Origin of the sequence: Blautia obeum ATCC 29174 (assembly GCF_025147765.1) — a bacterium.
Lineage (GTDB): Bacteria > Bacillota > Clostridia > Lachnospirales > Lachnospiraceae > Blautia_A > Blautia_A obeum.
The window spans coordinates 1,221,029-1,336,371 of the sequence record NZ_CP102265.1 but is presented as its reverse complement, the minus strand read 5'-3'; the positions used below and the strand labels follow the sequence as shown (position 1 = coordinate 1,336,371).

Genomic DNA, 115,343 nt, shown 5'->3' with positions numbered 1-115,343 from the left:
GACTTCCGGTATAACCATTTTCTTCTTTGCCGGTGACCGTCAGGACAATTTTGGAACCAATATCATCCTGTGTTACTGTATAAGTCTTGTCTTTTCCGAGTTCTTTCAGTTCAGGCTTCTCCCCTGCTTTCTCTGTTTCCTCATCCTCAACTGTTTTTCTCTCCCAGAGATAGGCAACATCATCCTCCGTCACTCCCTCTGGCTTTACTTCTTTAAATTCTGCACTCAATGTTCTGCCTTCTGCTGCAGTTCCCTGAATCTTCAATTTACCATCCAGTGCTGGAATTTCTGCTGCAAACACTGTTGCAGAAATCATCGACAATGCCAGAAGCACCGACATAATGACTGCAAGAATTCTCTCTTTCCGCATGATTCATCCTCCTTTTAGATTTGTTCTGTCCTGATTTATTTCTTATAGAATTCGACTTTAACTTTTCTTTAATTCTTTGTCGGTATCTATACCCCGTCTCCTGTAAAAAATTATAACACAGGTTTTTTATCGAATGTAATTTGTATTTTACAGAACTGTTACATTACCACATTGTTCCTCTACACAAAAATATCCCCGGTCATATTACTTATCGACCAGGGATATACGTCTTTTTTATGAATTTTCTTATCCTTCCACGATCAGATAACCACCGGATGGAAGTGTAAAAACTTCACATGCCTCTTCCAGTTCCTCATCAGACATTCCACTGACATCTGCTCCTGCTTCATCCAGATACTTTCTGACTTCTTTGATATTTTTTACTTCAACAGCCATGCAGTCTTCCAGAAATTCCTCCGCTTCTTCCACAGTCTCAGCTACCGGTTCATCATAAAGTCTGCCTTGTTCTTTCAAAAAAACCTCAATACTCTCTTCTGTATACATTATTTCAATACCTCCTCAATGTTTCCTTTCGCCGTAATCAGCTTTTTTAGTATTGTCTCAACTCTCTCCGTTTCATATGCCGCTGCCTGTTTTACTCCATCTTTGGCATGTGCCATTGCGAAACTGTACGGAACAGATTTCAGCATGGCAATATCATTGTATTCATCACCAAACACGATACATTCTTCCGGTCTGATTCCCAGAATCTCCTGATATTTTTCAACGCCTTTTGCCTTATTGGTATCAAAAGGAATAAAATCCACCCATGCTGTTCCGGAAGTCACAACTGTACATTTGTCCCCAAAGCGTTCATTCCAGTAATGAATCGTATCGTCCTGCAGTCCGCCTCTTTCATATACTGCCAGTTTCATACACGGTTCCGTGATTTCTTCAAAGCTATTGATTTCTTTGCAGACATTTCCAACGACATTGATCATCAGATCTCTGAAATGTTCTGTTTTCGGTCTGATATAGTAAAAATCTTTCGTGGAACAGGTAAATTCTGATCCTTCTTTGTCATAAATATTTTCTGCGATTTCACGGACCAGCTCCTGTTCAAAACTGTCCTGATAAAGAACTTTTTCATTATACACAGCAAGACCGCCATTTTCGCTGATAAACGCCATATCATCCACTACTGGCCGGAACATTTTTTTCATATTTGCATACTGACGTCCACTTGCAGCCACAAACAGTATTCCCATTTTTTTTAACTGTCTGATCAGTGGGAAAATTTCTTCCGGAAGGCTCTGCGCCCCCTTAAAAAGTAAAGTTCCGTCCAGATCACTTGCAACAAGTTTAATCATTTTTCCATTCCTCGCATATATATAATAAATCCTGTGGTTTCTCAGCCACTTTTTCCGCACCATTACTCTCCAGTTCCTCACGGTCACGAAATCCCCAGAGTACTCCTACCGTATGCATTTTTGCAGCAGTTCCTGTTTCCATATCTGTTTTGGTGTCACCTACATACATACACTCTGATGGAGATACGCCAAATTCTGACGCCGCTTTCAAAGGACCATCCGGAGCTGGTTTTCTTCGTATTGAATCACTCTGTCCGATCACAAAGTCAAAATACCCATCAAACATCTTCTCTATTACTTTCACAGCTGCCACATGTGGTTTGTTCGAGCAGACTGCCAGCTTCATTCCACGTTTTTTCAGCTCCTTCAGCATTTCTTTAATGCCTTCATATGGTACAACTTTGTATAATGGATCTTCATCAAATTTTTTTCTGTAAATCCTGCGAACTTCTTCATAATGTGTCAGTTCCGGATCACCGGCATCTTTCAGACAGCGGCGAATGAGCATATCCGCCCCTTCCCCACTGTAATATTTAAAGTTTTCCACCGGCTGTGGTTTGAGATTCATACTCTTTAAAATCTCATTTGCCACATAAGCCATTGACTCCAGTGTATTTGCCAAAGTACCATCCAGATCAAAAATACAAGCCTTTATCATTTGTTTATCCCCTTAATTCAATCCCATGTTTCTTCATTTCATAAAAAAGTCTGCCAACCGGCAATCCCACTACGTTCGTATACTCTCCCCGGATTTCTTTCACATAAATGCCAAATCCGCCCTGAATACCATAGCTTCCGGCTTTGTCCATTGGTTCACCACTCGCAATATAAGTTCTGATTTCCTCATCGGAGACCGGGTAGAAAGAAACATCTGTACTCTCAGAAAATGAGATATTCTCCCATTTTCCATTTTTCTTTATCAAAACTGTTACCCCTGTATATACCTGATGTATATTTCCCTGAAGCATTTTAAGTGTCTTAAATGCATCGGACTCATCGACCGGTTTTCCGAGGATTTCATTATTATAAGAAACAATTGTGTCTGCTCCGATCACAACCGTCCCCTCTTCCATATCAAAATTCAGTGCAACTGCAGTTGCTTTCTGTTCCGACAACTCTCGAACGATTTCTTCTGGTTTATCCGAAGTAATCTTTTCCTCTCCGTCAGCTGCGCATACCTGAAAAATAACACCGGCTGCCGCCAGAAGCTCTCTGCGTCTTGGTGAAGCAGAAGCAAGTATGATTTTTCTCATATAATATCCCTTTTCTACTGTTTTCTGTTTGTGTAAATCAAAGCATTTACTTCTGTAACAGTATACCCTGTCACCTAACATCGTGCAACCGTGAAAATGTAAAAAAAGTCGGCACCAATTCCCATATCTGCAAGGAATATATGCCAACTTTCATTTTTGCAAAAAAATAAAGCTGCTGACGGGAATCGAACCCGTGACCTCCGCCTTACCAAGGCGACGCTCTACCGACTGAGCCACAGCAGCATTTCCATAAGCGGACATTTCTGTCGCTCACAGTTGATAATATTAACAGAAAAAGCATACCCTGTCAACAGGCAATTTGTTTTTTTTGCCTTTGTGTTTTTTTACATTTATTTCTCGATATTTTTCTCTTGAAATCTTTTAAATCCGGCGTTTTTATGATATGATTAACCTTTAAAGAAACATTCAGGAGGGAAAGAGATGGAAAACGAAACCGTTTCTAAAAATTTTATTGAAAACATCATTGATAAAGACCTTGCAGAGGGTGTTTATGATACCGTACACACCCGCTTCCCACCGGAGCCTAATGGATACCTCCATATCGGACATGCCAAATCCATTCTTTTGAATTACGGACTTGCCCAGGAATACAACGGCAAGTTTAATATGCGTTTTGATGATACAAACCCTACAAAAGAAAAAAGTGAATTTGTAGAATCTATTAAAGCTGATATCAAATGGCTTGGTGCTGACTGGGAGGACAGACTTTTCTTTGCTTCTGATTACTTTGGACAGATGTATGAAGCAGCCATCAAACTGATCAAAAAAGGAAAAGCTTATGTCTGTGACCTGACTGCCGATGAGATCCGCCAGTACCGTGGAACTTTGACAGAGCCTGGAAAAGAGAGCCCGTACCGTAACCGTTCTGTTGAAGAAAATCTCCAGCTTTTTGAAGAAATGAAAGAAGGCAAATATGCCGATGGAGAAAAAGTTCTTCGTGCCAAGATCGATATGGCATCTCCTAACATGAACATGCGTGATCCGGTCATCTACCGTGTTGCTCATATGACCCACCACAGAACCGGCGACACCTGGTGCATTTATCCAATGTATGACTTTGCTCATCCGATCGAGGATGCTATCGAGGGAATCACACACTCCATCTGTACACTGGAATTCGAAGACCATCGTCCGCTTTATGACTGGGTCGTTCGTGAGCTGGAATACCCACATCCGCCGAAACAGATTGAATTTGCGAAACTGTATCTGACCAACGTCGTAACAGGTAAACGTTATATTAAGAAACTGGTTGAAGACGGAATCGTAGACGGATGGGATGATCCACGTCTTGTTTCCATCGCAGCTCTTCGCAGAAGAGGCTTTACACCGGAATCCATCAAAATGTTCGTAGATCTCTGCGGTGTCTCCAAAGCAAACAGCTCCGTAGACTATGCAATGCTTGAGTACTGTATCCGTGAAGACCTGAAATTAAAACGCCCTCGTATGATGGCAGTTATGGATCCAATCAAGCTCGTGATCGACAACTATCCGGAAGGACAGGTTGAATATCTCGATGCTCCGAATAACATGGAAAACGAAGCACTTGGAACCCGTAAGATTCCATTCAGCGGTGAATTATATATTGAACGCGATGACTTCATGATCGATCCACCACGTAAATATAAGAGACTTTTCGTTGGTACAGAAGTACGTCTGATGAATGCTTATTTTGTAACCTGTACAGGATATGAAGCAGATGATGACGGTACAGTACGAGTTGTACATTGTACTTATGATCCGGCAACAAAAGGCGGAAACGCTCCGGACGGACGTAAAGTAAAAGGAACGATTCACTGGGTAGAAGCTACAAATGCCAAAGAAGCAACTGTACGTCTTTACGAAAACATTGTAGACGAAGAAAAAGGTGTATACAACAAAGAAGATGGTTCTCTGAACGTAAATCCAAACTCTCTTACAACTGTCACTGCTTATGTTGAGCCGGCTCTTATGGAAGCAAAAGGCTATGACAGTTTCCAGTTTGTAAGAAACGGATTCTACTGTGCAGATATTCATGATTCTAAAGAAGGTGCTCCGGTATTTAACCGTATCGTATCTCTGAAGAGTTCTTTCAGACTTCCTAAATAAACACAACTATTTCAAGAGAGGCAGACCATAAAGGTCTGTCTCTCTTTTTAACATAAAAAACTGCCGTCCTACAAATGCAGTGCATTCATAAAACAGCAGTTCTACTTATCCATGAAGGATTATTTATTCCTCTTCTGTATCTTCGTCTTCTTTTTCTTCTTTGATCACTTCTTCAACAGCCTCTTCTGCATCTGCTGTATCAGCAGTTTCTTCTACTGCTTTCTCTACAGCTTCTTCTGCTTCATCCCAGGATGCAAAATCTTCGCTTGTTTCTTTCTTTTCTTCTTTCTCAGCAGTTTCTTCTTCGCCTGTCTCATCTTCGAAATCATCATCGAAGTCATCAAAATCATCTAACGGATCTTTCTTCAGTACAAGTGCTGCGATAACTCCTGCCGCAGCGGCAGCTACCGCTCCAACTGCTACATATCCCCAATATTTATTGATCTTTGCCATATTATGCTTCTCCTTTCATACTTTCATATCCAAGAGAACTCTCTTTGATATTCCAATGTGATATTGTTATAATATTACTACTTTTATCCAAAAAAGGAAAGGGAAAAGTGTTTCTGTGCATAACAGAACATCACTTTTGTACAGGTGCAGAAAAATTGCGTATTTTTCCACGGATACGCTGCAGCGCATTATCAATTGATTTCGGTGTTTTTCCCATAATCTCTGCAATCTTCACATACCCGTATCCCCGGAGATAATAATCCAGGACTTTATTCTCCATCGGACTTAAAACTTTCGTGATCTCGCGTTCCAGAGTTCTTGTACTTTCCTGATCAATAATAAGTGCTTCCGGATCTTCTGACCAGGACCCCTCGAGATGATCAGACTCATTCTCATCACTCAATGAAACATACGAATTCAGCGGCTGATGCTTTTGTCTGTTGGAATTTTGAACTGCACTGTAAAGCTGCCGGTCAATACACAGACTCGCAAACGTACGAAAAGAAGTTTCTTTATCTGCCTGATAATTCTGAATTGCCTTAAAAAGACCGATCATGCCCTCCTGAATCAGGTCATCTGTCTCTCCCCCGATCAGGAACATGGCTCTTGCCTTTTTGCGGACAAATTCTTTATATTTTTCCATCAGGTAATCCGAGATTTCCGTCTCTCCTTCTCGCAGCCTGACAATCAGTTCCTCATCACTGTACTGGTCATAACGGCCCATATAAGTTTCCCCTTTATTTACCTGCTTTTGCCAGTCGCTGTCTTACAATCTCATATGCAAGGACCCCTGCTGCCACAGAAGCATTCAGAGAATCTATATCACCTTTCATTGGTATGGATGCAGTAAAATCACATGCTTCTCTTACCAGACGGCTGACACCTTCTCCTTCATTTCCGATCACAAGTCCCATTGGTCCTGTCAGATCAAGGTCATACATAGTCTCACCACCCATATCCGCACAAACAAACCAGATGCCTTTTTCTTTAAGTTCTTCAATTGTTCTTACAATATTTGTCACCTTGGCAACTGGTGTATAATTGATCGCACCGGCGGAAGTCTTTGCTACTGTAGAAGTCAGTCCCACTGCACGTCTTTTTGGAATGATCACTCCATGCGCTCCTGCAAGATTTGCGGTACGGATAATTGCTCCAAGATTATGCGGATCTTCCACATTATCCAGAATAATAAGGAACGGTGCCTCACCTTTTTCCTCTGCTCTTGCAAGAATTTCATCCACGGTACTATAATCATAAGCAGCAACCTGCGCAATCACGCCCTGATGTGCATGCGTCTCACTGAGCTGATCAAGTCTCTCTTTGCTTACATAGTTAATAATGGTGTCTGTCTTTCGTGCCTCTCTCGCGATCGTTCTTACCGGACCATCCTGACAGCCATCCAGAATAAAAAGCTTGTCTACGCATTTGCCAGAACGGAAAGCTTCCAGCACCGCATTACGTCCTTCTATCTGTTCACTCATAATATGTCCTCTCCGATTCCCATACGGACCAAAGTGAGCATCCGTGTGTAATCCTCTTTCAAATATAAATATCCCATCAGAGCCTCAAATCCTGTTGCTCTGCGATAATCTGCCATCGTCGCATGTTTCGCCATTGTCGGAGAATGTGCATTACGCCCTCTCCGATAAACACTCAGTTCTTCCGGTGTCAGTTCCTCTTCAATGACTTCCATGATCGCAGACTGTGCTCCAGCCTTTACGAGACTGCTCGCTTTTTTGTGAAGACGGTTTACCGGACAATTTCCCTTCTTAACAAGTATTGTCCGAATAATAAGTTCATAAACTCCATCTCCGATATATGCCAGTGTCAGCGGAGAATAACTCCGCAGATCCTGGTCTTCCAAATGAAACAGTTCCTTCAGCTGTATCAGATTCGTTTCCATTTTACGCCCTCGCGAGTGTCTTTCAGCTCAATCCCCTTATCCAGGAGCAGACCTCTGATCTCGTCAGCTCTTGCAAAATCTTTAGCCTTTCTGGCAGCCTGACGCTCTGCGATCAGGTTTTCGATCTCTTCATCAAGGATTTCTTCTTTCTTCTCAAGAGTCAGTCCGAGAACATCACAGAGTTTTGTCATAACTTCAAGTGTATGTCCTGCAAATTCTTTTGAGCTGCCTTCCTGTACATTGGTATTTGCAAATTTAACAAGCTCAAATACTGCTGCAAGTGCATCTGCTGTATTGAAATCATCATCCATGGATTCTTCAAATTTTGTTACAAATGCAGCTTCTTCCTGCATCAGTTTCTTCTCGTCCTCTGTTGCTTCCTGTACGGTTGCTGCTGCCTGACGGTCACGAAGTCTTGCTGCTGCTTCTGTAATTCTCTCAAGCGCATTTTTTGATGATTCCATCAGATCTGCACTGAAATTCAGCGGACTTCTGTAATGTGCATTCAGCATGAAGAAACGAAGCACCTGCAGATCATACTGCTCTCCGATCTCGCGAACTGTACGGAAGTTTCCGAGAGATTTTGACATCTTACGGTTATCGATATTCAGGAATGCATTGTGCATCCAGTATTTTGCAAATGGAACTCCATTGCAGCATTCACTCTGTGCAATCTCATTCTCATGATGAGGGAATACAAGGTCCTCACCACCGGCATGAATATCGATCTCCTCGCCCAGGTATTTCTTGGACATAACGGAGCATTCAATATGCCATCCCGGTCTTCCGTCGCACCATGGAGATTTCCAGAACGGTTCCCCTTCTTTCTTTGGTTTCCAGAGTACGAAGTCAAGCGGATCTTCTTTCTGATCTTCACCGGATACCTGCAGGGAACGGAATCCTGACTGCAGATCATCCAGATTTTTATGTGAAAGTTTACCGTATTCTTTAAATTTCTTTACACGGAAGTATACAGTACCATCGGCTACCGGATATGCATATTCTTTGTCGATCAGTGTCTGGATCATATCGATCATTCCGTCAATCTCCTGTGTTGCAAGCGGATGTGTCGTTGCCGGTTTTACATTCATTCCAGCCATATCCTTCTTGCATTCGGCAATATAACGCTGTGAGATTTCCTCTGCACTCACACCTTCTTCAATTGCTTTTTTGATGATTTTGTCATCTACATCTGTAAAGTTGGATACATAATTCACATCATATCCTTTATATTCCAGATAACGGCGTACCGTATCAAAAATAATCATCGGTCTTGCATTTCCGATATGGATCAGATTATACACTGTCGGTCCGCACACATACATACGTACCTTTCCCTCTTCCAGAGGTACAAATTCTTCTTTTCTTCGTGACATTGTATTAAAAAGTTTCATGTCTCTTTCCTCCGATATATTACTTCTTAACAGAATCCCAGAAAACTGTTCCCTGCAGCTCAGTCCTGTTTCTCGATAAGAAGGCAGATTGCCTGAGAAGCAATCCCTTCTCCTCTTCCGGTAAATCCGAGTCCTTCTTCTGTCGTTGCCTTTATATTGATCTTTGATTCCGGAATTCCAAGTGCATCTGCCATATTTTTGCGCATCTGCGGAATATGTGGTGCCATTTTCGGCTTCTGTGCAATCACTGTTGCATCAATGTTTCCTACTGCATATCCCTGTTTTCTAAGCAGTTCCGCCACATGAACCAGCAGTTTAATACTGGAAATTCCCTTATAAGCCGGATCTGTATCCGGAAAATGTTTGCCGATGTCTCCAAGTGCAGCGGCTCCAAGCAATGCATCCATAACTGCATGAATCAATACATCTGCATCAGAATGTCCAAGGAGTCCCTTTTCCCACGGAATATCTACTCCACCCAGGATCAGTTTCCGTCCTTCCGTCAGTTTATGAACGTCATAACCCATTCCAACTCTCATAATCATTCTCCTTCTGCCTGACCGGCAACACCAGACCGTAGCAATGCATACATCAGTTTCTCACAGGTATCCGGATCTCCTTCTTTGATCTGTGTCTCTGATATCTTTCTTTCGGTCAGATATGTATCACTGCTGTTCACTCTTATCGCTCCGGAAAGGTTCAGTTCTGTCGGCGCGTTTGCAAAAATATCCGTATCTGCATATACGGCAATTGGTGCTTCCGCGGCTATCAATTTTTTCTGACCATTCCAGACCATCTCTGCTTCTGTAGATACAAAACCTTCAGCACTTGCTGCTGTGGGGACGGAAATAAAAGGAATTTTATATTGAAAAGCCACATACCTGCTGATATCGTGCACAGTACCCGAACCAACAGCCAGAATCAGATCAATATCCTCATCCATATAGTTCTCAACAATTTCGATTGCATGCTGATCTGCCTGAAGATCATCCGCATCCAGAACCAGAACCTGACATCGGTCAAAAATATCTTCCATAAGTTTCTCCGTTGCCTTACACGTATTTGTGTCACAGATCAGAAGCGGAGATATATATTCTTTAAGAAATCCCTCTGACATAGCTTCTTCAAGCGCATTTACAGCTCCTGGTTCAATCAGTATTTCCTTTATTTCATGGTGCATTTTCCCGTCCCCGCAAGGTCGGGCAAAGTCATCTGCATCGACTCGCATTTATTTCTCTCCTCCTGTATTTACTGTCATCTGCCATCATTCAGCACTGTCATGTCAGCAGACAAAAAACCTATTTTATTACAATCTATTATTATACATGATTTTCCGGAAAAAATCAACGAAAGCCATCGTACACAGCAACTACAGATTCAGATAATTATAGACAACTCTGGATATGTTTCGAATGTTGGCGATTGCATTGGACGCATTCTCCGACATCACACACAGAATATATGTTGTTTTTGTTCCATATACAATTGCGATATCATGCTGGTCTTCATCCGTCTCACCGGTCTTATTAGCAGTTGGAACGTCTACACCAAGTCCTTCCGGAATCTTAGATGTATTCTGCTGATTTTTCAGGAGATCCAACATCTCTTCTGATGCCTCTTTGCTCACACATTCTCCTCTGTAGATCCGTTCAAGAAGTTTTCCACAGTCTGTAACTGTTGTCTGATTATGCCCACCAAGTGTAATGAGTTTCGATGCTGACGGATGCAGTGTGCTCTGATAACTGGTCTTCGTATATCCCTCTTTTTTCAGATATTTATTTACCTGTTTTGCCCCATCTATAAAATCATATGTATCTGACTGCAATCTTCCCAGTTCATTGCAGGATTCATTATCGCTGACCGTGATCATGTTCCACAGAAGTGTATTCACTTTGTCCTGTACTTTTGTATTATCCACTGTTGTTTTCATCTGTGCAGCTTCATTTTTCAGAACATCATCCATATCCTGATATGTTTTTGCCATAACAAATGCTTTGATCAGACTTGCCGAGTATAATGGTTTATCATTCAGTGCAAAATCTTCATTACTCTCAAGATCTTTTACATAAACACTCCATTTCCCGTCATATCCGGAAATCATGGCTTCCAGCTGTGGTTTCAATGTATCGATACCAAGATTTTCCAGACCGGTCACCTTGCCAGTCTCATCTACCGGAAATCCATCTTCTGTCATGCCGGCTTCCTGCACCAGCACTCCATTTGTTCCTCCAAAATAATAAAGCCCGGAAAACTTCTGTCCGTTCGAAGTCATTTCCAATTCATGTGTTCCCGGTTCCGTGACCATTTTGCCATTTTCGTCAAAATAATAATAACCGTCATAGGTTGTTTTATCGACCGTATAATTACTGATATAGCGCACCTGCGGTGCTGCCGTCAGTTTACCCAGATTATTGACCATATAATAGCCGTCAAATTCCACTGGCTCTTCTGCATTATCTGGATTTTCTGAGCAGCTGAGTTTTGTGAGCTTCACCATATGTGAACTGCCAGCCTGAAAGCAGCCACTTTCATCATGATAATAAAAGCCATCCAAAACGGTTCCATCTATTTTGACATGATCAAAATAATGAACTGCTGCTGTATCATCCTTACTTCCATCATCTTTCAGACAGTAAAATCCATCACTTTTCATCAGATACTTTTCCGAACCATCATTGATCGGACGAATCTGTGCTTCATCCGTTACTGAAAGCATGCTGCTTGCCGATACTGGCAGTATCCCGGACATTCCCAATGTCATTACAGTCAGTCCAGCTGTCAAAAATTTCCATCTTCTCAAACTGTTTCCAGTTTTCATGTATTTCTCCTTTTTTGTATATTCTTTCTGATGCTTTGTTCACAGTATTTTCAATCTCTTCTGCATCTTCTTTTCAATAGTAATTGAACATAGTATACCTGATATTTTCTTTCTGTCAAGCAGACATATTTTGTCAGATTCCCGGCATCTTCTTTCTACCAGTTTATTTCTTTTCTTCCCTTTTCCAGAAAGCTCCAAGCTGCTGTTCTACATTTTCCAGAATACAGACAGCCGCATCATTCCATTCTCGGGGAAACAGCATCCTGTAGTCCCGACCTGTAAATCTTTCATCCATCAGAAGAATCGTCCCCCTGTCTTTTCTGGTCCGTATGACTCTGCCTGCTGCCTGTAATACTTTGTTCATTCCGGGATAACGATACGCATAATCAAACCCCTGCTCTCCTTTTGCATCATAATATTCTTTCAGGATTTCGCGCTCACAACTCACCTGTGGCAGACCAGTTCCAATGACAGCCGCTCCGATCAGACGATTTCCGATCAGGTCGATTCCTTCTGAAAAAATTCCTCCCATCACACAGAAACCGACAAGCGTATCTGCACTTTCTTCTGTAAATTCTTCAAGAAATTCCTCTCTTTCTCTTTCCGTCATTGAAGCATGCTGACAGATACATCTCACCCATCCCGAGGAAAATTCCTCCTGATAAACCTGCCATACATCATCCATCAGCTTATAAGATGGAAAAAACACCATATAATTTCCTTTTTTCTGCCAGCTCATTTTTGCAATATATTCCGCGATCTTTCGGTATTCCTCATATCCTCTTCTGGTATACCGACTGCTCACATCCCTGCAGATCAAAAGGCATCTGTTTTTCTGTTCAAACGGAGATTCCACATACATCCCAAAATTTTCTTTCCTTGTGCTCAACATCCTGCTGTAATATTTGAGCGGCAGCAAAGTTGCGGAAAAAAATACCGTGCTGATTCCTTTATCCAGGAATTTCTGCAGATTTCCCGCAGGATTGACGCAAAACAGCTTCATATAAAATCTGCCATCTTCTCCGAATGCCGTATAGACTACATAATTTTCATCCACCAGTTCTGATATATTCAAAAAATCCCGCACTGTGAAATAGAAATCAAGAATTCCATCCGCCACTTCCTGTGTCGGCGGTTCTTCCAAAAGCTGATCCATCTCTCCCTGTACAGACAGAAGACTGATCGGAAGTACCCCCGCATTTTCCTGTACCTTCCAGGAATCACATCCATTCCGCAATTCTTTAAGCTGACTGACCACTTTTCCAAGCTTCTTCCACAGTTTCTGACTGTAGGGTTTTATAAATTTTCGTATTTGTATGGTATCTTCAAGGCAGATTGATGCACTGTACATCTCCCGTCCTCTTTCTACAAGATTATGAGCCTCGTCTATCAGAAACAGGTATTTACCAGATATATTTTCTCCGAAAAATCTTTTCAGATATACATTCGGATCAAATACATAATTATAATCACAGATAACTGCATCCATCCAGACAGACAGCTCCAGACTCATTTCAAACGGACATACCTGCCATTTTTCTGCCTGTCGAAGAATCGTTTCCCTGTCAAACGACTGCTCGTTTGTCCACAATTCATATACTGCATCGTTGATTCTGTCATAATGCCCCTTCGCATAGGGACATGTCTCTGGATTGCATTCTGGTTTTTCGCAGAAGCAAAGCTTCTCTTTCGCTGTGATCGTAACTGTCTTAAAAAGTAACCCGTTCTTTCTCAGAATTTCAAATGCATCCTGTGCAACAGTCCTTGTAATCGTCCTGGCCGTCAAATAAAAAAGTGTTTCCGCTTTTCCCTCTCCAATTGAACGGACCGCCGGAAAAACAGCTGACATCGTTTTACCAACACCAGTCGGCGCCTGAATAAAAATCTGTTCTTTTCTGGAAATTGCATGGTAAATCCCCGCAACCATCTCTTTCTGTCCTTTTCGATAAATAAATGGAAATTCCAGTTTTTCCATCGACCGATTTCGTTTTTCTCGCCATTTCATCTGATAAGAAAGCCATTTGTGATAAGAATCCAACAGTCTCTGGTACCAACTCTCCAGTTCTTCCCTTGTCATCGTTTCCCTGAAACGCTTGATCATCTCCGTATCCAAATGTGCATACGTCATCTGAACATCAATCTCTTCCAATCCATGATCATCCAGATAGATCCAGGCATAGCAGAGCGCCTGTGCACGATGTACCAGAACCGGTTCCGCAAGCAGTTCCAGATTCTTATACACGCCTTTGATCTCATCAATGCAGATTTTCTCATTCTGCGTAAAAATTCCGTCTGCACGTCCTTCCACCCGCAGGATCAAATCCTCATATTCTGTATCTTTTTTCAGTGAAACTTCGGCCTGATAGTGGCTTCCCATCTGCTTCTGGATTTTTCGGTGCAGGCGGCTTCCTTTCAGCATTGCTTCTTTATCGCCTGCTGTGCCGCCACTTTCCAAATCACCATTTCGTAATATAAACTCTACCAGGTTACGAACCGAAATACGGATTACCGGTTTTTCCATCATTCTCCTGCCTTCTATAAAAATACTGCCATTCCTAAAGCCATCTCAGTATCTTATTACACAAAAAGGCGCATACCCGTTCCCGGAATACGCGCCTCTGTTTACTGTACACCTATTATGCTACAGCAAATTTTGCCATTACTTCATTAAATCTCTGACTCTCACCATAACATCTTACTGTAAGTTCTCTGGTAAGATCCATACTCAGAATACCTAAAAGAGATTTTGCATCAATAATAATTCTGTTATAGGAAATGTCAATATCAAAATCGCATTTGGTGGCTTCATTTACGAATTCCTTTACATCTTCCGTCGCATTTAATCTAATATGTCTTTCAACCATATGCTTATCCTCCTGTATCAGACTTTAGGCGTATTTTGTCACTACAAGGAGAATTTGTCAACAGACTTAAAATTTTATTCATATTTTTCTATAAATTTCATAATTTTGAATTTCTATAGCACAAATTTTTGTGATTTTTTCTAGTGGAATTCTATCATATTTGAACAAAATTTGAAAGAGAAAAAGATCCGGTTCGGCGCCGGATCTTTCTTATTATTCCAATTTTTCTTATTTACATCTGTGTCAGAACAAAAATATCATAAATTGCTTTTACAGCTGTTTCGAAATCTCTGTTTTCCACACCAATAATAATATTCAGCTCACTGGATCCCTGATCGATCATCTTAACATTAACATGTGCATGTGCCAGCGCAGAAAATACACGTCCTGCAGTACCTCTCTGAGATTTCATTCCACGTCCTACCACCGCGATCAGCGCAAGATCGGACTCCATTTCCACAAAATCCGGCTGTACTGCACGATGAATACCTGCGATTACCTGCTGTTCTTTTTCTTCAAACTCATCCTGATGAACATATATCGTCATCGTATCGATTCCGGATGGAACATGTTCAAAGCTGATTCCCTGATCTTCAAATACCTGAAGAACTTTTCTTCCAAAACCAACTTCACTGTTCATCATAGACTTTTCAATATTAATCGAACAGAAACCTTTTTTGCCTGCAATACCTGTAATCACATATTTCGGCTTGCGGCAGGTACTCTCTACAATAAACGTTCCCTTGTCTTCCGGACGGTTTGTGTTACGGATATTGATCGGAATACCTTCTTTACGAACTGGGAAGATTGCATCTTCATGAAGAACAGTTGCTCCCATATAAGAAAGCTCTCGAAGCTCCCGATATGTGATAGTCTCGATCACTGCCGGATTCTCAACGATTCTCGGATCTGTTACCAGGAATCCGGAAACATCTGTCCAGTTTTCATAAATATCTGCATGAATTGCTTTTGCCACCAGAGAACCTGTAACATCAGAACCGCCTCTTGAAAACGTCTTAACAGTTCCATCTTCCATTCCACCATAAAATCCTGGAATAACAGCTCTTTCGCATTTCTGAAGTCGTTTGGCAAGAAGTTTGTCAGTCTTATCGGCATCGAAATTTCCGTTTTTGTCAAATCGAATAACTGTCGCAGAATCAATAAACTCATATCCAAGATATGCAGCCATTACTTTACCATTGAGAAATTCTCCACGGGATGCAGCATACTCATTTCCTGCATGTGCCTTAAAATCTGCTTCAATCTGCCTGAATTCCTCTTCAAGAGAAAGATCCAGATTCAGTCCTTTAATGATTTCATAAAAGCGGCTTTTGATTTCTGTAAGAATATCGCTGAAATCTTCACCTGCTTCTGCTTTATCATAACATGCATATAAAAGATCTGTTACCTTTGTATCTGCGGAAAATCTTTTACCCGGTGCGGACGGTACCACATAACGTCTGCTCTCCTCGCTTCTGATAATGTCTCCAACCTTCTGAAACTGTTCCGCATTGGCCAGAGAGCTTCCTCCAAATTTTACAACCTTTTTCATAATAATACTTCTCACCCTTCTGTTTTCCTGCCGCTGTCACATTCCCTCACAGCAGTTTTTTCTTTTCAGTCAGAAAATCTGTCTTTTATTGTATTGAAAAACACAGGGATTTGCAAGTATTTCTTTATAAAAAACTAATTTTTATGCACAATATTCACGGAGAATGCTTTCAAGAGCAGACGCACTGCTTGTATGACATCTGCAGACTGGGATAGACTTTTTCTTTGCTTCTTCTACCGCACAGTTCACCATCTTATGAGAAACAGTGCCTGTAAACAGAATCATAAGATCCGGTGCCCCGATTTTTTTCTTCATAGCGCCTTTTTCTTTCGCAAATACCTTTGCTTTACACCCATATCCTTTACAGATATCCTCATACTGACATACCATACGTTCATTACCACCTACGATCACGATGCTCATATCATCACCTCTCCTTTTGTTATTCTAAACTAACTCGCATTTTAAAAGTAAAGCGGACCATAGATCCGCTTAATAAGCTTTGTGTTAGTATATGCTAACTGTATATAAAAATATTATCATACATTGTTTTGTTTGTCAAAGGATTTTTGCGATGAAAATTCTGTCACATCACAAACCGTCAGTATATCATCTCTCACCTGAAAATGAATATCCTTATGTCCATATGCCAGTCCATACACTTTATCCGGTCTGTTCTGATAACGTGGACGTGGATCATTCGCCAGTACCTCAAGAAGTGCCTCTCTCTGTCCCGTTGGAATTTCTTTTATCAGTTCTTCCGGAAATTCCACCTGCAGCCGATAATCTCTGATATGATCCGTAAATCCTCCCTTTGCATCCGGATGACTGTCTGCATAAGGAAGATATGGTTTGATATCATAAATCGGTGTTCCATTCATCAGATCCGCACCTGATATATGCAGAATTGGTCCAAGTTCCTGATCAAATTCTATCTTTTCCAGTTTCACAGAAGAAAGCCCCAGATTATTCGGACGAAACGGAGATCGTGTTGCAAATACTCCCATCCTGGTATTTCCGCCAAGTCGCGGCGGTCTTACCGTCGGCGACCAGGTATCTCTTACCGCTTCCGAAAACTGCCAGATCAGCCAGATATAACTGTATTCTTCCAATCCGCGAAAAGCTTCTGTTACTCGATATTCCGGTTCAAAAACAATCGTTGCCTTCAGTGTTTCCAAACGGTTACTCTGATGTGGTATTCCAAATTTAGTCGGAAAATCATTATGAATCCTTGCAACAACCTTCATTTCGTATACTTCTGACATGAGTATCTCCTGCTTTTCTGCTTCTATTTATACTTCCGGCAAGTTCATCCAGTCTTTCAGTGCTTTCATACGGATGTGGGCATCTTTTTCTCCTATATCATATACCTGCTGAATGACCTCCAGATTATTTTCCATTCGACTGATATCCAGTTTCTTATCCGGCTGGATTACGAATACCTCACCCTTCCGTTCAAGTTCCTTAATAACATCCAGACTGTGATTATAAACGTTATGTCTGTTCTGCAGTGTATGCACAAATTCTGGATATTTGTGATAGCGTATTTCTGCCATTTTTGTATTTTCCGGTTTTTTAACAAAACTGGCTTCTCTGGTAAGTACAACTACGATCCGGTCATAGCCCATCCTTTTAAACGCCTCCACGGGAATGCTGTCCGCACATCCTCCGTCAAGAAGCTTCATTCCTTTATAATTTACAATTTTAGATACATACGGCATCGATGCAGATGCACGCATCGCATCGATCTGTGTCATCATATCTGTGATCTTGATATATTCTGCCTTTCCTGTTTCTACATTTGTACAGGTCGCATAAAACTCTGTATCTGATTTGATAAATGCTTCATAGTCAAACGGATCCAGGCGTTCCGGAATATCATGATAACAAAATTGTCTTCCTACTACTTCTCCTGTATGCAGAAAACTCCACCAGCTCATAAAATGTTTATCGTTACGATATTTTTTGAAATAACGAAGGCTTCTTCCTTTCTGACCGGATACAAAAGAGCATCCATGCAGTGCTCCGGCAGAAACACCGTTCACTCCGTCAAAATGTATCCCCTGTTCCAAAAAAACATCCAGTACTCCGGCTGTATAGATTCCACGCATTGCGCCGCCTTCCAAAACAAGTCCTGTTTTCATCTTCTGTCTCACCTCTCTGTTGTCCAATAACTCCTGATTCTGTCATATGTTTCACGGAAACTAAGCTGATTTCTTTCCGCCAGTTCTGCCACATTCTCATATTCCGGATAATATCTTATATTTCCATCCGGTAATGTGCACGCTTTTACAATTGCTGTTCCGACCGGTGTATCCTTCTTTTGAATTTCTCTTTGCAGAATCGTACGTTCCATTTCCACTCTTCGAATACCGATCGTTGTTGTCTCTGAAAAAATCAGATTTTCCAACTTTTCTCTTTCACTCTCTTTACAGATTACCGTCAGCGTATAGGCCGGTCTGTTCTTCTTCGTATAAATCGGTGTATAATGCACCTCTCTTGCCCCATTTGCCATAAGAAGATTCATAACATGCCCCATCATTTCTCCACCACAGTCATCCATATCTGTCTCCAGTTTCCAGATTATATCTTTTATCTGTAGATCCGTTGTCTCCCGGATCAACATGGCTCGCAGGATCCCCGGACAACGATACTGGCGTTTACCGGCTCCAATGCCGGTTTTCAACATAGTAAAATCTTCCGGTAATCTGTCTGATGTACGAAATGCAGCCACCACCGCTGCCCCTGTCGGCGTCACCAGTTCTCCCTGTATGTCTGTGATTTTTAATTTTAATTTATGTGTTTCTGCAATATGTGTTACGGCTGGTACCGGTACCGGAATCTGCCCGTGCTGACAACGAATAAAACCGGTTCCTTCATACAGCACCGGTACGATCACATTCGAAATATCCAGATTATCCATACATATCGCTATTGCAGCAATATCTACAATGGAATCTACAGCACCAACTTCATGAAAATGAACTTCTTCGACCGGAACTCCATGCGCTTTGGATTCTGCCTGTGCCAATATATCAAATACACGCATTGCCATTTTCTTTGCTCTTACAGTCATTTCCGACTTCTGAATGATCTCTGTGATTTCTTTCATTCCACGATGTTCATAAGGATGCTCATGACTATGCGTATGTCCATGATGATGTTCATGATTCACCTCATGACTGTGTTCATAATGCCCTGTATATGATTTCTCACTTCCATGCAGATATTCCATATCATGATCGTGATTATCCTGTTCCAGAATAACTGAGAAATCACATGCATCTAATCCGGATTTTTTTACCCTGGTGATTTCTGTCCGAAATCCACCTACCGGAAGACTCTTCAGCGATTCCTTTAATACCTCCCTGTCAGCTCCCAGATCCAGAAGTGCTGCAACTGTCATATCTCCACTGATTCCCGAATAGCATTCCAAATATAATGTTTTACTCATAGTAGTCCCTCTCTGCCAGCCGGTTGATCTGCGTTGCAATGTATCCTGCCCCATATCCATTATCAATATTTACCACTGCAATTCCATTTGCACAGGAATTGATCATAGTAAGAAGTGCAGACAGTCCATTCATGCTCGCTCCATACCCAACCGATGTCGGCACTGCAATAACCGGTTTATCCACAAGACCGCCAAGTACACTCGCAAGCGCCCCCTCCATTCCGGCAACTGCAATCACACAATTCGCATCCTGGATCACATCCAGTCTGGAAAACAATCTGTGAATACCACTCACACCTACATCAAAAATACGTTCCACATGAGAGCCAAAATACTCTGCTGTCTGTGCCGCTTCTTCAGCAACTGCAATATCTGCAGTTCCTGCTGTACATATCGCGATCTTACCGATGTGCTCTTTTTCTTTCTTTTCAATTTTAATAATGTGAGATAATTCGTCGTATTCCACCCCTGGAAGAAGATCTTTCACAAGTTCATACTGATGTCTGGATGCCCTTGTACCAAATACTTCTCCGTTATCCTCATAAAGTTTCTTGAAAATATGAACAAAATGCTGATCCGCCTTACCGCTGCAGAAGATCACTTCCGGAAATCCGGATCGTATTTCTCTGTGGGAATCCAGTTTTGCATAATCATCCATTTCTTCAAACGGTTCTTTGCGAAAATAATGCTCCGCCTCTTCCATAGACAGTTCACCATTTTTAAATCTGGTTAGTATCTCTCTGGTTTCCAAAACAGCACCTCCTAAAAGCAAGGGAGCATGCTCATCACATCCTCCCGTTCCTTACTATATATGATACAAAATCATTCCACCTTTTTTATCATATCCGGTATCCCACATTTCTTTCAGGGAAAACCATTTATGTTCCCCATACGAAATAGCTTTGACCAGAAGATCATCCTCTTTTTTTTCATATCCGGCAAGGATAAACCAGTGCCAGATATAGTCCTCCAGTGGGCCCTTCTCATTTTTATGTTTCAACATCAGATACGGGATCAGACAGGCATTGTCAATCTGTCTGCATACAGCTTCAACAGCTTCCTCATATGTATGTGTTCCATGAAAAGCTTCCATCTGCAATCTGTCATCATGCGCATCTGCAAGATATTCACCAAACCCTTCCATAAAAAGTTCCAGCGTATCGATTCCATTCGGTCTCGGACAAAGATAATGTTTCATTACATATGCAAAATCATGATATTCTTTCCAACTGATTTCCTGCGACTGATGTGGATAAAGATTCTTTATTCCATTCGTTCTGGCAAAATAAATACAGCTTTCACAAGCTGCTATTGCACCGCATCCTCCATCACGCATCGTTACATCTGGAAACAGATCCTGATTGCCTCCATAGGATTCTTCTACAAAAAAGTATTCCAGTTCATTTTTATCTAATATGGTCTGCTTCACCGTGAATTCCCCCAGTCAGGTTTCTCTAATGTAAAACCATATTTGTAACTATATCATATTTTTTTATGAAATAAAATAAATTTTTCCAAAGAAATTCCTTCTATATTATAAGATTGTAGGATTTCTTGACACCAAATGCGCGTGCATGCTATAATTTTCGTTATATTTTGTATGTTTAAGAGGATTTCTGCCAAACATACCACTTTTTTGAGGAGGAGAAAAATGAAAAAATTTTATACCTGGTATCAGAAGCATATTACCGGTGCGATCTTTATCGGCCTGCTTCTCGGTATCCTGACCGGACTGTTTCTTGCGGACTGTTTTGCACCGGTTCTGACAGTTACCAGTCTTCTCGGCGGCATCTACATGAATGCCCTGAATATGATGATCTTTCCACTTGTATTCTGTTCCGTTGTCATGGGGATCTGCAGCATCGGAAGTATTAAAACCACCGGTAAGATTACCGGTGCTTCCATGGTATTTTTCCTTTGCACAACTGCACTCGCCAGTCTTGCCGGTCTGATCATCCCGCGTCTGATCCATCTTGGACGAGGTGTTTCTTTTGAAATGGCAACATCTGATATTGCAGCTACAGATATGAGCAATATTCTGGATACCATCAAAAACCTGATTCCGTCCAACCCTGTATCTGCTTTCGCACAGGGAAACATGCTTCAGGTTCTTGTATTTGCCGTCATCATCGGTTTTACCCTGATTGCAGTAGGTGAGAAAGGTCAGCCGCTTCTGAATGTGATCGACTCACTGAATGAAGTGTGCCTGAAGATTATCAGCACGATCATGTACTTCACCCCAATCGGTGTCTTCTGTACTATCGTACCGGTTGTAGAAGCAAATGGTACCGAAACAATCATTTCACTGGCTACACAGCTGATCATCCTGTACCTGGCATTCTTTATCTTTGCATTTGTCGTATATGGACTTGCCGTTAAAGTAATCGGTAAAGAAAGTCCGATTAAATTTTTCAAGGCGATCATGCCGGCTGCACTGAATGCATTCGGAACATGCTCCAGCTCCGCTACGATTCCGATCAGTAAACAGTGCATGGAAGATGGAATGGGTGTTTCCAATAAGATCACAAGTATTGCGATTCCTCTCGGAGCAACCGTAAATATGGATGCTGTATCCATTCTGATGTCCTTCATGATCATGTTCTTTGCCAACGCATGTGGAATCAATGTCAGCATTTCCATGATGGTTATTGTACTCCTGGCAAACGTACTTCTTTCAGTCGGAACACCGGGTGTTCCAGGTGGTGCAATTGCATCTTTTGCAGCGCTCGCTACCATGGCAGGACTTCCAGCCGGGGTTATGGGCGTATATATCAGCATCAATACTCTGTGCGATATGGGTGCTACCTGTGTCAATGTTATTGGAGACCTTGCCTGCTGTGTAGCACTGAAGGGCCGCCTCAAAATCGACGAACATAAATAAACTTACATAAGAAGAAAAGTGAGCAGTCACGCGGGCTGTTCACTTTTCTTTTTTATTTTAATTAAATTTTCACTTATAATTTATAAGCTTTAAATCCAAGATCTTTTAACGACATATTCAGCTTTGATCTCAGCAGATATTCTGTACCTGCCATTGCCGCCTGAAGAGTTGCATTTGCAGCTTCCTGAATTTCCGACTGTGCTCTGCTTCCATTTGTATTATAAAATACAAGATTCTGCTTTCCATTGTATATGGAAGCTTTCATAGTCGCTGTTGTATAGACTGCGTTTCCACTTGCATATATTCCGGAAATGACTCTTGCAGAATCTGATTTTGCACAGTTCACAAGGATATCCATTGCACTTATAATACCCTCTTTTTTAATCTGCAAAGACAGTCCCATATCAAGCTTATCGGATTTTGTATCATAAGACAGAATAGCTGTTGTCTCTGCATCTATAGAAGCCTCAATATATTTGCTTCCATCCTCACTGTATCTGCCATTCTTATTAATATAGTTTCTGACTTTTGCATAATTCTTTGCCAGCTTGTTTGCCGCGGCTGATGCTTTTTTTACGGTAACTGTACATACAAATTTCTTTCCACCAAGTGTTGCGGTAATTTTGGCTGTTCCTGCTTTCTTGGCTGTGATCCGACCTTTTTTATTTACAGTTACAATCTTTGAATTACTTGATCTCCAGACCGGTGTAAGCTTTGTGCCATTGACTTTTAATGTATATGACTTGCCCGGGTTCAAAGTAATTCTGGAACTGTTCAGTTTCAATGTATACAGTCCTGCGATCGCGGTAACTCCTTTTTTGTTATAACTGCTGAATGTCTTCTTACCTTTTGTGTTTTTAAATGCTTTCACACTGTAGGTATACTGTGTTCCCGTTATTACTTTTGTGTCAGAAAATGCTGTTTTCTTTGCACCTTTTACTTCTGCCACATTCTTCCATTTGCCACCTTTTTCCTTACGAAAAACAGTATAACCACTGGCACCTTTTACCGCTTTCCATTTAAAAACGATTTTGGATTTTCCTGAAGCTTTGGCGGATACCAGCTTTGGCGTTGCTACTCTGGCTGCAGCCTGCACTTCCGCCACATACACAGCCTCCGGTAGTGCTGCCGGAACTGTTACAGCGACCATCAGACCTGCCATCAGCCCACATAATGCCTTCTTTAATGATTTTTTCATACCCCTGTCTCCTTTCTCTTTATACACCTAATGTACTATATTCTTCAGAACTTTTCAACCATCGAAAGACTGACAAGGGATAATATAGCAAAGAAAAGTCAGGGAAAAATAAGTTTCCTGGATTTATCTGACAGATATCACGTATGATTTATCAAAAACGTCTTCTGGCTCAAGCATATTGATATTCGCTTTCTGAGACAATTCTTTGTCATAACCGGTATTATCACAACGTCCCATCCATGGTTCCAGACACACAAATGGTGCATCTCCGGCTGACCAGATGCCAAAATTCGGAAATCCCTCACAGGAAATTTCTACATACGGGGTTCCATCCGGCAATGCAATCCCTGCCTTCGAAATCTGCCCATCATCAAAAATCAGCGCATCTTTATCAAACATTCCTTCCGTAATCTGGCAGCTTCCATTTTCGAGAACAAGTGTATACACCTTATCCGGGATAGCTGTACCATAACGTGTATCCAGCAGATGATACGTCAGCTCTTTCTGTCCACTGAAAGTCAGATGATAATCCTCTCGTTTCGTACCCGGAAGTATCGGAACATTAAATGCCGGATGTGCGCCGACCGTAAAATACATGATCTCCTGATCTTTGTTCACAACTTTCCAGGCTACTGTCAGATCACGACCTTCCAGCGTATGTGTAATATACAGCTGAAACTCATATGGCCATGCTTTCTTTGTCTCATCCGTGGATTCCAGTAAATGTGTAACCGAATTCTCCGTTTCCTCCACGCAGATGAATTCCATATCCCGGGCAAATCCATGCTGTCCGGAAGTGTAAGTTTTTCCATTAATCAGACAATGATCTTCATAGTATCTTCCTACATTCGGAAAAAGAACCGGAGCATGGCGTTTCCAGTGTGACGGATCTGCATTCCACAGAATCTCTCTGTCATTCTTTTTATCAAAAATTCCGGATAATTCTGCACCGTGATCACTGATTGTAACACAAAGCTGGTCATTCTCAAGTGTATGCATAAAATCTATACCTCCATACGTAATTTTATGCCTACAGTATATCAGAAAATTGTAAAGAAAAACAGACTCCGAAGAGCCTGCCTTTCATATACCACTTATTTATTTCTGTCCTGCGATATGTCTTGCTACATAAATACCACTTGCAGATGCATGTGACAGAGAATGTGTCACACCACTTCCGTCGCCGATCACATACAGACCTTTATGACAGCTTTCAAGATTGTCATCAATTTCAACTTCCATGTTATAGAATTTGACTTCAACGCCATACAGAAGAGTATCATCATTTGCAGTTCCCGGTGCAACTTTGTCCAGTGCATAGATCATCTCGATAATGCCATCCAGAATACGCTTCGGAAGTACCAGACTCAAATCTCCAGGTGTCGCGGTAAGAGTTGGTCTTACGAGTCCCTCTTCCACACGTTTCACTGTACTTCTTCGTCCACGTACAAGATCTCCAAAACGCTGTACGATAACACCGCCGCCAAGCATATTAGAAAGTCTTGCAATACTTTCACCATATCCGTTACTGTCCTTAAATGGCTCGGAGAAATGTTTGGAAACAAGAAGTGCAAAGTTGGTATTGTCTGTTTTCTTCTCATCTCCCTCATAGCTGTGTCCGTTTACGGTGATGATTCCGTTGGTATTTTCGTTTACTACGATTCCGTTCGGGTTCATGCAGAATGTACGAACGTTATCTTCAAATTTCTCTGTACGGTAGACGATCTTGCTCTCGTACAGTTCATCTGTCAGATGTGAGAAAATGACTGCCGGAAGTTCCACGCGGACACCAAGATCTACACGATTGGATTTTGTCGGAATCCTCAGGTCTTTACAGACAGTTTCCATCCATTTACTTCCGCTTCTTCCTACTGAAACGATGCATTTCTTACACTCATAAGAACCCTTTTCACAGATTATACGATATCCGTCTTCTAATATTTCCACCTTCTGTACCGGTGTATCAAAATAGAGGTCCACATGATCTTTCATTGCATTATAAAGATTCTCAAGAACTACATAATTGATATCTGTTCCCAGATGACGCACGGAAGCATCCAGAAGATTCAGTTTATTCTGCAGACAGAGCTTCTTAAACTTGGTTCCGGCTGTAGAATAAAGTTTAGTTCCCTCACCGCCATATTCCATATTAATATCATCTACATATTTCATCAGTTCAATTGCCTGGCTCTTGCCAATATGCTCGTACAGCGTTCCGCCAAAATCATTGGTAATATTATATTTCCCATCAGAAAATGCGCCTGCCCCGCCAAATCCGCACATAATCGAGCATCTCTTACAATTGATACAGTTTTTTATCTTTTTGCCGTCAATCGGACATTTTCTTTTCTCAAGAGAATATCCCTCTTCAAAAACTCCAACCTTACAGTCCGGCATTTCTTTCATTAATTCATATGCTGCAAAAATCCCTCCAGGACCGGCACCAATAATGATCACATCATAGTTCATGCTTTTTCCTCCTTATAAGTATAGCATAATTTCCCTCTTTGTATCCCTCATCCATCTGCACCGGAATCATCTCCTGTGCATAAAAAAAGCTGTCGCAGAATTTCTCATGACAATCCATGTCATTTCCATTCATTACGGCAGTTGGAAAAATGTTCAACCTATTTAGCGTTAAGCATATTCCTTACCTATATTACGTGATTTTCGTAGCATTGTCAAGCACCAGTTTCAAGTAAGTCACACAGGGCACCGCCCCACCAGACAATGCCCCGCTCAACAATATCAGTTCAACAAAAAAATAAAGAAATTCAGATATCCTGCAAAAGTCAGCCAGACAAGATATGGAATCATCAGATAACCAGCTGTTCTCGAAATTTCAGAAAATGTTTTTGTACATAAATATACCAGATACCACAAAAACAACAGCCAGGCAAACGCAAACAGATACCATCCTGCGTTAAAGAAAAATACCGGCCACAGAAAATTTACAGCGAGCTGAATCCCGTATAAAGTCAGTGCCTTCTTTCTCTCTTCAGTTTTTGGTGTGATTGCAACCAGATAAGAAGCCGTTCCCATCATGGCAAACAGTCCGGTCCATACAACTGGAAACACCCATCCGGGAGGTGTAAGGGGCGGCTGTTTCAGTTTTTCAAATGTATTCATACTTCCCTGTGTAAGAAAACCTGAAACCGCTCCGACTCCCAGAGGTACAGCCAGGCAGGTAAGCAATGTCTTTGTTTTTTTCTTCAAAAAAATTCCTCCTGTTCTCATATTCACAGTCTAGTGTATGAAAAACAGGAGGATTTATTCATTTTTTAAAATCTACGTTTATCAGAGCTTATGTTTTTCTGCTTTAAAGAAATCTTTTGCTTCTTTTGCAACAACTCCGCTCAGAGCAAACAGCGCAATCATATTCGGAATTGCCATCAGACCATTAAAGATATCTGCGATAGTCCATACTGCACTTACTGTCATGTATGGTCCAATAAATACTGCAATGATGTATAACCAGCGGTATACGATGATTTTTTTCTTATGTCCGTTTGTCAGGTATTCGAGACAACGTTCACTGTAGTAATCCCATCCAAGAATCGTTGTGAATGCAAAGAATACAAGACAGAGCATCAATACAAATGCTGTAAACTTAGCCGGGAACGGAAGTCCATGCTGAAACGCATAAGTAGTAACCTGTACACCTTCAATTCCCTCTACCTGCCATGCACCTGTCAGGACAATGGAAAGACCTGTCATTGTACAGATAATGATCGTATCAATAAAAGTACCTGTCATGCTGACCAGACCCTGACGTACCGGCTCTTTTGTCTGAGCTGCTGCTGCTGCGATCGGTGCACTACCAAGACCAGCTTCGTTGGAGAAGATTCCTCGTGCAACACCTTTCTGCATTGCAACGATCATAGAACCAACCACACCACCGGTTACCGCACTCGGATTAAATGCTGCTTTGACAACTGTTACGATTGCTGCCGGAATTTCTGTAATATTACAGATGATTAATGTAATACTGAAGATAATATAGATCACTGCCATAAAAGGAACGATGATCTGACTTACAGTTGCGATTCGTTTCAGTCCTCCGATCAGGATCGCAGCCACGCAGAATGCAAGGATCAGAGAAGAAACAACAACTGCTACAGAATACTGTCCCAGAAACGGGATATTGATACAATTTGTCTTATCCGGGTCAAAGAAGTTCTGTACGGCACTGGAAATACCATTTACCTGGCTGAATGTACCAATACCGAAAAGTCCTACACAAACACCGAAGAATGCAAAGATCTTGCCAAGCCATTTCCATTTTGGTCCCATACCTTTTTCGATATAATAGAATGGTCCGCCAAGGCTGTGTCCGTCTTCTGCAACCACACGGTATTTAACTGCCAGAAGACCTTCAGAAAATTTTGTTGCCATTCCAAAGAATGCTGCCACGATCATCCAGAAAAGTGCTCCCGGACCACCGGCACAGACTGCTGTTGCTACACCTACGATATTACCGGTACCGATCGTAGCACTCAATGCTGTACACAGTGCCGCAAAACTGGAGATCTCACCATCTCCCTCTTCTTCATTCTTGAACATCCATTTCAGCGCCAATGGAAGACGACGTACCTGAAGGAACCCAAGTCTGCTGGTAAGAAGAACGCCACCGGCTATGATCAATACCATAAGCGGTACGCCCCAGACCTTGTCATCCACTGCAACTAAAAAATTATTGATTGCTTCCCACATCTCAAAAAGTTCTCCTTACATATGTATTTTTCAGCATCATAAAAAGGGGAATAAAAAAATAAGAACCGTTCTCCGTTGAACTGCTAAGAATCAAGATAAATCAGACAATTAAAAAAGAATAAAAATAAAGAATAAACTTCAGGATGTAATTATCAAAAGCATCCTCTGTCCTTTTGCCTGAGAGATTCAAGACGCTTACGCGTCGCTTGCACCTTCGGCCCCTGTACTGAAACAGGCGTCTCCAGAGATACGATCCATTTACAGTTTCTGTCCGACAATACGGATACCTGAGAGTTTTACTCCTTCGGTGGGCTTATACCTCTTTCCTGCAAACTTCACCTCGTTATTGCTGTTACTGCGTTATACTATAGTGCTAAATCAGAAAAAAGTCAAGATAGAAAAAAATATTCTTCCTTCTTGACTTTTTTTGGTGTTTTTTAAGTTTTTATTTCGGGCTGACAATCTTTCCAGCCACTGCACATGCTGCTGCAGTCTTTGGAGATGCCAGATAGATTTCTACTTTGGAAGTTCCCATACGTCCAAGGAAATTACGGTTATTTGTTGCTACAACACGCTCTCCATCTGTCAGAATACCACCTGCACGTCCACAGCACAGTCCACATCCCGGATGTGTGATCATTGCACCTGCTTCTGCCAGCGTATCAAGAATACCAAGTTCAATTGCCTGTCTGTAGATCTTGCGGCTTGCCGGCGTCACGATCAGTTTTACATAATCAGCAACTTTCTTACCTTTCAGGACTTCAGCCGCTGCTGCCAGATCTTCCAGACGTCCATTTGTACAGGAGCCGATAAATACCTGGTCGATCTCCGTTCCTTCCAGTGTGCTGACATCACGGATCTTATCCACCTGTGACGGGCATGCCATGACCGGAACAAAATTCTCCCCACGGTAAGTCATCGTCTTGAGATATGCAGCATCCCCATCCCCGACAAGACTCTTCTGAAAATCGTTCAGTTCAATCTCACAGTACTCTGCTGTCTTTTCATCTGGTGTGAAAAGTGCACATTTTGCTCCTGCCTCGATTGCCATGTTTGCGATGGTCATGCGGCTTGCAACGGACATATTTTTTACTGCACTGCCTGTAAATTCCAGTGCACGGTAAGTTGCACCGTCTGCGCCCAGATCACCGATCAGACGAAGAATTACATCTTTGGACATAACGTTCGCCGGAAGTTCTCCATCGATCACAACCTTGATCGTCTCCGGAACTTTGATCCACATGGTTCCAGTTCCAAGAATACTGGCCATCTCTGTATATCCGATACCGGAAGAAAATGCTCCAACACATCCGTAAGTGGTTGTATGGCTGTCTGTACCAAATACAATATTACCAGGTTTGACATAACCAGCCTCTGTCATTAACTGATGACAGATTCCATCACTTCTGTGCACATTTTTCATACCATATTTTTCTGCAAAAGCATCTCCCTCATGGAAATGTCTTGTATCATCAAGCTGGCTTGCCGGAACAAGATGATCATAAATCAGAACAACTTTATCCGGATCCCATAATTTCTTGAATCCCATCTCTTCAAATTTCTCTGCAACAAATGGAATAAAAATATCATGGATCATGACTCTGTCTACGTTAACGGTCACAATGTCGCCAGGTTTTACTGTATGACCCACATTGTTTCTGATAATTTTTTCGATAACTGTTTCGCCCATCTGCTCTTCCTCCTTAGTCCAGTCCATTCAGTTTGCGCATGGCTTTTACAAGTCCGCCGGCCTGAATGATACTCATCAGGTTCTCCGGCAGGGAAGCGATCGGGTACTGTTTTCCATTATAGTCTACATGTTCGTTCATCACAACAGTTACGGTATCCCCCTCTTTGATATCATCGTGAAGATCCGGCTGCTCGATCAGCAGAAGTCCGTTGTTGATGGAGTTTCTGAAGAAAATTCTTGCAAATGATTTTGCAATGACACACTGAATTCCCAGTGCTTTGATAATCTCCGGTGCCTGCTCTCTGGAAGAACCGCAGCCAAAATTTTTGCCGGCAACAATGATGTCGCCTTTCTGGATCTGTCCAGCCAGTTCCGGACGGAGCGGGCTGAATCCATACTGTTTCATATCATCGATTGTCTTGAGTGCCAGATACTCGGTTGGGATGATGATATCGGTATCGATGTCATCACCAAGTACCCACACTTTGCCTGTAAACTTTTCCATATTGTATGTTCCCTCACTGAATATAGTTACTGCTCACGTTCTCATATACCACGTAAACAGTCCTTAATTATATAATCTGTCAATCAGATTTCAGACGGCAGTGCGATCTTGCCTGCAATTGCAGATGCGGTAACAGTTGCTGCAGATCCAAGATATACTTTGGAGCTCGGATGACCTGCACGACCCTTAAAGTTACGTGTTCCTGTACTGATCAGGACTTCATTTTCGCCGATAACGCCCTGGCAGCTTCCCCAGCATACACTGCAGTTCGGGTTCATAACGATCGCGCCAGCTTCCATGAAGATGTCGATCAGACCTTCTTTTAATGCCTGACGATAGATGGTCTGGCTTGCCGGAACAACAAGAAAACGTACTTTATCAGATACTTTCTTTCCTTTGATGATCTCGGCACCTACGCGCAGATCTTCAATACGTCCGTTGTTACAGGAACCAAGGAATGCTTCATTGATCTCAATTCCACATGCTTCTTCTGCAGGAACAACATTATCTACAAAATCTGGTTTAGCCACTACCGGACGTACTTTACTCAGATCAAAGGTATATTCTCTTACATATTTTGCATCCGGATCACTGTGGAATACAGCCTTTGGTTCACGTCCGTGCTCTTTGAGGTATTCCATTGCTTTTTCGTCAGCTTCAAAGATACCTGTCTTTGCACCAGCCTCTACTGCCATGTTGCAGAGAGTCATACGATCACTGATGCTTAATGTTTTTGCGCCTTCTCCGGTGAATTCCATTACCTGATAGTTGCATCCGTTTGCACCAACTTCTCCAATGATGGTAAGGATCAGGTCTCGGGCGGTAACACCTTCCGGAAGTTTACCGGTCAGATTGAATTTTACAGATTCCGGAACCAGTACCCAGGAAGTTCCTGTTACCATTCCATAAAGAAAGTCTGTACATCCGACACCAGTACCAAATGCACCAAGTGCACCATAAGAACATGTATGGCTGTCAGCACCAAAGATCAGTTCTCCCGGGCGGACGTAATTCTCGATCATAACCTGATGGCAGACACCTTTACCTTCCCAGAAATCAATATTATTTTCCTTTGCAAAATCTCTCATCTTTTTCTGAGAAGCTGCTGTTTTCGGACAGTCAGAAGGAACATTATGATCCACGATAAAGACAAGCTTCTTTGTATCTGCAATATGTGGATGGTTCAGTTTATTTTTATACATATCTACAGTCAGATGTGTGGTTCCGTCATTACTCATCAGACGGTCAAGCTGAACCGTATGGATATCACCAGGTTTAACACTATCCACACCGGCTGCTGCTGCGATGATTTTTTCTGCGATTGTCATTCCCATGGTTATTTCTCCTCCTTGTTCAGTGAAGCGATCAGGCCGCCCTGATTCAGAATCCCCTGCATATATTCCGGAAGTTTGGTACAGGTATAAGTCTTTCCGTTTGCAACTGCTGTACCATCAGACATATGAAGTTCCATGGTATCTCCGGTCTGTACATCATCCGGAAGATCTTTACAGACAATTGCCGGAAGCCCGATGTTGATCGCATTTCTGAAGAAAATTCTTGCAAAGGATTTGGCGATAACGGCCTGTACCCCAAGTGCTTTGAGTACGCCCGGTGCCTGTTCTCTGGAAGAACCACAACCAAAGTTCTCACCGCCAACTACGAAATCTCCCGGTTTTACTTTCTTTGCAAAATCAGGATCCAATGATTCAAATGTATGACCCTTCATTTCATCCAGATTTGGCAGAAGCAGATACTGGGATGCAATGATCTGGTCTGTATCAAGGTCATTATGAAATTTAAAAATTGTACCTTTTTCCATAATAATAGTTCCTTTCTATGTATAACTATTCATTTTCTCTCTATTCTACCACAAATTTACGTAATAGCAAAATGTATATTTATAAGAATTTTGCATTAAAAACTCATTCAGATTTTTCCAGTAACTCATATGCAATACGCGGGCTTCCATCCGGCACATACACGATTCCACACCGTACAAAGCCATATTTTTCAAGTACATGCTGCATTACTTTATTATCCTCATGTGTATCTATTCGTAAATGCGGTATCTGTGCCTTACAGTAGTCCATGATCTTTTCCAGCACATTACGGACCGTTCCATCACTCGCAACACGGTGTACTGCAGCATACTCTGTATCCACCATCCAGCTGCCCTGTTCAATTTTCAGATAAACAGGATCCTCTCCTTCTATAAAAGCAAATACTGCATGGATTATTGCTTCATCTGCGACCGCATCTTCCAGTACATACAGATTTCCCTGAGAAATATCATCTTCCAGCAGTTCTTCCGGTCTGTCCCCTGCTCCCCACTGTGCATGATTTCCGTTCTCCCGCATAAATTGTCTCGCTGTTTCATAAATCTCATAAATTCGCGGCAGGTCCTCCTTTTCCGCTTTTCTGATCATATATGACATGTAGTTCCTCCTGAATCTTCCTTTTTACATTTTTATTATAATTAGCCGATGTTTTTCTGTAAAGTCAGCATTCAAATAGAAAAATGCTGCCGGATCTGCTCCTCTCCAGAGAAATCCAGCAACATTTTCAACTATATTTCAGGGATGATCATGATTTATTTTTCGCCTCTGCGATGTTTCAGTCGAAGTGCCCAGAAAGCAAGCACAACATCAACAAACGCAAACAGGAACATCATTGCAGAGCCTGCGACTTTTAATTCCCTCTTTTTGAAGATGTTCTACTTTTTTCCTGTATTCCTCTTCAAAGAATCCAACCAGATCAAGCACAAACTCGCAGCCATCTTTTCGTAGCCTTTCTATTGCTCCGAACAACTCATCCATTCCTTTTTCTTTCATGATCCTTCCCAGATACAGAAAATGAATTTTTTCATTATTCGGGTAAAAACGATATCTGTATTCTTTCAGATTGATTCCGGCACCATGAAGGACGACTTCTTTTTCCTCAGACAAAATTCGACGTTTTTTGAACTCCTGTGCATTTGCCTGATTCTCAAAAATTACTTTTTCTACTTTTCGTAAAGCAGTCCGATACATCACCGTAACCATATCCGAAAGCACCGGTTTCTGGAAAGCAGTTCCAAGTCCCTGTACATTTGCCAAAAAAGGAATCTTCATCTTTCCGCACAAATACCCTGCATAAATATTGGGTTTGATTGAATAGGTAATTACCAGATCCGGATTTTCTCTTTTCAATATTTTTTTATATGTACGAAGCAGTTTCAAATCCGTAACTGGATTTACACTTCTTCGATCAACTTCTGTTTCGATACAGTGTGCTCCCAACTCTTGCAGATCCTCTTCATGTCCGACAAATGGTGTACTGATCACAACTTCATAGTCTTCCATCAGTCTCTGAATCAGTTCTTTTCGGAAACGATACAACATGTATGAATGATTCGTCACAATCAACAGTTTCTTTTTATTACAGTTCTGCATGTGCCTTGCTCCGGTGCCGCCTTCTACGACGCCTTCACTTTTCAACACAGATCTGATTGTTCCGAGAATGCATCGCATATCCATAAACATATTCAGATGTCTCACATAATAGCCATCGAGTCTTGCTTTTTCACTTATTTCCAACTCATCTCTTCCATGAATCTGAGCCCATCCTGTCAATCCCGGACATACATCATTTGCTCCATATTTATCGCGTTCTTCCAGAAGATCATATTGATTCCAGAGTGCAGGTCTTGGTCCAACTAATGCCATATCTCCCTGAAAAATATTCAGTAGCTGTGGTAATTCATCCAGACTGGTTTTTCGAAGCCACCTGCCTGTTCCGGTCAGATACTGTTCCGGATCTGTCAGCAAATGGGGCGGCGTATCATGTGGAGTATCGGTCTGCATACTTCGAAATTTGTAAAGCATAAAATGACTCTTGTGGATTCCTACCCGCTTTTGCTTAAAAAATACCGGTGCAGTAATTCCATCTTCCAGCTTGATCGCAATCGCAATACCGGCAAATACCGGTGAAAGTATCACCAGCCCTGCACCTGACAGAATCTTATCGGTCGCTTTTTTCAGTTTTAAATAGCTTTCTGAAGGTTTTCGCATTGCTGATTTTCCTCTGTCTTTATGTGATAAGTAGATACAATACTCTGCATCAGCAGGCGCATGTCGTCCGTCTCATTTGCTGCAGCCTCTTTCATAACCCGGAGTGCATAATAAAGTCTGTCCTCATCAACATCGATCGGATGTCCGATGTGAATCAGCTTATTTGGGGTCTCTGTCATTCCTTCTTCATCCATGAGAAGTTCTTCATAAAGCTTTTCGCCTGGGCGAAGGCCGGTAAATTCGATCGCAATATCCTTTTCCGGGATATACCCTGAAAGTCGGATCATGTTTTTTGCAAGATCCAGGATCTTCACCGGTTCTCCCATATCCAGCACAAAGATCTCTCCGCCTCTGGCATAGACGCCTGCCTGAAGGACGAGTGAAACTGCTTCGGATATCGTCATAAAATATCGGATGATTTCCGGATCGGTGACAGTTACCGGACCACCTGCTGCAATCTGTTTCTTAAAAAGTGGAATGACACTTCCATTGCTTCCAAGCACATTTCCAAACCGGACAGCCACAAAATCTGTCTTCGAGTGTCTGTTGAAGCTCTGAATGATCATCTCGCAGACTCTCTTGGATGCTCCCATGATGTTGGTCGGATTGACTGCTTTATCGGTAGATATCTGTACAAATTTTTTTACTTTCCAACGATCTGCCGCCAAGACCAGATTATAAGTCCCAAGAACATTATTTTTGATTGCTTCATTCGGACTTGCCTCCATCAGTGGCACATGTTTGTGTGCAGCAGCGTGATAAATGATATCCGGTCGATACTTTCCAAGAACCGTATCTACTCGCTCTTCATCACGAATCGATCCAATCAGCACAGTCAGTTTCAGATTTGGATATTTCATTTTCAGTTCCTGCTGAATGTCATATGCATTGTTTTCATATATATCAAATATGATCAGACGCTCTGGTTTGTGCGCAGCAATCTGTCGACAAAGTTCGCTGCCAATCGAGCCGCCGCCACCAGTCACTAGGATTGTTTTGCTACATACATAATCCATGATCTCATCTATGTTGACATTTATTTCTTCTCGTCCAAGAAGATCTTCAATATTTACCGGACGAAGTTTACTGACATTGACTTCTCCATTCACCAGCTGATACACTCCTGGAAGGATTTTCAGTTCACAGCCCGTATCTTTGCAGATTTCCAGGATCGGACGAATTTTTCGGCTTCCCGCTGACGGTATCGCAATAATGATCTGTTCAATACCATAGTGTTCCACACTTCTTTTTATCGCATTCCTGTCACCCACCACACGGATTCCCAGTATATAACGTCCGATCTTACGGCGGTTATCATCAATCACACAGCAGATTTTCTGATCCAGATATCGACTGTTCTGAATCTCCTGGATCAATGTTCTTCCGGCTTCTCCCGCCCCGATCAGCATGATTTTCTTTTTCTTTTTTATTGAATAATGCTGTCTCTTTCGGTACCGAAGTCGGAGCAGTCTGTAAAAGAATCTGCTTCCACCTACCAGCGCGATCAAATAAAACGTGCGGATCACATAATAGCTTCGCGGAAGATGTTTTCCAAATCCAACGACTATTGCCATATCACATAGAGAAGAAACAACAACTGCACCAATGATCTTAAAAGTCTCTTCTAACCCGGCATATTCCCACAGACTGCTGTAGATTCGAAACACTGCAAAAACACTCAGCGTCACAAAGATCATCAAAATACCATAACTCACAAGCACATCAAGAAATTCTTCTGGTATCTGTTCGATATCAAATTCAAATCTTGTAAGTAATGCCATCAGAGACGAAATAATGATTAATACGATATCCAGAACGATCAGACAGACTCTTCTTAATAACAACTGATAATTTATTTTCTTTCTCTTCATCCTTTTTTCCCATAGTAGCCGTAATGGCCATAGCCATAGCCATATCCGTAGCCATACCCGTAGCCATATCCGTAACCGTATCCATAACCGGTAATTCCCATCTCTGTTCCATTCAGTACATACCCGATCAGATTTACACCTGTATCTGCAATATTTTCTACTCCGTTCAGAATTCTGTCTATGCGTGCAGAGTCCTGACGTACTACCATGACTGCTCCATCTGTCATACGGGCGATTGCTGATGCGTCCGAAAGCATGCCACATGGCGGCGTATCTACGATCACATAATCATAATTTTTACGAAGTACCTTTAACAGCCGTTCCAGATATCCGTTTCCAATCAGTTCGGTTGGATTTTTTACCATCTCTTTTCCCGGCAGAATGTCCAGCTCATACTCGCCGTAGCGGAGCATAATCGATTTGAGATCTGCTTTTTTATTCAAAACATCTGCAATCCCATACTTTTTTGTCCGAATTCCCATAGACAATGCAACAGATGGATGTCTGAGATCTCCATCAAGCAAAGCAACTTTCTTTCCTTTTTTGGCAAGAGAAATTGCAAGGTTTACTGCCACTGTTGTTTTTCCTTCATCGGATATGGCACTGGTCACGATCAGACTTTTTATTCCATTCTCTTCTGCATTTTTTGTCACTCGCGTGCGAATCGTTCGGAAGCTTTCCCGAAGGACTGTTGTATTTCCTTTCCCGTCAAGAAGTACTGTTTTTTTACTTTTGCGTCTTTTTCCATGTGATTTTGGCACGCTTCCAAGATATGCAATACTCAGATAGTTTTTCAGGTCCTCTTCCCTTCGTACTGTTTTTCTTGTTGATGCATATACAAATAAAAGGAAAATACTAACTACCGCCCCCGCAGCCACACCTTTTGCAACTGCTCCTGTAAAATTCTGCGGATTCTGTGGTTTTTCCGGAATGCCACTTTCATCCATCAGCGTCAGCTGTGTATCTCCTATAATATATTCTGCAACCTGCGGATAGTATTGGATAACTGCCTGCAGCACATCGTAAGCAATCTGGGGATCAGAAGCAGTTACATTGATCGTAAAAATTGATGTATCCTGAATTGCTTCTGCTGAAATACTTGCTGGTATCGAATCAACCCCGAGACTTTCTGCCACAATATCCGAAAGTGCACCACTGGTCAGGATATATGGAAATGTTTTACTGAGCTGTCCTGCTGTTGTTTCATCCGAATAGCTCTGATTGTATCCGTATGCCGTCTTAGTCTCCACAACAAAAGAAGAATATGCCTGATATACCGGAGTATAATTTGTCTTTTCTCTCATATACATAACGGCTCCACAGACTGCCATAAGCAGAAAACACAGGAGGAAAAACTTCTTAAATCCTCGCCACATATCATCCAGAATCGTAGTAAAATACAGAATTCCGGAATCCATCTCTGTATTACGCTCGCTTCCCATAATGTCCTCCACATCCGTAATGTCCGCTTCCTGCCATATTTTGTGACGTCACACCATTCAGGATGCAGCCAAGTACTTTTCCTCTGGTATTGTTCAGTATATCGATTGCATCATTAATGTCCTTCGTCAATACCGTGTCCTGTCTTACTACCAGCACAGAAGCATCTGTCATCTGTGCCAGCTCCTCTGTATCTGCCACAAGGGCAAGCGGAGAAGTGTCGATAACTACATAGTCCATTTTTTCACGGCAAAAAGCGATGATCTGTTTGAGCGTCATGCTTTTCAGCAGAGTTTCGATTGCATTTGAAGAAGTTTTATTTAAAATCATATACAGACCGGAATTATTCCAGTTCCGGATAATCTTCTCCGTACTTGCATGGTTGATCAGTACATCTCCTAGATCCGTCTCTTCATTATCACGGACATTAAAAATTTTGTACTGTGCCGGTTTTCGGAAATCACAGTCTATCAGCATAACTCTGCTTCCTTCCTGCGCAAGTGACAGTGCCAGATTTGCTGCTACTGTGGATTTTCCTTCATTTTCCATCACACTGGTAACAAGAAGTACTTTTGCATCCTCTTTATCCATATAGCTTCTCACTCTGGATGCAGCCATTTTGCTGGACTCCACATAAGCAAAACTTCGAAGTGGATTCTGGATCAGCATAGAAAGATAATCCTTCTTTCTTTTCATGGAAAGAGCCTTTGATTTTTTCTCATAGGCAATCGTTCCAAGCAAACGGGTATCCAGTTTTGTGGATACTTCTCCCGGATTTTTAATGGTATCTCGTATGTAGGAAATTCCGGCCAATAAAGCTATCAGGCATCCGGCTGCCACAGCAAATACCTTCATGACTGTTCTTTTTTCATCCAACGGATTGATCGGAGCCATGGCTACAGATGGTTGCTGAATCGTCTCAATGATGACATTTTTAATCGCATAATCGGAAACCGTATTATAGTTTTCCATAACGGACTGCAGTATTCGATAAGACTCAGCTGCAGTACCAGCCTTAACGGAAAGTGTGATCAGATTTGTCTCCGGAACAAGGTCTACCGACGTCTCCACCTCCAGGCTGTTCACTCCCAGATCCTGCGCTACTTTTTTCTTCAATACATTACTGCCCAGAATTTCAGTAAACTGTCCTGCCAGCTCTTTTGTCGAATTCAGATTCTGATATATATTGTTATTCATACCTTTTGCCGTAACAACAAATGTTGTCGAAGTTCGGTATTCCGGCTGATAAGTCGCACAAATCCAGATATCTGCAAACAATGCAGCAGCTATTGCCAGCAAAAGAATGGTCAGCCACTCTCTTCCAATGTCTTTCAGCATGCTGATCAGGTCTATCTGCTGAACGGTTTCGTTGTCTATTCTCTCTTCCATAAATTCCTCTTTCCCACTATCTCACCACAACGATCAGACGTACCTGACCGGTTACACTTTCTTTCCCACTGTCGTCCGTAATCTGATACAGGATTTCATATGTGCCAGGAGTATTAAAATCTGCCTGATTCGTGATCTGCACCTCATCTGCAGTAATAGCAGTACGTTCCTGTTTTTCTGCAGGATTCGGATCACGAAGCACCCCGTCCTCACCTCTTTGAAATTTAATGCCACCCATTGTAATCTGCTCCACGTATGACCATGGATCAATTGCAGTCCCCGTCGGTGTATACACAAGATACTGTGACAACTCAATCAGCGGTTTCTGTGCTTCCTTGGATGGATCATAAATTTCCACTGTTACCGGGAGCTTCTGCACGTCTCCTGCACTGTTTGCCACCTGATAGACCATTGGATATTCCCCCGGTGTATCTGCCTGCACATAATATTCACTGGACATCTTTATCTTTCCGGTTACGTCTCCGTCCAGTACATCCACGCAGGTAAGTGTTCCCATAATGTCCTGTGTATTCATAGCAAAACGTAATGGTTCCGTCAGGGAAAAAGTCGGTGCTGTATAATCGGTATACGCTATTTTCCTTGTCGCTTTTGTTGCATGATTATCGGAATCGAATGCCACCACGGTCATATTTCTTGTATGATTTTCCATAAAATTACTTATGGATTCCACGATCAGGCTGCTGGTTACATCTCCATCTTTGGAATCTTTTGCCGTAATTCCCTTCAGAAATTCTTCATCTCCTGCCTGGCAGGACACCTCTACTGAATCAGCATCCATTGTGATCACCGGTGCCTGATTGTCCTTGGAATTGATCTGCTCGTATTTGAAATATCCAAATGACACAGCTGCGATCACAAATACCACAATGCCAAGTATTCTTAACTTTTTCATGAAACTCTCCTCTTGATCTTTACCTGTCAGACAGGTCTGAAATATTTTCTCCTCCTATCCGGTCTCCGGCCGTGCAGAGGAATCTGTATGTTTTTTATGATCCGTTCCGGATTTTCTTCTGTCAGGTGCCATGCATATTCATAGCCACCTATATGAACAAGGGCTGTTTTTGTCTCGCTCATATGTGGCGTACGGATATAAGAATGATGTGCATCACTGGCAATGCATGATATCAGGTCATTTTTCAGAAGGATATGTGCAGTCTCCATAACACTTCTCCCAAATCTTCCCAGAATGCTGCCCTTATTCATCTGCGTAACGCATCCATTCTGCACCCATTCATATATAAGCTCCGGATAATCCTGTATACAAAAATAGCGTTCCGGGTGTGCGATCAATGGTATCTTCCCCGTATCAAAGATATCCTCCAGACATTCCCGGATCCACCAGGGATCTGCGTCAAACGGAAACTCGACCAGATAATAATCCGTCCCATTGATTCCACTCAGCTGCTTATTTTTTATCTTCTGTGCAATATCCTCTGAGGCAAAAATCTCCATTCCATTTAATATTTTCAATGGAATCTTTTCTTTCTTCAATACCATGCGCAGTCGTTCAAAAGCTGTTTGAAGCTGCTCTGACTGAAAATTTTCAAATCGCCCCATCTGATTGCTGTGCGGTGTTGCTGTCATGATCTCCACACCGCTCTCCACTGCCAGCTCTGCCATTTCCAGTGATTCTTCCATATCTTCTGAACCATCATCCAGATCCGGCAAAATATGTGCATGTATATCGATCATTTTTGTCCCCTTTTTACAACACAACTTTATGCAGAATATAATTCTACCCTTTTCTCCTTCCCCCTCCTACATACTAAAGTATGTGTTTTTTCCTTCTTTTTTCTAAAAATACAAATCTCTCTTCACCAAAAAAGACCCACAGATAAATCTTTTCAGATTTACCCGCAGGTCTTCTGTTCGTTAATGTAGAAATAAAAGACTTCCATAAATGAGCAGCCCCGCTGCTGTCAGTACTCCTACCGCAATGCCAAGCGACAGTAACAGAAAGTATCGGTCTCTGGAACTCCTATGTTTCTTTTTTCTTGTCTTTAAAGTGTTCTCTGCCGGAGCAGTATCTTTCCACGGACTGGCATGTTTTGTATTCGTTTTATGATATGTTGTATCCCTGTGTACCTCTCTTTTTTCATATGCTGCACTGATCTGTTCAGATGAAGCCTTTTCTCCCAGTGTGCCAAGAAGTTCCTGATTTAACTGATCTGTATAACCTTCCTTTTTTGTTTTCTCATTCATAACTTTCTGTCCCGCCTTCCTATTTCAGTTTCTTTAAATGACTCTCTCTGATTTCATAAATATGATCACTGACAGAAAGAACACTTGGGCGATGTGTCGTAACAACACAGGTCCTGCCTTTCTCCTTCTTCATAATGTTTTTTAATACCCGTTCTTCCGTATCTATATCCAGTGCCGAAGTCGCTTCATCCAAAATCAGAACCGGTGCATTTTTCAGGAGTGCCCTCGCTATGGCCAGTCTCTGTGCCTGCCCTTCCGAAAGTCCACTTCCCTTCTCACCTACCACTGTTTCCATGCCCTTCGGAAGTTTTTTTACAAAATCATAGGCGCAGGCCATTTCCAGAACTTCTCTGATTTCTTCATCTGTGGCATCTTCTTTTACCATCCTCATATTCTCAGCAATGCTTCCTGCAAAGATGGTATTGCCCTGCGGCACATAGCTGAAAAATTCTCGTGTTCCGGCAGAAAGTCTGCATTTTATTCCCTCTGCATTCTTAAGTTCAGCCCTTCCTTCCATTGGATGCAGAAGTCCAAGTAATACGCGAATCAATGTTGTCTTTCCTTCGCCTGACGGCCCAACGACTGCAGTGATCTCACCTGCATTCGCAATAAAATCCCCCCTGTGAATCACATTCTCTCCGTCTTTATAATGAATATTGACTTCTTTTAACTCAATCGTGATCCCTTTATACTCTTTTTCCAGAATTCGATCTACCTTCTCCATATCCAGAGCATTTTCTTTTTCCAGTTCCGAAACCGACATCAGGCGTCCCGCACAAGTAGCAGCGTTGATGGCAGCCGGTATGATCTGAATCAGTGAGGAAAACGAGGAAGACAGTGAATTTGCCATCTGGAAAAACATCAGCAGGGTTCCGGTGGTGATGTACCCACTCCAGAGTCTGTACACGCTCCATCCAAAGCAGATATACGAAACACCGGTTCCTATTGCTGACATAAAGGAAGACGTATACACGGTAAATTTATTATAATCCAACATTTTTTCTTTGTATCTGTTCTGAAGGCTCTGTAGCTTCTTTTCAAATACTCCTGTCAGATCAAGGGCTTTTACTGTCTGGATATTCTGAAAAGTATCATCCTGAAAGGACATCAGACTGCTGGTCATCTCGCGCATTTCATTATTATAGGTCCGCATCTTCCCCATGAATTTTCTGGAAAAAATCACCGTAACCGGAGCACTGAGAAGTGCAATTCCTGCCATGACCGGATCATAATAAAAAATAATCGCAAATGCACCAATAAACTGCACCAGCTTTGTAATACTGTTCGGAATCCAGCTGATCACGCTGGAAGCCACCTGTACAGCATCATTTGAAAGGCGGTTCAAAAGATCTCCGCTTCGAAAATCTTTGAGTTCTTTCCATTCTGTATGTATGATCTTTTCAAAAATATCTGCCTGTATCTCATTCTGTATCATCACATTGATTCTGGCTGAAATACGGCTGATGACTGCATTCGAGATAATTCCAGCTGCTGTCATGCATATGATCAGCACAGCGAACAGAAGGATTTTATCTTTCCTGACTCCGGTGACTGCATCGATCAGATACTTGGACACAACACTGCTTCCAAGTCCCATAACGGTACCGAAGACTCCTGCCAAGATATAAAAACATATAGAAAACCAATAACGTTTTACATACTGATACATCCACACCATTTCTTTGTATATTTCTTTCAGATATCCTTCTCTGATTCTGACAATGATTTTCTTTATCCACCGCTTCAAAATAGTACTCCACTTATCTTTACTGATTTCTCATCACTCTACAATTCACTACCCGCAACTTGGTCAAATTATAGCACTGCACTTTATGATTCTCAAGCAATTCAACGCTTAAAAAGTGAATATATTTTTATTATCAGGGGACGAAATGGTATCACATAACGCCAGATATTCTCAAAAAATCTCCATGTAAATGTGTGTTCATCCAAATATTTCCCTTTCCGCAAAACCCCGGTAATTACGCCAAAAATCCGAGTTTCTTTAATAGGTCCTTCTATGTTTTTCTGTCCATCTCCAATAAAATAGAACTGGTTTTCACCAGTTCTGTCATCTTTTCGCATAAAGTGAATTCTGTGCATAATATACTGTCCGTTTTCTCTCTGAAAAAAAGCAATATCTCCTTTTTTCAGAGGACGTTCAATCCTTTTTATCAGCACCTGATCCCTCCTGTCAATAAGAAACGGCATCATACTGTTTCCTGTGACAACAAGGGGAACTTCTTTTCCCTCCTCAAGAATTGAGCGGACAACCTTCATGTATTCCTGGTTGTCTACAATACGGACAGGAATTTCGTGATCCATAGAACTCTCCTTTATCTTTTCCTATATTCTGTTTTCATCATTTATATTGCAAATAACTTACAAAATACCCTGTGCTTTCATCTCACCGGAAACCTTAACGTATTCTCTGCTGTTTTCGAGATTACCAAGTTTCTCTTCCCAGGTAAGATTTCTCTTTATTTTCGCCGGACTTCCCAACACAAGTGAACCATCCGGAATCACAGTATTCTTTGTTACCAGACTTCCGGCTCCAATGATACAGTCGTTTCCGATCTGTGCACCATCCAGAATTACCGCACCCATTCCAATCAGCGTCCGGTCTCCGATCGTACAGCTATGAATCACGGCATTATGCCCTATTGTAACATTGTTTCCAATAGAAACCGGCTTATTATGACTTACATGAACCGTGCAGTTCTCCTGAATATTGGTCTCCTCACCGATTACAATTGGTGCTTCATCACCACGGATCACTGCATAATATAATACACAGCTGTCTCGTCCGATCGTCACATCACCAATAATTACGGACTGTTTCGCTATTCGTGCGTCTTCTGATATTTTTACATTTTTGTAGTTCACCATATTTTTATACTCATTTCTAATTGTACTGCATATATTATGAATGAAAAGCCTCAAAATTACAAGATATTTTCCTTTTCCATACAAAAAATCCCCCAAAACCCTCGCACCTCGATGAGGTGCCCTGGATTTCAGGGGATTGAAATGTTCTGATTTAAATCAAATCAGAAATTATTTACCAGCTACCTGAGCTGCAACTTCTGCTGCGAAGTCATCCTGACGTTTTTCGATACCTTCGCCAGTTTCAAAACGAACGAAACCTTTGATTGCAATCTTAGCGCCGTTTGCTTTAGCAACTTCTTCTACATATTTAGCAACAGTCTGTTTTCCATCTTCTGCTTTAACGTAAACCTGATCAAGAAGGCAGATCTCTTTGAGTTCTTTCTTGATACGTCCAGTGATCATACCCTGGATAACCTTCTCCGGTTTCTGGGATTCTTTCGGATCGTTCTGGATCTGAGCAAGAAGGATTTCTTTTTCATGCTCGATATATTCAGCACTTACTTCGCTGTCGCTTGTGTACTGCGGTTTCAGAGCTGCAATCTGCATTGCTACGTTTCTAGCCATTTCTTTCACTGCATCGTTAACAACATCTGTTTCAACGTCTACAAGAACGCCGATTTTTCCACCCATATGTGTGTAAGAAGCAACGAATCCGTTTTCTTCTTTCACCTGAGCAAATCTTCTGATGTGCATGTTCTCACCGATAACTGCGATCTGAGCTGCAAGAGCTTCGTTTACAGTCTTGGTTGTATCAAGTGCCCATGGCTCTGCAAGGAAAGCGTCGATGTCAGCTGCGGAAGTTGTAAGTGCCTGTGCTGCAACATCTGCAACATAGCTCTGGAATTTTTCATTCTTAGCAACGAAGTCTGTCTCAGAGTTAACTTCTACAACAACTGCGTTCTTCTCATCATCAGCAACAAGAGTCTTGCAAAGACCTTCTGCTGCAACACGGCTTGCTTTTTTCTGAGCTGTAGCAAGACCTTTTTCACGCAGGAATTCTACTGCTTTGTCCATATCGCCATCTGTAGCTGTAAGAGCTTTCTTACAATCCATCATTCCGGCACCGGTCATTTCTCTTAATTCTTTTACCTGAGCTGCTGTAATAGCCATTGTATTTTCCTCCTGGAATTATTAAATTAATTATTCCTCTGTAGCTTCTTCAACTTCTGCTTCTTCAGCTTCTGTTGTTCCCTGATTTGCTTCGATAACAGCGTCTGCCATTTTTGAAACGATCAGTTTTACGGCACGAATAGCATCATCGTTACCCGGGATTACATAATCCAGTTCTTCCGGATCACAGTTAGTATCGCAGATACCGATAAGCGGAATACCTAATGTATGAGCTTCCTGAACACAGATTCTTTCTTTCTTAGGGTCAACGATGAAGATTGCGTCTGGGAGGCGTTTCATTTCTTTGATACCGCCAAGGTTTTTCTGCAGTTTAGCAAGTTCTTTTCTTAATTCAATAACTTCTTTCTTTGGAAGTACTTCGAAAGTTCCGTCAGCTTCCATAGCTTCGATCTGTTTCAGTCTTGCAATACGGCTCTGGATTGTCTTGAAGTTTGTAAGCATACCACCAAGCCATCTTTCGTTTACATAGAACTGTCCGCAACGCTCTGCTTCTGCTTTGATAGCATCCTGAGCCTGTTTCTTAGTACCAACGAAAAGGATGTTTCCGCCGTTAGCTACGATATCAGCTACTGCATTGTATGCATCGTCAACCATGCCTACAGACTGCTGAAGGTCGATGATATAGATTCCGTTTCTTTCTGTGTAGATGTACGGAGCCATTTTAGGGTTCCATCTTCTTGTCTGATGTCCGAAATGAACACCTGCTTCCAAAAGCTGTTTCATTGAAATAACGCTCATGATTTGTTCTCCTTTTTGGTTAAATTCTTCCGTACAGATCATTTTCTATCCGGACCCAACCTCACACCGTAAGGGCACCATCCATCGGAATCTCTGTACGTGATTTTTATTTGTGCGGTTTTGCGCACATTGCAACTTCTAGAGTATAGCATAAGAAAACCCTCTATGTAAAGAGGGTTTTGAGTTATTTTTGAGTTTTACGATGAAAGTTTCTCCGTGCGGTTCAGAAATACCACTGTGTTTTCTATTCAGTGCATGCGCTTATTTGCCGTCAGTCGCGCAAACTCGGCTTCACCTCAGACAGTGCGCTTGATGACGGCAGCTTGCCTGCACTTCATGACGAAAGCCTCGTGAGTATTTCTATACCTGCACGGAGATGTTTTTCATCTGTAATTTCCTCAAAAGATATTTTATTTGCTGTATCGGTATCATGTTTTCAACTTTCTTAGTTCCTCATCTGTCAGGGATCGGCATTCTCCTTTTTTAAGGTCGTCGGGGAGGATGAGGGGACCCATGGAGATTCTCTTGAGGTAGATAACGGGGGTTCCGACCGCTTCCATCATGCGTTTCACCTGATGGAATTTTCCTTCGTGGATCGTCAGATGCAGTTCTGTATAGACTTCCGGGAGATTTTCTCTGCGGACGCGCCCTGGTTCTGGTTCACCTGCACCTTCCCAGCTTCCGCCAACAATTTCTACCTTAGCCGGCATCGTCAGTTTTTTTTCGCCGATATCCACACCATTTTCCAGTTTCTCGATCTTTTCCACTGTAAGCTTTCCTTCCACGCGGACAAAATAGGTTTTGTCCACATGTTTCCCCGGGGCAAGAAGTTCATGTGCCAGCATACCGTCATCTGTAATAAGAAGTAATCCTTCTGTATCTTTGTCAAGTCTTCCTACCGGAAAAATTCCTTTGCGATCGGAAGGTACATATTCCATGACTGTTCTGTCATTGCGGTCTTCTGTTGCACTGACGCAGCCGGCTGGTTTATTCAGAAGATAATAAACAAATTCCGGTGCCACACCGACTGTTTCACCTGAAAGTATAACGGTATCCTTCTCCGGATCAACCTTCAGTTCCGGTTTCTTCGCCGGAGCTCCGTTGACCTGAACCTGCCCTTTCTGTATGAATTTTTTCACTTCACTTCTGGTTCCTTTTCCTGCGTCAGCAAGAAATTTGTCCAGCCTTACTGCCTTTGCCATATCTACTCCTTATTCTGTCTCAGATGAACCTGAATCGCCGCTGCTTTCCAGATAGATTGAAGTTGGTTCATCTGCTCCACCTATGATCTCCTGTGATACCATATCTTCGCTGTCATCCGTATACACCGTTTCTTCTTTTGTTACCGGTGCATCCATCTGCATACTACTCTGTATGATTCCCATCTCTGTAATTTTTTCTTTTACGAAATCAGGCAGCTTTTCTGTCTTCAATCCATATGCATTCACAGCCTCGCCTTTATCCGTATACACAGATACATAAATATTCTGATAGATCTCGGAATCTTTGTCAACGTATCCATTATATCTTACAGTCAATGCTTCTTTCAGAGCTTTTATTTCTTCCGGCATCTCATAAGTCACATCTTCCTGCTGACCATCCTCATCGTTAAAATAGTTCAGCATGATCTTTTCAATATCCAGATCTTCTACCGTCAGAGGATAACCTGTTTCCTTAAGAATTGCAAGCGTATTTTTAAATGAAGGATAAATACCGACTATCCAGTTCGCATACTGTACATTTGCATTGGTATTACCTGGTATCATATTATTCACATCCTGTTTGCCAGGAAACTGATAAGCAAAATCCATTTTTACCTCAGGTGCCTGCATGAAATCTTCTGCTGTTGCAGCGTCGACATCCTTCTTCATTGCTTCAAGGAGCTGTTTCATTTTATCAGAATCATTCTGGAAGATACTGTATCCATTTCCGCTTGCATCATTCAATCCAATATTTTTCAGATATTTCTGATCAAGATTAAGAAAACCAAATTTCTGTTCTTTCAGATTTTCTTCCTCATATAATCCTTTTACAAGAGCACTTAAGTTCTCCGTCCCTATCCAGTATTTTCGGTAGATCTCTTTTCCTGATTTAAGTGTATATTTTATAATTGAATAATATGTATAATCGCCATCAATCACCTCACCTTTGGGATTGCTGGAAACGATATCCTGAAGAGCCTTATAAGTCTGATCACCTATACCATTTTTACCGACAAATGCCATAGCCGGTTCTGCCCAGTTATTTGCATCTGTTATTTCATATTCTCCATCTTTGGTCTTTTGGACATTCTCATAGTAATCCTGGTCAAAAGACATCATGTTGAGATTCATGGATGCAATATCTTCCTGTTTTGGAATATAGCTGTCAAAATGCAGCAGGTCTTTCTGGAAAATAAGTGCACAAACTGCTACAAGTGCCCCTGCAATTACCAGCTGTAACTTTTTCGTAAAAAATCCCTGGAAACTCATCTGATATATCGTTTCTGATAAACCATGTATTATGACTGTTCCAAGTATCATTCCGAAAATCCACCAAAGGATTCTGACTTTTCCGGTAGTAAGAGAATAGAATATCCAGCCGACTGCAAGGCCGCCCGGAACCACGACCATAAATCTCACTACGATTGAAATCCACGAATAAACCATAGATTTTCCAGCTGATTCTGATGGCCGTTTCTTATATGCTGTCCATGCCAGGACTCCAAATATAACACCAAGAATAATGACTGCTGCAAGTAATTTTCCTGTCTTTCCTTCCGCATAATCACTGACCATATTGAGAATCAGCGTTCCCGGAGATGCCATATGTAAAAGCGCATTAAAGCGACCATACTGGTATTCCGCCGAGAAGAAGGTCTGCCAAAATGACTGTCCATAGGCTACAAGAATCAGATTCAACACAATACCATACAAGTACATTCCACCCAGACAAAGAATACCCATCAGCATATTTCCCGTCACACTGATTACCAGCACAATACTGAAATAGATCACCAGGTAGATGATGATATGCAGGAAGAACATTTTCACAGCCATCCCCATAATACTCAAGCTGAAAAAGCCTCGTGCTGCACCAATGCAGATCATCAGAAATTCTGCTACGATATATGGCATCAGATAATATACCAGGCCTGAAAACACTCTTTCCAGAAACATTTCTGTTCTTTTCATCGGAAGCCCATGATAATAGTCTGTTTTTTTGCCAGAATACAGATAAATAAATCCGTTCACACTGTTTATGAAAGCTGCTATTGATGAAATAATCATACCCGACAGCACAAAACCATCTTTCCACAAATTATTATACAAAATCTGATTTTGTAAAGCTGAATATTGTAGATCACTCCATGAACTCAATTTCACCATACCAGTCACCGGAAATGCCAGTAAAAAACCAAGTGCTATAAATGCCGGCATCCATAACTGTCCTTTGGAAATTGTCTTTAAATATTTAGAAGAAAATATTCTGGATCTCATAACCAGCCACCTCCGTTTCACTGATAAATATTTCTTCCAGAGTCAGTGGAAGCACTTCACTGAACAATGGATTCTTCTCCTGTATCTTTGCCATAATTTCTGACCGCGTACCTCTTGCTGTAAACAATACAAGTGATCCCTGATGGTCAACCTTTAATATGTCCAGTTCTTTTTTCAATTCCTCTTCCTGTTTCCTGTCTGTCAAAACACACTGTACTTTATGAATATGGAATTTCATATCTTCTAGGTCTTTACTCAAAAGCATGCCTCCTTTATGCAAAAGTCCCACATGATCACAAATGTCTTCCAGTTCTCTCAAATTGTGTGAAGCAAGAACCGGAGTAAAATCTCTGCTCATGATTTCTGCTGCAAGCAAACTCTTAACCCCCTGACGTACTACCGGATCTAATCCGTCAAATGTTTCATCACAGAGAAGATATTTTGTCCCTGCACTGATTCCAAGAAGTACCATCAACTGTTTTTTCATACCCTTAGAAAAGCTGCCGACTTTTCTTCTTTCATCAAGCTGGAACTGATTCATCAGTTTTGCAAATCTCTGCTTCTCAAATTTCGGATAATGCAGCTGGTAGAACGCAGCCATATCCAACGCTGTATAGTTTGTCGGAAAATAGCAATCATCAGATATGTAGAAAACCTGTTCTTTTGCCTTTTCATTATCAAATACTGCCATATCATCAATCTTTATTTCACCCTCATCAGGTTTCAGAATTCCTGCAATCATACGAAGAAGTGTACTCTTCCCTGCACCGTTGCTTCCAACCAGACCAAAGACCTCTCTTTCCCCGATTTCCAGCGAAACCTTACTGACTGCCATAAGCGTCCCAAATGCTTTGCTGCATCCCCTTATCTCTATCATCTCTGTTCCTCCTCATACCCTTTCTGAACCAATGTCATCAGTTCTTCTTCTGTCATACCTGTGTTGATTCCACGTCTGACAAGTTCCAGAAATTCTTTTCGAAAATCTTCTTTGCTTTTTTCCTGAATCTGCCGCGTCTCTGCAACAAAATTCCCTTTGCCTTTTACCGGATAGATCAGTCCCTCCTGCTCCAGTGTCATATAAGCTCTCTGAATCGTATTCGGGTTGATAGATAATTCCATTGCCAGCTGCCGGACAGAAGGAAGTCTGCAACCGGCCGGCAATGCTCCCTGATAGATCAGCGTCCTGAACTTTTCAGTTATCTGTTCATATATCGGACGTCTGTCCTGATAATCTAGTATTATCATTGTCCCTCCTTTCTGCTGTAAATCATTTTTTCGCATGTGTATTTAGTGTATTAATTGTTTTAATACACTTATGATATCATATATTCCCCTTAAGAGCAATCTTTCTAATTATATAATTATAAAATCTTTCTAAACCCCGAAATCTAATTACCATTATTTCTTTATATGCGGAGCTTTTTTTACTTTATTGGAACATTACGGAGTAATTTCCTATAAAGTAAAAAAAGCTCCCAGATTTTATTTCATCTGAAAGCTTTTCATTTGTATCATAATTTTTACTTTTCTCTGCTATATAACTCGTTTTGATCTTCCCTGTACTCTTTTTGTAAAATAAAAACAGCCCAAAATCATTACCATCAGTAAGATCAGGAATAATATCATGATTGCAGCCGGATTCCTGGCAATGATCCATGTATACAAATCCGGCGATATCAGTGACCAGATATTAGCCCCCATATGCAATAGCACACTGCTCCACAGACATCCACTGATATCCAGAATATATGCAAACACTATTCCAAGAAGGCTCGCATAAACAGCCTGTACCAGATTTCCATGATAGATTCCAAAAATCAGGCCAGAAATTACAGCAGCTGCTCCCATTCGCATATAATCCCGAAGTCTCAGATAGATCAGCCAGCGAAAAACGATTTCCTCTGCAAGCGGTGCTATGATTCCCATAGATAAGATCAGGAACCACATTTGTTTTCCTTCCATCAGCTGGTCCATAGCTTCCTGATATTCCTGATAATTCAAAACCGACTGCAGTATTCCCACAAGCATATTGGCAAACTGAGAAAATGCCGCTCCCATTCCAAGCAACAGTAACATTTCCGGAATTTTCAACTGCCATGGTTTTTGCGAAGTTACAAGTCCGCCAATTTTTCTCGCTGCACGGTCTCTACTGTAAAACCACAGACAGGGAATCATAGCAAGTAATCCAGTCAGCCCTGTAAAAAGAATTGCATTTTGATAATAAGCATCCATTCCCCCGCCAGATTTCATGATCAGCCACAGACCTGCGTAGCCAACGATCTGTGAAATCAAAAAATGAATCCCACAGGGATATGCTACTCTCCAGATCTGTCTGACATGACTTTGTCTGCGTCGGGGGCTCAGACGAAAAAATCCAGGATTTCTTCAGCTGATGCCACAATCTGCAATGGCTGGGAGGCCGCAAGTTCTTCTTCTGTCCCATAACCATAAGAAACAGCCACACAATCAAGTCCTGCCTTTCTGGCGCCAAGAACATCGTGCTCCTTATCCCCTACCATGATCACCTGCTCACGGTGATGATCCAATCCAAGGCGTTTCAAGGTTTCTTCAATCACCTCTGTCTTATTTGTTCTGGCTCCATTCATTTCACTTCCCACAATTTCGTCAAAATATTCCGTCAAATTAAAATAATCTAAAATCTGTTTCACATAATATTCCGGTTTGGAAGATGCAACTGCCAGAAGGTATTTCTTTCTCCTTAATTCCTGAAGCAGCTTTTCCACACCTGGGTATGGACAATTCTCAAATATTCCAGTTGTAGAATAACGCTCTCTGTAATATTCCACTGCTTTGCGCGCAGTTGCTTCATCCAGATCTGCATACTTCATAAACTGCTCCATCAGTGGTGGGCCGATAAACACTTTCAGTTTTTCAAGATCCGACTCTGGTCTGCCAAGCTTTTCAAGCGCATACTGCACGCATTTTGTGATTCCCTCACCTGACTCTGTCAGCGTTCCATCCAGATCAAATAAGATTGCTTTATACATAATTCCTCCGATTTTTTACAGATAATTTTTCTTTTGTATCAAAAAATTCGTCTAAAAAACATTATAGGTCAGTATAACATTCTTTTTCTCTCCCGTCCACGTAAAATCTGCCGGTATCATAGCTGCAATCTCCAGCAGATTTATCTCATTGACAAGGTCATGTACTCTGACTATTTCTCCCTCTGTATCCCAGTCTTTTTCCTGTCCATTAACACGTACACTTACAATTTCTACCACTGCATTCTTCTTGATTCGAATTTCTGCATATTCTCCCTTTCCCAATTCCTGTCTCAAACATAAGAGTTTCATTTTTCGCAGACATTCTGCAGGCGGCAGACGGTACTCTTCCTTGTACTCTGTTACTGTTTCCACCTCTTCTTTCGGGACTTCTGTAAATACCGGTATTGAAGTTGCTGTTGGCGCAGGAACCGGAGTTGGAGTTGGAGTCACGGTCAGTATCCATGTCGGACTCGTTTCTGCGGGAATCGATACTACCGTACTCTCAGACTTGATGATTCTGTCTTCATCCATGATCGAACTACTTACATTTTCGTTCTCTCCTCTATACCTTTCCGTATATTCTGTTACAGAAGAACGGTTTTTTTCAGTTGTTGTGGAACTTTCCCGTGCATTCCAATTCTGTACAGGCACTTGTTCATACTCCTCATTATATGAGGATACCGTTCCTGAAGTATTTTGTTCTGATTCCTGTCCGTCATTTCGTGCTTCATCTACATAAGTATTACTGTCATTCTGTTCTGGTGTATTGCATACCGGCTCATCCTCCCATTCTTCTCCGGTTCCTTCATATTCACCGGTCCCTGTTGAAACCTCAAACCCACCAAACTCAGCTGCATATGCAGCTGAACAACTTCCATACACTGCCATTATCAGTAAACTAAAAAGCACCTTCCAAAAAAGATTGTTTCGTCCTTCCAAGAATAATTCCTGCCTCCTTCTTCCATTCCTGCCATTCTTCAGCAAATGCATCTGCTATCTGCATTCTTTTTTCTTCTGCCCTGTTTTTCCACTGTCTGTATACTGCTCTGCTTTCCTGATATCTGCCCTGTCTGCACAAAAATAATCCATATTCCAGATAGCCCTTACTATACTCCGGCTCATATGTTAACAGTTGCCGATAGTAGATTTCTGCATGATCTGCTTTGTCTGCCAGCTGCCCGTTCCACGCAAGCAGTTCCAGAATTCGAATCTGATCCTGTGTCTTCTGATAAACTTTTTGCAAATTCTGCAGCTCTTTTTCTATGTGAACATGTATTTTCTCTTTCCATATTGCAGAACCAGTCTGATATTCCATGGTAAAATACTGCGCGGTCACCGGTGTCAGCATCTGCGACAGCTCTGGCAGTTTTTCTCTGTCTAATCCTGAACCCAGAACAGCCACAAACACCACCAAAGCTACCGCCAGCGGGAAAAGTACAGCTTTCAGCCGCAAATTCAGCGGATGAATTTTACATAATTCATTTCTTGCCTCCGCGGTACCCTGCCAGCGCTTCTCCGGCTCTGTACGGCAACATCTGAAAATAAATTTCCCCAAAGCAGGACATTTCAAAAAATACCGGAATTTTTTTTTGCCACAAAGCACTTCCATTGTTTTTCCAAGTGCATAAAAATCGCTGGCTGCACTTATCTTTCCTTGCAGCTGTTCAGGGGCAGCATATCCTCTTGTTCCCTTTGTTTCTTTATAAGAAGCACTATATGAAAAAACCGCACTTCCAAAATCTACCAGATAAAGGCGTTTCTGATCTGTCATCATTATATTTGCCGGCTTCAGATCCCCATAAAAAACTGCCGGTTTCCTGGAATGAAAATATTCCAGTACCTGCAAGGTCACATCACCTATGCACAGTATCTCCTCTATGGAAAAAACATATCCTTCCCGCATATACTCTTCCAGAGATCTGCCATGTATATATTCCATGATGATGTAACAAAAGTTACCCCTCTCTGCGTAATCGATCATCTTTGGCAGACAGGGATGTTCAAGAAGTCTGAGCAGTCCGGCCTCTCTTCTGCTGCTGGCAGGCAGCTCTTTCACCGCACGAAAAATACCAAGTTCCAGATCACGTGCCAGATACATGGAACCTTCGCCGCCCCTGCCAATCTGTTCAACGATGCAGTAGCGTCCTTTCAGTATGATTCCTGTTAGATCGATATTGATCGCTCCTTTCACTGATTTTTATAAATATCTGTATGGAAAAATGTTGGGAACTCCAACTTATAGAATTTTGAGATGAAATAAGTATAGCATAAAAAAGAATGAGAAATAATAAATTTTTTCTAAAAAAATCTCACCTTCCAAAACGGGAGGTGAGACTTTAATTTCAATCACATACGATCCGGTGCTGAGAAACCAAGAAGGTCGATGCTTGTTTCAAGTATATCTTTTGTAAGACCGAGAAGTTTCAGGAAAGATTCTTTCTGTGCCTGGTTTTCTTCGCTGAGAATCTTAGTCTCATGGTAAAAACTGTTGAATGCATTGGATACTTCATAAATGTATGCACAAATCTTATGCGGTGCTTTTTCTTCGAAAGCATTCTCAATGGTACTTCCGAATTTTGTCAGCTCCAGCATAAGGTTCTTCTGGCTTGCATTGACAGCCGGAAGGATTTCTCCTGCTTCAAGGTTTCCACCTTCTTCTTTATAACGATTGAGAATGGATTTGATACGAACGATCGTATACAGGATATACGGACCTGTATTTCCTTCGAAGGAAGTGAAACGATCAATATCAAACACATAATCTTTGGTTGCCTGATTGGACAGGTCACCATATTTGATTGCAGAAAGTCCTACAATCTCCGCTGTTTCTTTTGCATCCTGATCTTTGACACTTCTGTTCTCGACAATCTTATGGAACATCTCTTCGTCAATATCTGCGATGAGATTTTCCAGACGCATAACACCGCCCTCTCTTGTTTTGAACGGTTTTCCGTCTTTTCCATTCATGGTACCAAATCCAAGGAAAGAAAGTTTCGTCTCCGGTTTTACAAGTCCGGTCTTTCTTGCACAGCGGAATACCTGAATGAAATGAAGTTCCTGACGCTTGTCTACTACATAAAGAATTTCATCCGGATCAAAGAGTTTGACACGCTCTACGATCGTTGCAAGATCTGTTGTGGTATACAGAGAAGCTCCGTCTGATTTCAACAACATACATGGCGGAATTTCTTTGGTATCAGATTCTTCTTTGACATCTACTACCAGTGCTCCCTGATCTTCATATGCAAATCCCTGGTCTTTCATTTTCTGAACCATATCCGGAATATACGGCTGTGCATCAGATTCCTTTTTCCACAGATCAAAGGAAACATTCAGGTTTGCATAGTTTCTCTTGAGGTCTGTAACAGAAACCTGCATGATGTGATTCCAGAGAGCCATATATCCAGGTTTACCCTGCTGAAGCTGATGTGTTGCTTCAAGAGCTTCATTACGGTATTCTTCGTCTTCTTTGGATTTACCACTTGCACATGGATAGATTTCCTCAAGTTCGCTGATGGTAAACGGTGCTTCCCTCGGATATTCTCCTTCGTAAGTATCGTCAAAATAAACCAGTTCCGGCTTGCGGTGTTTCAGTTCTGTAATGATCAGTCCCATCTGCAGACCCCAGTCTCCAAGATGTACATCACCGATCACTTTGTGTCCGACAAAACGTCCGATACGCTTGATACTCTCACCAATGATCGCAGAACGAAGATGACCTACATGAAGTGGTTTTGCAACATTCGGTCCGCCGTAGTCGATAATGATCGTCTTCGGTTTCTCAGCAGTTTTTACAGAATATTTCTCATCTGCTGCCATTTTCTTCAGGTAATCACCAAGAAATTCTTCTTTAACCCGCAGATTGATAAATCCTGGCTTCACAACTTCTGCCATTGCAAAGATCTGACTGTCTTTCAGATATGAAACTACATCATCTGCAATCATAAATGGTGCTTTCTTGTATGCTTTGGCTCCTGCCATGGCTCCATTGCACTGAAATTCACATAAATCCGGTCTGTTGGAAACGGTAACTTTACCGTACTCCGGATTGTATCCGGCTTTTTCAAAAGCAGAAGCAAGTTCTTCTGCCATTAATTCCATAAGTTTTTTCATTTTTCTGACTCCTTTTATACAGTTACTTTCTTTGAACATGCAACAGCAAGTGCTCCATGTCCGATATGGCATGCAACACTTAAAGAAAGTGGGTCCATATGGATGTCCATTCCAGGAAATGCTGCCTGAACTTCTTTTTTGAATTCCTCGGCCTCTTCTTTGTTTCCTGCATAAGCTATCTGCAGACACATCTCACCGGATTCTACATATTTCTTAAAACGTGTATCCCAGTCTTCCTGCATTGCTTTCATCATGACCCTCTTTGCCTGCTTCTTACCCCGGACTTTTGCATATGCATCAAGCTTCTCTCCCTGGATCTGAAGAACAGGCTTCAGATTCAGAACCGTTCCGATCGCAGCTGCAGCCGGAGTGATTCTTCCACCTTTTTTCAGATATTTCAAAGTTTCCAGAGTAATATAGATACTTGACTCCATCTTCTCTTCTTCCAGTTTTTCTTTAATCTCTGCCGCATTCTTTCCTGCATCTCTTAATGCTATTGCATCAAGTACTGACTGACGCTGCGTAACTGAGATTCTCTGGTTATTAACAACCTGCACTCTGCCATCGTAATCTCTGGCAAGCATGGTAGCTGTATCACAGGACGCACTCAGTCCACTGGACATCGGAATATGTACAATCTCATCATACTCTTCCAGCAGATTATCCCATAAACCACATACTTCAGCCGGACTCGGCTGTGAAGTAGATATGGATTCATCATTTTTCAGACGTTCATAAAAATCTTCCTGTGAAAGAGTGATTCCTTCCAGATACATCACATCGTTAATATAAAAAGGCATAGGCAGAACAGAGATTCCCAGTTTTCTTCCTTCATCCTGCGTAATACCACTGTTACTGTCTGTTACAATTGCAATTTTTCTCATACTGCATCTCCTCATGTATTTTACTTCATATCTGAATCATTGCATATTGATTATAGTCTAACACATTTTTTTCTCCATCTCAATTAAAATATCAAAAATGCCCCTCATAACAGAAAAAGAGATTGGAGTCTGTCTCTGATCAACAAACTCCAACCTCTGTCATTCACTTCTAAGTGCATCAATCGGATTTAAATCGGCAGCCTTGACTGACGGAAGTAATCCAAAGATCACGCCAATCAATGTGGAAAAAAGAACGGAACCAATGATCGCCGGTATACTGATAGCTGTCGGAGCCCCCGACAGTTCCGATACCACTTTGGAAAGTGCAATTCCAACAATAACTCCGATCACTCCTCCAATGCTTGTCAGCATGGAGGCTTCTGTCAAAAACTGAAACAGAATCACTTTCTTTCGTGCACCGATTGCTTTTTTCAGACCAATTTCACTGGTTCGTTCAGTGACGGATACCAACATGATATTCATAACGCCGATACCTCCGACCAACAATGAAATACTTGCAATCCAGATCAGCTGTGTATTGGTGCTCTCACTGAGTTTCTGCAAGTTCTTGACCTGCTGCATTACATCATCCGCTTTATATTTGTACTTGGATGTATTGGTGTTGATTCCCTGATTCATAATATCCGCTGCTGCATTTCCGGCGGAACTCATATTATCCGTTGAATCTGCTCGGATCACGGCATTCTCAGGTTCATCAAACTTAAATGCCATGGGCCAGCATTTATTCGGAATCATGACTGTTCCCATGATCATCTGATAATATTGATTGTACTCATCAATGGTTTTGATATTTGGCTGATAATCATCATTCTGTTCTACCACACCAATAACGGTAAACGGTTCGGATCCAATCTCTATTGTTTTTCCAACAGGATCTTTTCCTGCAAAGAGATTATCTGCCGCATTGCTGTCTACCAGTACAACCTTTCGCATCTCATCATAATCCTTCTGTATAAAACCACGGCCGGATCTTACCATATATCCACAGGTATCCAGATAATTCATATCAATTCCATAAATACTTCCACCCTGAAAACTGGTATTTTCATAATATACGCTGCTGGTATATGTACGGCTGTAAAAGAATGTCGCATTCTCCACATGATCCAGATTCATAACATCTTCTTTCTGCTGATCTGAGAGAAGCGGCGGTTCCGTACCATCGGTCATTCCATACTCCGGATCATAATCACTGTCACCATAATTCAGACTCACAGAAACTGTATTATTTCCCGCACCGATCAGGTCTTCTTTGATCTGTTCACTTGTTCCCTTGATCGTAGACACGATCGCAATGATCGATGCAATACCAATAATGATACCCAGCATAGTCAGAAAAGATCGCATTTTATGAGACCAGATTCCCTGAATGGATATCCTCATATTTTCAAGCATAAAATACCACCTTTCTAATATCCATAGATCTCACTGGAAGAAACTTCCTTGGTCTTTGCACCTTCTTTTACCGTGTCACCATACGGAAAAGCAATCTTATCATCTCTGGTGATTCCACCGGTTATCAGTACACTGTAGCCGCCATTTACATTACCACCTACGGTAAGCACCTGTTTCTTCAGCACTCCGTTGTCATCCTTGTATACATAACTGGCTCCATTTTCTGACCGTACAAATGCCCTGTCCAGAACAATTCCTTTGCTCTGTGTATTATTTGTCAGAGAAATCGTCAGCCAGTCTTCGTCCGATACTTTGACGGTTTTGTCCGGAATCGTTGCAATATATGTATAATAAGATACATTTGGATTTCCATTGCCGGAATAATTATCACCTGAAACCGGATACTCAGATACATCGATCACCTCTGCTTCAAAATCACCATTCTGACTTGAACAGTTCAGTATCGTACCTTCCTTAACCTGATCCAGCATCAGTTCACTGACTGTACCTTTTACGTAGTAACCTTCTTTGCTTTTGATCGTCATAAAAGAATTTCCATCAGATGCGCCAGTCACCGGATCGCCTACTTTTGCAACCGTTCCGTCCAGCTTGCTGTATATTACCTCTTTTTTTACTTTTTTCTCGAGTTTCTCAATATTCAGTTTACTTTCTCTGATGTCCAGTTTCAGGCTGTCAATCTTAGTCTGCTGAATCTTGATCGCCTCATCACGTGAGATAGATGCCGAACCACCATCATCTCCACCGCCGCCTCCGTCTCCGCCTCCATCAGCCGGTGGCTTCTCATAATGAGATGCCCCGTCCAGCGAAAACTCAACTTCAGAGTTATCGGTTACCATTTTTTCCAGCAGGCCTCCATCTACAAGATAATAGCCTGTGCAGGATTCTTTACGGTCCAGCAGATTTGTTATCGTATCATTTTGATGAAACTCCAGCTGATACCAGTATCCTTCTCTGCCAGGTTCCTTCGTACCATCAGCCTGAAAAGCAGCCATTTTATTCAAAAAGGATCCCTTCGCAACTACATAGCCTTTTGCAGAACTGCAGAGGAATACATATGGATCATCCTCTGTACCTGTTCCGGTATAGGGTTCTGTATTTTCATCCAGAACCTGATAAAACATCGGACTTCCATCCGTCAGATCATCTGTTCCAGTATCCGGTTCTGTGTCAACGATCTCGATTTCGTCTGTGAAATCTTCATCGGCATTATCATCCGGTATATTCGTCGGCTCCGGACTGATCGTTACTGTGGTATCATTTCCTGTCGTATCCGGCTCTTCAAACTCAACCTTCACATCTGTACTACTGTTGTCTGATGAATCTGCATTTCCATCTGAACTGTTCTCAGAGCCGCTCTCTGTTCCCTGTGTTTGTGCAGCTGCACTTTCGGAATCCTCAACAGCAGTCTCTTCTGTATTTGCAGATTCTATATCTGTCTTCTCCACAGCAGCCGCCAGAACCGGCTGGATAATTGCAGCCAGATAATTGCCCTTCACACTTCCACCCGTCGAAGCAGTTTCATTACTGTCATCCATCGCACTGCTTGTATCTGTATCATCCGATGTGCTGCCGGAAGTATCCAGTGTCTCCCCATCACTTTCTTCTATCTTACCGCCGTTTTTCAGGCTGCTCAGCCTGTTAATCGCTTTATTCAGATCCTGTTCCTGCTGTTTTTGTTTCAGCTTGGCTATATTCAGTTCCATCTGAACAAGTGTCATATCAAAAGACATCAACTGATCCCCTTTTTTAACGGAATCCCCCTTTGATACATAGACCTCCTTAATGATCATATCTTTGTCTATGTTAACACTCTGCGTCGCACTGGTAACAATATTTCCATTAAGATTTGTATCATCCATGTAATACTGACCGGCCAGACTGTCAACGCTTACAACAGACACCGTTTTCTGATGAGACTTTTTATAATAGACTGCTCCGCCGGCAGATCCTCCTGCGACCAGAGCTGCGATCAGGATACCTATGATGATTTTTTTCTTCATGAACTACTTCACCTCTTTTTCCTTCAGCTCTCCATCGCGAATCATCACAACCCGCTTTGCATGTGCAGCAATGTCCGGATCATGAGTGATCATAAGGACTGTAACCCCCTCATCATTCAGCTTCTGGAAAAGCTCCATGACCTGAGCACCTGATTTACTGTCAAGTGCTCCTGTTGGTTCATCTGCCAGAAGGAGTTTGGGGTTATTTACGATTGCCCTGGCAATCGCAACTCGCTGCATCTGTCCACCGGAAAGCTGGTTCGGCTGAAAGTCTACACGATCAGCAAGTCCTACTCTTTCCAGTGCCTTCATTGCCCGCTCCCGTCTTTCTTTCTTCGGGACTTTGGCATAATTCAATGGAAGTTCTACGTTAGCAAGCGCAGACTGTCTTGGAAGAAGGTGGAAACTCTGAAATACAAATCCGATCTTATTAAGTCGGATATCTGACATATCATTTTCTGAACAGTTGAGAATGTCCTGTCCATCCAGAAAAAATTTCCCTTCTGTCGGCTTATCCAGGCATCCTATAATATTCATGAGTGTTGTTTTTCCTGATCCGGATGGTCCCATGATTGCCACATATTCTCCCTCTTCCATGGAAAAATTAACGTCCTTCAGAACCGGCACACTCATCTTTCCCTGCTGATAGTTCTTAAAGATTCCCTTTAATTCCAAAATCATTGTGCTTCCTCCGTATCCTCCTCTACCGGCATAAGATTATCATCCAGTATCTCACCTGAATCGGAACTTCCGTCTGTCATATTCATTGATTCATCCGATGAACTGTCATCCACAATGCTGTCATCAACTGCTTCCGGATCATCAACAACGGTTCCGTCATCGCTCATTTCATATTCACTGACACCCTCTGTATCAGCCGTATCCGGAAGAGGATCTTCACTGAAGCTGCTATCATCCAGCGGCTGCATATCTATGTTGCCTGTATCCATTGCATCTTCTATATTAGTCGTCGTAGACATTCCCTCCTCAAGTATATCAGACGGATATGCTATACAGTCATCCTTGGAAAGACCATCTGCAATCTCATATTCTCCAAGTTCTTCATCATGCTGTCCCAGAATCACACTACGTTTCTCCAGTTTGCCCTTCTTATCTGCTGCCCACACATACGGACTGTCTGTATCTGCATCAACAATATAAACCTCACTTAACCAGATTCCTGTCTTTTGACTTTCCTGTCCTTCATCCATCTCAATATAAACATGCTGGCCAAGCATCAGCCCGTCTGATGAATCGAGATTTACATAAAACGGATAAGTACTGGTACTCGTCTGAGAATCACTGCTGTCCGTCATTCCGTAAAAAGAATTGTTATTATTGCCGGAAGATGCACTGTCCTTATCAATCGTTCCCATGGTCCCCTTCCAGGTCTGACTGTCATCCACACGAGATCGAATGATTACCGGTTCGCCCTCAACAATGCTGTTTACATTTAATTCATTGACTGTACCTTTTATACGGTAAGCACCTGTACTCAGAATTGTAATAAATGCATTGCTGCCCCCGCTGCTGCTATCATCAGAAGAAGAATCTCCTGAATCTGTATCATCCACGCTGCTGTTATCCTCTGTTGTCAGCTTCGATGTATCGATTTTCTGGATAACACCATCAATTGAACTCCGGACTTCTGTATTGCCGGTCGCGCTTTGGAGTTTGTCAATCTCAGCCTGCTTGCTTTTCTGACTGTATTCATTTTTCTTGAGATTCATTTTGTTTGTCTCAATCTCAATCGTATAAGAAAGCTGATTATCCTGACTTGCTTTTTTCTTTTCTTTTTCAAGCGTGGCAATCCGCTCGTTCAGACTGCTTGCCTCATTTTTCAGGCGGTCAAGGTCAAGCTGTGCTTCTTCCAGGCTCTCCTGAATGCTGCTCAGATCATATTCAAACAAAAGCTGCCCTTTCTTGACCTGATCACCGGTCTTAACCTGGACTTCTTTTACTGTCCGTCCACTCTCCAGTTCTACAGAAACAGTCTCCTGAGGCTCAACTACTCCTGCATAGCGGTTGGAAACTCCTGATGTCTGTCCGGTAAGATCGCTTATTTTGGTTACATATACAGAATCTCCACTTGTCTCCTGCTGACCAAATACGCCCATTTTCCAACATACTCCTGCAGCAGCGCCGCCACCAATTATCAATATCCCGAGAAGGATTAAAATACGTTTTTTCATAAATCTGTGTTTCCTCCTATCAGTCCAGACATTACTGACTTAATGATACACTATTCATGTGTTTACTTTGTAAAAATCACTTTTTAACTTATATATCATATCAGATTACACCTGAAAATGAAAGAGCTGTACAAAATCATCCCGGTTTTCACAATATTTTCATAAATGTCTTCCAAAACAGCATAAAATTACCATTTTTTGACTTTTCCATGCTTATCTGATAAAATATAAAGGATTATTTTTGAAAGGAAAGATACCTATGAAGATCGCAAAAGGTCTGATGCCATTTCTGCTGATTATCCTGGCTGTCATATGTTTGACCGGCTGTTCCCACGTGGATAAGACAGATGTACAGGCAGTTATCACAAATGAACTGGATCTATTGAAAAATCTGGACTCTGATACGACCCAGAAATATGTATCCTACAAAGAACTTTTTCCCGACGCTACCAAAGAGATCAAACTCTCAAATGAAGTAAAAGAAGTCTTTTCTCTCTTCTTCCAGAATTTTGATTACGAAATTCTGAGTGTAAACGTCGACAACGATAAAAAAGAAGCCACAGCTTCCCTGCGCTTATCCACAATAGATGCAGCCTCTCTTGCCAAAGATTACGGCGAAGCTTCTCTGAAAAATGCAATTCTCAAAGCGGCTGACAGCGAAGAACAGGCTACAGAAAAAAACACAGATTCCATGGAAGAACGTTATCTCCTGCTGGATCAACTCCTCAGCAATAACAATTATGCTACCGTAGAACGAGAATGTACTGTGGAACTTTGTAATAAGGGAAGTAATGATGACAAAGACGAATGGGAGATCATACGTTCACACTCCCTGGAGAACAATCTTGTCGGCGGTCTGATGACTTATCTGTCTGATAACAACCTCCTCTCACCTGAGGAAACCCTGACCGTCTATCTGAATACCCTTAAAACAATGAATACAGAACAAATGGGCAATTATCTTGGAATCGAAAGCCTGTTCAATACTTCCGATACAGACAAGAATTCTATTGCTACCGCACTGGTGGAGCTTTTTCACTCTACTTTTGATTTCAATATTTCCAGCTGTGACGAAGAAAGCTACAATGCTGTCATTCAGACTAAGATCACTACCTTTGACAGCAATGCGATCCTTACTGCCTATCAGAATGAACTGGATACTTATCTGAGTTCTGCCGATGCTGTAATTGATGGTTCTGTCAAACGTTATGAAAAATCCATGCAGCTGCTTCTGTCGAAAATCAAATCAAATACAGCGACTGTACAGACTGCTGCTGTTTTCCATCTTACCAATGATGGTGTTTCCTGGAAACTCCAGGACAGCAATGCAGCAATCGGAAATGCCATTTTCGGAACGCTCAGCAGTACTCCGGTATCCGAAGAAGCAAACGATACCGCTGATTCCTCTGAACAAAACTAATTTTTATACTTCAAAACGGCCGTCCCACATCCGGGACAGCCGTTTTCTTTTATATCTGCAGCCTATTTGCTGCTCTTATTCTTCTGTTGTTTCTTCTTTAGCTGTTTCAAGCCCAAGTTCCTCAAGCTGCTGTTCGCTTACCACACTCGGTGATTCTGTCATCAGACAGGAGGCATCTTTTACCTTCGGGAATGCAATGACATCACGAATACTGTCAACTTTTGCCATCAGCATAACCAGACGGTCAAGTCCATATGCCAGTCCAGCGTGAGGCGGAACTCCATATTTGAATGCATTCAGAAGGAAACCAAACTGTTTGTAAGCTGCATCTTTCGTAAATCCAAGCATCTCAAACATTTTTTCCTGAATATCATTCTGATGGATTCGAACACTACCTCCACCGATCTCATTACCGTTCAATACGATATCATAAGCTTTTGCACGGATTTTTCCAAGATCTCCACTCTCGATCAGTGGGATATCCTCTTCCATCAACATCGTAAATGGATGATGCATTGCTGTATAGCGGTTTTCTTCTTCACTCCATTCAAGAAGCGGGAACTCTGTTACCCATACGAAACGATATTCGTTTTTGTCAAGAAGATCCATCTGTTTTGCAAGTTCTACACGAAGAGCACCAAGAACATCATATACAACTTTGTTCTTGTCTGCTGCAAAGAGAAGCAGATCTCCCGGTTTACCTTCCATCGCCTGAACCAGAGCATCCATCTCTTCTTCTGTCATGAATTTAGCAAAGGAAGATTTGCGTGTACCATCTTCTGCAATAGCGATGTAAGCAAGACCTTTTGCACCATAAGTCTTGGCGAAATCAACAAGCTTGTCAATCTTCTTACGAGGCATGCTTCCCTGGCCTTCTGCATTGATACCACGGACACTTCCACCAGCCTCCAGTGCATTCTTGAATACTACGAATCCGCAATCTTTCACTACTTCACTTACATCATGCAGTTCCATACCAAAACGCATATCCGGTTTGTCAGAACCGAAACGGTCCATAGCTTCCTGCCATGTAATTCTCTGAATTGGAAGCTTGACATCCACATCCAGAACTTCTTTAAACAGATAAGCAAGGAATCGCTCATTTACATCGATAACATCGTCTACGTCTACAAAGGAAAGCTCCATATCGATCTGTGTAAATTCCGGCTGACGATCTGCACGAAGGTCCTCATCACGGAAACAACGTGCGATCTGAATGTAACGGTCATATCCGGAGCACATCAGAAGCTGTTTGTACAGCTGCGGAGACTGTGGAAGGCCGTAGAAAGAACCTGGGTGAATTCTGGACGGAACAAGATAATCTCTCGCACCTTCCGGTGTACTCTTACCAAGCATTGGTGTCTCAACTTCCAGGAATCCTTCATCTGTGAAGAATTTACGGGTAAGCATCATTACTTTGCTCTTCATCATCAAATTTCTCTGAAGGTCCGGTCTTCTCAGGTCAAGGTAACGGTATTTCAGACGAATTTCATCTTTTGTCTTGCTGTTCTCTTCGATCGGGAAAGGCGGAACCTCAGACTCTGCGAGAATTCTTAAAGATTCTGCACGGAGTTCCAGTGCACCTGTAGCAAGATTTTCATTTACAGCACCACCGCGATTCTCAACTGTACCGGTAACTGCGATTACAAACTCACTTCTCAGTTTGCCTGCTTTTTCAAAACCTTCCTGGTCAATGCTGCCATTTTCAAAGATCACCTGCATGATACCGGAACGGTCACGAAGATCAACAAAGACAAGACCTCCTTTGTTACGTGCCTTCTGCACCCATCCCATCAGGGTTACTTTGCTGCCGACCATATCCTTTGTTACTTCTGCACATCGGCATGTCCTGTGCAGACCTTTCATACTTTCAGCCATGATTTTTCTCCTTTTTGAAGCACTTATTTATTAAAGAATTCTACAAATTCTGTATATCCTTCCGCTGTCATCTGTTCCTTCTGGAATTTCTTATTTTTCTTCATGATAGAAATGTTGATCTGAACACCATTCTTACGTTCTTCTTCTGCCTGTTTCAGAATCGGAAGAAGTTTATCAGCCGGCATGTTCTTCTCGATCAGATACACTTTCTTAGCTGCATTTGTCGGGATTTCATACCCTCTCTCCAGAAGCAGCATAACGATTCTCTCAAATCCAATGGAAAATCCGCATGCAGATGTATTCTGTCCGGTGAATTTACCGATCATCTCATCATAACGTCCACCGCCACCAACAGAACCGCCAAACTCATCCATTGCGATCTCAAAGATCGGACCTGTGTAGTAAGACATTCCACGAACCAAAGTCGGATCAAAGGAAATCTTAAAGTCTGCATTTTTCACAGAATCAACTGCTGTGATGATGGTCTCAAGATCTTCTGCTACTTTCGGATCCAGAACATCACTCAGTTTTTCTTTGCAGTAACGTACGCCTTCAATATCAGTTGTAATTTCTTTGAACATACCAAGATAGATATCAATACTGTCTTTGCTGAAACCTTCTTTTTCCAGTTCTTCAGCTACACCTTCCAGACCAATCTTGTCCATCTTGTCCAGAATGATGAAAACTGTATCAAAGCTACCTTCCGGAAATCCACTGTACTGTGCCATAGCTTTCAGGATTTTTCGGTCATTGATACGGATCGTGAAATTATGGAAATCCAGTTTGCCAAGCAATGTCGTTGTTGCCATGACAAGTTCAATTTCTGCAAGATAAGTAGGCTCACCAAGAATATCAATATCACACTGCATAAACTGGCGGAAACGGCCTCTCTGCGGACGGTCCGCTCTCCAGACATTGCCCATCTGAAGTGCCTTAAACGGAGTCGGAAGCTGTCCTGCATTGTTGGAATAATATCTGGAAAGCGGTACAGTCAGATCATAACGAAGGCCTGAATCAACCAGATCAGCCTCACACTCTGCTGTATCCAGTTTCAGTTTTTCTCCTCGTTTCAGAATCTTGAAGATCAGTTTCTCATTCTCTCCACCCTGTTTGCTGCTGAGATTTTCGATATGTTCCACACATGGTGTCTCAATTGCAGAAAATCCAAATTTTCCATATGTTTCACGAATCATGTTCATCACATAATTACGAATTTCCATCTCTTTTGGTAAAATGTCTTTCATACCGGTAACCGGTTTCTTCTTTAACGCCATACTGTCCTCCTGTTATTTGTTATTGTGTACAACTCTCTGAAATGCAAGAAAAACTTCCATATCAAAATTTTTGATCTCATCGATCATAAGCTCTATCACTGTACTGACATCAAACGCTCTTCTGTAAGGTCTGTCTGAGCTCAGTGCCGCATAAACATCGCAGACACGCAAAATTCTGGCCCCAAGCGGAATGCTGTCCCCTCTGAGATTCGACGGATAGCCGCTGCCATCATAATTTTCATGATGATACAAAACACTCTGAAGTACCAGCTCTGAATACCCCTGATTCTTCAGTTCTTCATATCCCAGCGAAGAATGCATACGGACATACTTCAGTTCTTCTATCAGAAGGGGATCATTTTCCTGTCCGTTGATATAGCCGGTAAGCTTCAGCTTCCCAATATCATGGAGCATTCCGGCAATCGCCATCTGATAACAGAACTCCTCGTCCTGCCCCAGTTCGGCAGCTACAGCATACGCAAGATTACTGACAGCAATTCCATGATTCAGTTCCTCAGAAAGATCAAAATCCAGCAATCTGTCACCAGACTTGAATATTTCCGCCTGTCCCGGCTCTTTCTCTGCTGTCTGCAATACGTCCACCTCCTGCTGTCATAACCAGGTATTGATTCCTTTGCGTTTTCGTTCTATCATTTCATCAATACGGTCAATGTAATTTGTAACATCTTTGACATTTTCCACACGTTCAATACGTTTGCCCTGATCAAAGACAAGCTTGGAAGAACCGCCGGCCCCCAAAGCGATGATCGGCTGTTTTTCCTCCATAATTAGTATATTGTAAATCCCGGCTTTGTCAACCTTTGCATAGCCAACATTCTCAAAATTTCCCTTCATATTCTTCTGTCTGTACAGATAATAAGGGCCCATTTCCATTTCGTAGGCTACTTTCATGGTCATGTCCATGATCTCCTGGTTGTTCTCAAAAGTCATTTCCTGATATTTATCTTTAAAAATATTCAGTCGTGCTGCCCTCTTAACAGCAAGGGAATGTACGGTTATGCTGTCTGGTGCAAGTGCTTTCACTTCATTCAATGTGTTTTCTACCATTATCTTATCTTCTCCAGGCAGACCAACGATCAGATCCATATTGATGTTGTCAAAACCACACTCTCTTGCAAGCATAAATGCCTGCTTTGTTTCCTCTACTGTATGACGTCTTCCAATAATATCCAGCGTTTCCTGATTCATCGTCTGTGGATTTACAGAAATCCTTGTAATCGGATAATTGCGGATCATCATCAGCTTTTCTCTGGTAATACTGTCCGGTCTTCCTGCTTCAATCGTAAATTCTGCAAGATTCTCGCAGCAAAAATTCTCCATCAGTGCATCCAGAAGGACTTTCAGCTGCTCCGGTTCCAGCGTTGTCGGTGTACCTCCTCCAATATAAACCGTATCCAGTTTTCTGCCTTTTGCTTTCATGATTGCAGCAACTTCTTTTATCTCTTTGCAAAGTGCTTCCAGATACTGGTTCACACGGTTCTTCCACTGTTTCAATGGATAGGAACTGAAAGAACAGTAAAGACATATACTCGGGCAGAACGGGATTCCCACATACAGACTGTAACCATTTTCATAATCAATATCTTTGAGAATCTCTCTTTCTCTGTTCGCTATTGTGATCGCAAGTGCTGTTTTCTGCGGACTCACCATATAGCGCTCTCTCATTTCCTGTGCCGCTTCCGTATTCTTCATACCAGATTCAATCAGTCCCATTGCAAGTTTCGCCGGCCGGATACCTGTCAGGTTTCCCCAAGGAAGTGTTTTCCCCGTCAGCTTTACTAATAACTTGTACAGTGCAATCTTAACAATATCCTTACGCTCCTTACGAATCGCATGTGCACGTTCTTTTGCCTCACTGTCATCAGCATCCACACAAGAAATAAGGGCATCCGAAGACTGCCCTTCTATAAACTCTGCACTTGTCACGCCTTTATTCTCATGGTCCTCATACCGGATCACACAGGAATCACCCTGCTTTTCAATTCGAAAATAAAGATCACAGCCCGCTTCCTCTTCTTCATAGAAAGAACAGATCTCACTTCCCGGATAAAACGCACGGATCAGTTCATATATATCGTGTTCAAACTCTCTGTCCTGAAACAGAATACCAATCTTATACAAATGGATTATACCTCTTTTCATAACCAATCGTTGTTGACGTATCATGTCCCGGATAAACTTCCGTATTATCCGGAAGTGCTTCCAGCAGTCTGTGCAGACTGTTTACAATTGCCGCGGTGCTTCCCTCCGGAAAATCAGTTCTTCCCACCGACCCACAGAAAACAGTATCTCCGCTGAACAAAACTCCTTCATCTTTCAAATAATAGCAACAGCTTCCTAACGTATGTCCGGGAGTCTCGATCATCTGAACCGAAAAACCTGCCAGTTCCACAACCTGAAGATCCGTAAGATAGACATCCGCCTTCAATGTATAGCTGCTCATGTGAAATGCTGTCAGATTGATTCTTGGATCCTGCAGCGTCTTTTCTTCTTTGGCACATGCATAAATTGGAATATTATATTTCTTTTTGATTTCTTCTGCTGCAAGAATATGGTCAAAATGACCATGTGTCAGAAGAATTGCAACCGGTCTGCCCTGCATTTCAAGAACCTTCTGTTCGATTCTGTCGGCATTATCGCCCGGATCAACGATCAGCATTTCTTCTGTTTCTTTATTTTTCAGGAAGTAACAATTCGTAAACACACTTCCAACAATACATTTCTGTAAATCCAGTCTTTTCATACTATTATCCTCATCTAAATCAACCGGTTGTACGTTCTACATCGATCACACTTTCTACCTGACGTATCTTGGCAACAAGTGATGAAAGCTCTTCTTTGCTTCCAATCTCAAAGCTGATTGAAATCGTCGCCTTTTCCTGCTTGCTTGTACGGCTGTTAATGCTTCTCATATCAATCTTTCTCTCTGTAAAGATTTTGGAAAGATCCACCAGAAGACCAGTACGGTTATTTGCATAGACCTGAATCTCAGCCATATATTTCTCAGAACCTTTATTGTCCGTTGGCTGCCATTCAGCTTCGATCAGACGGGATCGATCCATTTCCGACATATTCAGCACATTCACACAATCTGTACGATGAATGGTAATTCCCCGTCCCCTTGTAACAAATCCAACGATTTCGTCTCCCGGGATCGGACTGCAGCACTTTGAAAAACGAACTGCAACATCATGGATACCTTTTACAACGATACCACCTTTGTTTTTGGTAACATGCAGTTTCTCCTGTGCTTCCCCAGTAGCCTCCAATACCTGCTCGTCTGTAAGATTCTTCTGATTTTCTTTATCATAAGCTTCCATCAGCTTATTGAAGACCTGTCCTTCTTTCAGACCACCATGGCCGATTGCAGCCAGTACAGAATCCCAGTCACGGAATCCATATTTACGCATAACGGATTCCAGGAACTGCGGTTTTGTATAGATTCCAAGTTTATATCCTTTGGACTTGGCATACTGTGTCAGCATGTCTTTGCCTTTCAGGATGTTATCTTCTTTCAGTTCTTTCTTGAACCACTGATTGATCTTATTCTTTGCCTGTGTGCTCTTGACAAGATTCAGCCAGTCACGGCTCGGTCCCTGTGAATTCTGTGAAGTAATGATCTCAATACGGTCCCCATTTTTGATCTGATACTCAATTGGAACCAGTTTACCATTGACACGCGCCCCAACCATACGGTTACCAACAGCACTGTGTACACTGTAGGCAAAATCAATCGGTGTAGATCCATTTGGCAGGTTCTTGACATCTCCCTGCGGTGTGAAACAATAAACACTGTCTGCAAAAAGATCTAAGTCATTCTTAAGAAGACTCATAAATTCTCTGTTGTCAGACATATCTTTCTGCCATTCCAGAATCTGACGCAGCCAGTTCAGTTTCTCTTCTTCTCTCTTATCAACAGGTACTTTACCATCGGATGATTCTTTGTATTTCCAGTGTGCAGCAATACCATATTCCGCAGTCTTGTGCATCTCAAATGTGCGGATCTGAATTTCAAATGGCTGTCCGTTCGGGCCGATCAGCGTCGTATGCAGAGACTGATACATATTTGGCTTCGGCATGGCAATATAGTCCTTGAACCTGCCCGGAATCGGTTTATACATCTCATGGATGACGCCAAGTGCCGCATAGCAGTCTTTGACAGTATCTACCAGGATACGTACTGCAAACAGATCATAAATCTGATCGATCGTCTTGTCCTGGTTGACCATCTTTTTATAGATACTGAAGAAATGTTTGATTCTTCCGTCAACCTGCGCTTTAATGGATGCCTCATCCATATGCTGCTTGACCTGTTTGACGATATTGTTTACAAACTCCTGTCGTTCACTTTTACGAAGAGCAACTTTATCCACCAGATCATAGTATACATCTGGTTTCAGATATTTCAGCGAAAGGTCATCCAGCTCTACTTTGATTTTGGAGATACCAAGTCTCATAGCGATCGGTGCATAAATATCCATCGTTTCACGGGCTTTTTCCTGCTGTTTCTCCGGTCTCATATACTGCAGGGTGCGCATATTATGCAGGCGGTCTGCAAGCTTGATCAGAATAACACGGATATCCTTTGCCATGGCAAGAAACATCTTTCGAAGGTTTTCTGCCTGAAGTTCTACTTTATCAGCTGAATAGCTTAACTGTCCCAGTTTGGTAACGCCATCCACCAGAAGTGCAACTTCTGCACTGAACTCCTTCTCTACTTCTTCTATTGTCATCCAGGTATCTTCAACTGCATCATGAAGAAGACCTGCAACGATCGTTTCTTTGTCCAGCTCAAGATCTGCAAGTATGATTGCCACACAAAGAGGATGTATGATATACGGCTCTCCTGATTTTCGCTTCTGATCTTTGTGGGCTTCCCTGGCCACTTCGTAGGCTTTCTGTATCATGGAAATATCCGTAGAAGGGTGATATTTCTTCACACTGGCTATCAGCTCCTCATACAAAACCTCCGGACTGGTAAAATCCTGCATGGTTTTGACCGCTGCATCTGCTTTTTTTACGGATTCAAGCTTTTCCTGTTCTGCCTTGTCCATTGTTTTTTCAAGCTGTACATTCTCTTTCTTATCTGCCATTATCTCCCACCTGCCTGCCGTTATTTATTACTGTTCACGCTGTTGCCGCCGCAGAATCATTTACCTTCGTATCTGATCACAGAAGCCACATCATAACCAGCGAGTCTTTCGCGTCCTTTTAATCCTGCAAGCTCCATAAGGAAAACAACTTTGACTACTTCACCGCCAAGTTCTTCTACCAGCTTAATTGCAGCTTCCACCGTACCACCGGTAGCGATCAGGTCATCAATGATTGCTACTTTCTGTCCTGGTTTGATAGAGTCTTTGTGCATCTCTATAGTTGCACTTCCATATTCCAGATCATAGCTTCTGGAAACAGTCTCACATGGAAGTTTGCCTTTTTTGCGAACCGGTACAAATGGTTTATGAAGATTATATGCAATCGGCACACCAAAGATAAAGCCTCTGGATTCAGTTCCTACGATCACATCTACATCCGTATCCTTGAGACAGTCCTGCATGGAATCAATTGCAAGCTGAAGTCCATCTGCATCCTGCAGAACACTTGTAATGTCTCTGAAAATAATACCCGGTTCCGGAAAATCCGGGATACTTCTTACGTAATCTTCTATTTTTTTCATTTTTGCGTACCTCGCTTTTCTTTACATATAAATCTGGTTTATAATTATATCACTTTTTTGTGACAGAATCAATGACTAACCCATTTTGTCGGCTGTTCAGACCATTCTGTGTAAATTATGAAGTAATTTTCTGCAACATAAAAAAGCCACCTGCTCACAGGCAGGCAGCCTTTCTAATTCTTAATTGTTCTTTTATTAGCTCCAGATTGAAGAGTAAGCTTTCAGTATTACATCTGCTCTGGCAGTTGTTACTGTATTCAATGCTGACTGGATCGCCTTATATGTATTCGGGCGCTGGCTGCTCAGTGCAGCTCCATTCAGCATATAATCCTTCACAGATTCAGCAAAATATTCCGCAGCATTCTGTGTTGCATATGCTTTGTTATATCCTGTGAATTTCGCTTTTTCACTGTTATATACAGATGCGAATGCACTGCTCTGATCTACGTTGCCTGCAATAAATGCAAGGAAATGTCCAAGCTCATGATAAATTGTCTCATCTGCTTCCTGGATCGTGATGCTTCGTGATCTTGCATCAAAATGTCCTGCATAAGCGGCATTCGGATCAACCGTTACCGTAAATCCCATTCTTGCATACGCATTCAGTACTCTGCTGTCCATCTTCGGTGCAATAGAAGCAACATTGCTGATCGTATGCTTGGATGCCTTCTGACTGGAGGTCTTTGCTGAACCAGAGTTCTGAGTTCCGGAACTCTGGAATGAAACTTCCTGCGTCTGCGCATTCTGCTGTGAAGCTGCAACTGTTGTTGTAGTCTTGACTGTTGTTACTATTTTCTGTGTGACAACTTTCTGTTTGGATTTCTTTGTGTACTTCTCAGTCGTTGCTGTCTGTACAGTTGTCTGTGTCTTCACAGTCTTCTTACCACTCTTCCTGGTTTTGGTAGTTGTTTTTTTCTTTTTTGGTGTATGACTTCTTCGATGCTTTTTTCAGTTTTACTTTCTTTCTCGTTGTCTTCGTTTTTCTTTTTGTCTTCGTTGTTACCTTTGGCTTTGATGCCAGCGGAGTATCATCACCGGTAATTGTTGTTTCGATCACCGGATCCGTATAACTGGAAAGTTCTGGTATGTCAGAAGACTGCATCACCATCGAAAAACTTCCTGCGGCAATCACCGCGGCTGCTGCAACACATCCTGCTGCAACTTTTTTCCTCGTAAGGAATTCTTTGATTTTCATTTTTCTTTTCATATTATCACACCTTTCAGATATCGACGTATGAAATACAATATTGTTCACAGCAATCCAGTCGCCGGAACATCAGAGTTATTCATATTTTAACACACAAAAAAACCGTTTAATTAAATTAAACGGCCGCATATGTTAATTCAGATTCTCTCTTCTGTAGTCCATAATACGTCATTAAATCGGAATTTAATGCGGCAACCGGCTGCCTTAGTCTCACGACCTTAGACCCGTGGCTTTGCGTCCCTGCCTTTCAGCAGGTTTGCCTTTATGCTATAAGTATAGTTTTTTCTTCAGTGAATGTCAACGTTTTTTCCTGTATATTTCACATTTCTGTAATAATTCAAAAAATCAAAAACCTCTTAAGGAATATTGCCTGTAAACATCTACTCTGCTATACTTAACTCAAAACAAACACAAGTAAATATTTCATATTATCAAGGAGCAGTCACATGAACCGATTCATTCGCTTACGACTCCTTGCCATGCTATTGTGTCTGCCTTTTCTGTTAATATTTATTTCAGGCTGCGGATCTTCTTCGCAACAAAAAGATGAACCCCCTGTCTATTCCCCGCTCCAGGTTCTTGTTCCTGAAGCCACTGGAAAAGAAACTCTTGGCTCATCGCCTATGATACTGGATGTATCCAATATCAGCCAGGGCTACTTTATTGCCCAGTCCGATTCTTCTGACCTGACATGCAGTTTGCAGATCATTTCTCCTTCTGGTGTACTTTATTCTTATTTTATTGCACCCGGAGAATCCGCAATCGTCACTTTTACAGAAGGCAGCGGTGATTACACAATTACCGGTTACCAACAGGTACAGGGTGACCAGTATGCAGCTCTTTACAGCGAAACAGTTACCGTACAGCTTGAAAATGATTTTCTGCCTTTTCTCTATCCAAATCAATATGTAAACTTTACACCGGACAGCAAAGCCAGCCAGCTTGCGCTCTCCCTGATCGATGAGGACACCGTTGATGTAGATGCATTGCAGCAGATTTACGATTATGTTGTGTCAAATCTGACTTATGATTATGAAAAAGCAGATACTGTGACCACCGGATATCTTCCCGATGTCGATGAAACCCTGAAAACAGGCACCGGCATCTGTTTTGATTATGCCGCGCTCACCACGGCCATGCTCCGAAGCTGTGATATTCCATGCAAACTTCAGATTGGTTATGCCGGAGATATCAAGCATGCCTGGATCGATGTATATATACGCTCCAAAGGCTGGGTCAATCAGGCAGTATCCTTTAAAGGAGATACCTGGACACTTATGGATCCTACCTTTGATTCTAATAGCGATGACAAAGAAGCTATTCAGGATTACATTGGAGACGAAAGCAATTACACTGTACAATTCACACGTTAATGGCAAAGGAGATTTTTTATGAAATACACATTAACAGCCCGGGAGCTCAGTAACTTTTTCGGACAGCTTGGAATGCTGATTCATTCAGGCATTTCTGTAACAGAAGGCTTGGCGATTCTTCAAGATGAAAGTCAGACGGATACAGACCGTGAAATCATCACCGCGCTGCTCACTTCCATGGAAGAAACCGGAAGTCTTACACAGGCAATGGAAACTTCCGGAAGATTTCCCCATTCTTCTGTTTCTTATATAAAGACCGGTGAAGAAACAGGATGCCTGGACGAAATTCTGAACAGCCTGACTCTGCACTATGAACAGGAACAGGAAGTTTCCGAACAGATTCGAAGTGCAGTTACCTATCCCCTGATCATGCTTGGAATGATGGGAATCGTTATTGTCGTTCTTCTTGTAAAGGTACTTCCTGTATTTCAGCAGGTCTTTCAGCAGATGGGTATGGAAATGAATACGCTTTCTCTTGGATTACTGAAAGCCGGGAGTATTCTCAGCAATTATTCCGGTATTTTCCTGATATTGGTAGTTCTCTTGGTTGGTCTGATTCTTTTTCTCAGTCTGAGCGAAAAAGGACACATTTATCTGAGAAACGCAGCTTACCACTTACCAGTCTTTCGCGATATCCCACTGGCTGCCGATTACGGGCGTCTTGCACAGGGACTTTCTCTCGGGCTGAAAAGCGGTCTCACTCCAGATACAAGTCTTGAGCTGTCTGCTGAAATGGTTTCACATCCTCTGATTTTGAAGCGACTGGAAGAAACAGGTCATTTACTGGAAGAAGGCACTCCGTTTTATCAGGCACTGACAGATTCCAAACTTTTTACCGGTATGGAGGGAAGACTGATTTCTGTTGGTTTTCAATCTGGTTCGGCAGATGAGGCACTTAATCAGCTTTCCGTAAAATATCGTGAAAAAGCAGTTGATCTGATTTCGGAAGCAATCTCCATCGTTGAGCCAACGATTGTCATCATCCTGTCCCTGCTTGTCGGTCTCGTTCTGCTTTCTGTAATGATGCCGCTTCTGGGTATTCTCTCTGATATTGCATTGTGAGGTGAGCTATAAATGGAACTCTTTGACAGCCACAGAAAAAAATTTTTACGCAGATTCAGTCTGTTACTACCTTTATGCTTTCTCATTCTGATCAGCAGCATTTTTTTCATCAGTGTCAGCTTTGCATCCGATGAAACCCTTCACAAAGAACAACAGGCACTGGAACAGGCACTTGAAAATGGTGCTATCCGGTCATATGCCATGAATGGTCAATATCCAGAAAGTCTGGACCAGATTCTGAATGATTACCACATAACTTATGACCGCTCTCGTTTTGTTGTCGAATATACCCCAAACGGTTCCAACCTGCTTCCTTATATAAGTGTAATTCTGCTGTCCGATACTGCCGGACATGGAAAGGGGGCTGCCAAATGAAAAAAAGGCTTATCACCAGACATCCAGTTGCTGAACTGGCTTCTCTTCTGCTTTTTGGCATTTTTGTTCTTTTTCTTTTGCTCATGCTGTTTTTTTCAGCACGCATTTATCAGCAGACTGTAAAAAATACAAATGCAGAAAATACTCTCGGTACTGCTGTTTCCTATCTTACAACCAAGTTCAGACAGCATGACACAGTAAATGGAATTTTCACCGGCAAACTGGATAATCTTTCTGCCCTTTGTTTTCGTGATACACTGAATGATCAGGATTACATCACTTATATTTATCTTGATCAGGGTAATCTGAAAGAACTCTTTACTTCAGACAGTTCTTCTGCCAATGCATCTGCCGGAACAACGATTGCTCAACTTTCTGACTTTCAGATTTCTGAAAGCAGACCTGGTTTTTATTCTTTTGAATTAAAAGATTCTGAAGGAAACAAAGAAACTTTTTATCTCCATCAGAATTCCGTTTCCAAGGAGGCATCATGAAAAAAATATCCGCACATTCAAAAACAAGTCTCTTTTTAATGGAAATGATCTTTGTTCTGCTTTTTCTGGCACTTTCCAGCGCTGCCTGTATCCGTCTCTTTGCTGCTGCAAAAAAAAATCATATACAGGCTCAGGAATGGCGTCATATACAAACGCTCACAACTTCCGTCGGTGAAATTCTGGAAGACAGTGACGGAACCGCAAAAAGCTTTGTCTCACTGTTTCCTGATGGACAGATTCAGGACAATCTCATCGAATGGTACTATGACAGTTCCTGGCAACTCTGTTCCGATTCACAGGCTTCCTATAAAATGGAACTTACATTACACGAAACAGCGAACCCCAGACAGGGAACCCTTACTTTCTATCACGCCACAAATGATATACAGATTTACACGATTGATCTGGTTTTTCCTATTATTGAAAATTCAGACAAGGAGGCCAGCTCATGAAAGACCACAACAGCTTTTTTACTGCCACGGGAATTCCCTCTCTGTTTCTGATCTTTTCCGTGCTTTGTCTTGCAGTGCTTTCTTTGCTGACACTCGGAAATTCCCGTTCAGAATTAAACACCGCCCGTAATTCCATGCAACAGACAGAAGATTATTATAATGCCTGCAGTCAGGCTTCCACAGTTATCAATGAGATTCAGACAGAACTCACAGATGCCTACCGGCAGGCCACCGATCAGAAGAATTATCTTGCCCTTGTCGGACAATTCTGCAAGGATCATTCTGAGCTTACTTTTGACGAGGAAAAGCAGACATTGCTTTTCGCCGAATCACTCTCTGACACTCAGCAGCTCACTGTCTGCCTGAAGGTTTTATACCCGGAGAAATCCGGGGATTCTCTGATACAAATATTACAATGGAAAACAGACACCACGGCTTCCTGGACTCCGGACACCAGTCAGTCTGTTTATAAAGGAGGCACTCATGAATAAAGAACAAACTCTGGAATTTCTCTCTAAGGCAGCAGATCTGCACGCTTCAGATATTTTTATTATTGCAGGACGTCCACTTTCTATAAAAACCGATGGACGTCTTTCCACCTATGGTGACCGTCTGATGCCGGAACAGACCAGTGAAATTCTCGAAGCAATTTATCAGATGGCGAATAACCGTGATATCTCACGACTGCACAATACCGGTGACGATGACTTTTCCTTTTCTATTCCAGGTCTGTCACGTTTTCGTATCAATGCTTACAAACAGCGTGGTTCTCTGGCAGCAGTCATACGTGTTATCGCTTTCCAGCTGCCGGATCCCGCCGAGCTTTCTATTCCCGAGGATGTCATGAGTATTGCCAATCTGACAAAAGGCATGGTTCTTGTAACCGGATCTGCCGGAAGCGGAAAATCCACAACCATGGCCTGCCTTATCGATCGAATCAACCATTCTCGCGAAGGGCATATCATTACGCTGGAAGATCCTCTGGAATACCTGCATCGACACGATCGTTGTATCGTAAGCCAGCGTGAGATATGCACTGATACGGAAAATTATATTACTTCCCTGCGTGCTACCCTTCGCCAGAGCCCGGATGTCATTCTTCTTGGCGAAATGCGTGATCACGAAACCATTCAGACTGCCATGACAGCTGCCGAGACCGGTCATCTCATCCTTTCCAGTCTGCACACACTCGGAGCCTCAAATTCGCTCAACCGTATCATAGATGTTTTTGAACCATCCCAGCAGCATCAGATCATTATGCAGCTTTCTATGGTGCTTCAGGCTGTCATTTCTCAACAGCTGGTTCCGGATGTCAACGGCAAAAATATTCCTGTTTTTGAGATTATGCGTCTTACTCCCGCTATCCGGAATATGATCCGTGATAATAAAATTCATCAGATCGACGGTGTCATTTCTTCCAGTCCCGGACAGATGCGCTCCATGGATCAAAGCCTTTTTGAATTGTACAAAAATGGACGCATCACAAAAGAAACTGCCATCAACTACGCAATGAATCCGGAAATGCTCCGCAGAAGACTTGGATGATTTTTTCTTTTGGAATCTTCCTCACAGAACAAAGCGGACAAGTCCGCTTCAAACTCCCTGAATCCCTCAATCTTTGAGGGACTTGTTACGCTTTGCGCGCCAGATGCGGTCTGCTTCAGCAGACATATTCCTCATGCATCTGGTCGCATCCTCGCGGAGCGTTTTTATGTAATAGGAACATTACGGAGTAATTTCCTATTACATAAAAAATCCGTCTCAGGCTTATCACCTGAAACGGATTTTTTTATTGCTTATTTTTTTCTGATCAAGTATCAGCTCTTTTTGCCTCCGAAACGTTTTTTTACAAAAACTACAATTGCTACAATTGCTGCCAGAAGAATAATCACGAAATGATTGAAGAATCGGTGTATTATCTCCTGTCTTAACTGCAGTATTAACTGCAGTCTTAGCTGTAGAATTTGACGAACCAGATGTTTAATTTTATGCTAAAATATCATATTTGTCGAAATTATGTGCAATTTTGTGTGCAATTTACATTATCATACAGTGTATTTACGAAAACTTTACGAAACTCCATACTTTTCCCTTATTTCAGTGCCAAAATCAACAATAATTCTTTATGACCACCTGCAGGTTTTCTCTTCCCTGAAAAACATTAATTTCAGGATAATATGTAACAGATATGGTATCATGCGCCTGTACAAAATCCACGAATTCCTGTGCTTCTCCAAAATATACTGCATCCATCTTTATTCCATTTCCATCTATAAGAAGCATCTTTGCCACATTCCTGTTTCTGCCAAAAACACGAATCCCCACTGCCCGAAGATTTTTCTGTGCAAACAAAGGTTTCGAGTTCCCTTTACCAAATGGTTCCAGCACCTTTAACTGTTCTGTCAGTTTTTTGGAAAGATAGGAAATCGGCATTGGCACATCGATCATAATTTTGGGAATCAGATCCTGTTCTGTAAGGGTACAGTTATCATTCAGGCGTCTGCGGAAAAGTTCTACATTTTTTTCCTCCATTGAAAGTCCGGCTGCCATCGGATGACCGCCAAACTGCATGAGCAGATCACTGCATTTCACCAGTTCCTCATACATAGAGTAGGCCTCGATTGACCGTCCGCTTCCCTTTACTCCATCAGATCCTTTCGTCAGCACAAACACCGGCTTATTATATGCTTCACGGATCCGTCCTGCAATAATACCAGCAAGGCTCTCATGACAGTCTGGAAGATACACTACCAACACTCGGTCCTTACCGAGATTATTTTCCTCAATGCTCTGAATCGCCTGTCCTTTTCCTTGCTCTGTCATGGCTTTTCTGCTCTGATTCAGATCATACAGATCATCCGCAAGCTTCATTGCATCTTCCATATTATCCGCAAGAAGCAGTTCCAGAGATCTTGCTGCTGTATCAAGCCGTCCGCTTGCATTGATACATGGGCCAATAACAAACCCTACATGATATGCCGTAATCTCTGCACCTTCAAGATTATTCACACAAATCAGTGCTTTCAGCCCTTCAAAAGAAGTAGAAGAAAGTTTTTTCAATCCTTCCTTTACAATGATCCTGTTCTCTCCCTGCAGATCCATGACATCACCTACTGTTGCAATTGCTGCCAATTCAAGAAAATCCCATATCTCATCACTGTCAATCCCTAATCTTTCATATAACGCCCAGATCAGTTTCCACGCAACCACCGCCCCGCAGATATTTTTATTCGGATACAGACAGTCATTCTGTTTCGGATTCACCACTGCATCTGCTTTCGGAATGATCCAGATTCTTCCATCCTCTGTATCGCGGAAAGGAATATCATGATGATCCGTAACGATCACAGTGAGTCCTTCTTTTTTTGCGTATTCTATTTCAGCCGCAGCTGCAATCCCATTATCGCAGGTCAGTATCGTATCAATTCCATCTTCCAGTGCTTTATCGATCAGCTGCTCATGCATTCCATATCCGTCTTTTACTCTGTCCGGAATGTAAGTATCCACATTTGCATTAAGTCGTTTCAGACCTTTCAACAAAATGCAGGTAGCTGTCACGCCATCTATATCATAATCTCCGATGATTCGGATCTTTTTTTTCTGCGTAATTTTTTTCTGAAGGATCTGCACTGCACGTTCCATATCCTTCATCTTCCATGGGGATGGAATTTCCGCAAGTGTTCCATATAAATAGGAACGAATCTCTTTCATATCCTGTATATCACGGTTTCGTATCAATCTCGCTATCACAGGATCAATTCCAAATTCACTGCCTATTTTTTGAAAATCTGCTTTCTTATTATATACCATCCACTTTTCCATAATGATCCTCTCTGTTTATCAACCTATCCATTATTAAAACACAAATCCCGGGGCAGCAGTCTGTCCCGGGATCTGAGATGTGTTACTGTTCACTCCGTTCACAGCAACTTAATTGTTACTTTTTATGTTTCGGATTATGCATCCTTATTTTCATCATTTGAAGCATTTTCTTTTGCCGCTGCTTCCTGTGCCGCCAGACGTTCTGCTACTCTCTTGCGGTTTTTCTTTTTCGGCTGATCTGAATTTTTCTTTCCGGATTTTGTATCCTGGCTGTTATTATTCTGTTTTGCAGGAGCTGCAGTATTCTTTGCTGCTACAGCCTGTGCAACAGGTTTCTTATAATAGCGTTTCATTACCAGCCACAGAGCACCTGTGATGCATACAGAAGAGTAAGCTCCACAGATAACACCTACCATCAGAGGAGCTGCGAACTCACGTATAGAAGATACACCCATGATGTACAGAACAGCTACCATTACGAAAGTTGTGAAAGAAGTGTACATACTTCTTGTAAGTGTCTGTGTGATACTTTCATTAACGATCTCTTCAAGGTTTGATCTGCTTCCCTTCGTATTCTCACGAATACGGTCGAAGATAACGATCGTTGCGTTGATAGAATAACCTACGATGGTAAGCATGCAGGCAATGAAGGTATTACCTACGGAAATTCTGGAAATTCCATAGAATGCAAATACAACCAGTACGTCATGCAGCAGGGCAAGTACTGCACTGCTTGCGAAACGGATATCTTTGAAACGGAACCAGATGTAAGCAAGCATGCAGAGTGTAGCCACAATCACGGCAACAACTGCATCTCTTCTCATCTCGGAACTTACTGTAGAAGAAATACTTTCTGTTGTGATCAGAGAATCATCTACATTAAATTTCTCAACAAGTGCATTATCCAGTTTCTCACGTTCTTCCTGAGAAAGCGTACGCGTCTTGATAACTACCTGATTCGTTCCTACAACTTTAGTCGGCTGTACATTCTTATCACCTGTAACTTCTTCAACGACAGGAGTTACTTCAGAGTCAATCTGCTTGATATCCATGTCTTCGTTGAATGTTACAGTTGTTGCAGTACCACCTGAGAAGTCAAGTGCATAGTTCAGAGCTGTTCCATCTACGTTGTGATGGATTGCCATTGCAACCGGACCACTTAAGATCAGAATGATGGAAATAATGAAAAATACTTTTCGTTTTCCAACAACATTGAATACTTTACGCTGTTTTGCACGACCGTAGAATTTCTCATCATGGAATCCTACTGCATAAAGAGCATTCATAACAAAACGTGATACAACCAGAGCTGTAAACATGGAAACTACGATACCAAGAGCCAGTGTATAAGCAAAGCCCTTAACAGTACCGGAACCAAGCCACATCAGCACGAGAGATGCGATCAGGGTTGTGATGTTTCCATCGAAGATTGCGCTGAACGCTTTTGAGAAACCGGATTTAATAGAAGCTCTTACAGAGTTTCCGGCTGCGATTTCTTCCTGAATACGTGCGTAAATGATAACGTTCGCATCAACCGCCATACCAATACCAAGAATGATACCTGCGATACCCGGAAGAGTCAGTGTGATGTCAAATGCATTCAATGTAATGAGTACGATCGCTGTATACAGGATCAGTGCCACACCGGCAACAACACCCGGCAGACGATACATAATAATCATGAAGATGATTACAATAACAAGACCGATCAGACCAGCCATAACACTGGTGGAGATTGCTTCTTCACCAAGCTGTGCAGCAACTACGCTGGAACGAAGTTCTTCCAGTTCGATGCTCAGAGAACCGATACGGATATAGGAAGCAAGATTCTGTGCTTCTTCCACACTGGACATACCAGTAATCTGTGCCTGTCCACCTGTGATTGCTTCGTTTACCTTCGGTGCGCTTAAGATCTGATTGTCATAAACGATCGCAATCTGTTTTCCTACGTTTGCTTCTGTAGCATCTGCAAATTTTGTCTTACCTTCATCTGTAAGTGTCAGGCTGACTGCATACTCTCTGGAGCTGTTTTTGTCAGACTGGAATGCACCACCCTGGGCATCTTTTACATCTGTACCTTCCAGAACGACGGATCCGGATTCACGAATCTCGTCCAGACTTCTTGCCAGTACATAACCGCTTCCTGTACTGGAGAAGTTTGCATTACCGTCATCATCTGTCATTGTGATAAAACACAGAGAACCCGGTTTTCCAAGGTCATTCAGAATCGCATCTGCATCTGTAACACCAGGAATCTCTACAGCGATACGGTCGCTTCCTTCTTTGTACACCTGTGCTTCTGTACTGTACTGTTCAACACGCTTCTGGAGTTTATAAACAGTATCTGACATGTCTTCTGCACTTGGGTTGCTGTCTTTTGCCTGATAGGTGATACTTACACCACCAGACAGGTCCAGGCCGGTCTTAATGTTTTTTGCAGAACCGGTACCTGTTGGTCCGAGGCCAATCCCGGCCGTGTAACACAGAAAGACTGTGATAATGGCGGTCAGAAGCAGCACAACAATTCCTTTGCTTTTCTTCATTGTTCTTTCCCTTCTTGCATTATTTTATTCCGCTAATGCGGCCTTTATCATGATTGCGCACTCCACTCTCTTACGCTGAAGTTCGCATCCGATACCATAATTGCCATTTATATCTTTCTGAAAATGATAAGCATTGGCAGCACAGCCACCACTGCAGTAAAATCTTGCGAAGCAGTCTTTACAAGCTTCTTTTGTGTAAACATTACATTTACCAAACTTATCACGGATCTCCGGATGTGTGATTCCCTCATCCACATTTCCCATAAGGAACTGCTCTTCACCAACAAACTGATGACACGGATAAAAATCACCCCAAGGAGTTACTGCAAGATACTCGGTTCCTGAACCACATCCTGAGAGACGTTTGTAGACACAAGGTCCACCGGTCAGGTCAATCATAAAGTGGAAGAAGTTGAAACCTTTTCCGGCTTTTTCTCTGGCGATCATTTCTTTTGCCAGTGCATCGTATTCTTCCATGATCTGAGGAATATCCTCTTCTCTGATTGCATATTCCTCTGTATCAGCTGCAACTACCGGTTCAACAGAGATCTGTTTAAAACCAAGATCTGCAAGGTGCAGAACATCTTTTGAAAAATCGAGATTATGATGTGTAAATGTACCACGCACATAATACTTGTCCTGATTTCTGGATTCCGCAAATTTCTGGAATTTCGGAATGATCAGATCATAACTTCCAGCTCCTTTGCGGAAAGGTCTCATATAATCATGAACTTCTTTACGTCCGTCCACACTGAGAACAACATTTCCCATTTCTTTATTACAGAACTCCATAACTTCATCATTGAGAAGAACACCGTTCGTTGTCAGTGTAAAACGGAATTTTTTATTATGGAGTTTCTCCTGCTCTCTTCCGTATGCTACCAGGTCTTTGACAACCTGCCAGTTCATCAGAGGCTCTCCCCCGAAGAAATCCACTTCCAAGTTCTTTCTGGATCCGGAATTGGCGATCAGGAAATCAAGAGCTTTCTTTCCTACTTCAAAGGACATCAGTGCTCTTCTTCCGTGATACTCTCCTTCTTCGGCAAAACAGTATCGACAGGCCAGATTACAATCATGGGCAATGTGCAGGCACAGTGCCTTTACTACTGTCTGCCGATTCTCTGTAAATTCATCAATAATGTTTTCGTATATATCTCTGGTAAACAGCATACCCTGTTCTTTCAGTTTCTCACACTCGGAAACAGAAGTACGGATATCAGCCTCAGGATACTGATCTTTTAATTTGTCAACAATCTCCTGCTCTGAAAGTCCCTCTTCCATAAAAGGAAGAACTTCGTATGTTACAAGGTCTACCAGATGAATACATCCACTGTTAATATCCAGAACAATGTTATAGCCATTGCTCTGATATCTATGAATCAGACTCATCTTTCTGAAAATCCTTTCCTGTAACTTTTTGTTCATAAGAATAAGCAGCGGATTTCACTCCGCTGCTTACTGAATGTTCTGAACCTGCTTATTTGTTCTCGCAGCTCTGATTTCCTACAGTACAGGAAGTTTTGCATGCTGACTGGCAAGATGTCTGACATTCACCGCATCCACCTTTTTTCACTGTGTTCTGCAGGTTCTTTGTATTTAATGTTTTGATATGTTCCATTATATATCCCTCCTTATGTATAATTATCTGGGCATAGTATAGCATAAAATCAGCCTAATTAAAAGCATTTTTTTATCAGGAAAGCATCCCTCCAAGGGTTCCTCCTCCAAGACACATAAAAAATGTAGTCACCAGATGTTGGAAGCTCATATCCCACTTTCTCTGTACTGCAAAAGAAACAGCTGCAAGTAACACAAAATAACATAAGCCTACCAGAAATCCCCACCGATATTTATCCTGACGAAGTATCTTTCCTGCCAAAAATCCTCCTGCCAGGCAGGACAGCACATAAATCACTAAAATTCCTACCGTAACCGGCCCTTTCCCTATGTCAAATTTGAATACCAGTAATGCCAGCAGGAGCAAGCAGACACCCGACAGAAGATATGCCAGAAACAATGATCTCAAAATTGCCTTTACCTTCATAAAAAAGCCCTCCCATATTGAAATATATGGAAGAGCTTTGCTTCATATGTGCAAAATGCTATGCAAAATATTATTTTTTCTTCTTAAGATAAACGAGTACTGCTACAATTACCGCAGCTGCGATGCCAATGATCACAAACGGAAGGATCGGAGTATTATCTCCAGTCTCAACTGCTCCTACAGAATTCCCCTTACTGTCTGCTTCACTCTGATCAGCAGAGTCAGAAGTACTGTTCTGATTTTCAGATGTGGATGCCTGAACAGATGTATTATTCGCTGAACCGGATACTGTATTACTTGCATTATTTGCGGTACCGCCAGATGTACTGCCGGTATTTGTGGAAGCTGCTGCTGCCGCCTGCGGAGTCGTTGTCGCGGTAGAAGTTGTACCGGAAGAATAGCTTCCATCTTCAATTTCTTCTCCTACAAGTGCCTTGCTTCCTGCAATTCCAAACGGGCTGAAAGAGTGTGTACTGAATACCATTGTACTGCCCTCAACACTTGGCACGATTGTTTCCATAGCACCACTGTCCAGAAGATGCTCAATTGTATAATCATATCCGGCCTTAACAGGAACTGTCACACTCAGATATTCACCATCTGGGATCTCATACTCTGTATTGTTTTTCAGATCCCATAATTCAAAATCATAAGATTTGAATACATTTGCTTCTGCTTCATTGGTAAATTCATAATTCTCACCACTTGCAGCCCTGAACTGTACGTACCATGGAAGATTGATCCCTGATACAGAAATGCCATTGCATGTGTGATTTTTTTCTGCTATCTGTGCTTTTTCTTCATCAGACGGCTCTGTGTCCTCCTCAACCGACTGAGCTCGGTCATCTGCTGTGATATCTTTCTCTGTTCCATCAAAAATATTGTCTTTATCAGTCTCCGGAGTCACTGTAGGTTCCGGTGTATCTGTCACTGACGGTGTATCTGTCACTGACGGTGCCTCAGTAACTTCTGCGATATCTGCAGGTCCCGGTGTCTCAACGGCCTCTGGTGTATCTCTATTTTCTGACGGAGTTACTGTTACAGCCGGTGCTTCCGTATTCTCAGTAATAATATTGTCTGTATTATCATTATCCGGTGTTTCCGTCACTTCTGTGCTGTCTGTATCTGCGTTACTCTTATCCTCTGTGGACTCAGAGTCTGCTGTGTTCTCTGTATTTTCCGGGTTTTCCGTTACTTCCGGAGTTACTTCCGGAACAGTAGTTTCCGTATTTTCTTCAGTATTATCTGTCGTGCCGGCCTCTGTGTTTTCTTCTGTGTTTTGTGTCGTATTCTCAGTATCTGCAGCTTCCTGCTCTGTCTGAGCCCCCTCATAATCTGAATCCTTACTGATACTGCTTACAACAACTGTCACACTGCTGTAAATTGCCTCTGACTGCCCATCCCAACCAGAAATCTTCGCCAGATCAGCAGCATTATACGGACGAAATACAACATCATAAGTCTGCACTCTCGCTGACGGTACACAAGACCCATCTGCCCAGGAAAGTGTTCCATAATCACTCTTCGGAAGTGAAATATCTGAAAGAGGAACTGGCTGATCAATCGTAACATTATTCGGGATCAGACTGCTGACCTGTACGGTCGATGTATCGTCTCCCATTACTGTTGCAAATGAAAACTGACTTGTTACAAGTGCTGCGGTAAGTGCTGCAGCAGCAATAAACTGCACATTCTTCCTCTTTTTCATCATAATCCTCACACCTCAATCTATATTCATTACTGCCACGCAAAGCCATTATATGCCGGCAGCTTCATATTATTTATGTAATCTTTAAACCAAAAATGTAACTTGTTTCTATATCATATATAATTCGAATTTAAGTACTGTAATATAAAAATATCTATTTTGTCGTATATGAAACTTTTATCTTTTCGTAACTAATTTGTAACACAATATTTTATTTTACGACACAAGCATTATATCACAGTTCTACTTTTTTCGACACCCCCAAATTATTTTTTTTATATTTATCAAGATTACATCATTAGTGAGAATTGAGTGACTATTCTGTTTACTTCTGCAAGAACTTCTTTTATTCCTCTCTCAGACTCTGTCCAATTATCTCTGGTAATGCCATCAACACAACATGGGCATACCCGAAACTCAGTGTCCGGATATGCCCTCTGATAATACATTAAGGCTCTTCTAGCATGATAATTTTTGCAACAAATAATTGCCTTCCTTATATTAATACCTGCCTGATCTGTAACTTTTCTGGAAAACTTTGCATTTTCCCAGGTAAATGTCGCCTGATCTTCCTTCAGAACAGCATCCGCCGGCACACCATTCTTCATCAGTACATCCTTTAAAAATTCCCATTCCGTCTGATACTCTCCACTGTACCGTTTCTGACCAGTTAGTACTCCGCCAAATCTGCCTGTAGAAATACTGTATTTTCCACTTGGCAGTACAAATAGAGCATATTTTTTCGCATACAGCTGTGCCGCTCTCTCTGCCATCTGTGAATAACCATTGCCGGGTACAAAAATAATATCCGCTTTCTCTGGCTTATTTTCTGCAAAAATGAACTTACTTGTTTCTTTTATGAACTCTTCGTACATATTCGATACCTTCTCTTTTGGTTTATTTTGTTACAATGACCGTACTATATCCTGCATCTCTGAGGCGTTGTTCCATATTTATTGCATTTCCAATCTGCTGAAATGCACCAACCTGTACTTTATATAAATCATTTTCATTCAACAGAAATGCCGGATATCCCTGATCTGTCAATTGATAAAGCATACGGTCTGCATTCTCTCTGTTCCGAAATGCGCCGGTCTGTACCCGATAATACAAAGGAGCTTCTATCGTTTCTTCCGATAACGTTCCTAGAATTGCGCCTGCAATCGCCTGTGCTATTTCATCTTTTTTCTCATCATATAATGCATTATCCGCATCTGAGTTTATAAATCCGGTTTCAATGAGAAGAGCAGGCATTCTGGTTCTTCGCAGAACGACCAGTCCCGGACGTTCTTTTACTCCTATTTCTCTGAATCCAAGTTCCCCCAGTGCTCCAACAATATTTTGTGCCATCTGATACTTAATTCCACTTTTGTCATATACCAGAACTTCTACGCCCTGATATTGATTATCTTCAGGGCTGCTATTCCGATGAAAAGAGATAAAATAATCTGCACCTGACTGATTTGCGATTCTTGCCTTCTCAAATGGCGTCTGGTAAATATCTTCTGTTCTAGTATATACCACATCCACACCATTGTCTTCAAGGATTTTTCCTACCGCTTGTGCAAGTGCAAGATTATCATCTTTTTCATTTCTTCCATTATATACAGCACCGGGATCCGTTCCGCCATGTCCCGCATCCAAAACAATTTTATAAGCCAATTTTGTATCTCCTGACTGCTTTTTAATTAGTATATGCACACACTGATAAAAAGCATACGGGATAATCAGATTGCTTCAATAATAGCTGAACTGACCAGTTTCCGCATTGTAATGGTACACATAATAGGTAAGAAAATCTTCTTCCGGTGTCGTTTCCTCTACAGTCTCTGCCAGAACCTCTTTTAGCTTTCTTGGATCTGCACTATCTTCGCTGTGTATCATTACTTCATGAATACTTGTAAACACCATATAAAAACTGCCACCAATAAGTTTCCCCAATCGCTGCGCAACTCCGGGTAAAAAAACAGCCACTGCTCCATTGGTCCGGACAGATGTACTCAGACAATTTCCTATTGCATCTTTCTTCAAAGACATATCAAACAGCAGATTCATAAAATTCTCGCCTTCATAATCCAAATTATATAGAAGTTTCTCCCAGCAATAAATTCTTGGTGGCGAAATAAAATACGTATTCAAAAGTGCCTCATTAAACACTGACTGTTCATCCTGCTCCCATTTCTGTAACATATGTTTTTTTATTTTAATGCTGGTACTGCATCCATCCAGTTCTCCCATCCGGGCATATAATACCAGTGCAATATCCCCAACGGTTCGAAAAATTGCATTCTTCAGTTCATCTCGATATTTAACCACATTCATCAGGCGGATAAACAGATCTCCCTTTACCTTTTCGTAACTGTCCAGATTTTTACTTTTTTCAAAACACTCGGAACGAGCAAGCGTATCTAATCTTTTCATAATTTCCTGTATGATATTCTCCATGCTCCATCCATTTTGAAATTCATCATACAGATCTCGCACATAAAGTGCACAGACTTCATAAACGCCTTCCTTCTGTCTGTTTTTCAAAAGCAGTCTGTCACCCGAAGTCGGAGGATATTCCTCAGCCTTCTTATAACAGATCATTTCTTCTTCATAAGAAGTTTCCTTAAGAAGACTCTGTCTCAAAGTGTCCACGAAGTTTTCGTAACCGTTTTCCATATTCAATTCCTCATCTTTCCTGAATTATTCGGGCGATCTGCCCATGACTTAAATAGATTTGAAGAAAGAAGGAAGCAGATGCTCCCTTCAAGAGTTGCTGTATCTAGAGGATACCGCATAATATTGTTTATGTAAAGAAAATTCGTTCGACAAAAATCGTGAATATCGACAATTGTTTTTATAACATTTCTTATTATAAAAATACTTTAGAATAAAATTCAGATCAGGTCAGTTTCATTCATAATAATCTGCCCTTTGCCTTCCAGATATGTCAGAAAGCCCTCGCATCCCCTGACTACGTCGCGATATGTAATGTCAAAATTTCCTGTGTACCATGGATCTGCGATATCCCCGTGTTCGTCCGCATAATCCAGCAGAAGGCTTACCTTATTTTTCGCGTCTTTGCCAAGAATCCGAAGCATATTTTTTCTGTTTCGTTCTTCCATAGCAATCAGATAATCATATTTGTCATAATCTGATTTTTTAAGCTGCACTGCCCTTTTCCCTTCACAGGAAATTCCATGTTTCGCCAGTTCACGCTTCGCCGGCGGATACACCGGATTCCCGATTCCATTCCAGATTTCTTCCGTACTCGTCGCCGCAGAGGCGATGTAGAACTGGTCACCTAGTCCACGGTTATTGACCATGTCCTTAAATATAAATTCTGCCATTGGAGAACGACAGATATTGCCGTGGCAGACAAATAACACTCTTATCATTGCTTAAAACTCCTTGAAATGCTGTATTTACGCTGTTTACAGGCATTTTCCGATAATCTTCAATCCTGTCATTTTCCTGTATATCACAGCATAAATTCGTATATTTTCTTATCCAAATTTAGTAACTTCTTAGTAATAATCAGCCTGGAAAACAGGCTTTCTAAGAACCTTATAATCAGATTATTTTTAATTCTTTTTTCTATTATTTTATCATACTATGCCAGTTTTGCAATCCTATTCATCTCTTCTTTTGCATCAATTAATCCCAGATGCGTATATACGTTTAACGTAACCCCTATATCAGAATGTCCCATTAAATATTGGAGTGCCTTCGGATTCATTCCAGCTTTCGCCATATTGGAACAATATGTATGCCTACATACATGAGGTGTGATCTTTGGCATTTGTTCCTCATGAGTACGATTATACTTTCCTAACGCCCACTGAAAATGTTTTTCCCAATGGAGTGCTACCTCAGGCATATCTTTTTTATCCAGGAATAAAAATCGACTATATCCATCTACAATCGGCTCAACCCTTACTTTTTTACGATTTTTCACAATCTGTTCAAAACATTCATAAACTTCATCTGTCATCGGCAACATTCGTGTTCCACTTGAAGTTTTGGTATCTTCAATGACGTACTGCATTCCTCTGGTTCTCTGAAGCTGATGATTCACATTGATTTTTCTCTCCTGAAGATCAATATCTTTCACTGTCAATCCACAAAACTCAGAAATACGAAGTCCAGTCTTAAACAAAATAAACATTCCATTATAGTATTTTGAGTAATGGTCATCATTTCGGATAAACTCCAGAAATAACTCTTCCTGTTCTTTTGTAATTGCCTGTCTTGTAACACTGTCATTTACGACAACTGTACATAATTGAAATTCAAAAGGATTCTTGCGCAGTAAATCATCTTCAACTGCCATCTGAAATGCAGGTCTTACAATTCCACGCACACTGTGAATGGAACTGTATCCTCTTCCATCTGCTTGCAGCTTAATAAACCATGCTTTTGCATCCGACAATTTTATTTTATCTATTCTTCTGGTTCCAAATTCTTCTTTTTTTATTATATTGATCACAAAATCATAGTTCGCCTGAGTATTATGACGAACCCCCTTTTTTTGTCCAATATATTTTTGAACCAAATCCAAAACTGTTAAATTTCCTCCGTAAGGTACTATACCATCATGTAAATCTCTTTGGATATTTTTTTCTTTTTCCCTTAGAGCTAAGCATGGTCTGCATCCAGTTGGCAGAGAATCTGTTGGCTCTAATTTCCAACTATACAAAAACTTCTGCTTTCCATAACAATCTGTATATACAAACGCATATCTTCCATCTTTTCTTTGACTTTCTCCGTTTCGTAAAATTCGACCTTTTTTATCTCGTCGTTTTTGGTCACGTTTTGTTTTACCCAAACGTCTTCGCCCCTTTCTACGAAGAAGCCCTAGCACGATATAGGTATTATATCATACCAGGGCTAACATTTCCACTTTAAAGCGCTAAATTGTTCGTATATTTTTTACAAAGACGTAGTCTGATCCAGAAAGGCCTCAAATTTCTTACGGTTAATCAATGACTTACACCCCACCTGGACTGTAAAGCAACATTCTGAATTTAGATGTTCCGAAATAAGCATCCTTATTTTCTTTTCACCTATTCCGAAATATTGCACTGCTTCATCCACCGTAAGCATATATTTTTCCCAAATTGGAATCTTACCTTTTTCAATTTTAATCGCCACTCTTCTCTCCTCCTTTTCTCTTTGGACAAAACATTTTTATCTGCCCATGACAATTTACAATTTTATACACTGTCATCGGCAGATAAAATTACAATACAGGTGGCAGTTCAGTACTCTGCCCACATCGGTTTTGCACCGTCATTAAATATGACCAGATTTTTTCTGGAAGTATCATTATCACAGATATGCTTCGTCGCCCTGTGCAGCTGCTACACATTTTGTCAAATTCTTCTCGCTCCATACCTTTACTTCAATGTTATATTTCAGCATTTCCTCGTATTTACTCCATTAACAGAGCAGATATATCATGGCGGATTTACCTAGTGGCTCTACATATCTTCACGTCCTGTATGTAAAACAATATACAATTTTCAAGGTACAAAAATTCCTGAAGGGGAAAAGGAATCTATATTAAATACTCCCTTTACTGATTACTTTTCCTTACATATGATTTCGTATCAAATCCCAAGGTCTTAGTAATCAGTTTTGCTTCCAGGCGTTGACGCAGAGTTTCATCTACACAGTAATGCACCTGTCCAAATTCGTCAAACATTTTTCTGGTAGCCAAAACTGTTATGTACCCTTCATAATGCTTCAACACTGCCTGGATTGCCTCAGTATCACCAGTTGATGCTGCCTCAATAACATGGAATGGCAGCAAATCAAATGCGCATTTCTGTTTTTTACTTTTTTTCATTTGCAGATTCCTCCATATTTTTTCTCATCAGTTCCAGTGATCGTCTACGATGCTCATTAATTGTGCTGCGTACAAGATTCATTTCTCTGGCAATGTCTGCATCACTCATATCCATAAAATATGATAATAACACAACATTCCTTTTCTTTTCAGTAAGTGTCTGCAGTGCTTCAGCAATCAATGCATCTTTGACTTCTATGTCGTAACCCAGGACCTGAAAACGATGTGTTTCCATTTCATGCTCATCCATTATAAAAAGTCTGCTCAACTCCTTTTCTGATAATTCTGACAACATCACTTCATACTTCTGGCGATATGCCATATGCTTTTCATAATTAATAACTTCACTTTTCAATGCCAGCTTGCACAGAGAATCAAACTGATGTCTGACTGTCTGCTCATCTTGAAAAGAGGATTGCTCCATAAGAGTTCACCTCCTTCCCCGCCGGTAGGCAATAAGCAAAGTTCTTGCTTCCCCTTCACACATATCCCAAACGGATGAGTGCATTTGTCGGGGCGTGGGAAGAAATTTTTAAAAAATTTCTTAATAAATACGAGAAAATTGTTTTTCCTGTATTTTGAGGTATATAAAAAACGTCCTAATGGGTAGTTTTTAGCCCATCGGACGCTATTTATATCAAAAGATAATATTTTGCCATCATTTTTTGTGGCATATAATTCACTTTTTGAGGTAAAGAAATTTATTTGCTTTTTTGAACTATTTATCTATTTCATCCGTCACGTAATGACGGATATGATACCAGACAATAAAATTCTTAATCTTTCCTATACCTCCGGATCTGTTTTACGGAAATTCAGAATTTTATATGTCTTTTAAAAAGTGAAATATCACCCTCTTTTTTAGTGAAATATTAGTTCATTTTCTTTCAAGAAAGGGAACTATACACTAAACATGGAGGTGTATCATATGCCAAAACAAACAGATAAAGAACTGGGATTGTTTTTTAAGAACGCCCGACACGAGCAAAAATTGACTTATGAAGAATTAGCTGAAAAAGCAGAAATGTCCAGCCGATATTTAAAGGAAATTGAAAATGGGGGCCGAGTTCCCAGTTTTCATAAAATCAGAAAACTGGTACGCGCTTTAAATGTTCCTCCTGAACCATTGTTTTATCCAAACAATCATACAGATAATCTTGATTATCAACGCCTGCTCATGTACCTGTCAAAATGCAACGATGAGCAAATTACCGCTATCCTTGCCATCGTAGAAGCATACCTGCGCACATACAAAATTCCTACAGACCACGATAAACAAGATCCCTGAAATTCATTTGAATTCTATCTGAATTATTCTGAAGAAGCGGTATGGTTTCCCATACCGCCACTCTTAACGTGCATATTTTTCTATCATTCTCTTAACATTCGTGGATTTCTTTATTGCCCCTATATTAATAAGAAACTCAACTACATCCATCATTCCCTGGTAATAAGCCCGCTGCTCCTCTTCATAATGGAAATGTTCTAACTGATCCAGATATTTATTCCAGAAATTCTGCTCACGCTCTGGGATTTTTTCCAGATGTAGTGGCAGCTTCTTTTGTATTTGTTTCAAATTCTTCTCTGCTTCTTTCCATTCTTCCGGCTGTACTGTATATTCTCTTTCTCCGGAGTCACAGCGCAATTCCTCAAATAAATTCGATACTGCTTCATAAAATTCATTCATCTTCTTTCCACCTCTCACTAGAATTATTTCTCATTACAGGCAGCATTATCATTTTCTTATTTCAAAAATCAAATAAACTTTCCAAAACTTCATCTTTAGAAGTATAGTAACAATATTTTTCCTTAAAATCAATAATAATACTTCATCTTTAGAAATTTTTGAGGATCAGAATGATTATTTATTGGGATAAAAAAACGAACAGTAAAAACAGAATAGGACAACGGGTAAAAGAATTACGAAAGGCTCATAATCTTACTCAGAAAACGCTCGCTGCCAAATTACAACTTGCAGGATATGATTTTAATGATCTGGCAATCCTGCGAATTGAGCAAGGCACACGTTTCGTTCCAGACTACGAAGTTGTCGCACTGGCCGAAGTATTTAATGTTTCCTGCGAATATCTTCTTGGTCTGACGGACGCTCCTACAAAATAATTCAATTGTATTGCTGCCCATTCTATGCTAAACTATGGATAGATACTTCTGAACAACATACACTATTTATAAACCGTATGATTGGAGTGATTTCATGGAATTAACAAAAAAAGTCCCTACAACCGATAAAAACCAGGAAAACAATCATCTTCTCCGCATGTTAGACCGGGGAATTGATGATATGGAAGCTGGTCGTGAATTGCCACTGGAAGATGCTTTTCGCAAAATCACAGAATTAAGGGATGCACGAAGAAATGCAAGAATATAAAATTATTTTAACCTGGGAAGCAATTTACGATGTCACAGACATTGCAGATTATATTGAAGAAGAATTCGGCCAGCAACGTGCTGACCGTTTTCAATCTGATCTGAAAGAACAAATGCAGAATTTAAGTCAGTTCAGTACTGCCTTTCCCCGAACTCAAATTCTGTACAGAGGATATTCCATACATAAAAGATCTTTTCCGCCATCTATTATTTTTTATATTATAATGGAACAAACAAAAGAGATTCATATTCTCCGAGTGCTGCGCCACGAACGAGATTGGGAAAATATCCTGTTGCAAAGATCAACTTATACATATCCAGAATAAATACCTGGGAGCCGATCAGAGATTTTTCTGAAAGGCTTCCTTTTTAATTACTTCCCACCATCAATTAAATCATAACTCATATCCAGAAAATCCAGCGTCTTGGCTTCACTGACAGATTCATCCAGAAGAATCGTAATCCAGTGCCGCTTGTTCATATGATACCCCGGTAAAAATCCATACGTTTGAATTAACATCCCAACCAGATCAGGGTCACATTTTACATCCAGGATATCAATGTTTCCATCTTCTTCTAATCCCAGTGTTTTCTTTTCCACTGCCATAATTATAGCATACCATTTTCCATTTTTATGTCGAAGCACCGCAGAATCAGGATCTTTTTTCCATAAATATTCCGGTTCAGTTCCATATTGCTCTTTCACATATTGAAAAATTTCCTCACGTTTCAAATTTATCCCTCACTTACGATTTCTTGCTCTGATTATACGCTATCAGGATTATATTCTCAACCACTTCTCACAGTTCCATTTATGTTTTATAGCTTTTGCATAGCCTGCTTTGCAGGCTACACCCCAAAAGAAGCAAGCACTGCCAGTGTCATGACACCTGGCTCATTTTACAAAATTCCCCTTCGGTTTATTTTGTAAAAATGTATCAGGGAGTATCCCTGTCCCTCTCATATTTTATAATTTCTTAATTTGACGCTTCCGCCTACTCCTGTTAAAATAAACTGTAGACACATCTATCCAAAACATCATACAGTCAAGTAATATAACTGTCATAACCGAACTGGTTAGACAGTTTTTTTGTACTCTTTTTATAGAAAAAAACGAATTGGAGGATTTCAATGAGCAAACGTACCAGAATTCATCCCGTACAATTTTATTTGAATGATGACGAACAATACATTTTAGAAGAAAAATATCGTCTTTCCAGGATGAAAAGCAAATCTGCCTTTCTACGGAAAATGATCTTATATGGATTTGTATATGAAGTAGACTACTCTCATATCCGAAAAATGAATACCCTGCTGGGCAATATCAGCAGCAATTTGAATCAGATCACCCATCGTATAAACAGTACCAATACAGTTTACCCAAAGGACCTGGACGATATAAAGGAGTTAATGGAAAAAATATGGCAGTTACAAAAATCCATGGTATCAAAACAACCGTTGATAAAGCAATAGAATACATCTGCAATCCAGATAAAACTGACCAGAATCTATATATTTCTTCCTTTGCCTGCTCTCCCGAAACAGCCGTTCTTGACTTTAAATACACTTTGGATCATACACATGACTGCAGAGATCCGCACAATACAAATAAGGCATTTCATCTGATTCAGGCATTTTCCCCTGGTGAAGTTTCCTATGAAGAAGCCCATCAAATTGGCAAAGAACTTGCGGATCGCTTACTGGAGGGAAAATACTCCTATGTTCTGACAACACACACTGATAAAGGTCATGTACATAACCATTTAATTTTCTGTTCTGCAGATAACATCACTTTTTCTCATTACCATGACTGTAAAAAGAATTACTGGAAAATACGAAATCTCAGCGACACTTTATGCCAGGAACATAACCTGTCCACAATTATGCCAAATGGTAAAAAGGGAATGAAATACAATGAATGGGCTGCAAATAAATCTGAATCCAGTAAAAAAGCGCAGCTGCGAAAAGATATCAACCAGACAATCCGAATCGTTTCCACTTACTCAGAATTTCTTGCATTTATGGAAGCTAAAGGATATGAAATAAAAAACGCAGAATTTGGCGAAAACAGCAGGAAATACATTACCTTTCGTTCTCCCGATATGTCCCGTCCAGTGCGTGGAAGTACTAAATCTTTAGGAAAAAATTTTACTAAGGAACGTATCAAAGAACGCATTAATAATAAGCTTCACAGAACTACTGTTCCTTCTGTTCGTAATAAGTTAATAGACACCAACACTCCCAATATAGCAGGAAACATTGGACTTCAGAAATGGGCAAATAAGGAAAATTTAAAAATTGTCTCTGCTGAATATAACAAGATGTTCACACATAATCTACATAATTTTTCAGAACTTGAAGACCGCATAGCCTTGTTACATATGCAGCAAAAAGAGGTAAATACCTCTGTTGTTTCTCTCGAGTCTCAGATACGCCATCTTCGAGAAATGCTAAAATATGCCGAACAATATCAGAAAAATAAAATTTACGACGACCATTATAAAAGCTCCAAAGATCCAGATCGTTATTTCCGTAAATATGAATCTCAAATTATTCTTTTCGCGGGTGCTGAACATATTTTACAGGAAAATGGTATAAACCTGAAACATCTTAATTCCAATAAGTTGCAAGAGCAAATTGCAGATCTTATTTCCAGAAAGGAATCACTAAATACTCAATACGTTTCCTTTAAGCAAGAAATAAAAGAGTTGGAATTGATACATCAAAACCTGTCCAAATATCTCAAACAGGATGCTCCTGAAATACAAAGATCTTCTCATAACCAACTCCCTTCTTTGTAAAACCATAATAATAGGCAGCGATTTCACTCGCTGCCTAAATTCCCATTAAACCGATATCCTACACCTCGTACTGTTTGTATATATAATGGTTGTCCAGGATCATCTTCTATTTTTTCTCTGATATTGCAGATATGTCGCATAACCACATTATAATCACCGGAATAAGGTTCATTCCATACCAGATCATAAACCATTTCTTTTCCAAATATTCTACCTGGACTTTTCGCTAAAAGAAGTAAAATATCATATTCATATTTTGAAAGATGAACATCACTATCATTCTTTTTAACAATTCGTTCCTGTAGATATATTTTTAATTCTCCAAACCTTATAATTTCCGGTATGAATTGGTTTTTATGTTCCCAGCTAGTCAATATGTTTTCACTTATGCTTCCATTAGCATCTGTGATTCTCTCAATAATTTCTATCTTTTTCACCTTTATTGCCTCTACATTATTAATTTTATATTCTATATATCATCTGCCATTTGACTTTTTTCTTCTACAAGTAATATAATATATTTATTACATATGTAGGATTTAGCAGGAGGATTTTATTATGTCACTACCCCAGATTTCAGAAGCCGAATTTGAAGTTATGAAAATTGTATGGAAATATGCTCCCATCAATACAAATGAAATTACAGAAAAACTTACTCTAACTACCAGCTGGAGTCCAAAAACAATTCAAACTCTTATCAAGAGACTTGTTTCCAAAAAAGCTCTTTCCTACGAAAAACAAAGCCGGGTATTTGTCTATACTCCATTAGTCCAAGAAGATGAATATATACGCCAGGAAAGCAATTCTTTTTTAAAGCGATATTATAATGGAAATCTTTCTTCTATGCTGGCTTCTTACCTTGAAGACGATAAGCTCTCTTCAACAGAAATTGATAACTTACGCCATTTATTATCAAAACATCAGAAATAGGAGGTTTTGAATGAGCAACTGGATCATCCACTTTTTAATCAGTAATATCTTCATATGTATTTTTACACTTGTAATAATCGGAACAAAAAAACTTCTGAAAAAATATTTATCTGCGACTACACAGTACCATCTCTGTTTTCTTTTATTTTTATTACTTGCCGTGCCATTTTTTCCTGTACAGATTCATGGCTCACAACTTTTTTCATGGTTACATTTTTTTCAAACTGACTCAGGACTTAACTCTGGTACCGACACGCTATCCGAACTTACCAGTAATACACAAAATATTTTGTTAAACCAGGTGAATGATTTTTCAGTTTCCATCAGTAGTCAATTTTCTGGAGGCTTGAATACCATACTCTTTCTAATATGGATAACGGGTGTTATGATTATGTCAGTCCTCACCCTTCATTCATTAAACTATGTACATTCCATAAAAAGATCTGCTCTCCCGCTTCAAAATCAGCAGGTAAAAACTATTTATTACAATTGTTTAAAGGAACTTAAAATCTCTCACCCAGTATCAGTCTACAGTACTGCATTTTTAAAATCACCAGTTTTAATCGGAATAATACATCCCAGAATTTACATTCCCATCCATTTAATTTCCGAACTGAATCCTGATGATATGCGTTTTATGCTGCTACACGAATTACAGCATTACCGTCACAAAGATACATTTATTGGCTTCCTCATGGTCATAAGTAATATACTCTACTGGTTTAACCCTTTTGTTTGGTACACTTTAAAAGAAATTCTCTGTGACCGTGAAATAGCCTGTGATTCTGCTGTATTGCAGATGATTTCTGCTGATGAATACCAAGCTTATGGAACTACACTGATTAATTTTGCAGAAAAAATATCCTCTTTTTCCTCTCCACTGGCAGTTGGAATGTCCGGAAATTTCAGGCAGATGAAACGACGTATTCTCAACATCGCCGTTTTTAGGAAAGAAACTCTTTATCAAAAAATGAGAGCATTGATAATTTATCTGGTCATTAGTGCTGTTTTTATTGGATGTACACCCATTTTATCCATTGATGCCTCTACTCAAAGCGTATATCATTTTAGTGATACAGACAAAAATATCTCCCTGTTAGATATATCCGAAACATTTGGAACATATGATGGATCATTTGTTTTGTATGACAATAATTTGGATTCCTGGAAAATATACGATCTTGAAGAAGCCACCAAACGTATTCCGCCAGAGTCTACCTACAAAATATACGATGCATTATTAGGGTTGGAATCCGGAATCATCACACCAGAACACTCTTCCATGACATGGAATGGTGATGCCTTTCCTTTTCCATCCTGGGAAGCTGATCAGGATTTAAACTCTGCTATGCAAAATTCCGTTAACTGGTATTTCCAGGCAATTGATTCGCAGCTCGGAATTAACAGAGTCCAGGAATTTTTGAATAAAATAGAATATGGAAACCAGACAACCAGTTCAAATCTGGATTTATACTGGTCCGATTTTTCATTAAAAATCTCGCCTTTAGAGCAAGTAACATTATTGAAAAAATTTAACACAAATGAATTCCATCTAAATTCCCAAAATGTATTTTCTGTTAAAAATGCTATAAAAATTGCCAGTACACCTAATGGTAATTTCTACGGAAAAACTGGAACCGGTCGTGTCAACGGACAGGATATCAACGGCTGGTTTATCGGATATGTAGAAACTTCCGATAACAGCTATTATTTTGCAACCAATATCCAAAGTGATTCTAATGCAACTGGCAAAAAAGCATTTGAAATCACTTCTGATATCTTAAAAAAATTACATATATGGAATTAACAAATATGAAAGGGCTGATAGTTGTTATCAGTTCTTTCTTTTTATTCTATATTGATATTTGGGAACTTCTTTCGTACCATTATTCAGAATTTTATTCCCCATATATTTAAAACTCTTATCATCGTTGAACTTAACAGTCAGCTCACTTGTAATAACGGCATCATTACATATAAATGTATCACATACAGCATCAACAACCAGCACATTGTTTCCCTCTCCGCTATCTCTTATTTCAACGACCTCCGGTAAAGATGTTCCAAAATAAGTAGGGCTATAATTTAAACAACCTAATCGTTCCCAGTCATAAGTTTGATGTTCCGAATCAAATACTGCCCATTTTTTAATTTGCTCCGCTGTTATCGGCAAAAACTCCATTATCAGATTTTCAAACTCTTCTGCCGGAATTCCACTTGAGTTACCTGAAAACTCATATCTCTCCCCGTATTTCATTCGATATAAATATTCATATAAACCATTATAATCTAACCCTTCCATATCAGATCTATCCCAATCAGAACATAAAAGATTATTCCCCTGATATCCAAGCAAATACACACACCTCTTTGAAACTTCCCTGCATTCATCACTTAAAGGTTTAATTCTTATCATAGAGCTGCCATCAACCGCTTCTGATACTTCCGGATACTTTGGAACACATAGCGTATAACCAAACCAGCCTTTTTCTGTATATTTCCATTCTTCTATCCTTGTATACGAAACATATACAATAGATGGATTGTCGTTCATACCCCAAACAGCTTTCGCAGCCAACAAATACATATCTGTCCCATCATAATTGAATTTGAGTCTTTCTATCCCACCATCCCTGTTAATCCTATATAAGACGATATCTCCTGGCAGATCCTGTTCTGCCCTGAAAAGAAATTCTTCCATTTTAGAATAATTAGCCATATTTGAATACGGCGCTGATGTAATAACAGGGACATTTTTTTCCTTTAATACTTCCTGCATTTCTTCCATTACTGTCTCAGAAACTACTACATTCGATGAAGTTCCTTTATCCGCCTTTTGATAAATGGCTTTCATCTGATTCATAACATTCTTACAATCTTCAATAGCTTCTTCTTTCACGACTTCATCTACTGGCAAATCATATCCTCTTTCTTGTACAGCATAATTCGCAGTTTCCTGTGAAATATATTCTAAATCAGCCCCTTTACATTTTGTATTTCCTATGAAAAAGCATCCCAAAATAAATAAAACACTCACCATCTTTTTCAGTTTTCTTTTTGTACTCATATCAATTATCTCCATAACATTCCTCCCACTTTTCGTCTGATAATCTTTCCGTATACCAGGTAACCTCTATTTCTGACCTTGATACATAATTGGATACATATTGAAATCTATCTTTATCTAACAGCCGAATGGTTACGCTATGACGAAACGCCTGATCTAATTCTTTTTGTGGCCATACCGCATTTACTTCCAGTGTTATTGTTCCATCTTGATTTTCTATGTAGGAAACAACTTCCGGATATGGAATATATGGTGTGGGAGCAAAATCATATACGATTCCTCTGGTTCGATACCGATATGTCTGTGTTTCCGTGTGAAATACCGTTCCTGTCTGCAGTATCTCTGCGCTTATATTAAAATATTTTTGAAATATCGCTTCAAATGATTCTTTTGGGATTTCATAAGTCTTTCCTTCCTTAAATTCATCAGTTTTTTCTTCCATTGAAAGTAAACGGTCAAAAACATCATAAAAATTTATTCCATCATAATTTTTTTCACTCCAATTAGAAGTAAACAATTTATTAAGTGTATATCCAAAAGGAAGTATATATTTTCGATTCAGCTCCCTGCATTTTTTATTTAACGGCACTACCCGAAAGGCCCGATATCCAGACGGTCCATCATATCCAGCCGGATGATATTCTTCTATAAAGAAATGCCCGTTTTCTGTATATTTCCATGAATTAGCTCTAAACTCATGATAATATGTTTCCTGCCAAGTGTCCTCTTTCCATTTAAAAGAGCTTACTTCAACGTCTATTTTCCCCTGTTTGGTTTTCAGATCATACCGGATAAAATGATCCCCTGCTATAACTTGAAATATAGTAGTTTTTCCATTCTTCTCTTTTTCTGCTTTTTTCAAAAAATCATCTACTTTAATACTTTGAACCATATCCAGCTGATTGTAGGAATCAATTACTGCATATCCATATTTTCCAAAATAATCCATACTTTTTTGTATTGTACTCAGCTCATATAGTGCATTTTCTTTCACAGCATTCTCATATATGTTCCGATAGCCTTCTGCTAGCATTTCACACTCTCTGTAAATTTTTTCTTTCGTATCTTCAATTGTCTTTTTCTGCTCTTTCTTTATGCCACATCCACTACAGACAGCAAGAAAAATAACTCCCACAAATATTTTCCAAATTTTTTTCATATCATTTTCCTCTTACATTTGTAATATTTAAAGGTAAAAATTATTCATTACCAAGATATTCATCCAGTATCGCCTTATCCTTTTCCACCACATAACCGCTTCCTCCAATATCTTTCACATTCTCTACCATACTGATGAGCAAAATAGGATTCTTTGTATCTCTATCTGTAGTAAAAACTGTAAACCAGCCAATTTCTGTTCCAGATGTATCTTCTTTTGTAGCTTTCAGTTCCGCTGTTCCGGTTTTTCCTGCTAATCTAATGTCTTCCCGGCATGCTCCATAACCAGTTCCTTCCGGGTTATTCACTACACCCTCTAACCCCTCCATAACCTCCGAAACAATTTGTGGTGAAAAAGCATCTTTTATCCAGATTTCACTGGAAGTGCTTCCACCATCCGCGTGAAGATATGGCTTTATCATATTTCCATCATTTAGAAAAGCCGTATAAATGCTTGCAAGATGCAAAGGATTTACCAGAATCTGTCCCTGTCCATACCCACTGTCAGCAAGCTGGATTTCTGTTTCTATCTTGTCCATATTAGAATATTGGGACTCTGACATTTTAATATCAAATGGAAGTTCCTGATTAAATCCTATTTGATTTAGAGACTGCATCAGTTGATCCGCACCAATTTTTAATGCTGCTTTTGCAAAATAAATATTATCTGAATAAATAAGCGCATTTTTCAAGATCACAGGTTCATAATCATGAAGTGTAGTCACTGTATAATCTCCCCACGAGGAATCTTTCTGCCACGCCAGACCCTCATTTCCAAAATCGTCATTTGCAGTAAATGCCCCCACTTTTAATCCAATTGCAGCAATTACAGGTTTAAAAGTTGAGCCAGGACACCATGTCTGGCGAAAGCGGTTGTATAAAGGCCTGTCTTCATTTTCATTTAATGCACTCCACTGGCTGTTGTCCATTCCACGTACAAAATCATTATTATCATAAGATGGCGTACTTACCAACGCCAATACTTCCCCTGTATAAGGATTCAAAGCTACAGAACATCCTCTGTCTTCTTTAAATTGTTCATAAAGAGTACTTTGAAGATCACCATCAATCGTAGTATGGATATCTTCTCCATCTTTTCTAGGCTCATATGCAATAACACTTTTTTTATTTCCATTTGCATCTACAATACAGATTTCACACCCATCTGTTCCTTTTAGTTCTTTTTCATAAAGCGTTTCCAGTCCAGTCTTTCCAATCACACTGTTTGTACGATACCCTTCCCCTTTATGTTCCTGCAAATCTTCGGCTGTAACCGCCTGTACATACCCTACCAGATGAGAGGTAGCTTCTTTTAGATAATAAGTTCGTACTTTTACATCAGATAACATAATACCTGGAATCTTCAATAATGTGTCCTGCTTTTCTTTTTCTTCCAGAACAGTTTTATCCGGATTCACTGTCAGAAAATCGACCTCTTGTATTTTAGGAATTGTTGCTACTGGTACAAAAGAATCTGCTTTTACCCAACCGGCTTCTAACTTATCCTCAATTTCGTCTGCTCCAATTCCAAGATACTCTGCCAGTTTTTTTATTGTATCTTCTCTGTTCTCCATCCTGCCCGGAACAATTCCTACCGAAGATGCAGTTCCCTCTCCAGCCAACTGACGACCATTTCTGTCTAAAATATCTCCTCTCTTTGCCTCTTCTGACGTTACCTGAACTTTATCCGTTGCAGATAACTCTGGAAAAATCAACTGATCCTGCCAGATTAAATGATATCCTGTCCAATCATGTGAAAATACCGCATCGTTGGTAAATTCTACATTTCCTGCAGCAGTCTGCATATTTGTTGTATAGGAAACTGCCGCATTTCCGTTTTCTTGTCTTTTTACTGTAATATCGGTTATGGACAGATCAGACATCTCAATGCCTTCATATATTTTAGAATTTCGTTCTATAAATTCTTCCTTACTGTTCATGCTGCTTTTTTTCTGATCCAGCATGGCATACATTTGCTCATATTCCCCTTTTTCAATATATTTCATATATTCCATTAGTCTTTTTTCAGGAACATTACAATTCATTATTGTTACAATACCGATTCCACCACCAATCAATATACCGCTAAATAAAACTATTTTTGTAATAATCTTCGTGTGTTTTTTTCTTTTCTTTTTTCTCATATAGTTTTATTTCTCCTTTTTTCATATTTTCTTAAATATTACACTTGTAATATTTAAACGTCAAGCTTTTTCTTAGGTTTATATATGTAGACAAGAGAAAAGATTTGCATAAAAAAGAAAGGGCATCTCAAAGCCTTCTTTGATAAAGAACTTTACGACACTCTGAGGTAATGGTTTCTCCGGATGTTTCCCAAACGCTATAATCACTCTCCAGAAGAACCAAAAACGATTTTTAATTTTCTCTCAGAAAAAAAAGAACTACTCTAAATCTGCTGATCTTTGAAATAACCCTGCTCGTTTCTTATAATCACAAACATATTCAGACAACACATTCTTTGCTGGCAGATTATTATAGCAGAAAACGCAACAAATCCCTTTATTAACTTTTGTTCCATATATTTCCTGTACCAATCCTATTGTTTCATCATCTGAACAAAAGCTCTTCGGAATCTCCCTACAATCCCTGATAATAACGCAAATCTGTTTACTATGTCCTCTCTGTTAGTATACAAGCCAGCTAATCTCTTTATTATAGTATCTAAATACTTCTTCCCAATTCCACTACTCAAAATTTCTTCAGTCACTATTTCTGCAGATGTGTTTTTATATCAGCCAGAGTTCCCCTGGCTGAATTCTTCCAATATATACCTGTTAACACTTCTCAATGCTGACACTTTTTCCTTCGCTTCTCATCTTTCACCTGCTATACTGCACTCTGGCTTGAATTCATTCCCTCTCTTCCAGTTCCGATTTATAATCTTCCAAGTCCATAAGAAAAGTCTCATAGCCTTCATCACTCATTTCATCTGATTCAGGCATTTTCCCCTGGTGAAGTTTCCTATGAAGAAGCCCATCAAATTGGCAAAGAACTTGCGGATCGCTTACTGGAGGGAAAATACTCCTATATTCTGACAACACACACTGATAAAGGTCATGTACATAACCATTTAATTTTCTGTTCTGCAGATAACATCACTTTTTCTCATTACCATGACTGTAAAAAGAATTACTGGAAAATACGAAATCTCAGCGACACTTTATGCCAGGAACATAACCTGTCCACAATTATGCCAGATGGTAAAAAAGGAATGAAATACAATGAATGGGCTGCAAATAAATCTGAATCCAGTAAAAAAGCGCAGCTGCGAAAAGATATCAACCAGACAATCCGAATTGTTTCCACTTACTCAGAATTTCTTGCATTTATGGAAGCTAAAGGATATGAAATAAAAAACGCAGAATTTGGCGAAAACAGCAGAAAATACATTACCTTTCGTTCTCCCGATATGTCCCGTCCAGTGCGTGGAAGTGCTAAATCTTTAGGAAAAAATTTTACTAAAGAACGTATCAAAGAACGCATTGAAAATAAACGTCAGAAAGCTATTTTTCCTTCTGTTCATAACAAATTAATAGATACCAATGCTCCCAATATAGCAGGAAACATTGGGCTTCAGAAATGGGCAAATAAGGAAAATTTAAAAATTGTCTCTGCTGAATATAACAAGATGCTCACACATAATCTACATAATTTTTCAGAACTTGAAGACCGCATAGCCTTGTTACATATGCAGCAAAAAGAGGTAAATACCTCTGTTGTTTCTCTCGAGTCTCAGATACGTCATCTTCGAGAAATGCTAAAATATGCCAAACAATATCAGAAAAATAAAATTTACGATGACCATTATAAAAGTTCCAAAGATCCGGATCGTTATTTCCGTAAATATGAATCTCAAATTATTCTTTTCGCTGGTGCTGAACATATTTTACAGGAAAATGGTATAGACCTGAAACATCTTAATTCCAATAAGTTACAAGCGCAAATTGCAGATCTTATTTCCAGAAAGGAATCACTAAATACTCAATACGTTTCTTTTAAGCAAGAAATAAAAGAGTTGGAATTGATACATCAAAACCTGTCCAAATATCTCAAACAGGATGCTCCTAAAATACAAAGATTTTCTCATAACAAACTTCCTTCTTTGTAAAACCATAATAATAGGCAGCGATTTCACTCGCTGCCTAAATTTCCGTTAAACCGATATCCTACACCGCGCACCGTTTGTATATATACCGGATGTCCAGGATCATCTTCTATCTTTTCTCTAATGTTGCAGATATGTCGCATAACAACATTGTAATCACCCGAATAGGGTTCATTCCAGATTATATCATATATTTGTTCTTTACTAAACACTCTTCCAGGACTTCGCATTAATAAATGCAAAATTTCAAACTCTGTAAAAGACAAATCTATTTTTTTCTGCTTTCGGAATAATTCTCTTGTGGCTAATAAAATAACAATATCTCCATAATGTATTTTCAATGGATTTATATTTTTTTCATCACAATATATATTTCGTCCGGTTTTCAAAGCAGCAAGAACAGACTCTATCATTTCTTCTTCACTATCTTTAAACGATAATAATAATATTTTTCCTATGTTTTCACTCCCTCTAACAGATGTTTCTTCATCTAATTATAAACTTCTTTTCTGCGATATATAAAATAAATAACTGGAACAATCAATAATAGCAGAATGGAGTACGATATTATTAAAATAGGAACTGCGCAAAACACTTTTCCTCCGATTTCATACAAGTTAAAAAATTTAACTACCTGATTCATTTGAAGCATTTGATCTGGAAGAAGTCCCAAAATTTTATTTAATAATGGTAGACTTGTTCCTGATAAAAATGATGGAAGAAAAATCAAAATAAAAGGCACGATTACCGCTATTACTGATGAGTTTGTCTTCGCAGAAACCAACATAGTTAGAGATTGCATAAATAAACATCCCAGATATCCACCAAGAACTATCAAAATATATTCCTGAGCATTCGTGATATTATAAATACTCTTCCACCCACTCATACTAGACTGTATGGGACAATTTGCTCCGTCTACACCAAGAATTCCCAAAACAAGCATAGTGTATAACAACATAACCGCCCAGTAAATAGCCGTTATTATGATTGCTCCTGCTTTCACTTTTGCCCATACAGCCTTATTTCTGCCATAATAAGAAGAATAAAAAACTGCATTCGCTTTCAGCTGAAATTCACCTGAAAAAATACCTGCACAAAGGAAACCTAATACCAATGTCAAAATCATAATTATTGAGGGTGAATATTGAAATAAGTTTTTCCATCCCGCTTGATAATCATAATATAAAGGGGTTTTCATTTTTTCATACGCTCTTATTAAATAACTTTTTTCCTTTTCAGAAAACTGATCCTTTCCATCAGTTTCTAACCAATTTTTCAAATTTTTGATACGATTAGAATAAAAATCTACTGCTTCATCAGGAGAAAGAGAATCTGCCAGATAATAATTATAATCGTTAAACTCTCCATAATCACAATTTAGTAAATCCCTTATATCCATGAAACCCTGTCTTTGACTATATGCTATATCATTCTGTCTAAAATCATTCGACTTAGCTTCCGGTGTCTGTGAAATCCTGACATTTTCTTCAATAATTTTTCTAAGCACATCCTCTGTCAGTTCTCCTGACCATTCTTTTTTCAACTCACGAACCTTTAACATAGCCGATATTCCACTTTCCGCATCACCATTACGATTCACATATTTATTATCCCCGATGATAAAAGACAAGACTACTGAAATTACAATAAAAATAAATATCAGCGCAACCTTACTTCCTTTTTTTGAAAAAACTTTTTTTATTTCATAATACGTCATAATCATCACCTGTTTTCTCTCCGAAATAATATAAGAATATGTCCTCCAAAGTCATCGTTTCCTCTTTCGCATTATAGTGTGGAGATTTTTCAGACAAAATGCGTAATTCTATTCCATCCGAAAGTGTTTTCATATTTGAGACTTTAAACTGTTTTTGCCACATTTCAACTTCATTATTTGCAACTACACAACTCCATACTTTTACTGGTACTGACTGAATAATCTCTTCTTGTGTTCCTGAATGGCTAATCTTTCCATCTTTCATCAATAACACCTGGTTGGCAATGTATTCAATATCCGACACAATATGTGTTGATAATAGCACGAGACGATCCTGTGACAATTCACTGATCAGATTTCGAAAACGTATCCTTTCATTCGGATCCAGACCTGCAGTAGGCTCATCGAGGATCAAAATCTTTGGGTTATTTAGCATAGCTTGGGCAATCCCTGCACGGCGTTTCATTCCTCCAGACAATTTTTTCATTTTTCTATTCTGCATTTTAGCCAACCCAACCTGCCGCAGAAGTTCTGTTACACGCTTTCGTGCAATACTTATTCGCATTCCTTTAATTGACGCAATATACATTAAATAATCATGAACCGAAAACTCCGGATAAAATCCAAATTCTTGAGGTAAATAACCAAGAATTCTCCTATATTCGCCATCCAATGCAAAAATATCTTTTCCATCACATAATATGCTTCCCGAAGTAGGTTTAATAAGTGTGCAGAGCATTCTCATCAGCGTTGTTTTTCCAGCACCGTTGACACCAAGAAGCCCATAAACTCCATTACTCATCGTCAGCGTGATATCATCAACTGCTTTAAATCCCTGAAATTCTTTTGTTAATTTTTTCAATTCTAATTCCATAATCAAATTCCTCACATTTCTCTGATTACGACCGTTGTGTGATTTCTCGTAATTGACACCATAATAGTCTTATACACTTGCCCCATTACTCTCGTAATATCTTTCACTGCATTTCCATACTCGCCAAATACTGTAACACAAATATAAAACAGATAATATCATCATTCCACACCATATTGATGTAGATATATGCTCATAAATACTATCTTTGAGAACTACAAGCGTCCAAACAGCGATCCAAATCAGACAGGAAAATAATGTGGAAGATACATAATCATCTCCTTTACTGCAAAGTAATCGAAAACATATGCAGCATGTCACATTCATTGGCAAAATAAATTGTATTAAGATATCCATAAATGCAATCTGTAACACAAAAGTGCTGGTTATCAAAAACACACTCAATAGGCAAACATCTACCATGCCGAAGAGTAGCATTCGTGCGGCATATATATTCTTTATGGAAAAAAATGTTGCACCTTCTACTTCCATAGCCCCATTGCTTCTATTTTTCCAGAGTTCCGGAAGTATCAATATTACAAAACTCGGTGCCAAAATCCCCATGCAGCGCCTTGTATAAATACTACTGTCTGATAAGAACATTGTCATCCAAAGGATTAGTAATACTGCCCCTTGAGCAAACCACCAGTGCTTCTGTATATACGAAGCTTGCTGATATAAAAATTCTAACCATGACATATTTCTTTCGATTTCTCCATCCCAATATGCTTCTTTCGATTTTATAATGGTCTGTTGTAATTTTTTCTCATCTATATTTCTATCCTTCTGATTTTTTGCATACGCATGCAATTTTTCATCAACTGTCATCATCATTTCTTATCCCCCAGATAAACACTCAACAATTCTTTTGCTTTTCCTATCCTATATTTTACAAGAGGAAGTCCTATGCCAATAATATCTGCTACTTCTTTTAATTTCAAATCCTGAAAATAATGTAGAATAACTACTTCCTGCAAATCTTCTGGAAGTTTTTTTATTGATTCTTCTATATCTATTTTATTCTCAATTACAGCAATTGGATTTTCCCCCTTATCTGGTAACGCTTCCATCACAATATCTCTTTTTTTCTTATAACTATCCCGACATAAATTTCGAGCAATCACATACAAATAATTAGCAGTCTTTCCCAAATGATGATACGATCTAAATGATCGAAAAAAGTGTTCAAATGTTGCTTGAGTAATATCTTCTGCATCACAGTCTGTGTATGTATGTAATCGACAATAATTCCGTATAGTTGAATAGTATTTTTTTACGAATACCTCTATAGCTTCTTCATCACCATTTTTCATTTTGTGAATCAAAAGAAAATCTGCATCCACTTCTTTCCTCCTTTTTCTACTGAAAGCACTTTCTATTATATATAACGAATAAATTGTACAAAAAGATAGTCAAAAATATTTTTCTTACTTTTTATTATATCATTAATTACACTGCTCTTTTACATACTCGCTTTATTTTACTATGATGCATTGTGAAATTTAAAAGCCAATAATAAAATTTATCATATTAATAATATGTGCCAGTTTCTCAATCGGATTGGCTACTTTCTCCAATTTAAATAAATTCTATCTAACACTAATTCACACAAAATATTCTCTATTTTTTATAATTATCTTCCAAATCCGCTTTATAATCTTCCAGATCCATAAGAAAAATTTCATAGCCTTCATCACTCATGCAGAACAGCTTTCTTATGGTATTGCAGACAAGCCCGATCATATCCGCATCCCCTTTCAGAAATGGAATGATATTGTCGATAGCTTCCATCGTATCATTTCGGTTGCCTTTATCAAACATTGCGGTCACTAAGCATTCATCTGTATCAAAGTTCATTGCAAGATTCATCATAATTCTACATTTCCCTTCTTATGTGCTTTGGATTTTTCAGTTGCCATTTCTTTCTGCTCCTGTGCTTTTGCTCTTGCCTGGAACTCTTTTAACGACTGCAGCACGGATTTTTTCAGTTCCCCTTTTCCACCCTTTGCAGGCTCTTTGTTTTGTTCCCGGTTCGATTCTACTGATACGGATTCTTTCTTGAATGGTGTTTCTGAAACTTTCTGTTTCACTTCCACGGTCTGTTCTGCCTCCTGCACTTTTCCATGTTTCTCATTCAGATACTTTTCCATGTCATTGATTGCTTTCTGTACCAATGGGCTTTCCTTATAATGTGGAATCATATCAATCAGATCCCTGTCTATCCTGTCTCCACTCATGAGTCCGTATTCCCCGGAATAATCCTCATCCCCGTCCTGCAGATCAAAACCAATCCCTTTGATTCCATGCAGGCGTTCTGCCGGAATACTTTCATAGATTTTGATTGCTTCTTCCAGAGTAAGATTATTATGGTACTCACCCATGACCGGGAACTCCATGCACTCTGCTACATAGAAACTGATCGTAGCTTCTGGCTGTTCCTGTTCTGATTGTCTGGTAAAGATAGAAAAGGTTTCTGCATTTTCTAAACGGGAGAGCAGTGACCGGGCAGTTATCACATCACTGTCTATATCAGATTCTTCCGATACTTCAACCAACCAGTCCTTTAAACACCCTGTTTTCTTATTCAGAATGTCCTCTGTGATTTTCTTCACCTGTTCTTCCCTGTTCTCAACGATATCTTTATACTCGTAAGTGTCATATTCATAGCTGAAATTATCTAAATCCACCGCCAGCTTTTCGATTTCCTTCTGATCAAGATAGGCTTCTGACTCTTTCATATATTCTGCCAGAGTGATTCTTTCTTCTGCGATAGGATTGATGTCCACCTTAATACCTGCCATTGCTATACCATGAGCATTTAATTCATTGAAGAAACTGTCCTCCCGGATATTGCCACGATAAGAAAGCACCACATCAAGGTCAGAATCATCTCTGTAAAGTTCCTCTCTGCTTCTGGAACCATGCACCCTTGCTGCAAGCAGCTCTACTTCATTTTCTAATCCCATATCTTCCAGAATACCCTGTGCGTGATACAAGACACCCCGTTCCACTTCTGCCCTGCTAAGACCATTTAATGCTGCTTCATCTCTTCCAATCTCAGAAGTCGCACGAAGCTCACCTGCCTGTAGTAAATCCTTTGAATGTTGGATGGTCATTGCCTCAAATTCTTTATAGTCCACTTTGACACATTCCATATCATCCATTCTTTCACTTTTTAAGATTTCATAAGTAGCTTTCTGAACAGATACTTTGGGATCGTCATAATCATTGGAATGGATTTCGTGCAGGTCAGAATCATAAAAAATATAAAAATAGCCTTCTTCCGTTGCCTGTACGGTCAGATACCCTTTGCTCTTGGTAAACTGCATTACAATTCCCTCACAGGTATCCACTGCTCTTTCCCTGTCATAATCCTCAAAAATACTTGGTGGACAATTCTTTAATAACTGTGCCAGCTGCATCTGCCGTTCGCCTGCTTCTTCCACTTCTGCCATCAAATCCTCATAGTCAACGGGAACGGCATTTTCCAGGGACATATCCTCATCTTCAAGAATATCTTCCATTGCCTGACGCATAGAAATATCAGGATTATCATAGGCACCGCCGTCGATCTCATCATAATCCAAAGCATAAAAGGTATAATCATAGCCTTCCTCTGTTCTCTGGATTGCAAAATACCTATCGTCAATCTTATATGCCAGTTCATCCGGCTCCAGTTCCGGCATAAGTCCCTCTACAGAAATCCCTTTCTCCTGCAGATATTCTGAAATAGCTTCCAATGCTCCTGCATCATACCCATTCCAGAGATCTTCTGCAATAAGCTGACCA

At 40.6% G+C, this 115,343-nt stretch carries 113 protein-coding genes, 1 tRNA gene, 1 pseudogene and 3 riboswitches (2 of these 118 running past the window's edge); of the genes and pseudogenes, 20 read left to right on the top strand and 95 right to left on the bottom strand.

Going from position 1 to position 115,343, the window contains the following annotated elements; all coding sequences use genetic code 11:
* The 6 genes from NQ503_RS06375 to NQ503_RS06350 form a co-directional block, all read right to left on the bottom strand.
* A protein-coding gene (locus NQ503_RS06375; RefSeq protein ID WP_259893465.1) for a hypothetical protein crosses the window boundary here: on the bottom strand, positions 1 to 370 show its start. It extends 2,687 nt beyond the left edge of the window; the window shows 370 of its 3,057 coding nt (coding positions 1–370); the start codon lies at positions 368 to 370; its stop codon lies beyond the left edge, outside the window.
* 246 nt (positions 371 to 616) lie between these two features.
* Positions 617 to 874, bottom strand: a complete 258-nt coding sequence (locus NQ503_RS06370; RefSeq protein ID WP_005425190.1) for a hypothetical protein — start codon at positions 872 to 874, stop codon at positions 617 to 619.
* Entirely contained in the window at positions 874 to 1,680 is an 807-nt protein-coding gene (locus NQ503_RS06365) for a Cof-type HAD-IIB family hydrolase (protein WP_005425189.1), read from the bottom strand. Before NQ503_RS06365 ends, NQ503_RS06370 begins: the two co-directional genes overlap by 1 nt.
* Positions 1,673 to 2,338: an HAD family hydrolase gene (locus NQ503_RS06360; RefSeq protein ID WP_005425188.1), complete on the bottom strand. Its 666-nt coding sequence runs from the start codon at positions 2,336 to 2,338 to the stop codon at positions 1,673 to 1,675. Before NQ503_RS06360 ends, NQ503_RS06365 begins: the two co-directional genes overlap by 8 nt.
* Before the next feature lie 4 nt (positions 2,339 to 2,342).
* Positions 2,343 to 2,933 carry a Maf family protein gene (locus NQ503_RS06355; protein WP_022388099.1) on the bottom strand — a complete coding sequence of 197 codons (591 nt, stop codon included), beginning with the start codon at positions 2,931 to 2,933 and terminating at the stop codon, positions 2,343 to 2,345.
* Positions 2,934 to 3,103: 170 nt separating this feature from the next.
* A tRNA-Thr gene (locus NQ503_RS06350) sits at positions 3,104 to 3,176 on the bottom strand.
* A gap of 198 nt (positions 3,177 to 3,374) precedes the next feature.
* Between NQ503_RS06350 and NQ503_RS06345 the strand changes: the two genes are divergently transcribed.
* A complete protein-coding gene (locus NQ503_RS06345; RefSeq protein WP_005425185.1) occupies positions 3,375 to 5,039 on the top strand; it encodes a glutamine--tRNA ligase/YqeY domain fusion protein in 1,665 nt (554 codons plus the stop codon).
* A gap of 123 nt (positions 5,040 to 5,162) precedes the next feature.
* Here the strand turns inward: NQ503_RS06345 and NQ503_RS06340 are convergent, their stop codons facing one another.
* The 17 genes from NQ503_RS06340 to NQ503_RS06260 form a co-directional block, all read right to left on the bottom strand.
* Entirely contained in the window at positions 5,163 to 5,492 is a 330-nt protein-coding gene (locus NQ503_RS06340) for a hypothetical protein (RefSeq protein WP_005425184.1), read from the bottom strand.
* Positions 5,493 to 5,622: 130 nt separating this feature from the next.
* Positions 5,623 to 6,216 (bottom strand): RNA polymerase sporulation sigma factor SigH, encoded by a 594-nt coding sequence (gene sigH / locus NQ503_RS06335; RefSeq protein ID WP_005425182.1) that lies wholly within the window; start codon positions 6,214 to 6,216, stop codon positions 5,623 to 5,625.
* 13 nt (positions 6,217 to 6,229) lie between these two features.
* Positions 6,230 to 6,973: a 23S rRNA (guanosine(2251)-2'-O)-methyltransferase RlmB gene (gene rlmB, locus NQ503_RS06330; protein WP_005425181.1), complete on the bottom strand. Its 744-nt coding sequence runs from the start codon at positions 6,971 to 6,973 to the stop codon at positions 6,230 to 6,232.
* On the bottom strand, positions 6,970 to 7,395 hold the full coding sequence (locus NQ503_RS06325) for a Mini-ribonuclease 3 (RefSeq protein WP_005425180.1): 426 nt from the start codon (positions 7,393 to 7,395) through the stop codon (positions 6,970 to 6,972). Before NQ503_RS06325 ends, rlmB begins: the two co-directional genes overlap by 4 nt.
* Positions 7,380 to 8,789, bottom strand: a complete 1,410-nt coding sequence (cysS, locus tag NQ503_RS06320) for a cysteine--tRNA ligase (protein WP_005425179.1) — start codon at positions 8,787 to 8,789, stop codon at positions 7,380 to 7,382. The genes NQ503_RS06325 and cysS overlap by 16 nt, the downstream gene beginning before the upstream one ends.
* A gap of 59 nt (positions 8,790 to 8,848) precedes the next feature.
* On the bottom strand, positions 8,849 to 9,328 hold the full coding sequence (gene ispF / locus NQ503_RS06315) for a 2-C-methyl-D-erythritol 2,4-cyclodiphosphate synthase (RefSeq protein ID WP_022388101.1): 480 nt from the start codon (positions 9,326 to 9,328) through the stop codon (positions 8,849 to 8,851).
* Positions 9,329 to 9,330: 2 nt separating this feature from the next.
* On the bottom strand, positions 9,331 to 10,017 hold the full coding sequence (locus NQ503_RS06310) for an iron-containing alcohol dehydrogenase (protein WP_005425177.1): 687 nt from the start codon (positions 10,015 to 10,017) through the stop codon (positions 9,331 to 9,333).
* A 141-nt stretch (positions 10,018 to 10,158) separates the two neighbouring features.
* A complete protein-coding gene (locus tag NQ503_RS06305; protein ID WP_005425176.1) occupies positions 10,159 to 11,607 on the bottom strand; it encodes a serine hydrolase in 1,449 nt (482 codons plus the stop codon).
* 163 nt (positions 11,608 to 11,770) lie between these two features.
* On the bottom strand, positions 11,771 to 14,131 hold the full coding sequence (locus NQ503_RS06300) for an ATP-dependent DNA helicase (RefSeq protein ID WP_005425171.1): 2,361 nt from the start codon (positions 14,129 to 14,131) through the stop codon (positions 11,771 to 11,773).
* 112 nt (positions 14,132 to 14,243) lie between these two features.
* A complete protein-coding gene (locus NQ503_RS06295) occupies positions 14,244 to 14,471 on the bottom strand; it encodes an HPr family phosphocarrier protein (RefSeq protein ID WP_005425170.1) in 228 nt (75 codons plus the stop codon).
* 232 nt (positions 14,472 to 14,703) lie between these two features.
* The gene (locus tag NQ503_RS06290; RefSeq protein WP_005425167.1) at positions 14,704 to 16,023 is read right to left on the bottom strand and encodes an aspartate kinase; all 1,320 of its coding nucleotides are present in this window, start codon (positions 16,021 to 16,023) and stop codon (positions 14,704 to 14,706) included.
* Positions 16,024 to 16,164: 141 nt separating this feature from the next.
* Positions 16,165 to 16,446: a DUF2325 domain-containing protein gene (locus NQ503_RS06285; protein ID WP_005425166.1), complete on the bottom strand. Its 282-nt coding sequence runs from the start codon at positions 16,444 to 16,446 to the stop codon at positions 16,165 to 16,167.
* A gap of 116 nt (positions 16,447 to 16,562) precedes the next feature.
* Positions 16,563 to 17,288: a tRNA (N6-threonylcarbamoyladenosine(37)-N6)-methyltransferase TrmO gene (gene tsaA, locus NQ503_RS06280; RefSeq protein ID WP_005425164.1), complete on the bottom strand. Its 726-nt coding sequence runs from the start codon at positions 17,286 to 17,288 to the stop codon at positions 16,563 to 16,565.
* Between the two features lie 27 nt (positions 17,289 to 17,315).
* Entirely contained in the window at positions 17,316 to 18,167 is an 852-nt protein-coding gene (locus NQ503_RS06275; protein WP_005425161.1) for a patatin-like phospholipase family protein, read from the bottom strand.
* Between the two features lie 8 nt (positions 18,168 to 18,175).
* Positions 18,176 to 19,477 carry a nickel pincer cofactor biosynthesis protein LarC gene (larC, locus tag NQ503_RS06270; RefSeq protein WP_005425159.1) on the bottom strand — a complete coding sequence of 434 codons (1,302 nt, stop codon included), beginning with the start codon at positions 19,475 to 19,477 and terminating at the stop codon, positions 18,176 to 18,178.
* Positions 19,470 to 20,228: a nickel pincer cofactor biosynthesis protein LarB gene (gene larB, locus NQ503_RS06265; protein ID WP_044925713.1), complete on the bottom strand. Its 759-nt coding sequence runs from the start codon at positions 20,226 to 20,228 to the stop codon at positions 19,470 to 19,472. The genes larC and larB overlap by 8 nt, the downstream gene beginning before the upstream one ends.
* Before the next feature lie 54 nt (positions 20,229 to 20,282).
* The gene (locus NQ503_RS06260) at positions 20,283 to 20,906 is read right to left on the bottom strand and encodes a hypothetical protein (protein ID WP_022388108.1); all 624 of its coding nucleotides are present in this window, start codon (positions 20,904 to 20,906) and stop codon (positions 20,283 to 20,285) included.
* A gap of 222 nt (positions 20,907 to 21,128) precedes the next feature.
* Between NQ503_RS06260 and NQ503_RS06255 the strand changes: the two genes are divergently transcribed.
* Positions 21,129 to 22,358: a dicarboxylate/amino acid:cation symporter gene (locus NQ503_RS06255; protein ID WP_044925712.1), complete on the top strand. Its 1,230-nt coding sequence runs from the start codon at positions 21,129 to 21,131 to the stop codon at positions 22,356 to 22,358.
* Positions 22,359 to 22,431: 73 nt separating this feature from the next.
* On the opposite strand, the gene NQ503_RS06250 is transcribed toward NQ503_RS06255, so the two are convergent.
* The 36 genes from NQ503_RS06250 to NQ503_RS06070 form a co-directional block, all read right to left on the bottom strand.
* A complete protein-coding gene (locus NQ503_RS06250) occupies positions 22,432 to 23,556 on the bottom strand; it encodes an Ig-like domain-containing protein (protein WP_005425147.1) in 1,125 nt (374 codons plus the stop codon).
* Positions 23,557 to 23,679: 123 nt separating this feature from the next.
* Positions 23,680 to 24,555, bottom strand: a complete 876-nt coding sequence (locus NQ503_RS06245; RefSeq protein ID WP_173904927.1) for an aldose 1-epimerase family protein — start codon at positions 24,553 to 24,555, stop codon at positions 23,680 to 23,682.
* Positions 24,556 to 24,654: 99 nt separating this feature from the next.
* Positions 24,655 to 26,025 carry an NAD(P)/FAD-dependent oxidoreductase gene (locus NQ503_RS06240; RefSeq protein WP_005425144.1) on the bottom strand — a complete coding sequence of 457 codons (1,371 nt, stop codon included), beginning with the start codon at positions 26,023 to 26,025 and terminating at the stop codon, positions 24,655 to 24,657.
* Between the two features lie 279 nt (positions 26,026 to 26,304).
* Entirely contained in the window at positions 26,305 to 26,772 is a 468-nt protein-coding gene (locus NQ503_RS06235) for a TspO/MBR family protein (protein WP_227191110.1), read from the bottom strand.
* Between the two features lie 81 nt (positions 26,773 to 26,853).
* Complete coding sequence (locus tag NQ503_RS06230) at positions 26,854 to 28,269, bottom strand: alanine/glycine:cation symporter family protein (RefSeq protein WP_005426410.1); 1,416 nt, start codon at positions 28,267 to 28,269, stop codon at positions 26,854 to 26,856.
* Between the two features lie 155 nt (positions 28,270 to 28,424).
* Positions 28,425 to 28,524: riboswitch (glycine riboswitch) on the bottom strand.
* Between the two features lie 10 nt (positions 28,525 to 28,534).
* Positions 28,535 to 28,608, bottom strand: a riboswitch (glycine riboswitch).
* A gap of 106 nt (positions 28,609 to 28,714) precedes the next feature.
* Positions 28,715 to 29,959, bottom strand: a complete 1,245-nt coding sequence (locus tag NQ503_RS06225; protein ID WP_044925898.1) for a 3-isopropylmalate dehydratase large subunit — start codon at positions 29,957 to 29,959, stop codon at positions 28,715 to 28,717.
* Between the two features lie 13 nt (positions 29,960 to 29,972).
* On the bottom strand, positions 29,973 to 30,464 hold the full coding sequence (locus tag NQ503_RS06220; RefSeq protein WP_005426414.1) for a LeuD/DmdB family oxidoreductase small subunit: 492 nt from the start codon (positions 30,462 to 30,464) through the stop codon (positions 29,973 to 29,975).
* An 83-nt stretch (positions 30,465 to 30,547) separates the two neighbouring features.
* The gene (locus NQ503_RS06215) at positions 30,548 to 31,798 is read right to left on the bottom strand and encodes a 3-isopropylmalate dehydratase large subunit (protein ID WP_005426416.1); all 1,251 of its coding nucleotides are present in this window, start codon (positions 31,796 to 31,798) and stop codon (positions 30,548 to 30,550) included.
* A 2-nt stretch (positions 31,799 to 31,800) separates the two neighbouring features.
* Positions 31,801 to 32,283 carry a LeuD/DmdB family oxidoreductase small subunit gene (locus NQ503_RS06210; RefSeq protein ID WP_005426418.1) on the bottom strand — a complete coding sequence of 161 codons (483 nt, stop codon included), beginning with the start codon at positions 32,281 to 32,283 and terminating at the stop codon, positions 31,801 to 31,803.
* 103 nt (positions 32,284 to 32,386) lie between these two features.
* Positions 32,387 to 32,899 (bottom strand): GNAT family N-acetyltransferase, encoded by a 513-nt coding sequence (locus tag NQ503_RS06205; protein WP_173898848.1) that lies wholly within the window; start codon positions 32,897 to 32,899, stop codon positions 32,387 to 32,389.
* A gap of 210 nt (positions 32,900 to 33,109) precedes the next feature.
* On the bottom strand, positions 33,110 to 34,513 hold the full coding sequence (locus NQ503_RS17530) for a sugar transferase (RefSeq protein WP_276543338.1): 1,404 nt from the start codon (positions 34,511 to 34,513) through the stop codon (positions 33,110 to 33,112).
* Positions 34,486 to 36,384: a polysaccharide biosynthesis protein gene (locus NQ503_RS06190; protein ID WP_005426424.1), complete on the bottom strand. Its 1,899-nt coding sequence runs from the start codon at positions 36,382 to 36,384 to the stop codon at positions 34,486 to 34,488. The genes NQ503_RS17530 and NQ503_RS06190 overlap by 28 nt, the downstream gene beginning before the upstream one ends.
* The gene (locus NQ503_RS06185; protein WP_049940425.1) at positions 36,381 to 37,826 is read right to left on the bottom strand and encodes a tyrosine-protein kinase domain-containing protein; all 1,446 of its coding nucleotides are present in this window, start codon (positions 37,824 to 37,826) and stop codon (positions 36,381 to 36,383) included. The genes NQ503_RS06190 and NQ503_RS06185 overlap by 4 nt, the downstream gene beginning before the upstream one ends.
* Entirely contained in the window at positions 37,810 to 39,213 is a 1,404-nt protein-coding gene (locus NQ503_RS06180) for a tyrosine-protein kinase family protein (protein WP_005426427.1), read from the bottom strand. Before NQ503_RS06180 ends, NQ503_RS06185 begins: the two co-directional genes overlap by 17 nt.
* A 16-nt stretch (positions 39,214 to 39,229) precedes the next feature.
* Entirely contained in the window at positions 39,230 to 40,126 is an 897-nt protein-coding gene (locus NQ503_RS06175; RefSeq protein ID WP_005426430.1) for an immunoglobulin-like domain-containing protein, read from the bottom strand.
* 26 nt (positions 40,127 to 40,152) lie between these two features.
* Complete coding sequence (locus tag NQ503_RS06170; RefSeq protein ID WP_005426432.1) at positions 40,153 to 40,926, bottom strand: tyrosine-protein phosphatase; 774 nt, start codon at positions 40,924 to 40,926, stop codon at positions 40,153 to 40,155.
* Positions 40,927 to 41,106: 180 nt separating this feature from the next.
* On the bottom strand, positions 41,107 to 41,436 hold the full coding sequence (locus NQ503_RS06165) for a hypothetical protein (protein WP_005426433.1): 330 nt from the start codon (positions 41,434 to 41,436) through the stop codon (positions 41,107 to 41,109).
* Positions 41,437 to 41,455: 19 nt separating this feature from the next.
* Positions 41,456 to 43,183 carry an ABC transporter ATP-binding protein gene (locus NQ503_RS06160; protein ID WP_242650171.1) on the bottom strand — a complete coding sequence of 576 codons (1,728 nt, stop codon included), beginning with the start codon at positions 43,181 to 43,183 and terminating at the stop codon, positions 41,456 to 41,458.
* Positions 43,184 to 43,284: 101 nt separating this feature from the next.
* Positions 43,285 to 43,761, bottom strand: a complete 477-nt coding sequence (locus tag NQ503_RS06155) for a S24/S26 family peptidase (protein ID WP_005426437.1) — start codon at positions 43,759 to 43,761, stop codon at positions 43,285 to 43,287.
* A gap of 57 nt (positions 43,762 to 43,818) precedes the next feature.
* Complete coding sequence (locus tag NQ503_RS06150) at positions 43,819 to 44,325, bottom strand: gamma carbonic anhydrase family protein (RefSeq protein ID WP_005426439.1); 507 nt, start codon at positions 44,323 to 44,325, stop codon at positions 43,819 to 43,821.
* Between the two features lie 168 nt (positions 44,326 to 44,493).
* Positions 44,494 to 45,435: a translation elongation factor Ts gene (gene tsf, locus NQ503_RS06145; protein WP_005426440.1), complete on the bottom strand. Its 942-nt coding sequence runs from the start codon at positions 45,433 to 45,435 to the stop codon at positions 44,494 to 44,496.
* A 30-nt stretch (positions 45,436 to 45,465) separates the two neighbouring features.
* Positions 45,466 to 46,194, bottom strand: coding sequence for a 30S ribosomal protein S2 (gene rpsB / locus NQ503_RS06140; RefSeq protein WP_015541316.1), 729 nt, complete (start codon positions 46,192 to 46,194; stop codon positions 45,466 to 45,468).
* A 428-nt stretch (positions 46,195 to 46,622) separates the two neighbouring features.
* Positions 46,623 to 47,396, bottom strand: coding sequence for a pseudouridine synthase (locus NQ503_RS06135; RefSeq protein WP_005426442.1), 774 nt, complete (start codon positions 47,394 to 47,396; stop codon positions 46,623 to 46,625).
* 9 nt (positions 47,397 to 47,405) lie between these two features.
* Positions 47,406 to 49,673, bottom strand: a complete 2,268-nt coding sequence (locus tag NQ503_RS06130) for a DUF6449 domain-containing protein (RefSeq protein ID WP_005426443.1) — start codon at positions 49,671 to 49,673, stop codon at positions 47,406 to 47,408.
* Entirely contained in the window at positions 49,648 to 50,550 is a 903-nt protein-coding gene (locus tag NQ503_RS06125) for an ABC transporter ATP-binding protein (protein WP_005426444.1), read from the bottom strand. The genes NQ503_RS06130 and NQ503_RS06125 overlap by 26 nt, the downstream gene beginning before the upstream one ends.
* Positions 50,547 to 50,918: a GntR family transcriptional regulator gene (locus NQ503_RS06120; RefSeq protein ID WP_022388005.1), complete on the bottom strand. Its 372-nt coding sequence runs from the start codon at positions 50,916 to 50,918 to the stop codon at positions 50,547 to 50,549. The genes NQ503_RS06125 and NQ503_RS06120 overlap by 4 nt, the downstream gene beginning before the upstream one ends.
* Positions 50,919 to 51,206: 288 nt before the next feature.
* Positions 51,207 to 51,965 carry a CPBP family intramembrane glutamic endopeptidase gene (locus NQ503_RS06115; RefSeq protein WP_242650172.1) on the bottom strand — a complete coding sequence of 253 codons (759 nt, stop codon included), beginning with the start codon at positions 51,963 to 51,965 and terminating at the stop codon, positions 51,207 to 51,209.
* Positions 51,966 to 52,033: 68 nt separating this feature from the next.
* On the bottom strand, positions 52,034 to 52,681 hold the full coding sequence (locus NQ503_RS06110) for an HAD-IA family hydrolase (protein WP_005426448.1): 648 nt from the start codon (positions 52,679 to 52,681) through the stop codon (positions 52,034 to 52,036).
* Positions 52,682 to 52,732: 51 nt separating this feature from the next.
* On the bottom strand, positions 52,733 to 53,620 hold the full coding sequence (locus tag NQ503_RS06105; protein ID WP_044925903.1) for a hypothetical protein: 888 nt from the start codon (positions 53,618 to 53,620) through the stop codon (positions 52,733 to 52,735).
* The gene (locus NQ503_RS06100) at positions 53,580 to 54,872 is read right to left on the bottom strand and encodes a protein kinase domain-containing protein (protein WP_118035015.1); all 1,293 of its coding nucleotides are present in this window, start codon (positions 54,870 to 54,872) and stop codon (positions 53,580 to 53,582) included. Before NQ503_RS06100 ends, NQ503_RS06105 begins: the two co-directional genes overlap by 41 nt.
* A gap of 155 nt (positions 54,873 to 55,027) precedes the next feature.
* Complete coding sequence (gene argS / locus NQ503_RS06095) at positions 55,028 to 56,794, bottom strand: arginine--tRNA ligase (protein WP_022388010.1); 1,767 nt, start codon at positions 56,792 to 56,794, stop codon at positions 55,028 to 55,030.
* 14 nt (positions 56,795 to 56,808) lie between these two features.
* The gene (locus NQ503_RS06090) at positions 56,809 to 57,678 is read right to left on the bottom strand and encodes a DegV family protein (RefSeq protein WP_005426453.1); all 870 of its coding nucleotides are present in this window, start codon (positions 57,676 to 57,678) and stop codon (positions 56,809 to 56,811) included.
* Positions 57,679 to 57,837: 159 nt separating this feature from the next.
* A complete protein-coding gene (locus NQ503_RS06085; RefSeq protein ID WP_005426456.1) occupies positions 57,838 to 59,094 on the bottom strand; it encodes an ABC transporter permease in 1,257 nt (418 codons plus the stop codon).
* A 14-nt stretch (positions 59,095 to 59,108) separates the two neighbouring features.
* Positions 59,109 to 61,115, bottom strand: coding sequence for an efflux RND transporter periplasmic adaptor subunit (locus NQ503_RS06080; protein WP_005426459.1), 2,007 nt, complete (start codon positions 61,113 to 61,115; stop codon positions 59,109 to 59,111).
* Between the two features lie 3 nt (positions 61,116 to 61,118).
* The gene (locus NQ503_RS06075; RefSeq protein WP_005426461.1) at positions 61,119 to 61,796 is read right to left on the bottom strand and encodes an ABC transporter ATP-binding protein; all 678 of its coding nucleotides are present in this window, start codon (positions 61,794 to 61,796) and stop codon (positions 61,119 to 61,121) included.
* Complete coding sequence (locus NQ503_RS06070) at positions 61,793 to 63,307, bottom strand: efflux RND transporter periplasmic adaptor subunit (protein WP_055056519.1); 1,515 nt, start codon at positions 63,305 to 63,307, stop codon at positions 61,793 to 61,795. Before NQ503_RS06070 ends, NQ503_RS06075 begins: the two co-directional genes overlap by 4 nt.
* A gap of 259 nt (positions 63,308 to 63,566) precedes the next feature.
* On the opposite strand from NQ503_RS06070, the gene NQ503_RS06065 reads away from it, so the two are divergent.
* Positions 63,567 to 64,727 carry a hypothetical protein gene (locus NQ503_RS06065; RefSeq protein WP_005426465.1) on the top strand — a complete coding sequence of 387 codons (1,161 nt, stop codon included), beginning with the start codon at positions 63,567 to 63,569 and terminating at the stop codon, positions 64,725 to 64,727.
* Positions 64,728 to 64,802: 75 nt separating this feature from the next.
* On the opposite strand, the gene aspS is transcribed toward NQ503_RS06065, so the two are convergent.
* From aspS to NQ503_RS06020, 9 genes are all read right to left on the bottom strand, one after another.
* Positions 64,803 to 66,605 carry an aspartate--tRNA ligase gene (gene aspS, locus NQ503_RS06060; RefSeq protein ID WP_005426467.1) on the bottom strand — a complete coding sequence of 601 codons (1,803 nt, stop codon included), beginning with the start codon at positions 66,603 to 66,605 and terminating at the stop codon, positions 64,803 to 64,805.
* A gap of 23 nt (positions 66,606 to 66,628) precedes the next feature.
* Positions 66,629 to 67,879, bottom strand: coding sequence for a histidine--tRNA ligase (hisS, locus tag NQ503_RS06055; RefSeq protein ID WP_005426469.1), 1,251 nt, complete (start codon positions 67,877 to 67,879; stop codon positions 66,629 to 66,631).
* 12 nt (positions 67,880 to 67,891) lie between these two features.
* Positions 67,892 to 68,482, bottom strand: coding sequence for an HD-GYP domain-containing protein (locus tag NQ503_RS06050; RefSeq protein ID WP_334290511.1), 591 nt, complete (start codon positions 68,480 to 68,482; stop codon positions 67,892 to 67,894).
* Between the two features lie 9 nt (positions 68,483 to 68,491).
* Positions 68,492 to 70,042: a coproporphyrinogen dehydrogenase HemZ gene (gene hemZ / locus NQ503_RS06045; protein ID WP_005426471.1), complete on the bottom strand. Its 1,551-nt coding sequence runs from the start codon at positions 70,040 to 70,042 to the stop codon at positions 68,492 to 68,494.
* On the bottom strand, positions 70,014 to 70,643 hold the full coding sequence (locus NQ503_RS06040) for an MBL fold metallo-hydrolase (protein WP_005426472.1): 630 nt from the start codon (positions 70,641 to 70,643) through the stop codon (positions 70,014 to 70,016). The genes hemZ and NQ503_RS06040 overlap by 29 nt, the downstream gene beginning before the upstream one ends.
* Before the next feature lie 19 nt (positions 70,644 to 70,662).
* Positions 70,663 to 72,954, bottom strand: a complete 2,292-nt coding sequence (locus NQ503_RS06035; protein ID WP_044925999.1) for a RelA/SpoT family protein — start codon at positions 72,952 to 72,954, stop codon at positions 70,663 to 70,665.
* Between the two features lie 95 nt (positions 72,955 to 73,049).
* On the bottom strand, positions 73,050 to 73,574 hold the full coding sequence (locus NQ503_RS06030; RefSeq protein WP_005426474.1) for an adenine phosphoribosyltransferase: 525 nt from the start codon (positions 73,572 to 73,574) through the stop codon (positions 73,050 to 73,052).
* Between the two features lie 195 nt (positions 73,575 to 73,769).
* Entirely contained in the window at positions 73,770 to 74,447 is a 678-nt protein-coding gene (locus NQ503_RS06025) for an anthrax toxin lethal factor-related metalloendopeptidase (RefSeq protein WP_242650173.1), read from the bottom strand.
* A 7-nt stretch (positions 74,448 to 74,454) separates the two neighbouring features.
* Positions 74,455 to 74,781 carry a hypothetical protein gene (locus tag NQ503_RS06020; RefSeq protein ID WP_005426477.1) on the bottom strand — a complete coding sequence of 109 codons (327 nt, stop codon included), beginning with the start codon at positions 74,779 to 74,781 and terminating at the stop codon, positions 74,455 to 74,457.
* A gap of 187 nt (positions 74,782 to 74,968) precedes the next feature.
* Positions 74,969 to 75,052: riboswitch (cyclic di-GMP riboswitch) on the bottom strand.
* A 175-nt stretch (positions 75,053 to 75,227) separates the two neighbouring features.
* On the opposite strand from NQ503_RS06020, the gene NQ503_RS06015 reads away from it, so the two are divergent.
* The 7 genes from NQ503_RS06015 to NQ503_RS05985 are packed head-to-tail and all read left to right on the top strand — an operon-like array spanning position 75,228 to position 80,082.
* Complete coding sequence (locus tag NQ503_RS06015; protein ID WP_044925909.1) at positions 75,228 to 76,154, top strand: transglutaminase-like domain-containing protein; 927 nt, start codon at positions 75,228 to 75,230, stop codon at positions 76,152 to 76,154.
* An 18-nt stretch (positions 76,155 to 76,172) separates the two neighbouring features.
* Positions 76,173 to 77,216 (top strand): type II secretion system F family protein, encoded by a 1,044-nt coding sequence (locus tag NQ503_RS06010; protein ID WP_005426479.1) that lies wholly within the window; start codon positions 76,173 to 76,175, stop codon positions 77,214 to 77,216.
* A 12-nt stretch (positions 77,217 to 77,228) separates the two neighbouring features.
* Complete coding sequence (locus tag NQ503_RS06005) at positions 77,229 to 77,591, top strand: hypothetical protein (RefSeq protein WP_005426480.1); 363 nt, start codon at positions 77,229 to 77,231, stop codon at positions 77,589 to 77,591.
* Positions 77,588 to 78,085, top strand: coding sequence for a DUF4860 domain-containing protein (locus NQ503_RS06000; protein WP_005426481.1), 498 nt, complete (start codon positions 77,588 to 77,590; stop codon positions 78,083 to 78,085). The genes NQ503_RS06005 and NQ503_RS06000 overlap by 4 nt, the downstream gene beginning before the upstream one ends.
* Positions 78,082 to 78,537: a hypothetical protein gene (locus tag NQ503_RS05995; protein ID WP_005426482.1), complete on the top strand. Its 456-nt coding sequence runs from the start codon at positions 78,082 to 78,084 to the stop codon at positions 78,535 to 78,537. The genes NQ503_RS06000 and NQ503_RS05995 overlap by 4 nt, the downstream gene beginning before the upstream one ends.
* Positions 78,534 to 79,028, top strand: a complete 495-nt coding sequence (locus tag NQ503_RS05990; RefSeq protein WP_005426484.1) for a hypothetical protein — start codon at positions 78,534 to 78,536, stop codon at positions 79,026 to 79,028. The genes NQ503_RS05995 and NQ503_RS05990 overlap by 4 nt, the downstream gene beginning before the upstream one ends.
* Positions 79,021 to 80,082: a type IV pilus twitching motility protein PilT gene (locus tag NQ503_RS05985; RefSeq protein WP_005426485.1), complete on the top strand. Its 1,062-nt coding sequence runs from the start codon at positions 79,021 to 79,023 to the stop codon at positions 80,080 to 80,082. The genes NQ503_RS05990 and NQ503_RS05985 overlap by 8 nt, the downstream gene beginning before the upstream one ends.
* 564 nt (positions 80,083 to 80,646) lie before the next feature.
* On the opposite strand, the gene recJ is transcribed toward NQ503_RS05985, so the two are convergent.
* The 14 genes from recJ to NQ503_RS05915 form a co-directional block, all read right to left on the bottom strand.
* Entirely contained in the window at positions 80,647 to 82,359 is a 1,713-nt protein-coding gene (gene recJ / locus NQ503_RS05980) for a single-stranded-DNA-specific exonuclease RecJ (protein WP_005426486.1), read from the bottom strand.
* Between the two features lie 134 nt (positions 82,360 to 82,493).
* Positions 82,494 to 84,902 carry a protein translocase subunit SecDF gene (locus tag NQ503_RS05975; RefSeq protein WP_005426487.1) on the bottom strand — a complete coding sequence of 803 codons (2,409 nt, stop codon included), beginning with the start codon at positions 84,900 to 84,902 and terminating at the stop codon, positions 82,494 to 82,496.
* A gap of 24 nt (positions 84,903 to 84,926) precedes the next feature.
* A complete protein-coding gene (gene scfB, locus NQ503_RS05970) occupies positions 84,927 to 86,291 on the bottom strand; it encodes a thioether cross-link-forming SCIFF peptide maturase (RefSeq protein ID WP_171030281.1) in 1,365 nt (454 codons plus the stop codon).
* A gap of 88 nt (positions 86,292 to 86,379) precedes the next feature.
* Positions 86,380 to 86,520, bottom strand: coding sequence for a six-cysteine ranthipeptide SCIFF (gene scfA, locus NQ503_RS05965; RefSeq protein ID WP_015541285.1), 141 nt, complete (start codon positions 86,518 to 86,520; stop codon positions 86,380 to 86,382).
* A gap of 75 nt (positions 86,521 to 86,595) precedes the next feature.
* Positions 86,596 to 86,946 carry a TIGR04086 family membrane protein gene (locus NQ503_RS05960; protein WP_005426490.1) on the bottom strand — a complete coding sequence of 117 codons (351 nt, stop codon included), beginning with the start codon at positions 86,944 to 86,946 and terminating at the stop codon, positions 86,596 to 86,598.
* A 70-nt stretch (positions 86,947 to 87,016) separates the two neighbouring features.
* Positions 87,017 to 88,657, bottom strand: a complete 1,641-nt coding sequence (locus NQ503_RS05955) for a hypothetical protein (RefSeq protein WP_005426492.1) — start codon at positions 88,655 to 88,657, stop codon at positions 87,017 to 87,019.
* A 287-nt stretch (positions 88,658 to 88,944) separates the two neighbouring features.
* Positions 88,945 to 89,529 (bottom strand): YdcF family protein, encoded by a 585-nt coding sequence (locus NQ503_RS05950; RefSeq protein ID WP_005426493.1) that lies wholly within the window; start codon positions 89,527 to 89,529, stop codon positions 88,945 to 88,947.
* A 22-nt stretch (positions 89,530 to 89,551) separates the two neighbouring features.
* Positions 89,552 to 90,316, bottom strand: a complete 765-nt coding sequence (locus NQ503_RS05945; RefSeq protein ID WP_022387992.1) for an N-acetylmuramoyl-L-alanine amidase — start codon at positions 90,314 to 90,316, stop codon at positions 89,552 to 89,554.
* Positions 90,317 to 90,391: 75 nt separating this feature from the next.
* The gene (locus NQ503_RS05940; protein WP_022387991.1) at positions 90,392 to 91,318 is read right to left on the bottom strand and encodes a DUF5688 family protein; all 927 of its coding nucleotides are present in this window, start codon (positions 91,316 to 91,318) and stop codon (positions 90,392 to 90,394) included.
* A 218-nt stretch (positions 91,319 to 91,536) separates the two neighbouring features.
* Positions 91,537 to 92,037 (bottom strand): low molecular weight protein-tyrosine-phosphatase, encoded by a 501-nt coding sequence (locus NQ503_RS05935; RefSeq protein ID WP_044925911.1) that lies wholly within the window; start codon positions 92,035 to 92,037, stop codon positions 91,537 to 91,539.
* 215 nt (positions 92,038 to 92,252) lie between these two features.
* Positions 92,253 to 93,467, bottom strand: coding sequence for a site-specific integrase (locus tag NQ503_RS05930; protein ID WP_044925913.1), 1,215 nt, complete (start codon positions 93,465 to 93,467; stop codon positions 92,253 to 92,255).
* Between the two features lie 104 nt (positions 93,468 to 93,571).
* Complete coding sequence (locus NQ503_RS05925; RefSeq protein ID WP_021650362.1) at positions 93,572 to 93,793, bottom strand: excisionase; 222 nt, start codon at positions 93,791 to 93,793, stop codon at positions 93,572 to 93,574.
* Between the two features lie 424 nt (positions 93,794 to 94,217).
* Positions 94,218 to 94,490: a helix-turn-helix domain-containing protein gene (locus NQ503_RS05920; protein ID WP_015541278.1), complete on the bottom strand. Its 273-nt coding sequence runs from the start codon at positions 94,488 to 94,490 to the stop codon at positions 94,218 to 94,220.
* Positions 94,477 to 94,914, bottom strand: coding sequence for an RNA polymerase sigma factor (locus NQ503_RS05915; RefSeq protein ID WP_005426505.1), 438 nt, complete (start codon positions 94,912 to 94,914; stop codon positions 94,477 to 94,479). The genes NQ503_RS05920 and NQ503_RS05915 overlap by 14 nt, the downstream gene beginning before the upstream one ends.
* Positions 94,915 to 95,418: 504 nt before the next feature.
* Between NQ503_RS05915 and NQ503_RS05910 the strand changes: the two genes are divergently transcribed.
* Entirely contained in the window at positions 95,419 to 95,778 is a 360-nt protein-coding gene (locus NQ503_RS05910) for a helix-turn-helix domain-containing protein (RefSeq protein ID WP_015524620.1), read from the top strand.
* Positions 95,779 to 95,841: 63 nt separating this feature from the next.
* Here NQ503_RS05910 and NQ503_RS05905 read toward each other — a convergent pair whose 3' ends face one another.
* Positions 95,842 to 96,177 (bottom strand): hypothetical protein, encoded by a 336-nt coding sequence (locus NQ503_RS05905; RefSeq protein ID WP_005426510.1) that lies wholly within the window; start codon positions 96,175 to 96,177, stop codon positions 95,842 to 95,844.
* A 170-nt stretch (positions 96,178 to 96,347) separates the two neighbouring features.
* Here NQ503_RS05905 and NQ503_RS05900 point away from each other — a divergent pair, with 170 nt between their 5' ends.
* From NQ503_RS05900 to NQ503_RS05890, 3 genes are all read left to right on the top strand, one after another.
* Positions 96,348 to 96,611, top strand: a complete 264-nt coding sequence (locus NQ503_RS05900; protein ID WP_005426512.1) for a helix-turn-helix domain-containing protein — start codon at positions 96,348 to 96,350, stop codon at positions 96,609 to 96,611.
* Between the two features lie 94 nt (positions 96,612 to 96,705).
* Positions 96,706 to 96,879, top strand: a complete 174-nt coding sequence (locus tag NQ503_RS05895) for a hypothetical protein (RefSeq protein ID WP_005426514.1) — start codon at positions 96,706 to 96,708, stop codon at positions 96,877 to 96,879.
* Positions 96,866 to 97,204, top strand: a complete 339-nt coding sequence (locus NQ503_RS05890) for a type II toxin-antitoxin system RelE/ParE family toxin (RefSeq protein ID WP_173774102.1) — start codon at positions 96,866 to 96,868, stop codon at positions 97,202 to 97,204. Before NQ503_RS05895 ends, NQ503_RS05890 begins: the two co-directional genes overlap by 14 nt.
* A 47-nt stretch (positions 97,205 to 97,251) precedes the next feature.
* Here NQ503_RS05890 and NQ503_RS05885 read toward each other — a convergent pair whose 3' ends face one another.
* Positions 97,252 to 97,611 (bottom strand): MmcQ/YjbR family DNA-binding protein, encoded by a 360-nt coding sequence (locus tag NQ503_RS05885; RefSeq protein WP_044925914.1) that lies wholly within the window; start codon positions 97,609 to 97,611, stop codon positions 97,252 to 97,254.
* Positions 97,612 to 98,009: 398 nt separating this feature from the next.
* On the opposite strand from NQ503_RS05885, the gene NQ503_RS05880 reads away from it, so the two are divergent.
* Both NQ503_RS05880 and NQ503_RS05875 read left to right on the top strand, forming a co-directional pair.
* Positions 98,010 to 98,351, top strand: a complete 342-nt coding sequence (locus tag NQ503_RS05880) for a plasmid mobilization protein (RefSeq protein ID WP_005426517.1) — start codon at positions 98,010 to 98,012, stop codon at positions 98,349 to 98,351.
* Positions 98,300 to 99,679 carry a relaxase/mobilization nuclease domain-containing protein gene (locus NQ503_RS05875; RefSeq protein WP_005426518.1) on the top strand — a complete coding sequence of 460 codons (1,380 nt, stop codon included), beginning with the start codon at positions 98,300 to 98,302 and terminating at the stop codon, positions 99,677 to 99,679. The genes NQ503_RS05880 and NQ503_RS05875 overlap by 52 nt, the downstream gene beginning before the upstream one ends.
* 23 nt (positions 99,680 to 99,702) lie before the next feature.
* Here NQ503_RS05875 and NQ503_RS05870 read toward each other — a convergent pair whose 3' ends face one another.
* On the bottom strand, positions 99,703 to 100,116 hold the full coding sequence (locus NQ503_RS05870; protein ID WP_005426519.1) for a winged helix-turn-helix domain-containing protein: 414 nt from the start codon (positions 100,114 to 100,116) through the stop codon (positions 99,703 to 99,705).
* Between the two features lie 118 nt (positions 100,117 to 100,234).
* Between NQ503_RS05870 and NQ503_RS05865 the strand changes: the two genes are divergently transcribed.
* Together NQ503_RS05865 and NQ503_RS05860 are read left to right on the top strand one after the other, a co-directional pair.
* Positions 100,235 to 100,609, top strand: a complete 375-nt coding sequence (locus NQ503_RS05865; protein WP_092073165.1) for a BlaI/MecI/CopY family transcriptional regulator — start codon at positions 100,235 to 100,237, stop codon at positions 100,607 to 100,609.
* Between the two features lie 10 nt (positions 100,610 to 100,619).
* Positions 100,620 to 102,416 carry a BlaR1 family beta-lactam sensor/signal transducer gene (locus NQ503_RS05860; protein WP_005426521.1) on the top strand — a complete coding sequence of 599 codons (1,797 nt, stop codon included), beginning with the start codon at positions 100,620 to 100,622 and terminating at the stop codon, positions 102,414 to 102,416.
* Positions 102,417 to 102,443: 27 nt separating this feature from the next.
* Here NQ503_RS05860 and NQ503_RS05855 read toward each other — a convergent pair whose 3' ends face one another.
* Genes NQ503_RS05855 through NQ503_RS05845 form a run of 3 tightly spaced genes read right to left on the bottom strand, consistent with a single transcriptional unit; the run spans position 102,444 to position 106,978 of the window.
* Complete coding sequence (locus tag NQ503_RS05855) at positions 102,444 to 103,691, bottom strand: DUF6070 family protein (RefSeq protein ID WP_005426522.1); 1,248 nt, start codon at positions 103,689 to 103,691, stop codon at positions 102,444 to 102,446.
* Positions 103,678 to 104,835 (bottom strand): DUF6070 family protein, encoded by a 1,158-nt coding sequence (locus NQ503_RS05850; protein WP_005426523.1) that lies wholly within the window; start codon positions 104,833 to 104,835, stop codon positions 103,678 to 103,680. The genes NQ503_RS05855 and NQ503_RS05850 overlap by 14 nt, the downstream gene beginning before the upstream one ends.
* A 40-nt stretch (positions 104,836 to 104,875) precedes the next feature.
* Positions 104,876 to 106,978 carry a penicillin-binding transpeptidase domain-containing protein gene (locus tag NQ503_RS05845; protein WP_005426524.1) on the bottom strand — a complete coding sequence of 701 codons (2,103 nt, stop codon included), beginning with the start codon at positions 106,976 to 106,978 and terminating at the stop codon, positions 104,876 to 104,878.
* A gap of 806 nt (positions 106,979 to 107,784) precedes the next feature.
* On the opposite strand from NQ503_RS05845, the pseudogene NQ503_RS17885 reads away from it, so the two are divergent.
* Both NQ503_RS17885 and NQ503_RS05840 read left to right on the top strand, forming a co-directional pair.
* Positions 107,785 to 107,976: pseudogene (locus NQ503_RS17885) on the top strand (relaxase/mobilization nuclease domain-containing protein); the annotation flags it as partial.
* A gap of 90 nt (positions 107,977 to 108,066) precedes the next feature.
* Positions 108,067 to 108,963 carry a relaxase family protein gene (locus NQ503_RS05840; RefSeq protein ID WP_422677820.1) on the top strand — a complete coding sequence of 299 codons (897 nt, stop codon included), beginning with the start codon at positions 108,067 to 108,069 and terminating at the stop codon, positions 108,961 to 108,963.
* Between the two features lie 23 nt (positions 108,964 to 108,986).
* Here NQ503_RS05840 and NQ503_RS05835 read toward each other — a convergent pair whose 3' ends face one another.
* The 7 genes from NQ503_RS05835 to NQ503_RS05805 all read right to left on the bottom strand — a co-directional run.
* The gene (locus NQ503_RS05835; protein ID WP_005426528.1) at positions 108,987 to 109,373 is read right to left on the bottom strand and encodes a winged helix-turn-helix domain-containing protein; all 387 of its coding nucleotides are present in this window, start codon (positions 109,371 to 109,373) and stop codon (positions 108,987 to 108,989) included.
* Between the two features lie 77 nt (positions 109,374 to 109,450).
* Complete coding sequence (locus tag NQ503_RS05830) at positions 109,451 to 110,680, bottom strand: ABC transporter permease subunit (protein ID WP_044926005.1); 1,230 nt, start codon at positions 110,678 to 110,680, stop codon at positions 109,451 to 109,453.
* Positions 110,667 to 111,554 (bottom strand): ABC transporter ATP-binding protein, encoded by an 888-nt coding sequence (locus NQ503_RS05825; protein WP_005426530.1) that lies wholly within the window; start codon positions 111,552 to 111,554, stop codon positions 110,667 to 110,669. The genes NQ503_RS05830 and NQ503_RS05825 overlap by 14 nt, the downstream gene beginning before the upstream one ends.
* Positions 111,555 to 111,623: 69 nt before the next feature.
* Positions 111,624 to 112,388: a hypothetical protein gene (locus NQ503_RS05820; protein WP_005426531.1), complete on the bottom strand. Its 765-nt coding sequence runs from the start codon at positions 112,386 to 112,388 to the stop codon at positions 111,624 to 111,626.
* Positions 112,385 to 112,897, bottom strand: coding sequence for an RNA polymerase sigma factor (locus NQ503_RS05815; RefSeq protein WP_021650349.1), 513 nt, complete (start codon positions 112,895 to 112,897; stop codon positions 112,385 to 112,387). The genes NQ503_RS05820 and NQ503_RS05815 overlap by 4 nt, the downstream gene beginning before the upstream one ends.
* A gap of 277 nt (positions 112,898 to 113,174) precedes the next feature.
* Positions 113,175 to 113,426: a transposon-transfer assisting family protein gene (locus tag NQ503_RS05810; RefSeq protein ID WP_005426535.1), complete on the bottom strand. Its 252-nt coding sequence runs from the start codon at positions 113,424 to 113,426 to the stop codon at positions 113,175 to 113,177.
* Positions 113,423 to 115,343: the 3' portion of a DUF3849 domain-containing protein gene (locus NQ503_RS05805; RefSeq protein ID WP_242650176.1), read on the bottom strand. Its footprint extends 1,247 nt past the window's final position; the window shows 1,921 of its 3,168 coding nt (coding positions 1,248–3,168); the start codon falls outside the window, past its right edge; the stop codon is at positions 113,423 to 113,425. Before NQ503_RS05805 ends, NQ503_RS05810 begins: the two co-directional genes overlap by 4 nt.

Bases quoted from the DNA above. Each gene is read 5' to 3' on its own strand.
- aspS (WP_005426467.1), bottom strand. From the start codon at position 66,605: ATGGCTGAAAGTATGAAAGGTCTGCACAGGACATGCCGATGTGCAGAA.
- NQ503_RS05915 (WP_005426505.1), bottom strand. From the start codon at position 94,914: ATGGAGCAATCCTCTTTTCAAGATGAGCAGACAGTCAGACATCAGTTT.
- cysS (WP_005425179.1), bottom strand. From the start codon at position 8,789: ATGAAACTTTTTAATACAATGTCACGAAGAAAAGAAGAATTTGTACCT.
- NQ503_RS06275 (WP_005425161.1), bottom strand. From the start codon at position 18,167: ATGAAAACAGGACTTGTTTTGGAAGGCGGCGCAATGCGTGGAATCTAT.
- NQ503_RS06305 (WP_005425176.1), bottom strand. From the start codon at position 11,607: ATGAAAACTGGAAACAGTTTGAGAAGATGGAAATTTTTGACAGCTGGA.
- NQ503_RS06250 (WP_005425147.1), bottom strand. From the start codon at position 23,556: ATGAAAAAATCATTAAAGAAGGCATTATGTGGGCTGATGGCAGGTCTG.
- NQ503_RS06035 (WP_044925999.1), bottom strand. From the start codon at position 72,954: ATGGACAAGGCAGAACAGGAAAAGCTTGAATCCGTAAAAAAAGCAGAT.
- NQ503_RS05880 (WP_005426517.1), top strand. From the start codon at position 98,010: ATGAGCAAACGTACCAGAATTCATCCCGTACAATTTTATTTGAATGAT.
- NQ503_RS05875 (WP_005426518.1), top strand. From the start codon at position 98,300: ATGGCAGTTACAAAAATCCATGGTATCAAAACAACCGTTGATAAAGCA.
- NQ503_RS06300 (WP_005425171.1), bottom strand. From the start codon at position 14,131: ATGATGGAAAAACCGGTAATCCGTATTTCGGTTCGTAACCTGGTAGAG.
- NQ503_RS05810 (WP_005426535.1), bottom strand. From the start codon at position 113,426: ATGATGAATCTTGCAATGAACTTTGATACAGATGAATGCTTAGTGACC.
- NQ503_RS05995 (WP_005426482.1), top strand. From the start codon at position 78,082: ATGAAAAAAATATCCGCACATTCAAAAACAAGTCTCTTTTTAATGGAA.
- larC (WP_005425159.1), bottom strand. From the start codon at position 19,477: ATGAGTAAAACATTATATTTGGAATGCTATTCGGGAATCAGTGGAGAT.
- NQ503_RS06040 (WP_005426472.1), bottom strand. From the start codon at position 70,643: ATGAAAAGACTGGATTTACAGAAATGTATTGTTGGAAGTGTGTTTACG.
- NQ503_RS06085 (WP_005426456.1), bottom strand. From the start codon at position 59,094: ATGCTTGAAAATATGAGGATATCCATTCAGGGAATCTGGTCTCATAAA.
- ispF (WP_022388101.1), bottom strand. From the start codon at position 9,328: ATGAGAGTTGGAATGGGTTATGACGTTCATAAACTGACGGAAGGACGG.
- NQ503_RS06130 (WP_005426443.1), bottom strand. From the start codon at position 49,673: ATGAGATCCAGAATATTTTCTTCTAAATATTTAAAGACAATTTCCAAA.
- NQ503_RS06295 (WP_005425170.1), bottom strand. From the start codon at position 14,471: ATGGTTGAAAGACATATTAGATTAAATGCGACGGAAGATGTAAAGGAA.
- hemZ (WP_005426471.1), bottom strand. From the start codon at position 70,042: ATGAAAAGAGGTATAATCCATTTGTATAAGATTGGTATTCTGTTTCAG.
- NQ503_RS06355 (WP_022388099.1), bottom strand. From the start codon at position 2,933: ATGAGAAAAATCATACTTGCTTCTGCTTCACCAAGACGCAGAGAGCTT.
- NQ503_RS05940 (WP_022387991.1), bottom strand. From the start codon at position 91,318: ATGGAAAACGGTTACGAAAACTTCGTGGACACTTTGAGACAGAGTCTT.
- NQ503_RS06310 (WP_005425177.1), bottom strand. From the start codon at position 10,017: ATGCGAGTCGATGCAGATGACTTTGCCCGACCTTGCGGGGACGGGAAA.
- NQ503_RS06030 (WP_005426474.1), bottom strand. From the start codon at position 73,574: ATGAAAAAAATAGAAGATTACGTAAGAAGTATCCCGGATTTTCCGGAA.
- NQ503_RS06000 (WP_005426481.1), top strand. From the start codon at position 77,588: ATGAAAAAAAGGCTTATCACCAGACATCCAGTTGCTGAACTGGCTTCT.
- NQ503_RS05895 (WP_005426514.1), top strand. From the start codon at position 96,706: ATGGAATTAACAAAAAAAGTCCCTACAACCGATAAAAACCAGGAAAAC.
- NQ503_RS06365 (WP_005425189.1), bottom strand. From the start codon at position 1,680: ATGATTAAACTTGTTGCAAGTGATCTGGACGGAACTTTACTTTTTAAG.
- NQ503_RS06230 (WP_005426410.1), bottom strand. From the start codon at position 28,269: ATGTGGGAAGCAATCAATAATTTTTTAGTTGCAGTGGATGACAAGGTC.
- NQ503_RS06080 (WP_005426459.1), bottom strand. From the start codon at position 61,115: ATGAAGAAAAAAATCATCATAGGTATCCTGATCGCAGCTCTGGTCGCA.
- NQ503_RS05820 (WP_005426531.1), bottom strand. From the start codon at position 112,388: ATGATGATGACAGTTGATGAAAAATTGCATGCGTATGCAAAAAATCAG.
- NQ503_RS06155 (WP_005426437.1), bottom strand. From the start codon at position 43,761: ATGGATCACGAAATTCCTGTCCGTATTGTAGACAACCAGGAATACATG.
- tsaA (WP_005425164.1), bottom strand. From the start codon at position 17,288: ATGTCAGAAGTATACGAAATGAAGGTTGTTGCAAGGATTCATAATGAT.
- NQ503_RS05910 (WP_015524620.1), top strand. From the start codon at position 95,419: ATGCCAAAACAAACAGATAAAGAACTGGGATTGTTTTTTAAGAACGCC.
- NQ503_RS06370 (WP_005425190.1), bottom strand. From the start codon at position 874: ATGTATACAGAAGAGAGTATTGAGGTTTTTTTGAAAGAACAAGGCAGA.
- NQ503_RS05920 (WP_015541278.1), bottom strand. From the start codon at position 94,490: ATGAAAAAAAGTAAAAAACAGAAATGCGCATTTGATTTGCTGCCATTC.
- NQ503_RS17530 (WP_276543338.1), bottom strand. From the start codon at position 34,513: ATGCGAAAACCTTCAGAAAGCTATTTAAAACTGAAAAAAGCGACCGAT.
- NQ503_RS05900 (WP_005426512.1), top strand. From the start codon at position 96,348: ATGATTATTTATTGGGATAAAAAAACGAACAGTAAAAACAGAATAGGA.
- NQ503_RS05955 (WP_005426492.1), bottom strand. From the start codon at position 88,657: ATGATGAAAAAGAGGAAGAATGTGCAGTTTATTGCTGCTGCAGCACTT.
- NQ503_RS05905 (WP_005426510.1), bottom strand. From the start codon at position 96,177: ATGAATGAATTTTATGAAGCAGTATCGAATTTATTTGAGGAATTGCGC.
- NQ503_RS05975 (WP_005426487.1), bottom strand. From the start codon at position 84,902: ATGAAGAAAAGCAAAGGAATTGTTGTGCTGCTTCTGACCGCCATTATC.
- NQ503_RS05935 (WP_044925911.1), bottom strand. From the start codon at position 92,037: ATGATAAGAGTGTTATTTGTCTGCCACGGCAATATCTGTCGTTCTCCA.
- NQ503_RS06340 (WP_005425184.1), bottom strand. From the start codon at position 5,492: ATGGCAAAGATCAATAAATATTGGGGATATGTAGCAGTTGGAGCGGTA.
- NQ503_RS06150 (WP_005426439.1), bottom strand. From the start codon at position 44,325: ATGGTGAACTACAAAAATGTAAAAATATCAGAAGACGCACGAATAGCG.
- scfA (WP_015541285.1), bottom strand. From the start codon at position 86,520: ATGGAACATATCAAAACATTAAATACAAAGAACCTGCAGAACACAGTG.
- NQ503_RS05830 (WP_044926005.1), bottom strand. From the start codon at position 110,680: ATGACGTATTATGAAATAAAAAAAGTTTTTTCAAAAAAAGGAAGTAAG.
- NQ503_RS05840 (WP_422677820.1), top strand. From the start codon at position 108,067: ATGAAATACAATGAATGGGCTGCAAATAAATCTGAATCCAGTAAAAAA.
- NQ503_RS05950 (WP_005426493.1), bottom strand. From the start codon at position 89,529: ATGTACGAAGAGTTCATAAAAGAAACAAGTAAGTTCATTTTTGCAGAA.
- NQ503_RS06075 (WP_005426461.1), bottom strand. From the start codon at position 61,796: ATGATTTTGGAATTAAAGGGAATCTTTAAGAACTATCAGCAGGGAAAG.
- NQ503_RS06135 (WP_005426442.1), bottom strand. From the start codon at position 47,396: ATGGCAAAGGCAGTAAGGCTGGACAAATTTCTTGCTGACGCAGGAAAA.
- NQ503_RS06065 (WP_005426465.1), top strand. From the start codon at position 63,567: ATGAAGATCGCAAAAGGTCTGATGCCATTTCTGCTGATTATCCTGGCT.
- NQ503_RS06205 (WP_173898848.1), bottom strand. From the start codon at position 32,899: ATGTCATATATGATCAGAAAAGCGGAAAAGGAGGACCTGCCGCGAATT.
- NQ503_RS05985 (WP_005426485.1), top strand. From the start codon at position 79,021: ATGAATAAAGAACAAACTCTGGAATTTCTCTCTAAGGCAGCAGATCTG.
- scfB (WP_171030281.1), bottom strand. From the start codon at position 86,291: ATGAGTCTGATTCATAGATATCAGAGCAATGGCTATAACATTGTTCTG.
- NQ503_RS06165 (WP_005426433.1), bottom strand. From the start codon at position 41,436: ATGAATGAGAAAACAAAAAAGGAAGGTTATACAGATCAGTTAAATCAG.
- NQ503_RS06215 (WP_005426416.1), bottom strand. From the start codon at position 31,798: ATGGGAATGACAATCGCAGAAAAAATCATCGCAGCAGCAGCCGGTGTG.
- NQ503_RS06015 (WP_044925909.1), top strand. From the start codon at position 75,228: ATGAACCGATTCATTCGCTTACGACTCCTTGCCATGCTATTGTGTCTG.
- NQ503_RS06005 (WP_005426480.1), top strand. From the start codon at position 77,229: ATGGAACTCTTTGACAGCCACAGAAAAAAATTTTTACGCAGATTCAGT.
- NQ503_RS06185 (WP_049940425.1), bottom strand. From the start codon at position 37,826: ATGGGAAGCGAGCGTAATACAGAGATGGATTCCGGAATTCTGTATTTT.
- rlmB (WP_005425181.1), bottom strand. From the start codon at position 6,973: ATGAGTGAACAGATAGAAGGACGTAATGCGGTGCTGGAAGCTTTCCGT.
- NQ503_RS05990 (WP_005426484.1), top strand. From the start codon at position 78,534: ATGAAAGACCACAACAGCTTTTTTACTGCCACGGGAATTCCCTCTCTG.
- NQ503_RS06285 (WP_005425166.1), bottom strand. From the start codon at position 16,446: ATGAGCATCGTGATCGTAGGTGGTAATGAACGTATGGTATGTCAGTAT.
- argS (WP_022388010.1), bottom strand. From the start codon at position 56,794: ATGAAAAAACTTATGGAATTAATGGCAGAAGAACTTGCTTCTGCTTTT.
- NQ503_RS05845 (WP_005426524.1), bottom strand. From the start codon at position 106,978: ATGAGAAAAAAGAAAAGAAAAAAACACACGAAGATTATTACAAAAATA.
- NQ503_RS05855 (WP_005426522.1), bottom strand. From the start codon at position 103,691: ATGGAGATAATTGATATGAGTACAAAAAGAAAACTGAAAAAGATGGTG.
- NQ503_RS05835 (WP_005426528.1), bottom strand. From the start codon at position 109,373: ATGATAGAGTCTGTTCTTGCTGCTTTGAAAACCGGACGAAATATATAT.
- NQ503_RS06345 (WP_005425185.1), top strand. From the start codon at position 3,375: ATGGAAAACGAAACCGTTTCTAAAAATTTTATTGAAAACATCATTGAT.
- NQ503_RS06255 (WP_044925712.1), top strand. From the start codon at position 21,129: ATGAAAAAATTTTATACCTGGTATCAGAAGCATATTACCGGTGCGATC.
- hisS (WP_005426469.1), bottom strand. From the start codon at position 67,879: ATGGCGTTAAAGAAGAAACCGGTTACCGGTATGAAAGACATTTTACCA.
- NQ503_RS06120 (WP_022388005.1), bottom strand. From the start codon at position 50,918: ATGATAATACTAGATTATCAGGACAGACGTCCGATATATGAACAGATA.
- recJ (WP_005426486.1), bottom strand. From the start codon at position 82,359: ATGGAAAAGTGGATGGTATATAATAAGAAAGCAGATTTTCAAAAAATA.
- NQ503_RS06210 (WP_005426418.1), bottom strand. From the start codon at position 32,283: ATGGAAAAAGGTACAATTTTTAAATTTCATAATGACCTTGATACAGAC.
- NQ503_RS06110 (WP_005426448.1), bottom strand. From the start codon at position 52,681: ATGTATAAAGCAATCTTATTTGATCTGGATGGAACGCTGACAGAGTCA.
- NQ503_RS05890 (WP_173774102.1), top strand. From the start codon at position 96,866: ATGCAAGAATATAAAATTATTTTAACCTGGGAAGCAATTTACGATGTC.
- NQ503_RS06090 (WP_005426453.1), bottom strand. From the start codon at position 57,678: ATGAGAAAAATTGCAATTGTAACAGACAGTAACAGTGGTATTACGCAG.
- NQ503_RS06360 (WP_005425188.1), bottom strand. From the start codon at position 2,338: ATGATAAAGGCTTGTATTTTTGATCTGGATGGTACTTTGGCAAATACA.
- NQ503_RS06010 (WP_005426479.1), top strand. From the start codon at position 76,173: ATGAAATACACATTAACAGCCCGGGAGCTCAGTAACTTTTTCGGACAG.
- NQ503_RS05825 (WP_005426530.1), bottom strand. From the start codon at position 111,554: ATGGAATTAGAATTGAAAAAATTAACAAAAGAATTTCAGGGATTTAAA.
- NQ503_RS06070 (WP_055056519.1), bottom strand. From the start codon at position 63,307: ATGAAAAAACGTATTTTAATCCTTCTCGGGATATTGATAATTGGTGGC.
- NQ503_RS06325 (WP_005425180.1), bottom strand. From the start codon at position 7,395: ATGGAAACGAATCTGATACAGCTGAAGGAACTGTTTCATTTGGAAGAC.
- tsf (WP_005426440.1), bottom strand. From the start codon at position 45,435: ATGGCTATTACAGCAGCTCAGGTAAAAGAATTAAGAGAAATGACCGGT.
- NQ503_RS06240 (WP_005425144.1), bottom strand. From the start codon at position 26,025: ATGAACTATGATGTGATCATTATTGGTGCCGGTCCTGGAGGGATTTTT.
- sigH (WP_005425182.1), bottom strand. From the start codon at position 6,216: ATGGGCCGTTATGACCAGTACAGTGATGAGGAACTGATTGTCAGGCTG.
- NQ503_RS06170 (WP_005426432.1), bottom strand. From the start codon at position 40,926: ATGATCGATATACATGCACATATTTTGCCGGATCTGGATGATGGTTCA.
- NQ503_RS06220 (WP_005426414.1), bottom strand. From the start codon at position 30,464: ATGGAAAAGTTTACAGGCAAAGTGTGGGTACTTGGTGATGACATCGAT.
- NQ503_RS06125 (WP_005426444.1), bottom strand. From the start codon at position 50,550: ATGATAGAGATAAGGGGATGCAGCAAAGCATTTGGGACGCTTATGGCA.
- NQ503_RS06290 (WP_005425167.1), bottom strand. From the start codon at position 16,023: ATGAAAAAGGTTGTAAAATTTGGAGGAAGCTCTCTGGCCAATGCGGAA.
- NQ503_RS05850 (WP_005426523.1), bottom strand. From the start codon at position 104,835: ATGAAAAAAATTTGGAAAATATTTGTGGGAGTTATTTTTCTTGCTGTC.
- NQ503_RS06225 (WP_044925898.1), bottom strand. From the start codon at position 29,959: ATGGGCGAAACAGTTATCGAAAAAATTATCAGAAACAATGTGGGTCAT.
- rpsB (WP_015541316.1), bottom strand. From the start codon at position 46,194: ATGAGCGTTATTTCAATGAAACAGCTTTTGGAAGCAGGTGTTCATTTC.
- NQ503_RS06245 (WP_173904927.1), bottom strand. From the start codon at position 24,555: ATGCATACACTTGAGAATGACCAGCTTTGTGTTACAATCAGTGATCAC.
- NQ503_RS05860 (WP_005426521.1), top strand. From the start codon at position 100,620: ATGAGCAACTGGATCATCCACTTTTTAATCAGTAATATCTTCATATGT.
- NQ503_RS05960 (WP_005426490.1), bottom strand. From the start codon at position 86,946: ATGAAGGTAAAGGCAATTTTGAGATCATTGTTTCTGGCATATCTTCTG.
- NQ503_RS06180 (WP_005426427.1), bottom strand. From the start codon at position 39,213: ATGGAAGAGAGAATAGACAACGAAACCGTTCAGCAGATAGACCTGATC.
- NQ503_RS06175 (WP_005426430.1), bottom strand. From the start codon at position 40,126: ATGAAAAAGTTAAGAATACTTGGCATTGTGGTATTTGTGATCGCAGCT.
- NQ503_RS06020 (WP_005426477.1), bottom strand. From the start codon at position 74,781: ATGAAAAGAAAAATGAAAATCAAAGAATTCCTTACGAGGAAAAAAGTT.
- NQ503_RS06190 (WP_005426424.1), bottom strand. From the start codon at position 36,384: ATGAAGAGAAAGAAAATAAATTATCAGTTGTTATTAAGAAGAGTCTGT.